Source organism: Streptomyces crystallinus (assembly GCF_039521265.1).
GTDB lineage: Bacteria > Actinomycetota > Actinomycetes > Streptomycetales > Streptomycetaceae > Streptomyces > Streptomyces crystallinus.
Map to the genome: position 1 here is coordinate 1 of NZ_BAAACA010000001.1, position 82,624 is coordinate 82,624.

The following is an 82,624-nucleotide window of genomic DNA, read 5'->3' on the forward strand; positions in this document are numbered from 1 at the left end:
CCGCGCCGGGGGCGGCTCCGTGCGCCGCCGGGACCGCGGGGCCGCCGTCCCTGCCCGGCACCGGCGGCGCCGTGCGCATGCCGCGGTGGCTGCCGCGCGCGATGGTGCTGGCACTCGCCCTCTACGCCTGCTTCCAGCTCGGCAGCTGGGCCTTCCACCAGCTCATCGGGCTGCTGATCAACATCCTGATCTCGTTCTTCCTCGCCCTCGCGGTGGAGCCGGCGGTCAGCCGGATGTCTGCGCGCGGCATGCGCCGGGGCCTCGCCACCTTCATCGTCTTCTTCGCGGTGTTCATCGCCACGGCCGGGTTCGTCGTGCTGCTCGGCTCGATGCTGGCGGGCCAGATCGTCGACATGGTCGAGCACTTCCCCAAGTACCTCGACTCGGTGATCAGCTGGATCAACCAGACCTTCCACACCGACCTCTCCCGGGTCGAGGTCCAGGACAGCCTGCTCCACTCGGACTGGCTCCAGAAGTACGTGCAGAACAGCGCGAGCGGTGTGCTCGACGTCTCAGCCACCGTCCTGGGCGGCCTCTTCCGGCTGCTGACGATCTTCCTGTTCTCGTTCTACTTCGCGGCCGACGGGCCCCGGCTGCGGCGCACGGTCTGCTCCATGCTGCCGCCCGCCCGCCAGGCCGAGGTGCTGCGGGCCTGGGAGATCGCCGTCGACAAGACCGGCGGCTACCTGTACTCGCGCGGTCTGATGGCGCTGATCTCCGGGGTCGCGCACTACGTCCTGCTGCAGATCCTGGGCGTGCCGTACGCCCCGGTGCTCGCCGTCTGGGTGGGCCTGGTCTCCCAGTTCATCCCCACCATCGGCACGTATCTGGCGGGCGCGCTGCCCATGCTGATCGCCTTCACCGTCGCCCCCTGGTACGCGGTGTGGGTGCTCGGGTTCGTGGTGATCTACCAGCAGTTCGAGAACTACGTGCTGCAGCCCAAGCTCACCGCCAAGACGGTCGACATCCACCCGGCGGTCGCCTTCGGCTCGGTCATCGCCGGCACCGCGCTGATGGGCGCGGTCGGCGCCCTGATCGCCATTCCGGCGGTGGCGACGCTCCAGGCGTTCCTGGGCGCCTATGTGAAGCGCTACGACGTGACGGACGACCCGCGCGTGCACGGAAGACGCGAGCGGGTCGGAGACTCCGCCCTGGTGCGCCTACGCCGCGCGCTGCGCCGGAACCGGACCTCGGAGCCGGCCGCGCCGACGGGCGGCGACGACGTCTGAGACGGCCCCCGCAGCCGTCCGGCAGCCTCCTCGCCCGTGCCGCGTGGTGCGCTTGACACCAAAATCGAACATCCATTCAGATGGAAGCGCGGCCCGGTGTCCACCTGGGTTCCGCCGGGTTTCCGGTGGGGGTTATCCACAGGCGGGAGGGACTCCGGGGCCCATTGTCAGTGGCAGGGGTTAGCGTCTTTGACGTGAAGCGATCGACTCAAGCAAACCGGGTGGAACCCATGGCAGGAACCGACCGCGAGAAGGCGCTGGACGCCGCGCTCGCACAGATTGAACGGCAATTCGGCAAGGGCGCGGTGATGCGCCTGGGCGAGCGGCCGAACGAGCCCATCGAGGTCATCCCCACCGGGTCGACCGCGCTCGACGTGGCGCTCGGCGTGGGCGGCCTGCCCCGCGGCCGCGTGGTGGAGGTCTACGGCCCGGAGTCCTCCGGTAAGACGACCCTGACCCTGCACGCGGTGGCGAACGCGCAGAAGGCCGGCGGCCAGGTCGCCTTCGTGGACGCCGAGCACGCCCTGGACCCCGAGTACGCGAAGAAGCTCGGCGTCGACATCGACAACCTGATCCTGTCCCAGCCGGACAACGGCGAGCAGGCCCTGGAGATCGTCGACATGCTGGTCCGCTCCGGCGCGCTCGACCTGATCGTCATCGACTCCGTCGCGGCCCTGGTGCCGCGCGCGGAGATCGAGGGCGAGATGGGCGACTCGCACGTGGGCCTCCAGGCCCGACTGATGAGCCAGGCGCTCCGGAAGATCACCAGCGCGCTCAACCAGTCCAAGACCACCGCGATCTTCATCAACCAGCTCCGCGAGAAGATCGGTGTGATGTTCGGCTCGCCGGAGACCACCACCGGTGGCCGCGCCCTGAAGTTCTACGCCTCGGTGCGCCTCGACATCCGCCGTATCGAGACCCTGAAGGACGGCACCGACGCGGTCGGCAACCGCACCCGCGTCAAGGTCGTCAAGAACAAGGTCGCGCCGCCCTTCAAGCAGGCCGAGTTCGACATCCTCTACGGCCAGGGCATCAGCCGCGAGGGCGGCCTGATCGACATGGGCGTTGAGCACGGCTTCGTCCGCAAGGCCGGCGCCTGGTACACGTACGAGGGCGACCAGCTCGGCCAGGGCAAGGAGAACGCCCGCAACTTCCTGAAGGACAACCCCGACCTCGCCAACGAGATCGAGAAGAAGATCAAGGAGAAGCTGGGCGTCGGCGTCCGGCCCGAGGAGCCCAAGGCCGAGCCCGGTGCGGACGCGGCCGGTGCGACCTCGGAGGCGGAGGCGGCATCCGTGCCCGCCCCGGCCACCAAGGCCAAGACGGCCAAGGCCGCAGCTGCCAAGAGCTAGACCATGACACGCAGGACCGAATGGGCCGAGCCGGACGGGACGGGCCCCGACCGGGCCCGGTCCGCGCGGCCGGGCTCGAAGCGGGCCGGCTCCCGACGGGCCGGCCCGGAGGGATTCGGCGACGGCTCCGACTCACCGAGGGACGAGAAGGAACCGGCGCCGCAGGACCCGGCTGAGCGGGCGCGGGCGATCTGCCTGCGCCTGCTCACCGGGACCCCCCGCACCCGCAAGCAACTGGCCGACGCCCTCAAGAAGCGCGAGATCCCCGACGAGGTCGCCGAGGAAGTCCTCTCCCGCTTCGAGGAGGTCGGGCTGATCGACGACGCGGCGTTCGCGGGGGCCTGGGTCGAATCCCGCCACCACGGACGCGGCCTGGCCCGCCGCGCGCTCGCCCGAGAGCTCCGCACCAAGGGCGTGGACTCGGCGGTCGTCGACGAGGCCGTCGGGCAGCTCGACTCCGACCAGGAGGAGGAGACCGCGCGGGAGCTGGTGGCCCGCAAGCTCCGCTCCACCCGAGGCCTGGACCGCGACCGCCGCATCCGTCGCCTCGCCGGCATGCTGGCCCGCAAGGGCTACCCGGAAGGCATGGCCCTCAGAGTCGTCCGCCAGGCCCTGGAAGCCGAGGGTGAAGACGCGGACGACTTGTACGAGACGTACTGACTGTCGGCGGGCGGGCGCACCTTCGGCCCTGTTGTGGGACGGGGTCCGCCCGCTGCGCGCCCGCCCCCCCGCGAGGCCCTGGCCCGCCGTCGCCGCAGTCCACGGCCAGGTGCCCGCGCCGCCTGAGCCAGACGCCCCCGGTCACCCACCCGGGGGCGTTGCCGTGCCCGGGGCCCACACCCCTCCGTGCGCCCGCCTTCGCCCCGCTGAGCTGAGTTGAGCCGAGTTGAGCGGGGTTGAGCTGAGCTGCGGAAACCGTGCGCTCCCCACGCCGGGCGGGGGATATCCCCACCCCGAGGACGCCGGGGCACTCCAGTGCACAGGCATCTGTGCACAGGCGAGTGTGTACGCATGGCACAGGAACCCGGCGGTACCGAGATCGCGGATCTCGCCGCGCTCAAGGCGCTGGCACAGCCGCGACGGCAGCAGATCCTCCAGCACCTCTCACTCCACGGCCCGGCCACGTCCGCGATCCTGGCGCGCTCCCTCGGCCTGAACACCGGCGCCACCAGCTACCACCTGCGCGAACTCGCCCGGTACGGCTTCGTCGAGGAGACCGAGGGCGAGAGCCCGCGTCGACAACGCTGGTGGCGGGCCGTCCCCGGCGACCGGCGCTTCGTGCCCCGCAGCCGTCAGACCCCGCAGATGCGGCTCGTCATGGACGAGCTGAACCACCACGCCTACGCCGCCGACGTCGAACTCTTCGGGCGGCTCCAGCGCGAGAGCACCACCGACGACTTCGCCTACTCACGCAGCGAGATCCGGCTCACCGACACCGAACTCCGCCAGTTCTTCGAGGAGTACATCGCCCTCCTCAACCGCTACAAGCGGGCGGAGGGGGAGACGCCGGAGGGGGCACGCGTGGTGCACACCCGGTTGATGGCTTTCCCTGCCCCCGCCCCCGCCCCCCTCCCCACCCCCACCCCCGCCCCCGAAACTCACACTCCCGAGGAACCCTCATGATGTTGCGCTATGCCCTGCAGACCATCCGGGACCGCAAGGGTGGGTTCCTCGGGGCGTTCACCGCCCTCATGTGCGCGGCGGCGCTGATCACCGCCTGCGGAACGCTTCTGGAGACCGGGCTGCGCGGGAAGATAGCCACCGAGCGCTATGCCGCCGCGCCCCTGATCGTCTCCGCCGACCAGAACGTCCACGAGACCACGCTCAAGGAGAAGAAGGGCAAGACCAAGGTCAAGCACAAGGCCAAACCTGTCGCAGAGAGAGCGTGGCTGCCCGAGCGGCTGCTCCCGGCCGTACGCGCCGTCCCCGGTGTCAAGGCCGCGACTCCTGAACTCACCTTCCTGGCGCAGCCGTTGGTGAAGGGCGGAACGGGGCTGGCGTCGTACGGGCACAGCTGGGCGTCCGCTCCGCTCACTCCTTTCTCTCTGGTGCAGGGCCGTGCTCCGCGAGCGGCCACTGATGTCGTCATCGACCAGGGGCTCGCCACCCGCGCGCACCTTGCCCTCGGGGACCGGCTCGCGGTCCAGTCGACCCAGTCCCCGAAGACGTACACCGTCACCGGGATCGCTGCGCCCTCCTCCGGTCAGCTCAAGCGTCAGACCTCCCTCTTCTTCTCCGCGGCCGAAGCCGTACGCCTCGCCGCCCGGCCCGGGCAGCTCTCCGCCATCGGTGTCGTCCCGGAAACCGGCGTGGAGGTGAGCAAGTTGGAGGGCGACATCCGCGAGGCTCTCGCCGTCGCCGTGGGGGAGGGCGGGCGTGACCTCGCCGGGGACTCCGACCGCAGCGTCGCGCGGGTCTCGAGCGGGGACGCTCGAGGTGCGGTCGAGTTCCTGGACGCGGCCGGGGCCCGTACGAAACTGGTCTCCATGGGTGGGGCCATCGGCGGCACCTCCTTGCTCGTCGCGGTTCTGGTGGTCGTCGGTACGTTCGCCCTCTCCATACAGCAGCGCCACCGGGAACTCGCCCTGCTGCGGGCCATCGCCGCCACGCCCCGGCAGGTGCGCAGGCTGATCGGTCGCGAGGCGTTGCTCGTGGGTGCGGTCGCGGGGGTGCTCGGCTCCCTCGTCGGACTGCCCCTCGGAGCCTGGCTGCACGGGCGGTTCGTCGCCATGGGTGCTGTCCCGGCGACCCTGGAGCGAGCCGTCAGCGTCTTCCCGATGTTCGCCGCGCTCGCCGCGACCCTGCTCGGAGCGTGGGGCGCCGCTCGGATTTCGGCGCGCCGGATCTCGCGGATCCGGCCGGCCGAGGCCATGGCCGAGTCCGCCGTGGAGCGAACCCGTCCCGCCTGGGGCCGAATCGTCGCCGGTCTGGTCCTGCTCGCGGGTGGAGTCGTCCTCGTCGCCGTGCTCAGCGGGCTGCGCACCGAGCCCGCCTCAACCCCGGTCACCTTCCTCGCTGTTGTCGTCCTCGCGTCCTCCATCTCTCTGCTCGGTCCGCTGCTGGTCAAGGGCGCGGCCGCACTGCTCGCCGGGCCGCTGCGGCTCGCCGGTTCCGGTGGCCGGCTCGCCACCGCCAACCTGCGCGGGAACGCCGCCCGGATGGCCGCCGCCATCACTCCGCTCGCCCTGCTCATCGGTATGACCTGCACGGTCCTGTTCGTCCAGCCGACGCTCGGTGACGCCGCCCGCGCCCAGGCCCGTGAGGGCGTCCGCGCCGACTGGGTGGTCGTCGCGCAGGGTCCCGGCGTCCCGGCCCGCGCCGCCGAGAAGATCCGGGCGGTCCAGGGCGTCAACGCCGCCACCGAGATCGTGCGGACCACCGTCAGGGTCGGCCTCGACAAGTACCCCGCCCAGGGCGTCACTCCGGACGGGCTGGCGCGCACATGGGACCCCGATGTGACGCGTGGCAGCCTTGCTCCGCTCACCCGTGACAGGAACGCCGTAGCCGTCAGCCGACTCGCCGCCGACCAGCTGGGCTTGCGTCCCGGCAGCCCGCTCAAGCTCACTCTGGGCGACGGCACACCCGCCACCCTCACAGTCGCCGCCGTATACGCCCGCGGGCTCGGCTTCGGGGACATCACTCTCTCGCACGACCTGCTCGCCCACCACATGGACAACCCCCTCGCGTCTTCCGTCCTGGTCTCCGCCGCCAGTCCGGTTACGCAGAGTGAACTCACCGCCGCTATCGCGGAGTTCCCCAGCCTGTCCGTTGTCACCCGTTCGAGTGTCGACCGGCTCCAGGCGGACCGGCAGCGGGCGGGCGCCGAGGTCAACTACCTGGCCATGGGGTTGGTCCTCGCCTTCACCGCGATCGCCGTCGTCAACACGCTCGCCATGTCGGTGTCCGAGCGGGTCCGGGAGTTCGCGATGCTCCGGCTCGCGGGTGCCACCCGCCGCCAGGTGCTGCGGATGCTCCGGCTCGAAGCCGTCGCGGTGCTGTTGATCGCCGCGGTGCTCGGCTCGGGGATCTCGCTCGCCGTGCTCACCGCGTTCAGCGTGGGCATGACGGGCAGCGCGGCTCCGGCCGTCCTTCCGCTGGCGTATGCGACCGTCGTCGGGGTCGCCGGTCTGCTGGCTTTCGTCGCGACGGCCCTGCCTGGCCGGCTGGCGCTCACCGTGCGGCCGGTGGAGGTGGCCACCAGCAGGCAATAGGCGGACGTGGCCACCGGCAGGCAATAGGCGGACATGGCCGGCAGCAGGCAGGTGGTGAGCCCCCCGGCCTTCGTCTCCTGGCCCGGACACCTCCGCTCATCCGGTCCTCAGGGCTGCTGGCCAGCGGGCGTTCACCCGCCGACCGGCAGCCCTGCGTCTGCGGTCAACCGGTCCTGTCGAACCTCATCCGGCCGGTGCGGGTGCCGGCGCCGTCACCGGCAGCCCTTCCGCCCGCCACGCCTGAAATCCGCCCACCAGGTCCGTCGCCCGGTGCAGCCCCAACTGGCGCAGGGACACCGCCGCGAGGGACGACGCGTAGCCCTCGTTGCAGATCACCACCACGCGCAGGTCGTGGCTGGTGGCCTCCGGGGCGCGGTGGCTGCCCTGCGGGTCGAGGCGCCACTCCAGCTCATTGCGCTCGACGACGAGCGCTCCGGGGATCAGGCCGTCGCGCTCGCGCAGCGCCGCGTACCGGATGTCGACCAGGAGCGCCTCGCCCGCTCGCGCGGCCTCGTGTGCCTCCTGTGCCTCCACTCGGTCCAGTCCCGCGCGGACGCGGTCCAGCAACTCGTCGATTCCCAGCGGGTGTTCGCTCACTGCCAGTCCTCCGGGCGCTCGACGTGCTCGAGGCGCAGTACCGCGCCCGTACGGCTGTAGCGTCGGATCAGGGGCAGCGGCGGGTAGTACGCGTGGACCGAGATCGTGTGCTCGATCGTCGATTCGTTGCGCACCTCGTGCACGTGGTGCGGACCGAAAGCCCGCCCCTTCCCGGCCTCCACGCTCCGTGAACGGTCGACGTCCTCGGCGAGTTCCAGCGTCTTCCACCCCTCCGTCGGCAGCCTGGCCGCCAGGGAGTCCTCCTTGAGTGTTCCGGACGCCGTCGCGAAGGCGCCGTGGGAGCCGCCGTGGTCGTGCCAGCCGGTGCCGGTGCCAGGAGGCCAGCCGATCAGCCAGGCCTCGCTGCCGCCGGGGCCGTCCAGCCGGATCCAGGTCCTGCCCTCGGGGTCGAGCGGCAGGGAGGCCACCAGCGAGCTGTCGGCGGCGGTGCGGCGGGCGAAGTCGAGCAGGTCCGCCTCGGTCGGCACGGAGGCGGAGGGGGGTCCGGGCGGAGCGAGGCTGGTGGGGCCGGGCGTGGAAGGTCGCGCGGAAGGGTTCGTGGAAGGTGACACGGGGACCGTCCTGGGAGTTCGCGTGTGCGCGCGTACGCCGGACAGCGGTCCGGCGGCGCGAAGAGGAGAGGCGAATCAGCAGGACGGGCGACACACGCAGCCCGCGTAACGGACGAGGTCCATATGGACCCTCCGCCACAGGCGCACATCGGTGTCGGTCACGTACCGGAGTACACCATGTGCGCCTGTGTGGGTCAATTGATGTCCACGGTGCGGTCCTCCACGCGCGCGTGGACGACGGCGCCGCCCCGCGCCGCGTCGGCCGCCGTGTACAACTCGCCCGGCCACACCCCGCCGAAGGCGGCGACCAGATGCCCGTCGGGGCGTACGAGCAGCACGGTGTGGGCGGCCGCTCCCGGGTACTCCTCGGCCACCAGCAGCTCGGCGTCGGCGGGCAGGGCGTTCACCGCGGCCGTCAGGCGTGGCATCACCCCGGCGGTCAGCCAGTGCCGCCGGTCCCACACGCCCGTGCCGGGGGCGATCAGGACCACCAGGAGCCGCCCCCGTCCGAGCCGGTCCCGCAGGGGCACCACGGAGCCGTCCGGCGCCGTGACCGGGACGTCCTCGACCGGGGCGCCCGCCTCCGTGCCGACCGGTGTGTGCGCCTCGGCGGGTGGAGGCGCGAGGGGGGAGTGCGGATACGCGGGGGGCGCGCCGAGGGGGCCGCGCCCCAGGTGGCCGTCGGCGAGCAGCGCGTCGTGGCCGCGAGCGGCGCCAGGAAGGTACGAGCGCAGCCCTCCGCCGCCGCGCAGCACCGGCATCGCCTGGTCGGCGGCGCGCAGCCGGGCGGCGACACTGGCGCGGCGCTCCGTCTGGTAGCTGTCGAGCAGCACCTCGGAGGCGCCGTGGTGCCAGGCCTGCGCCAGCTTCCAGGCCAGGTTGGAGACGTCCCGAAGGCCCTCGTCGAGGCCCTGGATACCGACGGCGCCGAGCAGATGGGCGGCGTCCCCGGCGAGGAAGGCGCGGCGCACCCGCCAGCGGCGGGCCAGGCGGTGGTGGAGCGTGTACACGCCGGTGTCCAGCAGCTCGTACGAGGGGGTCGTGCCGCACCACCCGGCCAGCGTGTCGCGCAGCCGGCCCATCAGCGCGTCCGGAGTGACGAGTTCGGCGCGCGCGGGCAGCAGCCAGTCGATGCGCCAGATCCCGTCGGGCAGCGGGCGGGCCGTCACCTCGTCGCCCCCGGTGCGCCACGGCGGCAGCCGGTGCAGCAACGCCTCACCGGGCCACGGCAGTTCGGTGCGCAGGGCCACGACCGCCTGGCGCTCCACCGCCGTACGACCGGCGAAGCGGACGTCGAGGAGCTTGCGCACGGTGGAGCGCGCGCCGTCGCAGCCCACCAGGTAGCTGCCGCGCCACCAGGTGGCGTCCGGGCCGCCGGTGTGGGCGGCGACGCCGTGGTCGTCCTGCTCCAGGGCGTCCATACGGCCCGCGGACGCCAGCCGGACGAGCCGCGAGGCGACCGCCGCGTTCCGCAGGCCGCGGGTGAGGGCGTGCTGGGGGAGGTGCACCGGCGAGGGGCCGCCGTCGAGGCCGTCGCCGAAGGAGACCTGGCGTTGCAGGGTGCCGCGCCGCATGGCCCGCCAGCCCGTCCAGCGGGCCCCCTCGTCGCGTACCGCGGCGCAGCCGAGCCGTTCCGCGAAGGCGGCCGTGTCGGGCCGCAGGACGGCCGTACGGACCGGGCGGGGCTCCTCACCCCCGGAGCCCTCGTCCAGGACGACGGAGGGCACTTTTTGGGCGGCGAGGGAGAGGGCGAGCGCGAGTCCGACCGGACCGGCGCCGACGACGATCACCGGGTCCACGACGTGGCTCCCTGGGCCCGGCGGGACGGCTGGCAGGTGGCGCTGAGGACCCGGTGCACGATCACAGAACGTATGCAACCCACTGCGGGTGCTTGCGTCAAGTGACGGAGGCAGTGACGCGAGCGCCACTGCCTCCTGCACCGTCAGTTTGTCGTACCGCCCCGTACGTCGGGCGCTTCGGTACCGGCTCCCACGACCGTACCGACCGGGTCGGCGGCGGTCACCGGGGCCGCTGCCTCCGCCACGGTGATCCCGGTCTTCGCACGCCGGCCGCGCCGCTCGATCCAGGTGGCGAGCCCGGAGAGCGCCAGGCACATCGCCACGTAGATGGCGCCGATGACGACGATCGTCGACACGTACGGGTACTGGCCGTTGACCTGGGTGTTGCTCGCGATCAGACGGGCCGTCTGGAGCAGTTCGGGGTAGAGGATGATGAAGCCGAGCGAGGTGTCCTTGAGGGTCACCACCAGCTGGCTGATGATCGTCGGCAGCATCGCCCGGACCGCCTGCGGCATCAGCACGCTGGTCATGACCTGGGTCTTGCTCATGCCGAGTGCGTACGCCGCCTCGCGCTGGCCCTTGGGCACGGAGTTGACGCCCGCGCGCAGCACCTCGGCCTGGACGCAGCCGTTGTAGATCGACAGACCGAGCGCCAGCGCCCACATCGAGTAGTCGGTGAGGAATCCGACCCAGACGGCGTAGATGGTGATCAGCAGCGGGATCGAGCGGAACAGCTCGATGAAGCCCGTCGCGGCCCAGCGGACCGGCTTGTGGTCGGAGAGGCGGGCGACCGCCAGGAGCACGCCGAGGACCAGCGAGCCGACCGCCGCCAGGCCGAAGGCCTTCAGGGTGGCGACGACGCCGTCGGCGATGTTCTGCCGGATGCCCGAGTAGTTGAAGATGTCCCACATCTCGGGGGCGAGATGGCCCTTGTCCGAGAGTCGCACGATGCTCAGGGCGAGCAGCGCGAGGATGGCGAGCGAGCCGATGACGGCGTATATCCGGTTGCGTACGACGGCCTTGGGGCCCGGGGCGTCGTAGAGAACGCTGGCGCTCATCGGGCGACCTCCATACGGCTCTCCAGCAGGCGGAAGGCGCCGCTGATGGCGAAGGTGACGACCAGGTAGCCCAGGGCGACCCAGACGAAGACGGGGACGATGTCGTAGCCCTGGTCGCTCATCAGCTTCTGCCAGCCGAAGAGTTCGGTGACGCTGAAGGCGCCGGCGATCGCCGAGTTCTTGGTGAGCGCGATGAAGATCGAGCTCAGCGGCGGGATCACGGTCCGGGTGGCCTGCGGCAGCACGATCAGGCGCAGGGTCTGCGTGAACGTCATCCCGATCGAGCGGGCGGCCTCGGCCTGGCCCAGCGGGACGGTGTTGATGCCGGACCTGACCGTCTCGCACACGAAGGAGGCGGTGTAGAACCCGAGGGCGAGCGAGCCGAGCAGGAAGGGGCTCATCCCGGGGAAGAAGATCTCCGGGACGACGAAGAAGAAGACGAGGAACAGCAGGGTCAGCGGGGTGTTGCGCAGCAGCGTCACCCAGGCGGTGCCGAAGAAGCGCAGCGGCGGCACCGGCGAGACCCGAAAGCCGGCCAGCAGCAGTCCGAGGACCAGGGCGATGACCGAACTGACGGCGGTGATCTCCACGGTTCCTATGAAGCCGTCACGGAATTCCGAGAAGTTGTCGAGCAGTACGTTCATGAGGTCTCCGCGTCGGCGGGCGGCTGGCGGGCAGGGCCGGGAGCGCCCTCCACGCGCGCGTGGAGGGCGGCTCGGCCGGCTGGGTCGGCGGCGGCGCGGTCAGCCGCGCCGGCTCGGTGACACCCGTACGGGTGCGACCGGGTCAGTAGCGCTGGACGGCCGGCGGGTCGACGTACCCGGCGCCGGACAGGCCCAGGGTCGCCTCGTAGATCTTCTTGTAGGTGCCGTCCTTGACGTGCTTCTCGATCGAGCCGTTGACGAAGTCGCGCAGCGCCTTGTCGTCCTTGTTCATGCCGACGCCGTACGGCTCCTGCGTGAAGGGGTGGCCGGTCACCTTGAGCTTGCCGGGGTTGGCGGCCGCGTAGCCCTTGAGGATCGAGTCGTCGGTGGTGACCGCGTCAACCTGCTTGGTCAGCAGCTGCTGGACGCAGTCGGAGTACTTGGCGAGCTCGACGACCTTCGCGCCGTACTCCGGCTTCTTGATCTCCTGGAGCGGGGTGGAGCCGACGATCGAGCAGACCTTCTTGCCCTTGACCGTGTCCTTGTTGGTGATCGCGGTCTCGTCCTTGCGGACCAGCAGGTCGGCGCCTGCCTTGTAGTACGGGCCCGCGAAGCCGACCAGCTTCTTGCGCTTGTCGTTGATCGTGTAGGTGCCTACGTAGTAGTCGACCTGGCCCTTGGAGATGGCCGTCTCACGGACGCCGGAGTCGACGGTCTTCCACTCGATCTGGTCCTTGGTGAAGCCCAGGTCGGCGGCGATCATCTTGGCGAGCTCGATGTCGAAGCCGGAGCGCTCGTTGGTCGCCTGGTCCTGGAAGCCCAGGTACGGCTGGTCGGCCTTGGCGCCGATGATCAGCTTGCCGCGCGCCTTGGCGGCCTTGAACGTCGGGGAGTCGAGGGCGACGTCCTTGGCGACGGTGTACGTGGGCAGCTGCGGGGCGCCCGACTGGCCGGGCTTGGCGGCCTGCTTGTCACCCGCGGAACCCGACTTGCCGCCACAGGCGGTCGCGGTCAGCGCGAGCACAGCGATCGCCGCGAAGGCGGCGGACTGGCGGAGCTTCATGTGAACATCCCTCGTATCGCTTGAATCGCTCAGATATGGGGGCCGTCGGCCCGTCGGGGAGGGACGGCGCCGTGGCGGCGTGTCCCGGGTCGGCAGCCTCAGTGGTGAAGGATCTTCGACAGGAAGTCCTTGGCCCGGTCGCTGCGCGGGTTGCTGAAGAACTGGTCGGGAGTGGCCTCTTCGACGATCTTTCCGTCGGCCATGAAGACGACGCGGTTGGCGGCGGAGCGGGCGAAGCCCATCTCATGGGTGACCACGACCATCGTCATGCCATCGCGCGCCAGCTGCTGCATGACCTCGAGGACCTCGTTGATCATCTCCGGGTCGAGCGCGGAGGTCGGCTCGTCGAAGAGCATGACCTTCGGGTCCATCGCCAACGCGCGCGCGATGGCGACGCGCTGCTGCTGGCCGCCGGACAGCTGCGCGGGGTACTTGTCGGCCTGGGTGCCCACGCCGACCCGGTCGAGCAGGGCGCGGCCCTTCGCCTCGGCCTGTGCCTTCTCCGTCCGGCGGACCTTGGTCTGGCCCAGCATGACGTTCTCCAGCACCGTCTTGTGCGCGAAGAGGTTGAACGACTGGAAGACCATGCCGACGTCGGCGCGGAGCCGGGCCAGTTCGCGGCCCTCCTGGGGCAGCGGCTTCCCGTCGATCGTGATCGCCCCGGAGTCGACGGTCTCCAGGCGGTTGATGGTGCGGCACAGCGTGGACTTTCCGGACCCCGACGGTCCGATCACGACCACGACCTCGCCGCGCGCGATCGTCAGGTCGATGTCCTGGAGCACGTGCAGCGCGCCGAAGTGCTTGTTGACGCCGCTCAGCACCACCAGGTCGCCCGACGCGGGTGCCGCGTCCTCGGCGTCCTTGGCCACTGATACTCCGCTCATCGGCTTCCAGCTCCGCTCTTCCTCGGTTGGGGAGGAACGTAGTGCGCCGCTACGACCAGCGTCATTACATCTGAGCGGAAATTGAGCATCACGATCGGATAGCGGGGCGGCACTCTCCGTGAAGGGGGCGCGCGGTGCAATACCGGCTCCGTAACGGATGCCGCGCTCCGGTGGGTGTCCCCTTGACGCGCCCCCGCGGTATGGGCGTGGATGCGGGAGTACATGCCTGGCGACGCCTACGGAAGGGGGACGATGAGACTGCTGCTCGTCGAGGACGACGACCATGTCGCCGCGGCCCTGTCCGCCGTGCTCGCCAGGCACGGCTTCGCCGTCGTGCACGCGCGCAACGGCGAGGAGGCGCTGCGGGCGCTGCTGCCTGACGACCGCGCCCCCAAGGAGCCCTTCGGGGTCGTCCTGCTCGACCTCGGACTGCCCGACCAGGACGGCTACGAGGTCTGCGGGAAGATCCGCAAGCGCACCGCCACGCCGGTGATCATGGTCACCGCGCGCGCGGACGTGCGCTCGCGCATCCACGGCCTGAACCTGGGCGCCGACGACTACGTGGTCAAGCCCTACGACACCGGCGAACTGCTCGCGCGTATCCACGCGGTCAGCCGCCGCACCACCGCGGGAGAGGACAGCGGCGCCATCCCGGCGGTCGCCCTGCGGCTCGGGCCCGTCCAGATCGAGCTGCCCACCCGCCGGGTCAGCGTCGACGGCGAGAGCGTCCAGCTCACCCGCAAGGAGTTCGACCTCCTCGCGCTGCTCGCCCAGCGGCCCGGCGTGGTCTTCCGGCGCGAGCAGATCATCAGCGAGGTGTGGCGCACCAGTTGGGAGGGCACCGGGCGCACCCTCGAAGTGCATGTCGCCTCCCTGCGCTCCAAGCTGCGGATGCCCGCCCTGATCGAGACCGTGCGCGGCGTCGGCTACCGGCTCGTCGCCCCGGCCGCCCTGTAAGGCCCGACGCCCCCGGTGCGTACGCGACTCCTGCCGCTGCTGATCTTCCTGCTGGCCCTCGTCCTGATGGCGCTGGGCTTCCCGCTCGCGATCAGCGTGGCCTCGGCCCAGCAGCAGAAGGTCGTCGTCGACCGCATCGACGACACCGCGCGCTTCGCGGCGCTCGCCCAGTTCGTCTCCGCCGCCGACGGCAAGGACACCAGCAGCAGGGAGCGCCTCGCCACCCTGGAGGAGGAACTCGCCCGCTACCACGAGCTGTACGGGATCCGCGCGGGCGTCTTCTTCCGCAACGGCGTCGCCATGGCGAGCGCCCCCAGGGGCTGGGCCGTGCCGGACGACAGCAAGGGCGGAGAGGCCTTCCAGGAGGCGCTGGCGGGCCGCAGGAGCCACGATCCGCCCCAGGTCTGGCCGTGGCAGCGCGGACGCCTCGTGGTGGCCTCCCCGGTGGTGCGCGAGGGCGATGTGATCGCCGTGGTGGTCACCGACTCGCCCACCGGGCACATGCGTTCGGCGGTGCTGCGCGGCTGGCTGCTGATCGCGGCCGGCGAGGTGGCGGCGATGCTGCTCGCGGTCGGGGCGGCCTTCCGGCTCACCAGCTGGGTGCTGCGGCCCGTGCGCGTCCTGGACGCGGCCACCCACGACATAGCCACCGGGCGCATGAAGTCACGGGTCGCGGTCGCCGGCGGGCCTCCGGAACTCAGAAGGCTGGCCCGGTCGTTCAACGAGATGGCGGACAACGTCGAGGACGTGCTGGAGCAGCAGCGCGCCTTCGTCGCCGACGCCTCCCACCAGTTGCGCAACCCGCTCTCCGCCCTGCTGTTGCGCATCGAGCTCCTCGCGCTCGAACTGCCCGAGGGCAACGAGGAGATCGCCTCGGTGCGCGCCGAGGGCAAGCGCCTCGCCCAGGTGCTCGACGACCTGCTGGGCCTGGCGCTGGCCGAGCACACCGAGGCGGATCTGCGGCTCACCGACATCGGCGCGCTGGCGGGCGAGCGGGTGGAGGCCTGGCGTCCGCTCGCCGAGGACAAGGGTGTGCGGCTTACCGAGAAGCGGGCCGCCGTCACCGCCTGGGCGGACCCGGTGGCGCTCTCCAGCGCCCTGGACGCCGTCATCGACAACGCACTGAAGTTCACTCCGGAGGGTGAGGAGGTCACGGTCGCCGTCGCCGCCGAAGGCGACTACTCGAAGATCACTGTGACCGACCACGGCCCCGGCCTGACCGACGACGAACTGAGCCGCATCGGGGACCGGTTCTGGCGCTCGGGCCGGCACCAGAACGTCAAGGGTTCGGGCCTCGGCCTGTCCATCTCACGGACCCTGCTGGCGGCGGGCGAGGGAACCATCACGTACGCCCATCACGCGCCGCACGGGCTGCGCGTGACGCTCAGGGTGCCGCGGACCTCACCGACGGGCTGAGGACGCCCCAGGGCCCGCGCAGGGCCCGGTTCAGGGCTTGGTCGACAGGTAGTAGCGGCGGGCGCCGTCGTGCAGCGGCAGCGGCTCCGTGTAGATCGCGGTACGCAGGTCCACCAGCTGCGCGGCGTGCACCTCGCGGCCGATGGCGTCCCGGCTGCGGATCACCGTATGGGTGAACTCCTCGGTCAGGCCCCGGTCCGTACGGTCCGTGGTGACCAGCAGGTTCGCCACCGCGATCGTGGGTACGGCGACGCCCCGCTGCGCCTGCGGATAGGCGTCCGCGGGCATGGTCGCCGCCCGGTAGAAGCCGGTCAGGCCGTCCTCCGCGTGCAGCGCGGTGACCAGGTCGCCCAGCGGCACCAGACGGATCTGGTCCTGCTCGGACAGCCGCAGCACCGCGTTGGTGGGCAGCCCGCCCGACCAGAAGAAGGCGTCGATCTTCCCGGTCCGCAGCAGCTCCGGCATGGTGTCGATGCCCGCCGACACCGGAGTGATGTCGCGCGCCGGATCCAGCTTGGCGGCGGTCAGCAGCCGCTGCGCGAGCAGCCGCACCCCCGACCCGGGCTGGCCGATGCCGACCCGCTTGGAGCGCAGGTCCGCCGTGCTGCGCACCGAGGAGTCACGGGGCACCACGAGCTGTACGTAGTCGTCGTACAGGCGGGCGCAGCCACGTAGCCGGTCGCCCCCGGTGGAGCCGTCACGGAGGTACTTGGCCACCGCGTCGGCGGTCGCGATGGTGAAGTCGGCCTCGCCGGTGGCCACCCGCTTCAGGTTCTGCTGCGAGCCCTCGCTGGTCTGGAGCCGGACGTCCACCTCGGGAAGGTCGTCGGCGAGCGCCCGCTCCAGCAGCTCGCCGTACCGCTGGTACACCCCGGTCCGCACGCCCGTACTGAACGTGATCGTCCCCGACGGCCGCGAGGCCCCCAGCGACAGCAGCCACCACAGCAGCAGCCCGAACACCACCAGCGCCGCGACCGCCCCCTGAAGGGCACGGCGGCGGCTGACGCGGGGAAGGGCCTGGAGCATGGCGCGATCCTGCCAGCTCACTCCCCGTGATGGCCAGGCCCGGGGTCGGGGAAGGCGGGGCGGCCTGTCGGTGGGACCTCGTACCCTGGTGTACGAGATGAGCGAGGTAGAGGGTTTGAAAACGTACGAGGTGCGCACCTACGGGTGCCAGATGAACGTGCACGACTCCGAGCGGCTGTCCGGCCTCCTGGAGGGCGCGGGCTACGTACGCGCGCCCGAGGGCAGCGACGGTGACGCCGACGTCGTCGTCTTCAATACCTGCGCGGTCCGCGAGAACGCCGACAACAAGCTGTACGGCAATCTCGGCCGGCTCGCCCCGATGAAGACGAAGCGGCCCGGGATGCAGATCGCCGTCGGCGGCTGTCTGGCGCAGAAGGACCGCGACACCATCGTCCAGCGGGCGCCGTGGGTGGACGTCGTGTTCGGCACCCACAACATCGGCAAGCTGCCGGTGCTGCTGGAGCGCGCCCGCATCCAGGAAGAGGCGCAGGTCGAGATCGCCGAGTCGCTGGAGGCGTTCCCCTCGACGCTGCCGACCCGCCGCGAGTCCGCGTACGCGGCCTGGGTCTCCATCTCCGTGGGCTGCAACAACACCTGCACCTTCTGCATCGTCCCGGCGCTGCGCGGCAAGGAGAAGGACCGCCGTCCCGGCGACATCCTCGCCGAGGTCGAGGCGCTGGTCGCCGAGGGCGTCTCCGAGATCACCCTGCTCGGCCAGAACGTCAACGCGTACGGCTCGGACATCGGGGACCGCGAGGCCTTCTCCAAGCTGCTGCGCGCCTGCGGCAGGATCGAGGGCTTGGAGCGGGTCCGCTTCACCTCGCCGCACCCCCGTGACTTCACCGACGACGTGATCGCCGCGATGGCCGAGACGCCCAACGTGATGCCGCAGCTCCACATGCCGCTGCAGTCCGGCTCGGACACCGTCCTGAAGGCGATGCGCCGCTCGTACCGGCAGGAGCGTTTCCTCGGGATCATCGAGAAGGTCCGCGCCGCCATCCCGCACGCGGCCATCTCCACCGACATCATCGTGGGCTTCCCCGGCGAGACCGAGGAGGACTTCGAGCAGACCATGCACGCGGTCCGCGAGGCGCGCTTCGCGAACGCCTTCACCTTCCAGTACTCCAAGCGCCCCGGCACCCCCGCGGCGACCATGGAGGGCCAGATCCCCAAGGAGGTCGTGCAGGCCCGCTACGAGCGCCTGGTGGCCCTCCAGGAGGAGATCTCCTGGGAGGAGAACAAGAAGCAGGTCGGCCGCACCCTGGAGGTCATGGTCGCGGAGGGCGAGGGCCGCAAGGACGGCAGCACCCACCGGCTCTCCGGCCGCGCCCCCGACAACCGTCTGGTGCACTTCACCAAGCCGGAGCAGGACGTGCGCCCCGGCGACGTGGTGACCGTCGAGATCACCTACGCCGCCCCGCACCACCTGCTGGCGGAAGGCCCCACCGAGGCGGTGCGCCGCACCCGCGCGGGCGACGCCTGGGAGAAGCGCAACGCCGCCCCGGCGCAGCCCGCCGGAGTGATGCTCGGCCTGCCGAAGATCGGCGTCCCCGAGCCGCTGCAGGCTGCCACGGGCGGGTGCACCGTCGTCTGACGCGCATCCACGCGCGCGTGAGCGGCTTCGCCCACGCGCGCGTGGCAGGCGTCGAGCTGTTCGTCTACCGGAGCCCGCAGGTGCTCTGCCCACACCCGCGGCGGGCTCCGTACCTGCCCGCCGCATCACCTTCACCGCACGCGCGCGTGGCCGATTCGTGGTGCCCGTGCGGGGGCCGGACCGGGTGCACCCACTACCCTGCGGATCATGCTCGTAGCCGCCGCCGTCTGCCCCTGTCCGCCGCTACTGGTGCCCGCGGTCGCCTCCGGCGCCGCGCCGGAGCTCGATGCCGCGCGGGACGCCTGCGCCGACGCCGTGGGGCTGCTCGCCGCCTCCCGGCCCGATCTGCTCGTCGTGGTCGGCCCCGCCGAGCAGACTGCGCGCGGTCCGCACCCCCAGGGCGCGCCGGGGTCCTTCGCGGCCTTCGGAGTGGACCTGCGCGTCCATCTCGGCCCGGCGCCGGCCGTCCCGGACGACACCGCGCGCGAGCTGCCGCCCTCGCTCGCCGTGGGCGCGTGGCTGCTGGAGCGGTCCGGCTGGTCGGACGCCCCGGTCGAGGGCCTGGGCGTGGGCGAGCCGCTGGAGGCCGCGCGGTGCGCCGACGCGGGCCGGTCCCTGGCCGCCAGGGCGGACCGCGTCGCCCTCCTGGTGATGGGTGACGGCAGCGCCTGCCGCACCCTCAAGGCCCCCGGCTATCTCGACGAGCGCGCGGAGGCCTTCGACGAGGGCGTGGCGAGCGCGCTGGGCGCCGCCGACACGCGCGCGTTGCTGGAGCTGGACGCGGAGCTCGCGTACGAACTCAAGGCGGCCGGCCGGGCGCCCTGGCAGGTGCTGGCGGGCGCGGCCGAGGGCGCGGGCCTGGCGGGCAGGCTGCTGTACGAGGACGCGCCCTACGGCGTGGGCTACTTCGTCGCCGTCTGGTCCTGAGAGCCTGTTCCGGACCGCTGCCGTCCGCCGGAGGGCGCGCGCAGCGGCGGTCGGCACGCATCCTCTCCGCGCGCCGGCGCAGGTGAGGGGTGCGGGGTACGGGAGCAGATTCTGAGCAGGCCGCGGGCGCACGGGGACGGCCGCGGAGCTTGAGCGCTCCACGGCCGTCCCCGAGGTGATCAGGTCGTCGGGGGCGGAGTGCCGCCGTCGTCCTTGTGCGAGAGCCGGTCCAAGGCGTCCTTGGCCTTCCCCGTACCTGTCTGGATCTTGTCGCTGTACTTGCCCTTGGTCTTCTCGTCGACCGTCCTGGCGACCTTGTCCAGCCCCTGTCCGATCTTGTCCTCGTGCTGCTGCGCGAAGTCGGACACCTTGTCCTTGGCGGGGGCCAGCTTGGCCTTCAGGTTGTCCAGGAAGCCCATGGGGTCACCTTCCCTCTGCCCTCATCGCGGGGACGGCGCGCCCTCGACCAGGGGACGGTACGAAACGCATGCGTACGCCGCGTTACTTGCGGGCGCTCTCGCCGGCCTCGTTGTCCGCCGCTTCCTCCGCCGACTGCTGCTTGGGAATCTCCATCGCCTCGGCGGCCGCCGGTTCGGCGGGCTCCGCCGCCTCGGCCTCCGCCGCGGGCCCGGACTCCTCCACGGAAGCGGTGGCCTCCTCGGCCTCCTCGGCGGACTCGGCCTCGGCCGTCAGGGTGGCGGCAGCCGCCTCCTCGGTTGACGCCTCTGACTTCTTACGGCGAAACCTCGAAAAAACGCCCATATCTACTCCATAGCGTACTCGTGTGGGCGAAATCCCACCCCATCCGGAGCGCCTCATTGCGTCGCCCGGGGGCACCGGTTCGGCAAACCGGCGGTCGGAACCTCGCAACAGCCAACGAACCCGGATGCACGCCGTCACGTAGCTCGTTCGGGGAGGACGGTGGAGGTTTGCGAGACTGTGACCGTGAGAACTGCAGCTCCCGCACCGCGGGTCATCGCCGTCGTCGGCCCGACAGCGGCCGGAAAGTCCGATCTGGGTGTCTTCCTGGCCCAGCAGCTCGGCGGCGAGGTCGTCAACGCCGACTCGATGCAGCTCTACCGGGGGATGGACATCGGCACCGCCAAGCTGACGCTCCAGGAGCGCGGCGGAGTGCCCCACCACCTCCTGGACATCTGGGACGTGACCGAGCCCGCCAGCGTCGCCGAGTACCAGAAGCTCGCCCGCGCCGAGATCGACCGGCTGCTCGCCGAGGGCCGCACGCCCGTCCTCGTGGGCGGCTCCGGCCTCTATGTGCGCGGCGCGATCGACGTGCTCGACTTCCCCGGCACCGACCCCGAGGTACGCGCGCGTCTCGAGCGCGAGCTGGAACAGGACGGGCCAGGCGCGCTGCACCGGCTGCTGGCCGAGGCCGACCCCGACGCGGCGCGCGCGATCCTGCCCAGCAACGGCCGCCGCATCGTACGGGCCCTGGAGGTCATCGAGATCACCGGCAAGCCGTTCACGGCCAACCTGCCCGGCCATGACTCCGTGTACGACACCGTGCAGATCGGCGTCGACGTCGGCCGCCCCGAGCTCGACGAGCGGATCGCCGTCCGGGTCGACCGGATGTGGGAGGCGGGCCTGGTGGACGAGGTGCGCGCACTGGAGGCCCAGGGGCTGCGGGAGGGCCGCACCGCCTCGCGCGCGTTGGGCTACCAGCAGGTGCTCACGGCGCTCGCGGGGGAGTGCACCGAGGACGAGGCGCGCGCCGAGACGGTCCGCGCCACCAAGCGCTTCGCGCGCCGCCAGGACTCCTGGTTCCGCCGGGACCCGCGGGTCCACTGGCTGAGCGGCGCCGCCGAGGACCGCGGGGAACTCCCGCGGCAGGCGCTGGCGTTGGTCGAACGAGCGGTTACAGCCTGATCACGTGATGGCATCGGGACGCACCGCCGGTCATTCCGGCACCCGCGCGCGTGCCATCATCGACCTCGATCGACCAGTGGAGTCCGAGTTGGGAGGGCGCGTGGCGATGGAGGCCGGCCCTCGCGACAGAGAGCACGGAACGCGGGACGAGTCCGCGCGACCGGGTCCTTCGGAAGTAGCGGCAGTGTCGGAAGGGCCGGACGTGAGCGACGCCGGACGGGAGCCCGCCCACGGCGACGCCCCGCAGCCGAGCCCCGCGGAGCTGAGCGTCGGCGCCCTGGGCCCGACCGTGCCGGGCGCCGTCGGCCTCACCCCCGACGGTCCGCAGGACGACGGTGTGCTCGCCGAGGGCGGCGAGGTCGAGGTCGAGATCCGCCCGCAGCGCCGACTGCGGATCTGGCAGCTGGCGCCGATCGTGATGCTCGCCGCCATGGGCTCGCTGATGTTCGCCTTCCCGCTCGCCTTCGAGTTCGGCGACGGCGGCCCGGTCGTGGCCATGCTCGGCCTCCTGATCAGTTGCTGCGCCGCCGGCTGGGGCATGATGGCCGCCCGCCGCGTCGGCTACACCTGGCCCGGACTGCCCGAGCGCGGCTCCGGCGAGCGGCCCGACTGGCGCGTGATCGGGCTGTACGTGGCGGGGCTCGCCGTGGCGGTGGCCCTGGCCGTGTGGCGCGTCGCCCGGCTGCGCTGAGCACACCCCCGCCCGGGCACTCGGCCCGCCCGTCTCGTCATACGGCGCCCCCGGCCCGTTGTCAGTGGGCACCCGTACGATTGACGGCGTGAACAACACCTCGCCGCTCACCTTCCTCAAGGGCCACGGGACCGAGAACGACTTCGTGATCCTCCCGGACCCGGACAACGCCGTGGACCTGCCCGCGTCCACCGTCGCCCGGCTGTGCGACCGCCGCGCCGGCATCGGCGGCGACGGGCTGCTCCACGTCGTGCGCAGCGCCGCCCACCCCGAGGCGAAGGCGATGGCCGGCGAGGCCGAGTGGTTCATGGACTACCGCAACTCGGACGGCTCGATCGCCGAGATGTGCGGCAACGGAGTGCGCGTCTTCGCCGGATACCTCCAGCGCGCCGGGCTCGTCGAGGAGGGCGACCTGGCCATCGCCACCCGGGGCGGCGTCAAGAAGGCACACATCGCGAAGAACGGCGACGTCACGGTCTCCATGGGCCGCGCCGTGCTGCCCGAGGAGGGCGTCACGGTCGCGCTGGACGGCCGCAGCTGGCCCGCCCGCAACGTCAACATGGGCAATCCGCATGCGGTCGCCTTCGTCGAGGACCTGGCCCACGCGGGCGAGCTGCGCGCGGTGCCGCCGTACAGCCCGGCCGCCGTCTACCCCGAGGGGGTGAACGTCGAGTTCGTCGTCGACCGGGGCCCCGGCCATGTGGCGATGAGGGTGTACGAGCGCGGCTCCGGCGAGACCCGCTCGTGCGGTACGGGCGCGTGCGCGGTCGCGGTGGCCGCGGCGCGCAGGGACGGCGCGGACCCCGCCGTCACCGGTGCCCCCGTGACGTACACGGTGGACCTCCCGGGCGGGACGCTGGTCATCACGGAGTTCCCCGACGGCGAGATCGAGATGACCGGTCCTGCCGTGATCGTCGCCGAAGGCGTGATCGACCCGGTCCTCCTGGCACCGGTTGAAACGGCCGTGGCCTGAACCTTCGCTCGAATGGGTGATCCGGTTCACGCTGAGCGAGAGCCGGACTGCGCCACGTGGTGGGGTCGGTAGCATCAAGCACCGGCCCGGAGGGCACGCCTGCCTTTCCACCGCCGGTCGATGCTGCCGGAGGTGCCCCATGAGTGCAGAGGCCACGAATCCTGACGCACAGAGTCGCCGACGCGGCCTTCCCAGGATCGACCTCCGCAGGCTGGGCCGCGCCGCCCTGCTGGGCCCCACCTCCCGCGACCGGCTGCCCGACGCCATCGGGCACGTCGCCGAGGCGCACCGGGCCCACCATCCGGACGCTGACCTCGCGGTGCTGCGGCGCGCGTACGTCCTCGCGGAAACGTCCCACCGCGGCCAGTTCCGCAAGAGCGGCGAGCCGTACATCACGCATCCGCTGGCCGTCACCCTGATCCTCGCCGAACTGGGCGCCGAGACCACCACGTTGACCGCCTCACTGCTGCACGACACCGTCGAGGACACCGAGGTGACGCTCGATCAGGTGCGCGCGGAGTTCGGCGAGGAAGTCACCTATCTGGTCGACGGTGTCACCAAGCTGGAGAAGGTCGACTACGGGGCGGCGGCCGAGCCCGAGACCTTCCGCAAGATGCTCGTCGCCACCGGCAACGACGTACGTGTGATGTCGATCAAGCTCGCGGACCGGCTGCACAACATGCGCACCCTGGGAGTGATGCGCCCGGAGAAACAGGCGAGGATCGCCAAGGTCACCCGGGACGTGCTGATCCCGCTCGCCGAACGGCTCGGGGTGCAGGCCCTCAAGACCGAGCTGGAGGATCTGGTTTTCGCCATCCTTCACCCCGAGGAATACGAGCGCACCCGGGCCCTGATCGCGGCCAACTCCGGTACCGAGGACCCGCTGACCACCATCGCGGACGGCGTCCGGGCCGTGCTGCGCGAGGCGGGCATCAGCGCCGAAGTCCTCATCCGGCCACGCCACTTCGTCTCCGTCCACCGCGTCCAGCTCAAACGCGGAGAGCTGCGCGGCACCGACTTCGGCCGGCTGCTCGTCCTGGTCGCCGAGGACGCCGACTGCTACGCCGTCCTCGGCGAGCTGCACACCTGCTTCACCCCGGTGATCTCCGAGTTCAAGGACTTCATCGCCGCCCCCAAGTTCAACCTCTACCAGTCGCTGCACACGGCGGTGGCCAGCTCCGACGGCGCCGTGGCCGAAGTCCTCATCCGCACCCACCAGATGCACAAGGTCGCCGAGGCGGGCGTCGTGGCGCTCGGCAACCCGTACGCGGGCGGCGGGCCCGGCGACGGCGTCGACCCGGCGGCCGACGAGCGCGAGGACCCCACCCGCCCCGGCTGGCTCTCCCGCCTCCTGGACTGGCAGCAGAGCGCGCCCGACCCCGACACCTTCTGGTCCTCGCTGCGGGAGGAGCTGGCGCAGGACCGCGAGATCACCGTCTTCGGCGCCGACGGCCGCACCCTGGGCCTGCCGGCCGGCGCGAGCTGTGTGGACGCCGCGTACGCCCAGTACGGCGAGGCCGCCCATGGGTGCATCGGCGCGCGCGTCAACGGCCGTCTGGCGACGCTCAGCACGGTCCTGAGCGACGGCGACACCGTGCAGCCGCTGCTCGCCCAGGACGCCGCCTCCGGGCCGTCCCCGGACTGGCTGGACCACGCCAGAACCCCGGCCGCGCGGATCGCCATCACCGGCTGGCTCACCGCCCACCCCGAAGGGGTCAAGGTCCCGGCCGCCGCGCCCCGCCCGCAGGTCTCCGTCACCGCCGACCGGCGCAGCGCCGCCAACGCGGTGACCGACCTGCCGGACGCGACGGTCCGGCTCGCGGGGTGCTGTACGCCGGTGCCGCCGGACGCGGTCACCGGCTTCGCGGTGCGCGGGGGCGCCGTGACCGTGCACCGCGAGGAGTGCCCCGCGGTGGCCCGTATGACGGCGCTGGGGCGGGCCAGGGTCGGGGTGCGCTGGGGCGACACCGCCGCCTGCCGGGTCACGCTGGTGGCCGAGGCGTTCGGCCGCCCGCGGCTGCTCGCCGACCTCACCGAGGCCATCGCCACCGCGGGCGCCGCGATCGTCTCCGCCACCGTCGAGCCGCCCAGCGAGCAGCGGGTGCGGCACACCTACACACTCCAGCTGGCCGACGCCGCCGAGCTGCCCGCCCTGATGCGGGTGATGCGCGATGTGGCGGGGGTGTACGACGTGAGCCGGGCGCAGCACCCGGCCGCGGCGGGCTGAACCGACGGGCCGACGCTCGTTCGGGTGACGTGGTGCGCGTCGGCCCCGCCCTCGCGCGCAGGGCTGGTAGCGGTAGGGCATGCTGCTCTCCTCACGCCGTGTGCGTGCCGCTGTGCTGGCCGCCGCAGCCGCCTGTGTCCTGGCCGCCGCCCCGCCGCCGCCCACCTCGGCCGGAATCGGCGACACGCTCTTCCCGGGGCTGGGCAACCCCGGATACGACGTCCTCTCGTACGACATCGGATTCACCTATCAGGGCGACAACAGCAAGCCGATGGAGGCCGTCACCACCATCGACGCGCGCGTCACCGACTGGCTCGAGCGGATCAACCTGGACTTCGCGCGCGGCACCGTGCACAGCGTCGAAGTGAACGGCGAGAAGGCCGGGTTCGCCATTGCCGACGAGGACCTGGTGATCACCCCGCCCCGCCGGGTGTACCCGGGACAGGCGCTGCGGATCACCGTCCGGCACACCAGCGACCCGCGCGGGGGCGAGGACGGCGGCTGGGTGCGCACCAGCGACGGCCTGGTGATGGCCAACCAGGCCGACGCCGCGCACCGCGTGTTCCCCTGCAACGACCACCCCTCCGACAAGGCGATGTTCACCTTCCGGGTGGAGGCCCCGAAGGAGTACACGGTCGTCGCGAACGGGGTGGAGGCCGGCTGGACGCGGGCGGGCGCCACGGCCGTCTCCACGTACCGCACCGAACACCCGATGGCGACCGAGCTCGCCCAGGTCTCCATCGGCCGCTCGGCCGTGGTGCGCCGCGACGGACCGCACGGACTGCCGGTGCGCGACGTCGTTCCCGCCGCCGACCGGCAGCGGCTGGAGCGCTGGCTCAGGAAGACGCCCGCCGAGATCACCTGGATGGAGAAGCAGGTCGGGCCCTACCCGTTCGAGACGTACGGCGTCCTCATCGCCGCCGCCGACACCGGGTTCGAGCTGGAGACCCAGACCCTGTCGCTCTTCGAGCGCTCACTCTTCGTGCGCGCCGGCTACCCCGAGTGGTACGTGGACTCGGTGATGGTGCACGAGCTGGCGCACCACTGGTTCGGCGACAGCGTCTCCCCGCGCGCGTGGTCGGACCTCTGGCTCAACGAGGGGCACGCCACCTGGTACGAGGCGCTGTACGCGCAGGAGTACGGCAAGCGCCCGATGGCGACGAGGATGCGCGAGGCCTACAGCCAGTCCGACGGCTGGCGCGCCGCGGGAGGCCCGCCCGCGGCCCCCAAGCCGCCCGCCCCCGGCCAGAAGATCAGCATCTTCCGGCCGGTGGTCTACGACGGGAGCGCGCTGGTGCTGTACGCACTGCGGCAGGAGATCGGGACGGCGAGGTTCGGCGAGCTGGAGCGGCGCTGGGTGAGCGAGCACCGGGACGGGACGGCCACGACCGCCGACTTCGTCCGTCTGGCGTCCGAGGTCGCCGGGCGCGACCTCGGTCCGTTCCTCCGGGGCTGGCTGTACGGGGCGAAGACGCCACCGATGCCCGGGCACCCGGACTGGCACCCGGCCGCGCCCGTGGCGGGAGGCGCCGTCCCCGCACGGCACATCTAGCGCCCAGGGCTCAGGGGCGGCTTTCGTACCGGCGAAAACCCGCGTGACGGCCCCGGTGGCACCGTGCGACCATCGACGGGTCGGCGGCGCTGCCGGGGCCGGATTCCGCTCGGGAATCTTTCGGGTCCACTACGCGTTGTGACCGGCGTAACCGCAATTCCAACGACGTAAGGATCCAATGACCTCCTCTTCATCCCCTTCCCAGGACGAGCAGAGCTTCGCGGAGAAGAACCGCACCGAGAGCCTTCGGGCCGATGCCCTGATGGAAGAGGACGTCGCCTGGAGCCACGAGATCGACGGCGAGCGGGACGGCGAGCAGTTCGACCGCTCCGAGCGCGCCGCGCTGCGGCGTGTGGCGGGCCTCTCCACCGAGCTGGAAGACGTCACCGAGGTCGAGTACCGCCAGCTGCGCCTGGAGCGCGTCGTGCTGGTGGGCGTCTGGACCACGGGCACGCTCAAGGACGCGGAGAACTCGCTCGCGGAGCTCGCGGCCCTCGCCGAGACGGCGGGCGCCATGGTGCTCGACGGCGTCTACCAGCGCCGTGACAAGCCCGACCCGGCCACCTACATCGGATCCGGCAAGGCGCAGGAGCTGCGGGACATCGTCCTGGAGTCCGGCGCCGACACCGTGGTCTGCGACGGTGAGCTCAGCCCCGGACAGCTGATCCATCTGGAAGACGTCGTCAAGGTCAAGGTGGTCGACCGGACCGCCCTGATCCTCGACATCTTCGCCCAGCACGCCAAGTCCCGAGAGGGCAAGGCCCAGGTCTCGCTGGCCCAGATGCAGTACATGCTGCCCAGGCTGCGCGGCTGGGGCCAGTCGCTCTCGCGACAGATGGGTGGTGGCGGCTCCGGCTCGTCCGGCGGCGGCATGGCCACCCGTGGTCCCGGTGAGACCAAGATCGAGACGGACCGGCGGCGGATCCGCGAGAAGATGGCGAAGATGCGCCGGGAGATCGCGGAGATGAAGACCGGCCGCGAGATCAAGCGCCAGGAGCGCCGTCGCAACAAGGTCCCCTCGGTCGCCATCGCGGGCTACACCAACGCCGGAAAGTCCTCGCTGCTCAACCGCCTCACGGGCGCGGGCGTGCTGGTGGAGAACGCGCTGTTCGCCACCCTCGACCCGACCGTGCGCCGGGCCGAGACGCCCAGCGGCCGGCTCTACACCCTGGCCGACACCGTCGGGTTCGTCCGGCATCTGCCGCACCACCTGGTCGAGGCGTTCCGCTCCACCATGGAGGAGGTCGGCGACTCCGACCTGATCCTGCACGTGGTGGACGGCTCGCACCCGGCTCCGGAGGAGCAGCTGGCCGCCGTGCGCGAGGTCATCCGCGAGGTGGGCGCGGTCGACGTGCCCGAGATCGTGGTGATCAACAAGGCGGACGCGGCCGACCCGCTGGTCCTCCAGCGGCTGCTGCGGATCGAGAAGCACTCCATCGCGGTCTCCGCCCGTACGGGCATGGGCATCGAGCAGCTGCTCGGCATCATCGACGCCGAACTGCCGCGCCCCGAGGTCGAGATCGAGGCCCTCGTGCCGTACACGCACGGACAGCTGGTCTCGCGGGCCCACGCCGAGGGCGAGGTGATCTCCGAGGAGCACACCCCGGAGGGCACGCTGCTCAAGGCACGGGTGCACGAGGTGCTGGCTGCGGAGCTCGCTCCGTACGTACCGGCCAAGCACTGACCGCGCGCGTGGCCGGACACCGGCCGCGCGCGGAGCGGAACAAGGCCCGCCCCCTCCGTACGAGGGGGCGGGCCTTGTCGTCGTCAGCCGCCGAGGGGCCAGGGGTCCTATCGGCCGCCGTACTTCTGACTCATCTGGGTGAAGATCTGCTGGGCGCCGGCGCCCAGCTGCGGTCCGGCCAGCCAGCCCGAGGTGACCGGGCCGATCGAGGTGTTGGAGACCAGCTCCGCCTTGCCGCTCCTGCCGGTGATGAACCAGCCGCCGCCGGAGGAACCGCCGGTCATGGTGCAGCCGATGCGGTACATCGCGGGCGTGCTGGGGCTGATCGAGAGCCGGCCGGGGCGGTCGACGCACTTGAACATCTTGAGGCCGTCGTACGGCGGCGCCGCCGGGTAGCCCCAGGCGCCCATCGCGGAGACGGAGTGCGCGGCGGGCGTCGAGAAGTTGACGGTCAGCGCGTTGCCGACGGTCTCCTCCAGCGACTTGGTGCCGTTCTCCGGCTTCACATGCAGCACGGCGTAGTCGTACGGGGCGCCGCTGCCTCCGGTGGGGCCGCCACCGGTGATCCACTCACCCGAGGTCGACGCCCAGTCCGCCCAGTACGCGCCGTACGGGGCGACCTCCTGGGGCTGGGCGTTGCGCAGCTGCGCCGCCGACTTGCCCTGGTCGTTGTAGGCGGGGACGAAGGCGATGTTGCGGTACCAGCCGCCCTGGCCACCCGCGTGGACGCAGTGGCCCGCCGTCCACACGAGGTTGGACCTGCCGGGGTGCGCCGGGTCCTTCACGACGGTGCCCGAGCACACCATGGCGCCCTTGGGGGAGTCGAAGAAGACCTTGCCGACCGGGGCGGCGTAGTTGTGGTACGGCAGGCTCTCGGCCTTGGCCTGGACCGGGCGCGGCTCCGGGTCGGTGACGCCCGCGCCGCCGCTGATGTCACTGGCGTCCATGGTCTTCTGCGGGTCCTTGGCGGACTTCATCCGCTCGGGCTTCCACAGACCGGCGATGACCGGGTTGGCGAAGTCCTTGGCCTCACGAAGCCACTTGGACTTGTCCCAGTTCTTCCACTCGCCGTCCTTCCACTTGTCCAGGTCGACGCCGTGCTTCTTGAGGGCGCCGGCGACGTCGTCGGGCAGGCCCTGCTCGCCCTTGCCCTGGGAGGTGCTCGACGCGGACGGCTTGCTGTCGTCGCCGGGGCCGCACGCGGTGGCCGTCAGCGCGAGTGCCGCCGCGAGGCCGGTGGAGGCCAGCAGCGGACGTATGGAACGCATGGAAACGATTCCCCCTGAGATGTGCTCGTACGTGTTCAGCCGCGCCCGCCCGGCGGCACACCGTCACGGTGTGTGCTGAGTGTTGCCATGGGCACGTCATATCGGAAGGCGGTCTTCCGGAACCGCCGTTGCGCAGCCCCCCACTATGCCGGTAGCACGTGGGGGTCTCGTACGGAGGTCCGGGAACTCTCGTGGAGAGCTCCCGGACCTCCGTACGGACAGGCCCTAGCGGCCCGCGTACTTGTTGCTGACCGAGTCGTACACGCCCTTGGCCTCCGGGCCCAGACGCGGGCCCGCCAGCCAGCCGGCCGTCACCGGGCCGATGGAGGTGTTGGAGACCAGCGCGGGCTTGCCGTCGGCGCCCGCCGCGATCCAGCCGCCGCCGGAGGAGCCGCCGGTCATGGTGCAGCCCAGGCGGTACATCGTCGGGGTGCTGGCGTCCAGCGAGAGCCGGCCCGGCTTGTCCTTGCACTGGTACAGCTTCTGGCCGTCGTACGGCGGCGCCGCCGGGTAGCCGTTCGCCGTCATGCTCGCGATCTTCGGCACGGCCGGGGCGTTGAAGTCCACCGGGAGCGCGGTGCCGACCGTCTCCTCCAGGGACTTGTCGCCCTTGCCCTTCTCGGGGGTGACGTGCAGCACCGCGAAGTCGTACGGGGCGCCCTGGCCGCCGGTCGGGCCGCCGCCCTGGATCCACTGCTGCGAGGTCTGCGCCCAGTCCGCCCAGAACACGCCGTACGGCGCGATCTGCTGCCTGGTCGCCTTCTGCAACTGGGCGAGCGACAGTTCGGAGTTGTTGTACGAGGGCACGAAGGCGATGTTGCGGTACCAGCCGCCCTTGGCGCCCGCGTGGACGCAGTGGCCGGCCGTCCAGACCATGTTGGACTTGCCGGGGTGCGCCGGGTCCTTCACGACGGTCGCGGAGCAGACCATCGAGCCCTGCGGGCCGTCGAAGAACAGCTTGCCGAGCTCCGGCAGGCTCTTGTGGTACGGGGCCTTCTGGGCCCGGGCCTTGACCGGCGCGGGGGTCGGGTCCGTGACGCCCTTGTCGCCCGAGATGTCGTTCGGGACCGGCTTCTGCGGGGGCTTGTCGGCCTTGCGCATCCGGTCCGGGTCCCACAGGTCCTGGATGATCGGGTTGACGAAGTCCTTGGCCTCACGCAGCCACTTGGACTTGTCCCAGTTCTTCCACTCGCCGTTCTTCCACTTGTCCGGGTCGATGCCGTGCTTCTTGAGCCGGTCCTTGATGTCGTCCGGGATCTGGAGGCCGCCGTCGTCGCCGGCGGTGGCCGAGGCGGTCGGCTTGGCGTCGGCCTTGTCGTCGCCGCCGGGACCGCACGCGGTGGCGGTCAGGGCGAGAGCGGCCGTGAGGCCGAGCGCGGCCAGCATGGGGGAGGTCCGGCGATGTGCGCCCCTCCCACCACGTGCCGCGGAGTTCGGACGTGTCGGTCGCATGTTCTTGATCCCCCTGGGACTTCGGTACTGAGACTGCTGATGCGCGGTGCAGCCACCGTTGCTCCACCGCATGCCGTTACTGAAGCGAACCGGCGGCTTCGTCGAAGCCGTCGGCCCACCTGGCCCCGGCCGAAAAGTAACGGCCGAAGCGCGGCCCCCACTATGCCGGTGCCGGTTGGGACGGTGTGCGGCAGGGCCGTGGTTCCGCTCCGCAAGGATCTTCGCGGTTGCCCGTGATCCTCCGGCCCCGGCGTCGTTGGTACGTACGGGGGACAACACGCCAGCGTTCAGCCCCACCGTTCGCACCGGGCAACGGGCGTGCCACGGAACCGTCACAGGGTCCCGGCGCGGCTGGCGCGGCAGGCACATGCGGAGCGCGCACCGTGGGAGGACCAGAACTCGTGGCCGTGACCGAATCCGCGCCGGTACCAACGCCGGCCGAGCTCCCGACCACACCGGCGCGGACCCCACCGGCCCATGAGGGGATCCTGCGGCGGCAGTCCCTGCGCGAGTCCGCCGCCCGGACCTACGCCCGCTCGCTGCCGATCGTGCCCGTGCGGGCCCGCGGGCTGACCATCGAAGGGGCGGACGGGCGGCGCTACCTCGACTGCCTGGCGGGCGCGGGCACCCTGGCCCTCGGGCACAACCACCCGGTCGTGCTCGAAGCCGTCCGCAAGGTCCTCGACTCCGGCGCCCCGCTGCACGCGCTCGACCTGGCCACCCCGGTCAAGGACGCCTTCACCACTGAGCTGTTCAGCACCCTTCCGCGCCCCCTCGCCGACCACGCGCGCATCCAGTTCTGCAGCCCGGCCGGCACCGACGCCGTAGAGGCCGCCCTCAAGCTGGTGCGCACCGCCACCGGGCGCACCGGGCTGCTCGCCTTCACCGGGGCCTACCACGGCATGACGGCGGGCTCCCTCGACGCCTCGGGCGGCGCCGCCACCGCCCGGGTGACCCGGCTGCCCTACCCGCTCAACTACCGCTGTCCGTACGGAGTGGGGGGCGAGCGGGGCGCCGAGCTCGCCGCCCGGTGGACCGAGAGCCTGCTCGACGACCCCAAGGGCGGGGTGCCGGCCCCGGCGGCGATGATCGTGGAGCCGGTGCAGGGCGAGGGCGGGGTGAACCCGGCGCCCGACTCCTGGATGCGCCGGATGCGCGAGATCACCGCCGCCCGCTCCATCCCGCTCATCGCCGACGAGGTGCAGACCGGCGTGGGGCGCACCGGCGCCTTCTGGGCCGTCGAGCACAGCGGGATCGTGCCGGACGTGATGGTGCTGTCCAAGGCCATCGGCGGCTCGCTGCCGCTCGCCGTGATCGTCTACCGCGAGGACCTCGACGTGTGGCAGCCCGGTGCCCACGCGGGCACGTTCCGGGGCAACCAGCTCGCCATGGCGGCGGGCACCGCCACCCTCGCCTTCGTCCGCGAGAACCGGCTCGCCGAACGCGCCGCGCTGCTCGGCGGCCGGATGCTCGCCCGGCTCCAGGGCCTGGCGGCGGACCACCCCACCATCGGCGACGTCCGCGGCCGGGGCCTGATGATCGGCGTCGAGCTCGTCGACCCCGAGCGCCAGGACCCGCACACCGGCACCGCGAGCGCCGCGCCCGCGCTGGCCACCGCCGTCCAGCGGGAGTGCCTGCGCCGCGGCCTCATCGTCGAACTCGGCGGCCGCCACTCCAGCGTCGTCCGTCTGCTGCCTCCCCTCACCCTCACCGACGAACAGGCGGACGCCGTCCTCGACCGGCTGGCCGACGCCCTGGCCGCCGCGGAGCGCGCGACTCGGCACCCGACCGATGCCGGGCCGTCCCACTGACCCGGTCCCCCACCCAAGGAAGCCCACCGTGAACCGCATCCCCGCGCCCGACGCGCCCGACGGCCCCGGCCGCCCCACCGCCCCCTGCGGCCCCCTTGTGGCCGAGACTGTGGCAGAGACGGCGACGGTGCCGCGCCAGAAGGCGGGGATCCACAGTGAACGGCTGCCCGCCGACGCCCCGACCGAGCGCGGCCAGGCCCCGCACGGCCAAGGTCTACACGGCCAGGAGCCGCTGACCCGGGAGCTCCTGGACCATCCGGACCCGGAAGCCGCCGCCGAGGCCGCCGCCGTCGAGAACCTGCTCCGCTGCTGGGTACGGGAGAACGACTTCGCCGCACCCGAAGGGACCCTGCTGCGCATCCCGCTGCGCGCCAGCGGAACCGCCCTGCTGGTCCCCGTCCGGTACTGGTCCGCCACCGGCTGGCACCGCTTCGGCATGCCGGCACTGGAAGGCGCCCCGCACGGCGGCCCGGCCGTCGACGCCGTCACCGTCGCCGCCCTCATCAACCGCGAGTCCGGGCGCAGCGAGGGCGCCGACCTGGTGGGCCGCGTCGCGGACTCGGTCCGGCGTACCGCGCAGTTCATCGCGGAACGCCGACGCCACCCCGGCCCCGCCGACGAGGCCGATCTCTTCCTCTCCGCGGAACAGTCCCTCCTTCTCGGTCACCCCCTCCACCCCACCCCGAAGAGCCGCGAAGGGCTCTCCGAAGCCGAAGTGCGCCTCTACTCACCCGAGTTGTACGGCTCCTTCCCGCTCCACTGGATGGCCGTCGACCGGACCGTCCTCGCCGCCGACTCGGCGTGGACCGACAGCGGCCGCCCCGTCCCCGCCGACGAACTCACCGCCCGGTTCGCCCCCGGCCTCCACGTCCCGGCGAACGCCGTGGCGCTGCCCCTGCACCCCTGGCAGGCCCGCGAGCTCGCCCACCAGCCGGCCGTCGTCGAACTGCTCGACGCCGGGTTCCTGCGGGACCTCGGCCCGTACGGCGACCCCTGGCACCCCACCTCCTCCGTCCGTACCGTGGCGCGGCCCGGTGCCGACGCCATGCTCAAGCTCTCGCTGGGCCTGCGCATCACCAACTCCCGCAGGGAGAACCTGCGCAAGGAGCTCCACCGGGGCGTGGAGGTGCACCGGCTGCTGCGCACCGGCCTCGCCGAGCAGTGGCAGGCGGCGCACCCCGGCTTCGACGTCGTCCGCGACCCCGCCTGGCTGGCCGTCGACGCTCTCGACGGCCAGCCGGTGCGCGGGCTCGACGTGATGATCCGCCACAACCCGTTCGGCCCCAGCGACGACGCCGTCTGCATCGCGGCCCTGACCGCTCCGCGTCCGCTGCCCGGCCGGCCCGAGGCGGCGATGCACTCACGTCTCGCGGACATCGTGGCCAAGCTCGCCGCCCGCACCGGCCGCCCGACCCCGGCCGTGGCCGCCGAGTGGTTCCTGCGCTACCTCGACCAGGTCGTCCGCCCCGTGCTCTGGCTGGACGCCACGGCCGGGGTCGCGCTGGAGGCCCACCAGCAGAACACCCTGGTGCTGCTCGACCCCGACGGCTGGCCCGTCGGCGGCCGCTACCGCGACAACCAGGGCTACTACTTCCGCGAGTCCTACCGCGATGCCCTCGAACGCCGTCTGCCCGGAGTCGGCACCGCCAGCGACACCTTCGTCTCCGACGCCGTCACCGACGAGCGCTTCGCCTACTACCTCGGCATCAACAACGTCCTCGGCCTGGTTGGGGCCTTCGGCGCCCAGCACCTGGCCGACGAACGCGTGCTCCTCGCCGCTCTGCGGCAGTTCCTGGCCAAGGCCACCGCGCTCGGCTCGCCGCTGCCGTCGTACCTGCTGGACAGCCGGACCCTGCGCTGCAAGGCCAACCTCATGACCCGGCTGCACGGCCTCGACGAACTCGTCGGTCCGGTGGACACCCAGTCCGTCTACGTCACCATCACCAACCCCCTTCACCTCAACGGGCATTGATCCCTACGCACAGCTGAATGACGAGAGAGGAACGTCGCCGTGCCTCCCACCGATGCGAGCACCGACGCCGACGCCGACGCCGACGCCGGAGCCGGTCCCGTCCCCCCGCCCGGCGGTGCGGAGGACACGCTGGACATGCGACTGCCCTATGAGCTCGTCGCGCTGTTCGGGGAGTCGAGGACCGGCGGGGCCGACTCGGCGGAGGCGGGGGGCGGCGACGAGGGGGTGAGCGGCGGTGAGGACCGCCGGCGGGAGCCGGAGGTCGGGCCCGAGCCCGGCCCTGGGCCCGAGCCCGAGCCCGGGCCCGGTCCCGAGTCCGGGTCCAGTCCCGAAGCCGGGCCTGAGCCCGGTCCCCACTCCAGTCCCGAAGCCGAGCCCGAGCCCCGTCCTGAAGCCCGTCCCGACACCGGTACCGAGGCCGCCCGGGCCGATGCGACTCCCCGTGCCCGTACCGCAACCGAGCAGGCAACCCAGCAGGCCCCCGACCGCCGGACCGAGGCGGCGCCCCGGCAGCCCTACCCCCAGCGGACGCCGCAGTCATCAGCCTCGTCCGCCACGTCCGTCCCGTTCGAGGCGCCCCACACCACCCGTCAGGTGGCCTCCCGCACCACCACTCGTATCCCTTCTTCTCCCTACGCCCCCCATCTCACCGGCGACGACCTGCTCGACAGCCCCGGGGCGTGGGGGCCGGTCACCACGCCCGTGGGTGTCTTCCAGCTCGTACCGGTCCGTGTCGAGCGTGATCTCTCCCTTCTGAGCACCTGGATGAACGATCCCGCCGTGGCCGCCTTCTGGGAGCTGGCCGGGCCCGAGTCCGTGACGGCCGCCCATCTGCGCCCCCAACTCGACGGCGACGGGCGGAGCGTGCCGTGTCTCGGACTGCTCGACGGCGCGCCCATGAGCTACTGGGAGATCTACCGGGCCGATCTGGACCCGCTGGCCCGGCACTATCCGGCGCGTCCGCACGACACCGGGGTCCACCTCCTCATCGGCGGGGTCGCCGATCGCGGGCGCGGGGTCGGGACCGCGCTGCTCCGGGCCGTCGCCGATCTCGTCCTCGACAACCGGCCGCTCTGTCCCCGTGTGGTCGCTGAGCCAGATCTGCGCAACACCCCCTCCGTCTCCGCCTTTCTGAGCGCCGGCTTCCGGTTCTCCGCGGAAGTCGACCTTCCCGACAAGCGGGCCGCCCTCATGGTTCGTGATCGCGCGCTCAGGAACCTGCTGTGAACCACCCGCTGCCCTACATACACCGCTCGAACCGAATCGGTTCCACCCCGAGGAGTCGCCTTGCCGAACCCGCTTGTCCCCGATGATTCCGAGGAACGGGAGGAACCGCCCACACCGCCTGAGCTGTTCGCGCCGCCCGAGCTGAACCGCGACGCCTGGGACCGCGCGGCCCGCCGACTGCTCGCCAAGATGCTCGGGGCCTTCGCGTACGAAGGGATCATCGAGCCGGTGGTGCGGCGGGACCGCGGCGGAGAGGGCTCCGGGCCGGAACCCGGACCCCAAGCGGAGCGCGGCCCCCAGGCGAAACCCGGTCCCCAAGCCGAGCACAGCCGCCAAGCGGAACCCAGTCCCCAGGCGGACCCCGGCGCCCAAAGGGAACTCGCTCCCCAAGCGCAACTCTGTCCCCAGCGGGACCACCGCACCTACGCCCAAGCCCTGGACGACGGCTCTGTCCTCTCCTTCCGGGCCCGGCGCGGCGCCTACGACGACTGGGTCGTCGACGCCGACTCCGTCAGCCACGGTGGCCGGCCCTTCACCGACCCGCTCGCCTTCCTCGTACGCGCCCGCCGCACGCTCGGGCTCGACGGCGCCACCTTCGGTCACCTCGTCGGCGAGCTCACGGCCACGCTCGCCGCCGACACCCGCCTCGACCACACCGCGCTGTCCGCCGCGCGTCTCGCGGAGCTCGGATACGGCGAGCTGGAAGGCCACCAGACGGGGCACCCCTGGCTCGTCCTGAACAAGGGGCGGGTCGGGTTCTCGGCCGGTGACGCCGCCCGCTGGGCGCCCGAGGCCCGCAGGCCCGCCCGGCTGCCGTGGATCGCGGTCCGCACCGACCTCGCCCGCTACCGGGGCGTCGGCCCGCTGGCCACGCCCGACCGCCTCTACACCCGCGAGCTCGACCCGGCCGTCCGGGAGCGCTTCGCCGCCGCGCTACGCGCGCGTGGGCTCGCCCCGGAGGACTACCTCTATCTGCCGGTGCACCCCTGGCAGTGGGACGAGGTGGTGCTGCCGCTGTTCGCCCCGGCCGTGGCCGAGGGCGCGATCGTGCCGCTGCCCGGGGACGCCGATCTGCGGCTGCCGCAGCAGTCCATCCGGACCTTCCTGAACGCCTCGCGCCCCGACCGGCACACCGTGAAGCTGCCGCTCTCCATCCTGAACACGCTGGTCTGGCGCGGACTGCCGACCGAGCGCACGCTCGCCGCCCCGGCCGTCACGGCGTGGGTCCACGCGCTGCGCGACGCCGATCCGTTCCTGCGCGACGAATGCGGGGTGATCCTGCTCGGAGAGGTGGCCTCCGTGGCGGTCGAGCACCCGCTGTACGACCACCTCGCCGAGGTTCCGTACCAGTACAAAGAGCTGCTCGGAGCGATCTGGCGCGAGCCGCTGCAGAGCCGTCTGGCGGCCGGCGAACGCGCGCGTACGCTCGCTTCCCTGCTCCACACCGACCCGCAGGGACGCGCCTTCACCGCCGAGCTCGTCTCCCGCTCCGGCCTCACCCCCCATGTCTGGCTGCGCCGGCTGTTCGGGGCGCTGCTGCCGCCGCTGCTGCGGTTCCTCTACCGCTACGGGACGGTCTTCTCGCCGCACGGCGAGAACGCCATCGTCGTCTTCGACGAGCACGACGTGCCCGTACGTCTGGCGATCAAGGACTTCGTGGACGACGTCAACATCAGCGCGGAGTCGCTGCCCGAGCACGAGTCGATGCCCGACGACGTACGCGAGGTCCTGCTGACCGAGCCGCCGTCCTTCCTCACCCAGTTCATCCACTCCGGACTCTTCGTCGGAGTGTTCCGCTATCTCGCGCCGCTGTGCGAGGAGCAACTGGACGTCCCGGAGGGTGACTTCTGGGCTCTGGTGCGCGACGAGATCCTGCGCCACCAGGCGCGGTTCCCCGAGCTCAAGGAGCGCTACGAGACGTTCGACCTGCTCACGCCCCGTATCGAGCGGCTCTGTCTGAACCGGAACCGGCTGCATCTGGACGGCTACCGGGACCGCCCCGAGCGCCCGCACGCGGCCGTCGCGGGCACCGTCCCGAACCCGCTCGCACCGCCGATGTGATCGGATTGTCAGTGGTGCCCCGTAGGGTGGTCGGGCTATGACGAAGCCATCTCTCCCCGAGCTCCTGCACGCCGCCGTCACCGCCGTCGGCGGCCTGGAGCGCCCCGGCCAGGTCACGATGGCCACGGCCGTCGCCGACGCCATCGACAGCGGTTCCCACCTGCTGGTCCAGGCCGGCACCGGCACCGGAAAGTCCCTGGGCTATCTGGTGCCGGCGCTGGCGCACGGCGAGCGCGTCGTGGTGGCCACGGCCACCCTGGCGCTCCAGCGGCAGCTCGTGGAGCGCGATCTTCCGCGTACGGTCGACGCCCTGCACCCCCAGCTGCGCCGCCGCCCGGAGTTCGCCATGCTCAAGGGCCGGTCGAACTACCTCTGTCTGCACCGGCTGCACGAGGGCGTGCCGCAGGAAGAGGAGGACGGTCTCTTCGACCAGTTCGAGGCGGCCGCGCCCACCAGCAAGCTCGGGCAGGACCTGCTGCGGATGCGGGACTGGGCGGACGAGACGGAGACCGGCGACCGGGACGATCTGACGCCCGGCGTCTCGGACCGCGCCTGGGGCCAGGTGTCGGTCTCCTCCCGGGAGTGCCTGGGTGCCTCGAAGTGCGCGTACGGGGCGGAGTGCTTCGCGGAGATGGCCCGCGAGCGCGCCAAGCTCTCGGACGTGGTGGTGACCAACCACGCCCTGCTCGCGATCGACGCCATCGAGGGCGCCCCGGTGCTCCCGCAGCACGAGGTGCTGATCGTCGACGAGGCCCATGAGCTGGTCTCCCGGGTGACCGGCGTCGCCACCGGCGAGCTCACCCCGGGCCAGGTCAACCGGGCCGTGCGCCGGGCCGCCAAGCTCGTCAACGAGAAGGCGGCCGACCAGCTCCAGACCGCCGCCGAGGGCTTCGAGCGGCTGATGGAGCTGGCTCTCCCCGGCCGTCTGGAGGAGATCCCGGAGGACCTCGGGTACGCGCTGATGGCGCTGCGCGACGCCGCTCGTACGGTGATCTCGGCGCTCGGCTCCACCCGTGACAAGTCCGTCCAGGACGAGGACGCGGTGCGCAAGCAGGCCCTCGCGGCGGTCGAGAGCGTGCACGGCGTGGCCGAGCGGATCGCGAACGGGTCGGAGTACGACGTCGTCTGGTACGAGCGGCACGACCGCTTCGGCGCCTCCCTGCGGGTGGCCCCGCTCTCCGTATCGGGGCTGCTGCGGGAGAAGCTCTTCGCCGACCGGTCGGTGGTGCTCACCTCGGCCACGCTCAAGCTGGGCGGGGACTTCAACGGGGTGGGCGCGTCGCTGGGGCTGGCGCCGGAGGGCTCCGAGGGCGAGGACGTGCCGGTGTGGAAGGGCATCGACGTCGGCTCGCCCTTCGACTACCCCAAGCAGGGCATCCTCTATGTCGCCCGCCATCTGGCGACGCCGGGCCGGGAGGGCTCGCGCGGCGACATGATGGACGAGCTGGCGGAGCTGGTCGAGGCGGCCGGGGGGCGCACGCTGGGCCTCTTCTCGTCGATGCGGGCCGCCCAGGCCGCCGCCGAGGAGCTGCGCGGCCGGTTGGACAAGCCGATCCTGCTCCAGGGTGAGGACACGCTGGGCGAGCTGATCAAGACGTTCGCGGGGGACCCGGAGACCTGTCTGTTCGGCACGCTGTCGCTGTGGCAGGGCGTGGACGTGCCGGGCGCGAGCTGCCAGCTGGTGGTCATGGACCGGATTCCGTTCCCCCGGCCCGACGACCCGCTGATGAGCGCCCGCCAGAAGGCGGTGGAGGAGAACGGCGGCAATGGCTTCATGGCGGTCGCCGCGACCCATGCGGCGCTGCTGATGGCGCAGGGGGCGGGTCGGCTGGTCCGGGCGACCGGGGACCGGGGTGTTGTCGCGGTGCTCGACCCCCGGCTGGCCAATGCGCGCTACGGCAGCTATCTGCGGGCTTCGCTGCCGGATTTCTGGTACACCACGGACCGCAATCAGGTGCGGCGCTCGCTCGCGGCGATCGACGCGGTGGCGAAGGAGGCGGGGAAGTAGGTCTGCTTCCGGGTGCGGGCCGTATGTGGCTGGGCGCGCCCGCGCGGCGGAGCCGCCTGTGCCACGGCCCCGCGCCCCTTGGGGGGCGGGGCTCAGCGGGACCACAAGCGGGTCCCTCGACCGGCCTTGATCGGCACGGACTCAACGGCACATACCAGGGCCCCGGGACCGGCGCAGGGGGTCCCGGGGCCGGTCTTCGGCTGCGGGGCGGTCAGACCCTTCGCAGCACCGCCACCACCTTGCCGAGGATGGTCGCCTCGTCGCCGGGGATGGGCTGGTACGCGGCGTTGTGCGGGAGCAGCCAGATGTGGTTGTCCTCGCGCTTGAAGCGCTTCACCGTGGCCTCGCCGTCCAGCATCGCCGCGACGATGTCGCCGTTCTCCGCGACCGGCTGGCGGCGGACCGTGACCCAGTCGCCGTCACAGATCGCGGCCTCGATCATCGAGTCACCGACGACCTTCAGGACGAAGAGCTCGCCGTCGCCGACCAGCTGCCGGGGGAGGGGGAACACGTCCTCGACCGACTCCTCGGCGAGGATGGGGCCGCCGGCGGCGATGCGGCCGACCAGCGGCACATAGGAGGCCGCGGGCTTGCCGGTGGTGTCGGTCGGCTGGCTGCTGGGCTGGTCCGAGCCGCGCACCTCGTACGCCCGGGGGCGGTGCGGGTCGCGGCGCAGGAAGCCCTTGCGCTCCAGCGCCATGAGCTGGTGGGCGACGGAGGACGTGCTGGAGAGACCCACCGCCTGACCGATCTCCCGCATCGACGGCGGGTACCCCCGCCGCTGGACGGAGTCCCGGATGACCTCGATGACCCGCCGCTGCCGGTCGGTGAGACCGGAGCTGTCCGCCCTGATGCCCGGAGGTCGGCCGGGCAGCGAACGCGTGGCCCGCGCCGGGTCGCCACCCTCCTGGTTCGTGACTGCGTCATTCATGGCATGCACCGGCTCAAGTCGGGTCTGGGAGCGGTCCTGGGCAGTGATGGTGGCACTGTCTGCGGTGGTGGTCACGTCGGCCCCTCTCGAAATGGTCTCCCTAGCTGGACAACGGTAGTTGCTTTCGAAAGGTTGCGCCAAACACACGTTCGAGTGAAAAATCGCAGAAAGCGTGACGTGATGGTGGAGCCGGGTGTATGCGCGCACCCTTGCCGGGGGCCGGTCGGCAGGCAATTCGGTCCATTACGGTACCCTTCACCGCTGGGACCAGGGCCCGAAGGTGCCGCCCGGGAGCGCCGCCGACGGCCGCCGGACCGTGCGTACGTACGACCGTGACGCGATGGCCGGTACCGGGCCCCCAGTCTGCCACCCGGTCGCCCGGAACCGGGGCCGGGCGCGCCCGGCGGGAGGATCCCGGCGAGCGATCCGGCGCGCGGCCGGTCATGATCCGTCGCCCTCCGGGCCCGTCCGGACACGCGCCGGAATCAAGCCGTCCTGGAGCCCGCCCTGCGCGCTCGGTCCGCGACACGCGGTAGTGGCTCGTTGACGGCGAAACCCCAGATCTAGTGGTTGGATTGCCACTGCCACCCAGAAGTTGTGGTCGTTGGTCCTTGGGGCGGCGGCCATCGCCTATGCTTGGGGCTGCTTCGCGGGGCCTGATCGGGCCGGTCGAGGCTATTCAGTCGTGCTGTGAAGGAGGGTTGGGATTCATGCACTGCCCCTTCTGCAGGCACCCCGACAGCCGTGTCGTCGACAGTCGCACCACCGACGACGGCACGTCGATCCGCAGGCGCCGCCAGTGCCCCGACTGCTCCCGTCGCTTCACGACGGTGGAGACGGCCTCGCTGATGGTCATCAAGCGGTCGGGCGTCACCGAACCCTTCTCGCGCACCAAGGTCATCTCTGGCGTCCGCAAGGCGTGCCAGGGGCGGCCGGTCACCGAGGACGCCCTCGCCAAGCTCGGCCAGCGGGTCGAGGAGGCGGTGCGCGCCACCGGCAGCGCCGAGCTGACCACCCATGACGTGGGTCTGGCCATACTCGGCCCGTTGCAGGAGCTCGACCTCGTCGCGTACCTGCGCTTCGCGTCCGTGTACCGGGCGTTCGACACCCTTGAAGACTTCGAGGCCGCCATCGCCGAACTGCGCGAACAACGGCCTCCCGCGGACGACGCGGGCGCGCGCGTGGCCGGAGTGACCCCCGAGGTCCCCGCGCCCGCCACCGCCGCCGACTGACCGGCGCACCCCGGTCGCCGATCGGCGGCAATCCAGGACCTGTCACGGGCGCTCTGCGCGGCGGCCGGGACACAAGACACACACCGTGCCACGGGAACATTCGGGCACTTCTGGGCGTTTTCGCCCGCGTATGGGAGGCGGCATGACAGAGACGACGAGCGGCCCGGCACGAGGATCCCGCACCAAGGGTTCCAAGGCGAGCAAGGGTCTGCGTATCGAGCGCATCCACACCACCCCCGGCGTGCATCCGTACGACGAGGTGGCCTGGGAGCGTCGTGACGTCGTCATGACCAACTGGCGCGACGGCTCGATCAACTTCGAGCAGCGTGGCGTCGAGTTCCCCGACTTCTGGTCGGTGAACGCGGTCAACATCGTCACCAGCAAGTACTTCCGCGGGGCCGTCGGCACCCCGCAGCGCGAGACCGGCCTCAAGCAGCTCATCGACCGGATCGTGAAGACCTACCGCAAGGCCGGCGAGGACCACGGCTACTTCGCCTCCCCGGCGGACGCCGAGATCTTCGAGCACGAGCTGGCGTACGCCCTCCTGCACCAGATCTTCAGCTTCAACAGCCCCGTGTGGTTCAACGTGGGCACCCCGCAGCCCCAGCAGGTCTCCGCCTGCTTCATCCTCGCCGTCGACGACTCCATGGAGTCGATCCTCGACTGGTACAAGGAAGAGGGCATGATCTTCAAGGGCGGCTCCGGCGCCGGCCTGAACCTCTCCCGCATCCGCTCCTCCAAGGAGCTGCTCTCCTCCGGCGGCAACGCGTCCGGCCCGGTCTCCTTCATGCGCGGCGCCGACGCCTCCGCGGGCACCATCAAGTCGGGCGGCGCCACCCGCCGCGCGGCCAAGATGGTCATCCTCGACGTCGACCACCCCGACATCGAGGACTTCATCGAGACCAAGGTGAAGGAGGAGGAGAAGATCCGCGCGCTGCGCGACGCGGGCTTCGACATGGACCTGGGCGGCGACGACATCACGTCCGTCCAGTACCAGAACGCCAACAACTCGGTCCGGGTGAACGACGAGTTCATGAAGGCGGTCGAGACCGGTGGCAAGTTCGGGCTGCGTGCCCGGATGACCGGTGACGTCATCGAGGAGGTCGACGCCAAGTCGCTCTTCCGCAAGATGGCCGAGGCGGCCTGGGCCTGCGCCGACCCGGGCATCCAGTACGACGACATGATCAACCACTGGCACACCTGCCCGGAGTCCGGCCGGATCAACGGCTCGAACCCGTGCAGCGAGTACATGCACCTGGACAACACGTCCTGCAACCTCGCCTCGCTCAACCTCATGAAGTTCCTCAAGGACGACGGCGAGGGCCACCAGTCCTTCGAGGCCGAGCGCTTCTCCAAGGTCGTCGAGCTGGTCATCACCGCGATGGACATCTCGATCTGCTTCGCGGACTTCCCGACGCAGAAGATCGGCGAGAACACCCGCGCCTTCCGCCAGCTGGGCATCGGCTACGCCAACCTCGGCGCCCTGCTGATGGCCACCGGCCACGCGTACGACTCGGACGGCGGCCGCGCGCTCGCCGGTGCCATCACCTCGCTGATGACCGGCACCTCCTACCGGCGCTCCGCCGAGCTCGCCGCGGTCGTCGGCGCGTACGACGGCTACGCCCGCAACGCCGAGCCGCACCAGCGCGTCATGAAGCAGCACGCCGACGCCAACGCCAAGGCCGTCCGCATGGACGACCTGGACACCCCGATCTGGGCCGCCGCCACGGAGGCCTGGCAGGACGTGGTGCGCCTGGGCGAGAAGAACGGCTTCCGCAACGCGCAGGCCTCGGTCATCGCGCCGACCGGCACCATCGGTCTGGCGATGTCCTGCGACACCACCGGCCTGGAGCCCGACCTCGCGCTGGTCAAGTTCAAGAAGCTGGTCGGCGGCGGCTCGATGCAGATCGTCAACGGCACGGTCCCGCAGGCGCTGCGCCGCCTCGGCTACCAGCCGGAGCAGATCGAGGCGATCGTCGCCCACATCGCCGAGAACGGCAACGTGGTCGACGCCCCCGGTCTGAAGACCGAGCACTACGAGGTCTTCGACTGCGCCATGGGCGAGCGCTCCATCTCCGCGATGGGCCACGTCCGTATGATGGCGGCCATCCAGCCGTGGATCTCGGGCGCGCTCTCCAAGACGGTCAACATGCCGGAGACGGCGACCGTCGAGGAGGTCGAGGAGATCTACTTCGAGGCGTGGAAGATGGGCGTCAAGGCGCTCGCGATCTACCGCGACAACTGCAAGGTCGGCCAGCCCCTCTCGGCGAAGACCAAGTCGGCCAAGGAAGCGGAGAAGGCCGAGGTCACCGAGAAGGCCGAGGCGGAGATCCGCAAGGCCGTCGAGAAGGTCGTCGAGTACCGCCCGGTCCGCAAGCGTCTGCCCAAGGGCCGTCCGGGCATCACCACCTCCTTCACGGTCGGTGGCGCCGAGGGCTACATGACCGCCAACTCCTACCCGGACGACGGTCTGGGCGAGGTCTTCCTGAAGATGTCCAAGCAGGGCTCGACCCTCGCGGGCATGATGGACGCCTTCTCGATCGCCGTCTCGGTCGGTCTGCAGTACGGCGTGCCGCTGGAGACGTACGTCTCGAAGTTCACCAACATGCGCTTCGAGCCGGCCGGTATGACGGACGACCCGGACGTGCGGATGGCGCAGTCGATCGTCGACTACATCTTCCGCCGCCTGGCGCTGGACTTCCTGCCGTTCGAGACCCGCTCGGCGCTCGGCATCCACTCCGCCGAGGAGCGCCAGCGTCACCTGGACACCGGCTCGTACGAGCCGACCCTGGACGACGAGGACATGGACGTCGAGGGCCTGGCCCAGTCCGCCCCCCGTCAGACGGAGACGCTGAAGGCCGTCGCCGCGCCGAAGCCGGCCGTCGTCGAGCCTGTGAAGGCCGTGCACAACTCGGCCGAGCTCGTGGAGATGCAGCTCGGTGTGAGCGCCGACGCGCCGCTCTGCTTCTCCTGCGGTACGAAGATGCAGCGGGCCGGTTCCTGCTACATCTGCGAGGGCTGCGGCTCGACCAGCGGCTGCAGCTGACCAAGGGCGCTCGCCGCGAGAGCGCTTCTGAGGGGCCGTGGGCCCCGCCCCGTGGGGACCGGTGAACTGCCGGTCCCCACGCGGGCGTTCAGGGCGGGTGCAGCCTTGCGCTTCTCCTACGTACTACGTACGTAGGAGTCAGACCGCCCGGGCGCCCATCGCGGCCGTGAAGGCGTCCGGGTCCAGGTCGAAGCCGCGCACCGCCGGGCGGAACTGCCAGGCGCCGCCCTGCCCCCTGACGAACTCCGCCACCGTCGCGGCCGTGCAGTGCGCGACGGCGGAGAAGTCGTCGCGCGCCAGCTCCGTGTAGCCCTCGCGGATGTGCACCTCGGGGTTGGCCACGTCGGCGAAGACCAGTCGGCCCGAGCGCTGTTGGATGACCACGCCGACCACGATCCGGGCGTGCGCCTCCGGCTGGCGGGTGAACTCCAGCGTCAGCACCTCGTCGTCCCCGAAGCCCTTTCCGGTGGTGCTGTCGCGGCTCAGGTAGACGGTGCCGTCGGGGGAGCGGCTGTCGAAGTGCACCAGATAGGCCGGGCTGCCGTACGGGTCGGACGCGGTGTAGACCGCGGCGATCACATCGAGGTCGTGGGGCGGTGAGCCGACGGGACTCGGGTCCCACCGCAGTGCCACGTCGACCTTGTCGAGGCCCTTGCTGAATCCGGTCATCGTCAAACCCCTCCCCGTGACTGCCCGTTGTGAGCCGCTCACCGACCATGCTGCCACGCGCGCGTGGCGGTCCGGTCCGCCGGAGTGGGGCCGGGGCCGTGGGTGCGGGCCGTACGATGGCGCGGTGCTGGTCAAGTGGATTCGCTGCACTGTGGTCGACCGTCCCGGCTTCGACCGGGGGCAGCGGAAGTGGGCGGGACTGCTGGGGGAGCCGGGATTCAGGGGCCAGGGCGGCGGGTGGAGCCGGGGGCGGCCGGATGTGGCGCACGTGTTCACCTTCTGGGAGAGCCGCCCGTTCTACGACTCCTTCATGGCGCGCGCCCACCACCGGCTCGCCGTGGCGCAGGCCGGCACGTACAAGGACGCGCGCGCCACCCTGTTCGACCACCGCTTCGACGTGAAGACCGGCTTCGAGCCGCGCTTCACCGACGCCGACGTGGTGCGGGTGGCGCACTGCCGGGTGCACGCCGACCGCGTCGAGCACTTCGCCGGTGCCCAGGAGCGGATCTGGAACCCGGCGATGGCGGGGTCCCCGGGGATGCTGCGGGGGCTGTTCGGCGAGGCCCCGGGCAACGAGTTCCTGGTGCTGTCCATGTGGCGCTCGGCCGCCGAGCACGGCAAGTACCGGCCCGACCGGGTGGAGCGGCTCGCGCTGCGGGCGGGGACGGAGGCCGATGTGGCGGGCCTGACGGGGGCCGTCGTCGACCTCAACCCCAGCTGGACGGTGTGAGCGGTACGCCGGATGGCGGCCGTACGGCTGCTCGGTTGTCAGACCGGCGATCTAGGGTTGACCCATGGCAAGACCGCGTCGCATCGTCCTCGTCCGGCACGGCGAGTCGGAGGGGAACGCCGATGACACCGTGTACGAGCGCGAGCCCGACCACGCGCTGCGGCTGACCGAGGCCGGGCGGCGCCAGGCCGGGGCGACGGGGGAGCGGCTGCGCGCGATGTTCGGGCGCGAGCGCGTCAGCGTCTACGTCTCGCCCTACCGGCGCACCCACGAGACGTTCCAGGCGTTCGGCCTCGACCCGGAGCTGGTGCGGATCAGGGAGGAGCCGAGGCTGCGCGAGCAGGACTGGGGGAACTGGCAGGACCGCGAGGACGTCCGCCTCCAGAAGGCCTACCGGGACGCGTACGGACACTTCTTCTACCGGTTCGCGCAGGGCGAGTCGGGGGCCGATGTGTACGACCGGGTGGGGTCGTTCCTGGAGAGTCTGCACCGCAGCTTCGAGGCGCCCGACCACCCGCCGAACGTCCTGCTCGTCACCCACGGGCTGACGATGCGGCTGTTCTGCATGCGCTGGTTCCACTGGACGGTGGCGGACTTCGAGTCGCTCTCCAACCCGGGGAACGCGGAGACCAGGACGCTGCTCCTCGGCCCGGACGGGCGGTACACCCTGGACCGGCAGTTCGAGCGGTGGCGCGTCCCCGAGCCGTACGGCATCACCGGATAGAGTGGGTGTGCGATGACCGCTGACTCCACACTCGAATCACGCTTCGAACGCGCGCTGGCCAGCCTGCGGGGCCTGGCCGTGGGAGACGCCCTGGGCTCCCAGTTCTTCGTCCCCGCGAACTATCCGCTGCTCAAACGGCGCGAGCTGCCCGCCGGCCCGTGGCAGTGGACCGACGACACCGAGATGGCCTGCTCGGTCCTCGCCGTCCTGGCCGCGAGCGGCCGGATCGACCAGGACCGGCTGGCCCGCTCCTTCGCCGAGCACCACGACTTCGACCGGGGGTACGGCCCGGCCGTCAACCGGATGCTGCGGCTGATCCGGGAGGGCGGCGACTGGCGGGAGCTGGCCGCCGCGCTCTTCAACGGGCAGGGCTCGTGGGGCAACGGCTCCGCGATGCGGATCGCGCCGCTGGGCGCCTGGTACGCGGACGACCCCGAGCAGGCGACCCACCAGGCCGAGATCTCCTCGTACACCACCCACCAGCACCGCGAGGCCGTGGTGGGCTCGATGGCCGTGGCGGCCGCCGCCGCGCTGGCCGCCGATCCGGCGGGGCCGCCGAGCCCGGCGGCGCTGCTCGACGGCGTCGTCGCGCTGGTGCCGCGCAGTGCGGTCGGCGCGGGGCTGCGGCGGGCGAGGGACATGCTGGACTACGGGGACGCGGGCACGGTGGCCGCGGTGCTCGGGTGCGGGCGGCGGACCAGCGCGCACGACACGGTGCCGTTCGCGCTGTGGTCGGCGGCCCGCGGGCTCGGGGACTACGAGACGGCGTTCTGGACGACCGCGCAGGTCGGCGGCGATGTCGACACCACCTGCGCGATCGTCGGCGGGGTGATCGCGGGGGCCCCGGACGGGGCGCCGCCGGCCGAGTGGCTGGCGCGGACCGAGGAGCTGCCGGACTGGGTCCCGGCGACGGCCGCGCGCTGAGCGCGGCCGCCCCGGGGGCGGATCACCCGGCCGGTAGCCCCGCCTTGCCGCTGAGTGCCTCCAGGTCGCTCTTGCGGACCTGGATGACGAAGAGCGCGACCACGACCGCGAGGGCCACCAGGGCCACCGCGGCGATGAAGGCCGTGCCGATGCCGTGCGCCAGCACCTCGTCGCTCCAGGGCGCGGGGAGCTGGTGGGTCTTGGCGAAGGCGGCCTTCTGCTCCGGGGAGCCGTGCGCGAGGAAGTCCCTGAGCTGGGTCTTTCCCTCGTCGCGGCTGGCGGTGCCGAAGACCGTGGTCAAGATGGAGAGCCCGAGCGCGCCGCCGACCTGCTGGGTGGTGTTGAGCAGGCCGGACGCGGCCCCGGACTCGCTGTCGGCGATGCCGGAGACCGCGGTCAGGGTCAGCGTGACGAAGTTGAGGCCCATACCGAAGCCGAAGAGCAGCAGCGGGCCGATGATCCCGCCGGTGTAGGTGCTGTCCGGGTCGATCAGGGTCAGCCAGGCCATGGCGCCGACGGTGATCAGCGAGCCGGTGACCACGAGGGGCTTGGGGCCGATCCGGGGCAGCAGGTTCGTGGCGAGCCCGGCCGCGAGGACGATGGCCAGGGTCGACGGGAAGAAGGCGACGCCCGCCTTGACCGGGCTGTAGTGCAGCACGTTCTGCACGAAGAGCACGATGAAGAAGAACATGCCGAACATGGCCGCGGCGAGGCTCAGCATGATCACGTACGTACCGGAGCGGTTGCGGTCGGCGAACATCTTCAGCGGGGTGATCGGCTGCGAGGAGCGACGCTCCACCGCGACGAACGCGATCAGCAGCACGACGGCCGCGCCGAACGAAGCCAGCGTGAAGCCGTCGCGCCAGCCTTCGCCCGCCGCGCGGATGAACCCGTACACCAGCGCGGCCATGCCGCCGGTCGAGGTGAACGCGCCGGCCAGGTCGAAGCTGCCGGGGTGGCGCTCGGACTCCCGGATGCAGCGGGGCGCGAGGGCTGCGATGACCAGGCCGATGGGGACGTTGACGAAGAGCACCCAGCGCCAGTTGAGCCAGTCGGTGAGCATGCCGCCCGCGATCAGGCCGATGGCGCCGCCGCCCGCCGAGACCGCCGAGAAGACGCCGAACGCCCGGTTGCGCTCCGGGCCTTCGGGGAACGTGGTCGCGATCAGGGCGAGCGAGGTGGGGGAGGCGATGGCGCCGCCGATGCCCTGGAGGGCGCGGGCGGCGAGCAGCTGCCAGGGCTCCTGGGCGAAGCCGCCGAGCAGGGAGGCGAGGGTGAAGACCAGGATGCCGGTGATGAACATCCGGCGCCGGCCCAGCAGGTCACCGGCCCGGCCGCCGAGCAGGAGCAGTCCGCCGAAGGTCAGCGCGTAGGCGTTGATGACCCAGGTCAGATCGCTGGTGGAGAAGCCGAGGGAGGTCTGGATGTGGGGGAGCGCGATGTTCACGATGGTCGCGTCCAGCACCACCATCAGCTGGCACATCGCGATCACCGCGAGGGCGACGCCGCGGCGGTCGGGGCGCGGGGGGTCCGGTTCGGGTGCGGAGGTGCCGGGTTTCGCGTCTATCTGCTCTGACGTCATCAGGGGTCCCTTGGAGACGTACGACGTACTGGGGTACGGAGAGTGCTAGGAAACGCCACCGTTCACTATGAAGACCCTAGCGAGCGGGAAACAGTGAACACAAGCGTTCACTAAGGGCAGTTGGGGCAGGCCGGTGGTGAAGTGGCGGGCCCCGTACGGGGGGTGCGCGCAGGCGTGCCTGGTCAAACGGGTGAGTGGCCACCACCATGGGAGGCGGACCCGTCCCCAACGGAGAGAAGACGATGGCTACTTCGCGCTGGACTGCTGCCGACGAGGCCCCCCAGGTCTCGCCGCGCCGCCGGGGCCCCGTCCTGGAGCGGGCGATCCTCGACGCGGCCCTGGAGCAGTTGAGCACGGTCGGCTGGAACGCCCTCACCATGGAGGGCGTGGCCGCCGGCGCGCAGACCGGGAAGGCGGCCGTGTACCGCCGCTGGTCGTCCAAGGAGGAGCTGGTGGCCGACGCGCTGCGGTCCGGGTTCCCCGATCTGGACCGCGCCGACGACCACGGCTCGGTGCGCGAGGACCTCTACCAGCTCTGTCTGCGGCTGCGCGAGGCGATGTACTCGCGGTCGGGGTTCGCCCTGCGTTCCGTGCTTTACGAGTGCGACGCCGCCAGCGCCGACCGGTTCCACGGCATGGTGCTGCGGCGCCTGGTCGAGCCCGCCCAGCGGCTCTTCCGGGAGGCCGTGCGGCGCGGAATCGAGCGGGGTGACGTACGGCCGGACGCCACGGCGGAAGTGATCTTCGATGTCATCCCCGGGCTGATGATGTTCCGCGCGAAGGTACGCGGAAGCGAATGGCCGGACGAGGCGGTGGCGGAGATGATCGATCATGTGATGGTGCCGCTGTTGCAGGCGGGGAGGGAGTGAGCGGGGGCCCGCCCCGGCGACCCGGACGGCGTTTCGGCGGCCCGGTCGGCCGGTGCGGGGGAGCCGGGGTGTCCTCGGCGGCCGGGGCGGCGTAACCTTGCTGGCGCCATGCCGTACGAACCACCCACCCACACCGTCGAGCGCTCGCTTCGCGCCACCACCGGATGCAAGATCATTGCCGGTGTCGACGAGGTCGGACGCGGGGCGTGGGCCGGTCCCGTCACGGTGTGCGCCGCGATCACGGGGCTGCGCCGACCGCCCGAAGGTCTGACCGACTCCAAGCTGATCAGCCCCAAGCGCCGGCTCGAACTGGCCGGGCAGCTGGAGTCCTGGGTGACGTCGTACGCGCTCGGGCACTCCTCGCCGCAGGAGATCGACGAGCTCGGGATGACCGCCGCGCTCCGTCTCGCCGCCGTCCGCGCGCTGGACGCGCTTCCGGTACGGCCGGAGGCGGTGATCCTCGACGGCAAGCACGACTACCTCGGCGAGCCGTGGCGGGTCCGTACCGTCATCAAGGGGGACCAGTCCTGCATCGCGGTCGCGGCCGCCTCGGTGATCGCCAAGGTGCGCCGGGACGCGATGATGGCCGAACTGGTGGGAGCGGCGGGGGAGTACGAGGTGTTCGGCTTCGCCGACAACGCCGGCTATCCCTCGCCGACGCACAAGACGGCGCTGGAGGAGCGGGGGCCGACCCCGTACCACCGGCTGTCCTGGGCGTACCTCGACGCGCTGCCGCGCTGGCGGCATCTGAAGAAGATCCGGGTCCCGGCGGCGACGGCCGCGCTCGAAAGCGGGGGCCAGCTCGGCTTCGACTTCTGAAATCCCTGGACTTTCCCCGCCCTTTACGGGGAGACTCCGCCCCGATCGCACTTTTGTGCCCACCCGGTGGTGCCCCATTCACCGGCGTTTGATAGACCTTTACCCATGCCTCTCATCCCCGAGGAGCCTCAGATTCACGAGAGCGCCCAGGGTCCCCGCGTCACTCCGGCCGCCGGCCGCACCGCGCCGACCCCCCATCCCGTTCCTGGTCCGCGTACCGCGGCCGCACCGCGTCCCGGCCGTCCGGTTCCCGGTCCCGCCCGGCCCACGCCTCCGGCGCAGCGTACGCACGCCGGCGTCCCCGCTCAGCCCCAGGCGGCCCGCGGTCAGGCCGCCGCCGGGCCGCAGGTCCAGCTGATCCCGGCCCCGGCCGACGGCGCGCTCGACGCCGCGGGCGAGGCGGTGGACCTGCTGCTCGACACCGGGCGTGCGCCGGAGGACATCCTGGTCCTCACGACCGGTGACCCGCATCCGTGGGCGGCGCACGAGCTGTCCTTCGGCGAGGAGTCCTACTGGGCGCAGCAGGACGCTCGCGACGACGTGTTCTACGCGTCGGTCGCCTCCCTCGGGCGGGCGGCCGCCCGCCCCGTGGTGATCGTCGCCGTCAACGGCGGGGACGAGGCGGCTGTCGCGGCGCTGTCCGTCGCGCGCGAGCGGGCCGGGACGCTGCTGATCGTCTGCGGTGACCCTTCGCGAGTGCGGTCCGTGCTGGGCGCGGCGGTCTGAGGCGCCCAGCCTTTGTCCGCGGCCCGGTGGCCTCTTCTCGCGCAGTTCCCCGCGCCCCTGGGCACCTAGGGGCGCGGGGAACTGCGCGAGCAACCCACCACCGGGCCGCAGGCGACACTCAGGCTCACGGCCCCCTACCGCGCCGCCACCCTCCGGAGCGTCTCCGCGGGGCCGCTGCGGAGCGGCAAGGGGGCGGGGTCGGTGTCGGCCAGGGATCCCGGTGGGGTCGTGGAGTTGGGGTGGCGGCCGCCGCGGCCCTCGCCCAGGACCTGCCAGCCGCCGCGCGTCAGCGTGATGTACGCGCCGCAGCGCAGGCCGTGCAGGGTGCAGGCGTCGCGCAGGCCCCACATCCAGGCGCCGTCCTCCTCGGTCCAACGCTCGTCGCCGTCACGGCAGTAGAGCAGGACGGCGGTACGGACCGGAGTGCGGCGGCGCAGGTCGTGCGGGATCACCCGGCGCAGATGCGCGAGGAGCGCGTTGCGGAACTCCCAGCCGTCCGCGGCGACCGGGCGCCGTACGAACGAGGCGCTGGCGGCGAGGCGCTCCTCGTGGTCCAGGACGGCGATCACCGCCGTCGACGGGGTCGGGCGGTGCCGGGTGTGCAGACCGCCGACCACCTCACGGGGGTTGCGCAGCAGGGGTATCCCGGCCGAAGCCCACTCCGCGGGCTCCAGCATCCTGGCGAGGCGGTTCCCCGAGGCCGCCGACATCAGGGACGACGCGCCTGCCGAGGCTGTGGACGGAGCGAATCCGAAGGTCACGGTCCTCCCTTCCGGATACGCGCCCACAGTGCGGGCAGAGTCGGGTGAGGGCGCAGCACGGCACGGCCCGGAAGACCGGGTCCGCCGTCGAGGCACGGCTCCAATTCTCGCTGGCGCACGGGCACGCGGCAACGAGCAAATGGCGCCGCTGACTGGAATCGGAGGGTATGACGCTCATATCCCTGCCCAGCCGCGCCCCCGCTCACGCTTTTGGCTCCACCGGTCAGCCCTGGACGGCGAGGACCAGCGGAAACACCCCCTGCGCACCGGCCCGGCGGAGCAGCCGCGCCGCCACCGCCAGGGTCCAGCCGGTGTCCGAGCGGTCGTCGACGAGCAGCACCGGGCCGTCCGCCTCCCGCACTGCGCGCGCCAACTCCTGCGGCACCGTGAAGGCGTGGTGCAGCGCGCGCACCCGCTGGGCGCTGTTGGAGGCCGGGATACGGGAGGCGGCGGCCTCCTCCCCGTACTCCACGCGGCCCAGGAGCGGCATCCGGCCGATCTCCGCGATCCGGGCGCCCAGCGACTCGACCAGGCGGGGCCGGGTGAGCGAGGCGACCGTGACCACTCCGGCGGGGCGGGGCGGGGCGTCGGGGCTCCCGGAGGCCCAGCCGCCGGGGCCCTTGGCCCAGTCCGCAAGGACCGTCACGACCGCGCCGACCACATCGTCCGGAACCGGCGCGTCGGGGCTCTGGGGGGCGAGCATCGGGCGCAGCCGGTTGCCCCAGCCGATGTCCGAGAGGCGGCCGAGCGCCCGGCCGGCAAAGGCCTGTTCGCCCGCGGGGATACGGCCCTTGAGGTCCACGCCGACCGCCGCGAGGCCGGTCGGCCACATCTTGCGGGGCTCGACCTCGACGCCCGGCCGGGTCAGCTCGCCCTTGGCGGCCTCCAGCGCCTTGCCGGAGACGTCGGCGGTGAAGCGGACGCCCGCGCAGTTGTCGCAGCGGCCGCAGGGGGCGGCCTGCTCGTCGTCGAGCTGGCGCCGCAGGAACTCCATACGGCAGCCGGTCGCCGCCGCGTACTCCCGCATCGCCTGCTGTTCGGCCTCGCGCTGGCGGGCCACCCACGCGTACCTCTGGGCGTCGTACACCCAGGGCTCGCCGGTGGATGTCCAGCCGCCCTTGACGCGGTGCACCGCGCCGTCCACGTCGAGGACCTTGAGCATGGTCTCCAGGCGGGTGCGCCGCAGTTCGACCAGCGGCTCCAGGGCGGGCAGCGACAGCGGGCGGTCCGCCCGCGCCAGCACGTCCAGGGTGCGGCGGACCTGCTCCTCGGGCGGGAAGGCGACCGAGGCGAAGTACTTCCAGATCGCCTCGTCCTCCTTGCCCGGGAGCAGCAGCACCTCCGCGTGCTCCACACCACGGCCGGCGCGGCCCACCTGCTGGTAGTAGGCGATGGGGGAGGAGGGCGAGCCCAGGTGGACCACGAAGCCGAGGTCGGGCTTGTCGAAGCCCATGCCCAGCGCCGAGGTGGCGACCAGCGCCTTGACCCGGTTGGCGAGCAGGTCGTCCTCGGCCTGCTGGCGGTCCGCGTTCTCCGTGCGGCCGGTGTAGGAGGCGACGGTGTGGCCGCACTGGCGCAGATACGCGGTGACCTCCTCGGCGGCCGCCACCGTCAGCGTGTAGATGATCCCGGAGCCCGGCAGCTCGTCCAGGTGGTCGGCGAGCCAGGCCAGGCGGTGCGCGGCGTCCGGCAGGGACAGCACGTTCAGACTCAGGCTCTCGCGGTCCAGGGGGCCGCGGAGCACCAGCGCGTCGGTGTCCGCGCCCGTGCCCAGCTGCTCCGCGACGTCCGCGGTCACGCGCGCGTTGGCCGTCGCGGTGGTCGCCAGGACCGGGACGCCCGGGGGGAGCTCGGCGAGCATGGTGCGCAGCCTGCGGTAGTCGGGGCGGAAGTCGTGGCCCCAGTCCGAGATGCAGTGGGCCTCGTCGACCACGAGCAGGCCGGTGGCGGCCGAGAGCTTGGGCAGCACCTCGTCGCGGAAGTCCGGGTTGTTCAGCCGCTCCGGGCTCACCAGGAGGACATCGACCTCGCCCGCGGCCACCTCGGCCTGGACGGTCTCCCACTCCTCGGTGTTCGACGAGTTGATCGTGCGGGCGCGGATGCCCGCGCGGGCGGCGGCCTCCACCTGGTTGCGCATCAGCGCGAGCAGCGGCGAGACGATCACGGTGGGGCCGCTGCCGCGCTCGCGCAGCAGCGAGGTGGCCACGAAGTAGACCGCGGACTTGCCCCAGCCGGTGCGCTGGACGACCAGCGCGCGGCGCCCCTCGGCGACGAGCGCCTCGATGGCGCGCCACTGGTCCTCGCGCAGCCTGGCCGCCCCCGTCGGGTCGCCGACGAGGCGGGCCAGGACGGCGTCGGCCCGGGTGCGCAGATCCGTGGTGCTCGTGTCGTTCATGCCCCCATACAACAGGACGGGTCTGACATCCGGCCCGAACCCCGGCGCCGAGGGGGAGCGGCGGGCAGGGTTACGGCAGCGTGTGGCGCGAGCGCAGCCCGTCCAGGACGATGTCGATATAGCGCCGCCAGTCGCCGCTGCGCCGGTGCACGATCGAGGTGAGGCCGCAGGTCAGGGCGAGGATGTCGGCGCCCGCGATGTCCGTGCGGATGGCGCCGGAGGCCTGGCCCTTGCCGACCAGGTCCACGAGCTCGGCCTCCAGGTCGGCGCGCATGGTGCTGGGCGGGCCCTCGGAGCCGAGCGTGCCGCCCACGACGCTGGCGAAACCCCGGTCGCGCGCCTCCACCTCGCCGACCCGGGTGAGCAGCATCTGAAGCGCCTCCAGCGGTTCCGCCGACTCCCGGCACACCGTCCGGTAGTACGTGAGGATCTCGCCGAAGCGCTGCTGGGAGGCCGCCACGACCATGGCCTCCTTGGTGGGGAAGTGGCGGTAGAGCGTGCCCACGCCGACCTCGGCGTGCCGGGCCACCTCGTCCATGGACACGTTGGCGCCGCGTTCCGCGAAGAGCTCGCGCGCCGCGTTCAGCACCCGGGCCCGGTTGCGCTCCGCGTCAGCCCGGAGCCGGCGGCCACCGCTCTCACTGACCGGCGTTGACGTTGACATACGGAACCTCCCTCCGTTTGACTCTACTATGCCCTGCCGTAACCCACTGAACCAGCCCCGACTTCCCGCCAGTTGGGGTATGCGGTTCGCAGTTGCCCAGTCGGTTCCCCAGGTCGGCCCCGGGTGTTGACAATGGCCTGGTAGCAGAGTTGAGACGGAAGGACGAACACGATGTCGTTGCCCCTGGGGCGTACGAGTGCGCCGGAGGTGTCGGCGTCGGTGGAGGCATTCCTGACGGAGCCGCACATCGGCGTGCTGACCACGATCCGGCCTGACGGGTCCCCGCATGTGGCGCCGGTGCGGTTCACCTGGGACGCGGAGGCGGGTCTCGCCCGGGTGATGACGGTGGTCTCGTCCCGCAAGGCCCGCAATCTGCTCGCGGCTCCCGGTGGGCGGGTCGCCATCTGCCAGGTGGCCGGGTTCAGTTGGGTCACCCTGGAGGGCACCGCCGTGGTCCAGGACGAGCCCGCGCGGGTCAGCGAGGGCGCGCGGCGCTACGCCCGGCGCTACCGCTCGGGCCCGCCCAACCCGCCCGGCCGGGTGGTGGTCGAGATCCAGGTCGACCGGGTGCTGAGCCTGAACGTATAGACCTCGACGTATAGAGGAGCGGCATACGGCAAGAGCGCGGCGGTACGGGGAGCGTCCTCCCCGTACCGCCGCGCTCTTGTGTGTGTCCTCGCCGCTCAGCTCTTGCGGGGCGGGGTGCCGGTCACCCAGATCATGCGCAGCGACAGCAGGCTCAGGCGCCAGCCGTCCGCGGTGCGCCGGGCCTCGGCGCTCACCAGGCTTCCGTTCGCGAATATCGGGTCACGGTCGGCGTCCTCCGGATGGTCGGAGGGGTGGTGCACATGGGTGGAGACGATGTTGGCGCGCAAAGAGGCCCGGTCGCCGTCGATCTCGACCACGGCGGGCGAGTTGATGTGCTGGGTGCGGGCGAAGGCCGCCAGAGCGGTGCTGTGGTACTCGGCGAGGCCGGTGATCCCCTCGTGCCGGCTCATCGGGAACTCGACCACGGCGTCCTCGGTGAACAGCCCCCGGGCCCAGGCGTCGTCGAGCTTGTCGTCGTCCAGATTGATCAGGTAACGGTCGAGCAGTCCCGCGACATCGGCGGTGGATTGGCTTGAGGTCATGGTTGAGGATGACTCCGGGACAGGCCTCTGACCAAGAGTCTCTGTAGCAGAGTTGACGTACTTGTCAAAGGCCTGTACTAGCAGCTATTTACGCTCACCTGGGCCCTCGGGATACTGGAGAAACGCCAGTCGGAAGAGGGTAGATGGATAACTTTGACGCGGACGTAATTATCGCGGGAGCCGGCCCCACTGGACTCATGCTCGCAGGCGAACTGCGCCTGAACGGCGTGTCCGTGATTGTCGTCGATCGCCTTGCCGAGCCGATACAGCAGTCACGCGCGCTGGGATTCTCGGCGCGCACCATCGAGGAATTCGGCCAGCGCGGACTGCTGGAGCGATTCGGTGGTGTGGACGTCATTCCGGTCGGTCATTTCGGCGGAGTGTCCATCGATTACCGGTTGGTCGAGGGCGGTTCGTACGGAGCCCGGGGCATTCCCCAGTCGCGTACCGAGGGCGTGCTGGCCGGCTGGGCCGGGCAGCTGGGCGCCGAGGTCCGCCGCGGGGTCGAGGTCACGGGCCTGGAGGACGGCGCCGACGGGGTCACCGTGGAGGTGGCCACGCCCGAGGGCCCGGCCACGCTGCGCGGCCGCTATCTGGTGGGCGCGGACGGCGCCCGCAGTGCGGTGCGCAAGCTCGCGGGCATCGACTTCCCGGGCACCGACCCGGCCATCGAGCTCCGGTTCGCCGACATCAGCGGGGTGCCGTTGCGCCCGCGCTTCAGCGGCGAGCGGGTGCCCGGCGGCATGGTCATGGTGCTGCCGCTCGGCCCGGAGCGCTGCCGGATCGTCTACTTCGACCGGAGCGAGCCGCTCCGCAAGAGCCCGGACCCGATCACCTTCGACGAGGTGGCCGAGGCGTTCAAGCGCCTGTCCGGCGAGGACATCAGCGGCGCCACGGTGCACTGGGTCTCCACCACCACCGATGTCAGCCGCCAGGCCGCCGAGTACCGCAAGGGCCGGGTCTTCCTGGCCGGCGACGCCGCGCACATCCACCTGCCCATCGGCGCGCAGGGAATGAGCGCCGGCGTGCAGGACGCGGTGAACCTCGGCTGGAAGCTCGCCCTGGAGATCAAGGGGCAGGCTCCCGAGGGCCTGCTCGACACGTACCACTCCGAGCGCCACCCGGTCGGCGCCCGGGTGCTCACCAACACGCTCGCCCAGCGCATCCTCTACCTGGGCGGCGACGAGATCACCCCGCTGCTGGACGTCTTCACCGAGCTGGCCGGGTTCGAGGACGTCCAGAAGACGCTGATCGGGATGGTCACCGGACTGGACATCCGCCATGACGTGGGCGAGGGCGACCATCCGCTCCTCGGCCGCCGTCTCAAGGACGAGGAGCTGGTGGTCAACGGCGAGAAGACCACCAACTTCGAACTGCTGGCGGCCGGCAAGGCCGTCCTGTTCGACCTCACCGACGACTCCCACCTGCGGGAGCTCGCCGCGGGCTGGGCCGACCGTGTCACCACGGTCACCGCCGAGCAGCACGACTGCGACAACGGTCTGGACGCCTTCCTTGTGCGCCCCGACGGCTATGTCGCCTGGGTCTCCCCCTCCGCTTCGCGCACGGAGGGGCTCGTCGAAGCACTCAACCGGTGGTTCGGCCGGCCCAACTGAGCAGGGTCTGACGCCCCGTTCTTTCACATTCGTACCTCGAAGGAAGCGAAGAACATGCCCAAGATCTCCAGCGATGACAAGAACCTGACCGTCCTCAACCTGTTCTCCACGGACGCCCCGGAGAAGCAGGAGGGTCTGCTCGGCGCGATGCGCGAGATCGTCGACTCGGCGGCCTACCCGGGCTGGATGTCCTCCACCGTGCACGCCGGTGTGGACAAGCCGGGCACGGCCAACTTCATCCAGTGGCGCAGCCGCGCGGACCTGGAGGACCGTTACGACGGCGAGGAGTTCAAGCACCGTACGCTCCCGCTCTTCGGCGAGCTGACCACCTCGATCCGGCTGCTCCAGAACGAGATCGCGTACTCCCAGACCAAGTCGGGCGAGGGTGTCGAGATCTCCCCGGAGCGCTCCGACTACACCGTGATCGCGGTCTTCGGTGTCGAGGAGAAGAACCAGGACGACCTGGTGGACGCGCTCGGCCCGTCGATGAAGTTCCTCGCCGACGTTCCCGGCTACGTCTCCCACACGATCCTCAAGGGCATCGCCGCCCGCGGCCTCGAGGGCTCCTTCGTGGTCTCCTACTCGCAGTGGGAGAGCAAGGAGGCGTTCGACGCCTACCAGGGCACCGCGCAGGACGCCAAGCCCGCCGCCCGCCTGGACGCCGAGCGCCGCACCGGCTCGCTCCTGACGTCGGTGGACTCCAACACCTACCGCGTGGTCCACACCCGCGCGGCCGGTGAGTAATCACCGCACAGCAGCAGCACCGAACGCCCGGCTCCGCTCCTGGAGCCGGGCGTTCCGGCTTTCCGGGCCCGCACCACAGCCCTCTCACGCCTCCTCCGCACCCCAACGGGCAGGGGAGACGCTCCGGTTCGCGACCTGACGGCATCTGACGCCGACGTGACAATTCCGCTGCGCATCGCTGCTCTTCGTTGCGTGTTCTCTGACATGGCTGCGGTGTATTTGCGGAACCTGACCGAACCGGACGTAGACCTGAACCGGGGCGCCTTGAACGGCGAGCGGGATCAGAAGACCCTTGAATACATGATCCGGGGCGTGGTTCGCCACCGCTGATCCTCTCGCTCAACTCCCGCTCATGGCCCTCGTATCCGGGCGCGTCCGACGTCGTACGCGCCAGGAGCGGAGCCAGTGCCGGATCAACCGCAACCGCTGAGGAGCGAATACGTATGCACAGCACGCTCATCGTCGCCCGCATGGAACCCGGTTCGAGCACCGACGTCGCCAAGCTGTTCGCCGAGTTCGACGCGACGGAGATGCCGCACCGGATGGGAACGCTGCGCCGTCAGCTGTTCTCCTACCGGGGCCTCTACTTCCACCTGCAGGACTTCGACGCGGACAACGGCGGTGAGCTGATCGAGGCCGCGAAGAACGACCCGCGGTTCATCGGGATCAGCAACGACCTCAAGCCGTTCATCCAGGCGTACGACCCGGCCACCTGGCGCTCGCCCGCCGACGCCATGGCCGCCCGCTTCTACAACTGGGAGGCGGGCGCGTGACAACGCCTCGCAGGGTCGTCATCACGGGGATGGAGGTGCTCGCCCCGGGTGGAATCGGCACCAAGAACTTCTGGAGTCTCCTCAGCGAGGGCCGCACGGCGACGCGTGGGATCACCTTCTTCGACCCCACGCCGTTCCGCTCGCGGGTGGCCGCGGAGATCGACTTCGACCCGTACGAGCACGGTCTGAGCCCGCAGGAGGTCCGGCGCATGGACCGGGCCGGCCAGTTCGCGGTCGTCGCCTCGCGCGGCGCGGTCGCCGACAGCGGCCTCGACCTGAGCGGCCTCGACCCGTACCGCGTCGGCGTCACCGTCGGCAGCGCGGTCGGCGCGACCATGGGTCTGGACGAGGAGTACCGGGTCGTCAGCGACGGCGGCCGGCTGGACCTGGTGGACCACGAGTACGCGGTGCCGCACCTCTACAACCACCTGGTGCCGAGCTCGTTCGCGGCCGAGGTGGCCTGGGCGGTCGGCGCCGAGGGCCCCAGCACCGTGGTCTCCACCGGCTGCACCTCCGGCATCGACTCGGTCGGCTACGCCGTCGAGCTGATCCGCGAGGGCTCCGCCGACGTCATGGTCGCCGGTTCCTCGGACGCGCCGATCTCGCCGATCACCATGGCGTGCTTCGACGCGATCAAGGCCACGACCAACCGCTACGACGAGCCGGAGACCGCCTCGCGGCCGTTCGACAACTCGCGCAACGGCTTCGTCCTCGGCGAGGGCACCGCCTTCTTCGTCCTCGAGGAGCTGGAGAGCGCGGTCAGGCGCGGCGCCCACATCTACGCCGAGATCGCCGGTTACGCCACGCGCTCCAACGCGTACCACATGACCGGACTGCGGCCCGACGGCGCGGAGATGGCCGAGGCGATCCGGGTGGCGCTCGACGAGGCGCGGATGAACGGCGACGAGATCGACTACATCAACGCCCACGGCTCCGGCACCAAGCAGAACGACCGCCACGAGACGGCGGCCGTCAAGCGGATCCTCGGCGAGCACGCCTACCGGACGCCGATGAGCTCCATCAAGTCGATGGTGGGGCACTCGCTCGGCGCGATCGGCTCCATCGAGATCGCCGCCTCCGCGCTCGCCATGGAGTACAACGTCGTACCGCCCACGGCCAACCTGCACACGCCCGACCCCGAGTGCGACCTGGACTATGTCCCGCTGACCGCCCGCGACCGGAAGACCGACGCGGTCCTCTCGGTCGGCAGCGGCTTCGGCGGCTTCCAGAGCGCCGTGGTGCTCGCCCGTCCCGAGAGGAAGCTCGCATGACGTCGTCCGTGGTGGTCACCGGCCTGGGGGTGGCGTCCCCCAACGGGCTCGGCATCCAGGACTACTGGGCGGCGACCGTCGGTGGCAAGAGCGGCATCGGCCGCATCACCCGCTTCGACCCGTCCTCCTACCCGGCCAAGCTGGCGGGCGAGGTCCCGGGCTTCGTCGCGGAGGACCTGCTGCCGAGCCGGCTGCTGCCGCAGACCGACCGGGTGACCCGGCTCGCGCTGGTCGCGGCCGACTGGGCGCTCGCCGACGCGGGCATCACCCCGGCCGAGCTCCCCGAGTTCGACATGGGCGTGGTGACCGCGAGCGCGGCCGGCGGCTTCGAGTTCGGCCAGGGCGAGCTCCAGGCGCTGTGGTCCAAGGGCAGCCAGTACGTCTCGGCGTACCAGTCCTTCGCCTGGTTCTACGCGGTCAACAGCGGCCAGATCTCCATCCGCAACGGGATGAAGGGCCCCAGCGGCGTGGTCGTCAGCGACCAGGCCGGCGGGCTCGACGCGGTGGCGCAGGCCCGCCGCCAGATCCGCAAGGGCACCGCGCTGATCGTCTCCGGCGCCATCGACGCCTCCGTCTGCCCGTGGGGCTGGGTGGCGCAGCTGGCCAGCGACCGGCTCTCCACCAGCGAGGAGCCGACCCGCGCCTATCTGCCCTTCGACCGCGAGGCCGCGGGGTACGTGCCCGGCGAGGGCGGCGCCATCCTGATCATGGAGGACGCCGAGGCGGCCCGGGCGCGCGGCGCCCGGATCTACGGCGAGATCTCCGGATACGGCTCGACCATCGACCCCAAGGCCGGCTCCGGCCGCCCGCCGGGGCTGCGCAAGGCCATCGAACTCGCCCTGGCCGACGCGGGGGTCGCCCCGGGCGACGTGGACGTGGTCTTCGCCGACGCGGCCGCCGACCCGGAGCTGGACCGCCAGGAGGCCGAGGCGATCAACGCGGTCTTCGGCACCCGGGCGGTCGCGGTCACCGCGCCCAAGACGATGACCGGACGGCTCTACTCGGGCGCGGCCCCGCTGGACCTGGCCGCCGCCTTCCTCGCCATCAAGGACGGGGTCATCCCGCCCACCGTGCACATCGACCCGGCCGCCGAGTACGACCTGGACCTGGTCCTGGGCCAGCCGCGCACGGCGCAGGTGCGTACGGCACTGGTCCTGGCGCGCGGCTACGGCGGGTTCAACTCCGCCGTCGTCGTCCGTTCCGCGTAGCGCTCCGCGGGGGCGTGGTCTTCGACTGCGGGCCGTCTGTGGCTGGTCGCGCAGTTCCCCGCGCCCCCCGGGGGCGCGGTCCAGCCACAGACACCCGGCAATGCCGTATTTCTAGGAAAGGGAAATCCCATGGCCACCACGTTCACCCTCGACGACCTCAAGCGCATCCTCCTCGAGGCAGCGGGCGCCGACGAGGGCGTCGACCTGGACGGCGACATTCTGGACACCGAGTTCGAGGTCCTGGGATACGAGTCGCTCGCTCTGCTGGAGACGGGCGGCCGGATCGAGCGTGAGTACGGCATCTCGCTGGACGACGACGCGCTGACCGACGCCACCACCCCGCGCGCCCTCATCGAGGTCGTCAACACCCAGCTGTCCGCCGCGTCCGCCGCCTGAGCCACAGACAAGGAACACCGACATGACCGAGAACACCGCACGGGTCGCACTGATCACGGGCGCCACGAGCGGCATCGGGCTCTCCGTGGCCCGGCTGCTCGCCTCCCAGGGCCACCAGGTCTTCATCGGCGCGCGCAACGCCGAGAACGTCGCCGAGACCGTCAAGCAGCTCCAGGGCGAGGGCCTCGACGCGGACGGCTCGGCGCTCGACGTCACCGACGCCGACAGCGTCAAGGCCTTCGTGCAGGCGGCCGTCGACCGCTTCGGCACCGTCGACGTGCTGGTCAACAACGCCGGCCGCTCGGGTGGCGGGGTGACCGCCGACATCGAGGACGAGCTGTGGGACGCCGTCATCGACACCAACCTGAACAGCGTCTTCCGGGTGACCCGCGAGGTGCTGAACACCGGCGGCATGCGCCACAAGGACCGCGGCCGCATCATCAACATCGCCTCCACCGCGGGCAAGCAGGGCGTCGTGCTCGGCGCCCCGTACTCGGCCTCCAAGCACGGCGTGGTCGGCTTCACCAAGGCCCTCGGCAACGAGCTCGCGCCCACCGGCATCACGGTCAACGCCGTCTGCCCGGGTTACGTCGAGACGCCGATGGCGCAGCGGGTGCGGCAGGGCTACGCGGCCGCGTACTCCACCTCCGAGGACGCGATCCTGGAGAAGTTCCAGGCCAAGATCCCGCTCGGCCGCTACTCCACCCCGGACGAGGTCGCGGGCCTGGTCGGCTACCTGGCCTCCGACACCGCCGCCTCCATCACCGCGCAGGCGCTCAACGTCTGCGGCGGCCTCGGCAACTTCTAGCCCGCCCGCACACCCGAAGGAGGAGTGGATATGACGACCCGTGAGGTCGAGCACGAGATCACCATCGACGCCCCCGCCGCGGCGGTGTACCGGCTGCTGGCAGAGGTGGTCAACTGGCCGCGGATCTTCCCGCCCACGATCTATGTGGACCAGGTCGGCGAGAACGGCAACCACGAGCGCATCCGGATCTGGGCCACCGCCAACGGCGAGGCCAAGAACTGGACCTCGCACCGCGAGCTGGACCCCGAGGCGCTGCGCATCACCTTCCGCCAGGAGGTCACCACGCCTCCGGTCGCGGCGATGGGCGGCACCTGGATCATCGAGACCCTGGGGGAGAACTCCTCGCGGGTCCGGCTGCTCCACGACTACCGGGCCATCGACGACGACCCCGAGGGCCTGGCCTGGATCGACGAGGCGGTCGACAAGAACAGCCGCTCGGAGCTGGCCGCGCTCAAGCAGAACGTCGAGCTCGCGCACGCCACCGAGGAGGTGACGTTCTCGTTCACCGACACCGTCATCGTCCAGGGCTCGCCCAAGGACCTGTTCGACTTCATCAACGAGGCGAACCTGTGGTCCGAGCGGCTGCCGCACGTGGCCGTGGTCCGGCTGACCGAGGACACCCCCGGGCTCCAGACCCTGGAGATGGACACCCGCGCCAAGGACGGCTCGGTGCACACCACCAAGTCGTACCGGGTGACCTTCCCGAACCACAAGATCGCGTACAAGCAGGTCACGCTGCCCGCGCTGATGACCCTGCACACCGGGATCTGGACGTTCGAGGAGACCCCGGAGGGCACGGCCGCCTCCTCGCAGCACACCGTCACGCTCAACACGGACAACATCGCGAAGATCCTCGGCCCCGAGGCCACCGTCGCGGACGCCCGTGAGTACGTGCACACCGCGCTGTCCACCAACAGCACGGCCACGCTCAACCACGCCAAGACGTACGCCGAGTCGAAGGGCTGATCCCGCATGACCACCACGGACCGCCTCGAGACCCAGGTCATCGTCGTCGGCGCCGGCCCCGTCGGGCTCCTGCTCGCCGGTGAGCTGCGTCTGGGCGGAGCCGAAGTGGTCGTACTGGAACAACGGGCCACGCCCACCACGGAGTCGAGGGCCTCCACGCTGCACGCGCGCACCATGGAGCTCCTCGACAGCCGTGGTCTGCTCGACGTCTTCGGGACGCCGCCGAACGAGCCGCGCGGCCACTTCGGCGGCATCCCGATGGACCTCACCCTGCCCAGCCCCTTCCCCGGGCAGTGGAAGATGCCCCAGACCCGGACCGAGGCCCTGCTCCAGGAGTGGGCGCTCTCGCTGGGCGTGGACATCCGGCGCGGCCACGAGCTGCGCGAGGTGTCCGAGGGGGACGACTTCGTCGAGGCGACGGCGGCCGCGCCCGAGGGCACGGTCGTGGTGCGCGGTGGCTTCCTCGTCGGGTGCGACGGCGAGGACTCCACCGTGCGCCGCCTCACCGGGGCCGAGTTCCCGGGCAACGACGCCGGACGCGAGCTGCTGCGCGCGGACGTCGCCGGGGTGACCATCCCCAACCGCCGCTTCGAGCGGCTGCCCGCCGGGCTCGCCATCGCGGCGACCCGCGACGGGGTGACCCGGGTGATGGTGCACGAGTTCGGCTCCGTGGCCGAACCGCGCACCGGCGACCCGGAGTTCGGCGAGATCGCGGCCGTCTGGAAGCGGGTCACCGGCGAGGACATCAGCGGCGGGACCCCGCTGTGGGCGAACTCGTTCGGCGACGCCAACCGCCAGCTGACGCACTACCGCCACGGCAGGATCCTGTTCGCCGGGGACGCGGCCCACCGCCAGATGCCGATCGGCGGCCAGGCCCTCAACCTCGGCCTCCAGGACGCCTTCAACCTGGGCTGGAAGCTCGCCCTGCACCTCGGCGGGGCGGCCCCCGAGGGCCTGCTCGACACGTACCACGACGAACGCCACGAGGTCGGCCGGCGGGTCCTGTCCAACATCAGGGCCCAGGCCATGCTGCTGCTCGGCGGCCCGGAGGTCGAGCCGCTGCGCTCGGTGCTCACCGAGCTCCTCACCCACGACGACGTCCGGGCGCACCTCGCCGGGATGATCAGCGGTCTCGACATCCGCTACGACGTCGGCGGCCCCGCGCACCCGCTGCTGGGCGCCCGGCTGCCGGACGCGGGCCTGACCACCGGCGAAGGCCCGGTGAACACGGCCCAGTTGCTGCGCACCGCTCGCGGTGTGCTCCTCGATCTGTCCGGCGGCGGTGCGGCGCTGCCGGACACCTCCGGCTGGGCCGACCGGGTCACCGTGCTGCCGGCCGCGCCGGAGAGGGACGGCGCCCTCGACGGCGTGGGCGCCGTCCTGGTGCGCCCCGACGGCCATGTGGCCTGGGCGGGCGCGCCGGACACCGACGGCACCGGGCTGCGGGAGGCCCTGGAGCGCTGGTTCGGCCCCTCGCACTGAATCCCGTACAACCCCCCACCCCGGCGCACGACCGCACCACTCCTCAGCACGACAGGGCACCACAGGGCACGTCCAGGAAAGGGAACACTATGGAGGGGACAGCCGTGGACACCGATGTCATCATCGTCGGCGCGGGTCCGACCGGCCTCATGCTCGCGGGCGAACTGCGCCTCGGCGGGGCGCGGGTCGTCGTCGTCGAACGGCTGGAGAAGCCCACCGGGCAGTCCCGGGGCCTCGGCTTCACGGCCCGCGCCATGGAGATCTTCGACCAGCGGGGGCTGCTGCCCCGGTTCGGCCAGGGCGAGACGCTGGAGATCAGCCCGATGGGCCACTTCGGCGGGGTGCAGTTCGACTACACCGTCCTGGAGGGCGGGCACTTCGGGGCGCGCGGCATCCCGCAGTACAAGACCGAGGCGGTCCTGGAGGAGTGGGCGGCCGAGCTGGGCGTCGACATCCGGCGCGGCTGGGAGTTCCTGGAGCTGACCGACGGCTTCCTGGACGGCGAGGACGTCGAGATCACCGTCCAGACGCCGAACGCGGTACGCAAGCTGCGCGCGTCCTACCTGGTGGGCGCCGACGGCGGCCGCAGCGTGGTGCGCGAGGCCGCCGGGTTCGAGTTCCCGGGCACCTCGGCGACCCGGGCGATGTTCCTCGCCGACGTGACCGGCTGCGAGCTGCGCCCGCGCTTCCTGGGGGAGCGGCTCAACAACGGCATGGTGATGGCGGCGCCGCTCGCCCCGGGCGTGGACCGGATCATCGTCTGCCCCGACAACGCGCCCCCTCGCGCCAGCGGTGAGTCGGTCTCCTTCGAGGAGGTCGCCGCCGCCTGGCAGTCGATCACCGGTGAGGACATCTCGCACGGCGGCGCCGAGTGGGTCAGCTTCTTCAGCGACGCCACCCGCCAGGCCTCCGAGTACCGGCGCGGCCGGGTCCTGCTGGTCGGCGACGCCGCCCACGTCCATCTGCCGGCCGGCGGCCAGGGCCTGAGCACCGGCGTCCAGGACGCGGCCAACCTCGGCTGGAAGCTGGCCGCCGAGATCGCCGGGACCGCTCCCGAGGGACTGCTCGACACGTACCACGGCGAGCGGCACCCGGTCGGCGCGCGTCTGCTGATGAACACCCGCGCCCAGGGCATGGTCTTCCTCGGCGGCCCCGAGGCCGATCCGCTGCGCCAGCTCTTCGGCGAGCTCATCCAGTACGACGACGTGAAGCGGCACCTCGCGGGGATCGTCAGTGGTCTGGACATCCGGTACGAGCTGGGCGGCGAGCACCCGTTGGTGGGGCGCCGGATCGCACACCGCACGCTGGTCCTGGCGGACGGCGAGACCAGCACGACGGCGTTGTTGCACCCGGCTCGTGGGGTGCTGCTGGATCTGGGCGACTCCTCTGCCGTACGGGGCGTTGCCGCCGCGTGGCAGGGGCGGGTCGACGTGGTCTCGGCCTCGGCCAAGCCGGTGGACGGTGGGGTCGATCCGCTCGCGGGCGCGGGTGCCGTGCTCGTACGGCCCGATGGATATGTCGCCTGGGCCGGGGACGACGTTCCGGCCCTGGAGGCCGCCCTCGGGCAGTGGTTCGGTCCGGCGGGTTCGTGACGCGGGAGAGCTCGGTTCTGAAGGCGGTTTCGCGTCTGCGGGCCGTCGGTGGCTGGTCGCGCAGTTCCCCGCGCCCCTCAAGGGGCGCGGGCTCGCGGCGACACCAACCTCAACGCAAACGGGGGCACTGATGGAAAGCACGCTCGCACCGGGGGCCGTTTCCCAGGGGGTCCGCAGGATCACCCTGGACGCGGGCGGTGTCACCCTGTCCGCGCTGCTGTGCGAGCCGGAGGGCGCCCCCCGCGCCACCGTCGTCGCCGTGCACGGCGGAGGGATGAGCGCCGGGTACTTCGACGGGCAGGCGCACCCCGAGCTGTCCCTGCTCACCCTGGGCGCCCGGCTCGGCTACACCGTGCTGGCCGTCGACCGGCCCGGCTACGGGCAGTCCGCGGCCCAGCTGCCCGAGGGCCTGACCGTCGCCGAGCAGACCGACGTGCTGCGCGCCGGGATCGACGACTTCACCGCCAAGTACCCCACCGGCGTCGGCGTCCTGCTCGTCGCCCACTCCTTCGGCGGCAAGCTGGCGCTCTCCGCCGCCGCCCACTGCACCGGCGACGGCCTGCTCGGCCTCGACATCTCCGGCTGCGGCCACCGCTACGCCGTCACCCCGGGCGTGCTGCGCAAGGGCCTCAAGCACATCGCCCGGCACTGGGGCCCGCTGCGGCTCTACCCGCCCAACACATTCCGCAGCAGCGGCTCCCTGGTGGCGCCGATGCCGGAGCGCGAGGCGGACGAACTCAAGCGCTGGCCTGAGCTGTTCGCGGCCCTGGCGCCGCGCGTCCGCATCCCCGTCCGCCTCACCTTCGCCGAGCACGAGGGCTGGTGGCTGCACGGCGAGCAGGACCTCGCCGACCTCGCCGCCCAGCTGACCTCCTCACCCCGCATCGTCGTCGACCGCCAGCCGGACGCCGGCCACAACATCAGCCTCGGCTGGGCGGCCCGCTCCTACCACCTGCGCACGCTCGCGTTCCTGGAGGACTGCATCACCAGGACGGGACGCGATGCCTGAGCATCCGAGCCTATGACCAGCACCTTCGCCCATCCCTTCCGCTCCCTGGCCGTACGGAACTTCCGGCTCTTCGCGGCCGGACAGGTCGTCTCCGTGGCGGGCACCTGGATGATGGTCGTGGCTCAGGACTGGATCGTCCTGGGTCTCGCCGACAACTCCGGAACCGCCCTCGGCGTCGTCACCGCGCTCCAGTTCACCCCGCTCCTGCTGCTCACCCTGTACGGCGGACGCCTCGCCGACCGCTACGACAAGCGGCTGCTGCTCACCTGCGCCAACCTGGCGTCCGGGGTGCTGGCGCTGGTGCTCGCGCTCCTCGCCTTCGCGGACGCCGTGCAGCTGTGGCACATCTGGCTGTGCGCGTTCGGGCTCGGGGTCGTCAACGCCGTCGAGGTGCCGACCCGGATGTCGTTCGTGAGCGAGCTGGTGGGGCCCGAACTGCTGCCCAACGCCTCGGCGTTGAGCGCCGCGTACTTCAACACCGCCCGGGTGGTCGGCCCGGCGCTCGCGGGGCTGCTCATCACCGGCTTCGGCACCGGCTGGGTGATGCTGTTCAACTCCGTCAGCTATCTGGCGACCGTGGTCGGGCTGCGCATGATGCGGGCCGGTGAGCTGCTCGTCGGCGCCCGCCAGGACGGCCGGCCCCGGGTGGTCGACGGGCTCCGGTACGTCGCCGGGCGCCCGGACCTGAAGCTGCCGCTCGCCCTGGTCGGGGTGATCTCGCTCTTCGGCCTCAACTTCCAGCTCACCCTGCCGCTGTACGCCAAGACCGTCTTCGACGCCGACGCGGCCTCCTTCGGGCTGCTCACCACCGGGTTCGCGGCGGGCTCGCTGATCGCCGCGTTCGCCACCACCGCCCGCCGCGGCCGCCCCTCCAGCCGGCTCGTGGTGGGCGCGGCCCTGGTGTTCGCCGTACTGGAGACGGTGGCGGGCTGGGCGCCCAACTACCCCGCCGCGATCGCGCTGCTCTCGCTCACCGGCGGCGCCACCATCTTCTTCGTCCAGGCCGTCAACCACCGCGTCCAGCTCGGCAGCGACCCGCGGTACCGGGGCCGGGTGATGGCGCTGTACACCCTGATCCTCCAGGGCTCGACCCCGCTGGGCTCGCTGCTGATCGGCTGGCTCGCCGAACACCTCGGCGCCCGCTCGGGCTTCTATGTGGGCGGCCTCGTCTCGCTGGCGGCGGCGCTCACCGCGCTCGCCTACGACCGGCGCGGCGGACACGAGGAGCCCGCCGCGGCCCACCAGGCCGTCGAGGGCGACCCGGAGCAGGGCGGCCCCGTCCACGAGGCGGTGGGCCGGTGAACGCGACCCGTACGCCGCTGCGGGCGGCCCCCGCGGCGGGCCGGCTGCACCTGCTGGTGTTCCGGCCGCCCGCCGAGGAGGTGGCGCCGGTGTGCCCGCTGATGAAGGCCCTGGACGAGCTGGAGGAGGCCCGCGCGGCGTCCTACGTGTCCGTGCGCGACCGGATCCAGTACGTCACCGCACACGCCGCCCTGCGCGGCCTGCTCGCCGCGTACACCGGTCTGGAGCCCGGCCGTATCGCCATCGGGCGGGGCGGGGAGCCGTACGGGAAGCCGCGGCTGATCGATCCGCCCGTGCCGCTGCACTTCAACCTCTCGCACAGCCACGGCCTGATCGCCATCGGGGTCGCGGCGGCCCCGGTGGGCGTGGACGTCCAGCGGGTGCCGTCGCCCGAGGCCGTCGAGATGGTGCTGCCCCGGCTGCACCCGCGGGAGCGCGAGGAGCTGCGCGCGCTGCCCGACGAGGAGCGGGCCCTCGCGTTCGCCCGGCTGTGGACCCGCAAGGAGGCCTATCTCAAGGGACTGGGCACCGGACTCACCCGCTCACCCGCGGCGGACTACCTGGGCGACCGCGACGCCCGGGGCCGCCCGGACGGCTGGACGGTGCGCAACGTGCCCGTACAGCCGGGCTACGCCGCCGCGGCGGCACTGCGCAACCACCCGACGTGACCGTGCAGGCAGTCGATTCCGCACCGAGAATCCGCAACGTACAGGGGGAACAGAACACCATGGCGACCACCCAGTCCTCTGCCGAGGTCACCGACCGGCTGGACGAGCTCGGCGAGCGCAAGGAGCAGGCCGTCCGCGGCCCGAGCGACAAGGCCACCGAGGCGCAGCACGCCAAGGGCAAGCTGACCGCCCGCGAGCGCATCGAACTCCTGCTGGACAAGGGCAGCTTCACCGAGGTCGAGCAGCTGCGCAGGCACCGTGCGACGGGCTTCGGCCTGGAGGCGAAGAAGCCGTACACGGACGGTGTCATCACCGGCTGGGGCACGGTCGAGGGCCGTACGGTCTTCGTCTACGCCCACGACTTCCGCATCTTCGGCGGCGCCCTCGGCGAGGCCCACGCCTCCAAGATCCACAAGCTGATGGACATGGCCATCGCGGCAGGCGCCCCGCTGGTGTCCCTCAACGACGGCGCCGGCGCCCGTATCCAGGAGGGCGTCTCGGCGCTGGCCGGCTACGGCGGCATCTTCCAGCGCAACACCAAGGCCAGCGGGGTGATCCCGCAGATCTCCGTGATGCTCGGCCCGTGCGCGGGCGGCGCCGCGTACTCGCCCGCGCTCACCGACTTCGTCTTCATGGTCCGTGAGACCTCGCAGATGTTCATCACCGGCCCGGACGTGGTGCAGGCGGTGACCGGCGAGGAGATCACCCAGAACGGGCTCGGCGGGGCCGATGTGCACGCCGGGGTCTCGGGCGTGGCGCACTTCGCGTACGACGACGAGGAGACCTGCCTCGCCGAGGTCCGCTTTCTGCTGTCGCTGCTGCCCTCCAACAACCGCGAGATGCCGCCGCTGGCCCAGACCTCGGACCCGGTGGACCGCGAGGGCACGGCGCTGCTCGACCTGGTCCCGGCCGACGGCAACCGCTCGTACGACGTGCGCGGGGTGATCGAGGAGCTCGTCGACGACGGCGAGTACATGGAGATCCACGCCAACTGGGCGCCCAACCTGGTGGTCGCGCTGGCCCGGCTGGACGGCCATGTGGTGGGCATCGTCGCCAACCAGCCCTCCGCCATGGCGGGCGTCCTGGACATCAAGGCGAGCGAGAAGGGCGCGCGGTTCGTCCAGTTCTGCGACTCCTTCAGCATCCCGCTGATCACCCTGGTGGACGTCCCCGGCTTCCTGCCGGGCGTGGACCAGGAGCACGACGGCATCATCCGGCGCGGCGCGAAGCTGCTGTACGCGTACTGCAACGCGACCGTGCCTCGTATCTCGGTGGTGCTGCGCAAGGCGTACGGCGGTGCCTACATCGTGATGGACTCGCGCTCCATCGGCGCGGACCTCTCGTTCGCCTGGCCCACCAACGAGATCGCGGTGATGGGCGCCGAGGGCGCGGCGAACGTGGTGTTCCGCCGGGAGATCGCGGCGGCCGAGGACCCCGACGCGATGCGCGCGCAGAAGATCGAGGAGTACAAGAACGAGCTGGTGCACCCCTACTTCGCGGCGGAGCGCGGTCTGGTCGACGACGTCATCGACCCGCGCGAGACCCGCTCGGTGCTGTGCCGCTCGGTCGCGATGCTCATCGCCAAGGACGCCGAACTGCCCCGCCGCAAGCACGGCAACCCGCCCCAGTAGGCCCGACTTCCGTAGGGACCACCGGCCCGACTCCCGTAGAGAGGTGACCGACATGAGCGAGATGACCCAGATCACCGAGCCCGCCGAGACCGCCGCCGAGCCTGCCGAGATGACCCTGGAGCACTGCCGTGAGCTGCTGAGAGTGGAGCGCGGTAATCCGGATCCCGAGGAACTGGCGGCGCTGGCCGCGCTGTTCTTCGCGCACTTCTCCGCGATGGAGGCACGGGCCGAGGCGGCCCGGGTGATGATCCCGCGCCAGCGCCGCTCCGCGAGCTGGCGCCGCACCGACCGGGCCACGGGCTTCGACGGCCCGCGCACCTGGCGGGCGGGCGGCCCGGTGCTCGCCTGACGGAAAAGCCTGACGGCTCGTCAATTAGTGGCCGTAGCAGCGGATTCCGGTGCGAAGAACAGTACGCAGCGCCCCGAGCGGGCCGCCCTCACCCGGCGGCCCCGCCCGGGGCGCGCCGCTGTTCAGGGCGCCCGGACTTTACTTGACACGCACTCTCCCCGAAGACCATTCTGTGCGGTGAATGGGGGTCTTCGTCATGCAGGTGTTGCCGTACTGCAAGCTACAGCCCGATCACAGGGAGCGCTGGGAGGCGCGAGACGCGCCCGACTGAGGCGCAGTACCGGCGAATTCAAGCCACCGGCCATCCGGACGCCACTTGGACACCTGCTATTTAACTTGTCGTCAGCAGAGCCGCCTGAATTTCGTAAACCTCCAGGCAATGTGGCGAACATCATGTCATGGCTGCGTCAACGTCAGAGGCGCGCCAAGATGGCCGGATTATGTGAGTCGCGGCGAGTTACCCTTGGTTGAATCAACGGACCTACCAGCGTTCCGCTCCGCATGGCGGGGACTGGTTGACGGGGGCTCCCAGCCGTGATCACGTAGGGAAACGAGTGGCGCCCTGTCCGATCTCGCTCAATAACCGACACAGTTTATTTGTTATTTGCTCGAACCTCTTTGAATTCCGTAGCAGCGGTCTGTAGGTTCGTCGGTGTTCGTCGGTGAGATCCGGATCGGATCTCATTCTTGGACTCACTCAGATGGGGGAGGGACATGACTCGCGGGGGAGGCATGACTCAGAGTTCGTCAGAGGCAGTGCTGGAGCCTCATATACCTGTCCAGCGTGGTCCAGGGGGACCACACCTGATCGAAGAAGGCGTGTCGGAAGCGGTGCGCAGGGTGGCCGGCCTCTCCCGGGGCCGGCGGATCCTCGTGGTCGACAGCGATGCCGACGGCGCCGAGTCCCTGGTGTGCCGGCTGCGCAGGCACGGCCACGAGGCCATCGGTGTCAAGAGCGGCAGCACCGCCCTCCAGGCGTACGAGGACGTCGATCTCGTCCTGCTGGACCTGGAGCTTCCGGACCTCGACGGCCTGGAGGTCTGCCGGGCCATCCGCTCGGTCAGCGGCATCCCGGTCATCATCGTCACGGCCCGCGGCTCCGAGCTCGACTGCGTCCTCGGCCTCCAGGCCGGCGCGGACGACTATGTGGTCAAGCCGTACGGCTTCCGGGAATTAATGGCACGGATCGAAGCCGTCATGCGTCGAGCGCGGTTCCAGCCGCCTGTTGCCAGAGAGATCTTGCACGGGCGGTTGCGTATTGACGTGAGCTCCCGCGAGGTGAGCCTGGACGGCCGCGAGGTGGGGCTGACCCGCAAGGAATTCGATCTCCTCTGCCTGCTCGCCTCCCATCCGGACACGGTCATTCCGCGTAAGCGCCTGCTTCAGCAGGTCTGGGGCGACTCATGGTCGCGCCGCACTGTCGACACCCATGTCAGCAGTCTTCGCGGCAAGCTGGGTGACAGCGGATGGATCATTACCGTGCGCGGGGTCGGTTTCAAGCTCGGCAACGGGTGAAATTCCGCCTTTCCGCCCGCCCGCAAGAGAAGAAAAACAAGTTGAACAACCGTCATATATCCAAAGAATTCTTTGGTGCGGCGGCCAGGAATGGCTACCGACGGTAAGACGGGTATTCGGCCGGGGCCTCCGGGGTGATTGACTTTACCCCCGGAGGCCCCGTTGCTTTACCAGGAATCCGCCGGAATCTCCATTCCGTGCAACTCCGCTGTTGCACACCCCGTACACACGAAAGGCCCCCGCGCCCGGCCGAGCCGGGCCGCGGGGGCCTTTCGTCTGAACTGCCGCCGGTTTCCTACGGGTTGAGAACCCAGGCGGAGTTGTGCTGGGTGAAGCCGATGTGCGGGTAGTACTCCACCGCCGCGGGCGCCGACAGCAGGATGACCTTGGCCTGCGGCGCCTCCTTCCGCGTGGCGTCGATCAGCGCCCGGCCGATGCCCGAGCGCTGGTAGTCGCCGCTCACCGCGATGTCCGAGAGGTACGTCGCGTAGCTGAAGTCGGAGATGCTGCGGGCGATGCCGATGAGCCTGCCCTCCGCGCGGGCCACGACCACGAGATTGGCGCCCCGCACCATGGCGGCGAACCGCTCCACGTCCTCGATCGGACGGCGCTCGCCGAGCCCGGAGGAGCGGTAGACCTCGAGGACCTCCTCCAGGTCCAGGTCGGCACCCTCCACACGCTCAATCTTCCAGGTCACGAAGCTGCTCCAATCGATCGAGAATCACACCGTGGTTGACGAGGAAACGCTCCGGGCGCAGCTGGCCGATGTCCATGCCCTCCTGGCGCAGCGTCTGGCCGAAGTGCTCGCCGGTGGCGATGGTACGGTTCGCCGCTGCCTGGACGGCGCGGTAGGCCTTCTCCCGCTCCACCCCGTCCGCCAGCAGGTCGGCGAGGACCGCCGAGCTGTAGACGAGGCCGTCGGTGCGGTCGATACCGGCCCGCATGCGGTCCGGGAACACCTTGAGGTCACGGACGAGCTGGGTCGCCATGGTGGCCTGGAAGTGGCCGACCGACAGCGCGTCCGGCAGGATCACCCGCTCCACCGACTGGTGGGCCAGATCGCGCTCGTGCCACAGCGCCACGTTCTCCAGGGCGGTGGCCGCGTATCCGCGCAGCAGCCGCGCCAGACCGTTCAGACGCTCGCTGGTGGTCGGGTTCCGCTTGTGCGGCATGGCGCTCGAGCCCTGGTACGCGGAGGTGCGCTGCTCCTCCACCTCGCGGACCTCGGTGCGCTGGAGCAGCCGCAGCTCCAGGGCGACCTGCTCGATGCTCGCGCCGAGCAGGGCGACCGCCTGGAGCAGCTGGGCGTGCCGGTCGCGGGCGACGACCTGGCTGGGCGCCGGCTCCACACCGAGCCCGAGCTCCTCACAGACGTATGCCTCCACCGAGGGGTCGATCAGCGCGTAGGTGCCGACCGAACCCGAGATGGTGCCCACCGCCACGGCCTTGCGGGCCGCCTTGAGGCGGGTGAGCGAGCGGTCCACGGCGAACGCGAACTGCGCCAGCTTGTGGCCGAAGGAGGTCGGCTCGGCGTGGACGCCGTGGGTGCGGCCGACGATGACCGTCTCCCAGTGCTCGAGCGCCCGCTCGACCAGCACCTTGCGCAGCTCCACGCCGGCCGCGAGGACCAGGTCGGTGGCGCGGCCCAGGTTGTATCCGAGGGAGGTGTCGACCAGGTCGTAGCTCGTCATGCCGAGGTGGACCCAGCGGGCCGACTCGTCGGGGATGCCCTCGCAGTAGGCGGCGAGGAACGAGAGCACTTCGTGGTCCCGCTCCCGCTCGATCTCCTGCACCCGCTCGGGGGTCGGGACCGCGGCCCGCCGCATGTCCTCGACGGCGTCCTCGGGCACCCGGCCCAGGCGGACCTGGGCCTCGGAGGCGAGGATCTCCACCCGGACCCAGGTCGCGTACCGCGCCTGGTCCGAGAAGATGTCCGCCATCGCGGGCAGGGTATAGCGGGGAATCATATGGGCCAGCACCCCCAGGGTGAGCTAGTGGACAAATGGTTCACGAGGGCCATCAGCGGGCCCGGTCGGGACGGGCGGCCATCAGTAGGCCTCGAAGTACTCGCGCTGCTCCCACTCGGTGACCTGGCCCTCGGCGGGCCGCTCCTGGGCGCGCCAGGCCTCGAAGCGGGAGACCTCGCTCGCCTTGAGCTTGGCCAGCGTGGCGGCCAGCGGCTTGCCGAGCAGCTCGGCGCCCTGACCGGCCCGGAAGGCCTCCAGGGCCTCGTCGAGCGACTGCGGCAGCGTCTCGTACGCACCCTCGGTGCCGGCCGGGCGCGGGGCCGCGCCGGGCGTGGCGGTGAGCCCGTCGAAGCCCGCGGAGAGCTGGGCGGCGAGGGCGAGGTACGGGTTGGCGGTGGGCTCGCCGGTGCGGTTCTCGATATGGGTGGCGGAGCCGCCGCCGACGACGCGCAGCATCACACTGCGGTCCTCGTAGCTCCAGCCGATCCGGGTCGGCGAGAGCGTGAACTCCGAGCTGAGGCGGCGGTAGCCGTTGACGGTCGGCACCGAGAGCAGACACAGGTCGCGGGCCCGGGCCAGCAGGCCGTCTATGTACGCCCGGCCCTGGTCCGAGATGCCGCCGCCCTCGGCCGCGAAGATGTTGCGGCCGCTCGCGTCCATCACCGACTGGTGCAGATGCCAGCCGCTCGGGTCGAAGCTGTCGACGCGCGGCAGCGACATGAAGGTGGCGTGGTAGCCCTGGCGCGTCGCGGTCTGCTTGACCACGGTGCGGAACAGCAGCATCGCGTCGGCGGTGTCCAGCGCGTGCATCGGGTTGAAGGTCGTCTCGATCTGGCCCGGGCCCGACTCGTGCTCGATCGACCGCAGCGGCAGGCCGAGTTCGAGCAGCTTGAGGGCGAGCGGGCTGGTGAAGTGGGCGACCGAGTCGTAGTGGGAGTCCAGGTTGAACTGGTAGCCCGAGTTCACCGCCTCGACCTGCGGGGCCGCGCCCTGGAGGCCGAAGCCGTTGCCCGCGTTCCCGGGGGGACCGGGCAGCCGCTTGGTCAGGTACCACTCGACCTCCAGGCCGAGCACCGGCGTGAGGTCGCGCTCCGCGTACCGGGCCACCACCTGGCGCAGCACGTTGCGCGCCGACAGCGGGTGCGGGGAGCCGTCGCGCAGATACTCGTCGCCGAGCACCCAGGCGGTGCGCGGGCCCTCGTGCGGCAGGATCTGGAAGGTCAGCGGGTCCGGCACCAGGACGAAGCTGCCGGCGCCGGCGATCTCGTCGACACCGACGCCCGGGTCGGCGAGGTAGTCGAGCGCGGCGGCGTGGCCGGTGTCGAAGATGAAGGGCCCCGAGCTGAAGTCCATGCCGTTGCGCAGGACCGAGCGGAACGCGTCGGCGGTGAGCGTCTTGGAACGGGCCAGACCGTGCGGGTCGCCGAAGGCCAGGCGGACGAGGTCGACCTCGTGGAGCGACGCCTCGATCTGCTCGGCGGCGGCGGCCTGTTCATCGCTCCAGAGCCCGAACTCGGTGACGAACGCGGGGCGTCCGACACCGCCCGACTCGGAGAAGGGGCGGGACCACGACCGGGAGTACATGGGTTACAGGATCCTTTCGGTTACTCGGTCCGGTGCGGCCGGCAGCGGACCGAGGTCCGCCTCGAGACGGCGTGCCGCCGACAGGACCAGATCGTCCGCCCCGAACGGGCCCACGAGTTGGAGCCCCACCGGGAGTCCGGCGCGGGTGAGTCCGGCCGGGAGGGAAACGGCCGGCTGGCCAGTCATATTGAAGGGATACGTGGCGGGTGTCCACGCCAGCCAGAGCAGGTCCTCCGGACGGCTCGCCCACTGGGGGCCGATCGCGTGCGGGTCGAACGGCTCGATGGGCACGGTGGCCATGGCGAGCAGGTCGTACCGGTCGAAGATCTGGTGCAGGGTGGTGCGCAGCGCGAGCCGCACCTCCTCGGCGCGCATCACGGTCGCGCCGCTGAGCGTGCGCCCGTGCCGGACGATCGCCAGGCGGCCCGGGTCGCACCACTCCTCGTCGGCGGGGGAGGTGGCGGCGGCGTCGCCGGCGGCCAGGATGTCGACGAGCGCCGGGTACGGGTCGCGGAAGGGCACCTCGATCCGCTCCACGCGGTGGCCCTGGGAGGCGAGCGCGGGCAGCGCCTGCTCGCTGACCCGGCGGATCTCCGGCGAGGTGCCGGGGAACTCGATCCAGCCGATCCTGAGCGAGCGCCGCTCGACGGGCACGTCGAGGGCGCCGAGCAGCGAGTCCGGGTCGCCCGGGTGCCCGCCGGTGATCACCGAGGCGAGCTCGATGACGTCCGGCACGGTCCGCGCGATCGGCCCCTGGTGGGAGAGCCGGTCGGCGCAGGCGGGCACATAGGGCACCTTGGCGAACGACGGCTTGTAGCCGACGACTCCGCAGAACGCGGCGGGGATACGGATGGAGCCCGCGCCGTCGGTGCCCAGCGCCCCCGAGCCCAGGCCCGCGGCCACCGCGGCCGCGGCGCCGCCGCTGGAGCCGCCGGCGGTGAGGTCGGGGTCCCACGGGTTGCGGGTGGGAGGGGCCACCCGGCTCACCGTGGAGGCGCTCCAGCCGTACTCCGAGGTCGTGGTCTTGCCCACGACGATCGCCCCGGCGGCCCGCAGCCGCGCGACCGAGGGCGCGTCGGCGCGGGGCCGCCGGTTCTCCAGGAGGGACCCCCGGGCGGTGGGCAGGCCCCCGGTCTGGATGAGGTCCTTCACCGAGACGGTGATCCCGAGCAGCGGCTGCCGCTCGAACGCCGCCCGGCCCAGCTCATGGATCCGGGCGTCGGCCAGCTCGGCCTCCCGTACGGCCTCGTCGCCCGCGACCGAGACGAACGCCCCGAGCTCGATGTCGGTCTTCTGGATCGTGGTGAGGACCGACTGGACGTGCTCGGCCGCGGTGAGCTCGCCCCGGGCGAGGAGCTCGCGTATGTCACCGATGGAGGTCAACGGATCTCCTTGCAAGGACAGGTGGGACGCCGGTCACGACACCCGGTGCGGCTGCCTGGCGCCCGCCGCCGCGGCCTGGACCGACTTGAGGTGCCATTCGGAGTCGAAGGCGGTGACCTCGATGTCCTCGCCCGCGGCCACCAGCGCGGCGGCCGCGCTCATGGCACCGGCGATGAACCCGGAGGTCCGGTGGGCGGCGAGCAGGTCGCTCTCGTCGAACGGCGTGCCGTCGCAGCGCAGCAGGCGCAGGTCCATGAACCCGTTGAACGGCCGGCCCATGATCTCGACCGACTGCGGGCTGCGGATGCTGAAGCGCACCTTGGTGGCGACATGCCCGTGGTGGTGCTGGTCGGAGTAGAAGGCGACGTCCGGAATGGTCGGCGGGATGAAGTGGTCGCGCTCCACCACCGCGGGCACCTTGGGCAGGTTGCCGGCGATGAAGTGCCAGGAGTTGTACTGCATCCGCGACGACATCGCCCAGGCGTTGTCGGCGAGTTGGAGCACCGAGTCCTCGTAGTGGCGCCTGGCCGACGGGGCGGGCACCACACAGCAGAAGAAGTCGGTGATGTCCCACTTGGTGATCTCGGCGTAGCTCTGCTCCCGCAGGGCGCGCATGAGCTCGGGGATGGACCGCATGCCGCGGCTCATCGCGAAGTCCGCCTCGAAGACGTCGGTCGCGGCGGCCACCGTCTCGTACACCAGGGCCTCGAGGCCGGTGCCGAAGTCGCCGTACGGCCGCGCCAGCCATCCCGGGGAGGCGGCGAGGCTCGCGCCGAGCTCCTCGAAGGTGGCGCCGGTGACCGGCAGCCGGTCGCTGAGCCGCTCGGTGAGGGCCGCCTCGCGCCGCTTGGACGCCTCGCCGTACGGCCCGGCCAGGCGCTCGATCTTGTGCATCAGCGCGCCGTGGATCTCGCGGTAGAGCTGGGCGTTGGGCAAGACGTGGCCCACCCGGCGCTCGCGCAGCGCCACGGCCAGCTTGTTGAGCGCCTCGACCCGGTGCGTGGGGGCGGGCGGGACGGGCTCGCCGCCGGGCACCGCGTTGTAGTTCTGGCGGCAGCGCTCCAGCATGAACGCGAGGTGGTCCAGGGAGAGCTGGGTGCCGTTGGCCTCCTCGATCCGGCCGGCGCCCGCCGACCGCACGAGCAGGGTGAGGCAGACGACCAGCATCGCGTCGTGGTCGGACCAGCGCTCCATCTCGACGCCCAGCAGGCTGCTGAAGGTCTCGTTGGGGTGGCCCGCCCAGAGGGTCTTGCCGATGAGGTTGTTGCCCTCGCGGAAGTTCGTGTAGAGCTTCCCCTCCTGGTGCAGGACGAAGGGGGCGGTCCGCAGCGCGGACTCCCTTACCGTCTCCAGGAGTTCGTCGCGGGCCTGGGTGCCGAGCGCGGCCAGCCACTGGCGGCAGTCGACGACCTGGTCGGCGTAGCGGGCGGCAGCGCGGCCCACCTCGCTCTCGTAATCGAGCAGGTCCTGCGCCGACCACGGCACGCTGATCACTCCGTCGACCAGGGTCTCCTCGTCGGCGAGGGAGCCCTGGGAGGGGACGCGGATGGCGATGCGGCCGGTGGTGGTCAGCCCGAGCTCGCCCAGGAACGCGGGGCGCTCCTTGGCGTCGCGCACCGGGGCGGCCAGGTCCTCCTCGCGCCACGAGATGCCGCACAGGACCTTGAGCGCCGCCTCGTCGGCGGTGCGCAGGGCGCGCAGCTGGACGTCGGCGGGGACATGGCCGTCCAGGGTGAGCAGGGTGGTCACCGCGGTCCGCAGGTCGGGGGCCTCGACGGCCTTCTCCCAGGCGTTCTTGAGGAGGGTGGGGAAGCCGGCCTCCTCGTCCTTGACGCGGTCCGGCTTGGGGGTGGCGCCGGCCACCGCGCCCAGGCGGCTGGGCCGGCGGCTCTGCCGCTTCTTGGCGTTGATGGCCCGGCGCGAAGTGCCGTTGCGTTCGGCGAAGCTCGTCATGACACACCCTCAGAGGTCAGCCCGATGTGGTTCCACATCTCGTCGGACGTCGGGGTCCAGTCCTCGTCCACGTAGATGCAGTCGACGGGGCACTCCAGGACGCACTTGGGGCAGCCCGAGCAGAGCTCGGGGATGATGACGACATCGAGCCCGTTGTCGAAGATGGCGTTGAACTCGGGCGGGCAGGCACGCAGGCAGGTGTCGCAGGTGATGCACTCGGCCCGCTCGATGCGGCGCGGCGGCTTCTTCCACGTCTCGCTGCGCCGGCGCTCGGCGATCACCTTGTTGCGCCCGGATACCGAGCCTTCCACCTCGTCGAGTGAGTCGTCCGAAGTATTCGTGGGCATGTGGCCCCCCTCTTGTCCTGTATCGCTCGTGACCACGTAAGAGAGCATCAATAGCGCGCCGCACCTTGGCGACGTCGGCCAGAATTACACGGAGGCTCGCTTCATGGGAACGGCGGGCGAGCGGTGTGCAGACGCGGATCAAAACGTGCGGTGGATTCCTGCTGGAGGGAATCTTGAATCGCGCGGACTCTTGATAATCCCCGGTTCCGCAAGGGGACGCAATATGCTCAAGTCAGCGGGCCGTGGACGCGGGTACGGCGGCCCGGAGGCACTCATGAGGGCCGTGCTGACCTGCGGGTATCCGGGGCACGTAGCCGGAGCGGCGGCCGCTCGGACCGGGCCGCGGCGGCCACACCGTACGAAGGTATACGCGAAGCGCGCCCGTGCAACCGCGGAACTTTCGCAGTCGAACACCTTGCGCACACACCGCCGTACGGCAACTTCACGCACGGCTGCTTACTGGTGTCACCTTACCGTTTTCCGGGCTTTGTGTCCGTTATCCATTGCGGTGCGCATTCACGTCGCGCGGACCTATGGATGAGGCAAAGGAATCCCGGGACGGGGCTCGGCGCATAAGGTGATCGACGCCACTCGGTAAGAGGCGCCCGGCTATCCGGGCGCGGTTCGGGGGAGGATTTCCCCAGGACGTCAATTGTTCAACGAGGGCGGGAGCGCGGGCGGCGGCGGCGCTGCCGCGCGGCTGCGGCCGTACGCGAGCGGCG

Annotated in this window: 72 protein-coding genes; 46 read left to right on the top strand and 26 right to left on the bottom strand. The window is 71.5% G+C overall.

All coding sequences use genetic code 11. The features are described from left to right. The 5 genes from ABD236_RS00005 to ABD236_RS00025 all read left to right on the top strand — a co-directional run. Window positions 1–1,229, top strand: a 1,229-nt coding sequence (locus tag ABD236_RS00005; RefSeq protein WP_425543786.1) for an AI-2E family transporter, incomplete at its 5' end; no start/stop codon positions are given. Between the two features lie 230 nt (window positions 1,230–1,459). After that, the gene (gene recA / locus ABD236_RS00010) at window positions 1,460–2,581 is read left to right on the top strand and encodes a recombinase RecA (RefSeq protein ID WP_344068004.1); all 1,122 of its coding nucleotides are present in this window, start codon (window positions 1,460–1,462) and stop codon (window positions 2,579–2,581) included. A 3-nt stretch (window positions 2,582–2,584) separates the two neighbouring features. After that, a complete protein-coding gene (gene recX / locus ABD236_RS00015; protein WP_344068007.1) occupies window positions 2,585–3,241 on the top strand; it encodes a recombination regulator RecX in 657 nt (218 codons plus the stop codon). 351 nt (window positions 3,242–3,592) lie between these two features. Next, window positions 3,593–4,204, top strand: coding sequence for a helix-turn-helix domain-containing protein (locus tag ABD236_RS00020; protein ID WP_344068010.1), 612 nt, complete (start codon window positions 3,593–3,595; stop codon window positions 4,202–4,204). Continuing rightward, window positions 4,201–6,792: an FtsX-like permease family protein gene (locus ABD236_RS00025; RefSeq protein ID WP_344068013.1), complete on the top strand. Its 2,592-nt coding sequence runs from the start codon at window positions 4,201–4,203 to the stop codon at window positions 6,790–6,792. Before ABD236_RS00020 ends, ABD236_RS00025 begins: the two co-directional genes overlap by 4 nt. A gap of 183 nt (window positions 6,793–6,975) precedes the next feature. Here ABD236_RS00025 and ABD236_RS00030 read toward each other — a convergent pair whose 3' ends face one another. From ABD236_RS00030 to ABD236_RS00060, 8 genes are all read right to left on the bottom strand, one after another. Further along, the gene (locus ABD236_RS00030) at window positions 6,976–7,389 is read right to left on the bottom strand and encodes a rhodanese-like domain-containing protein (protein ID WP_425543787.1); all 414 of its coding nucleotides are present in this window, start codon (window positions 7,387–7,389) and stop codon (window positions 6,976–6,978) included. Next, window positions 7,386–7,961: a cupin domain-containing protein gene (locus tag ABD236_RS00035; protein WP_425543788.1), complete on the bottom strand. Its 576-nt coding sequence runs from the start codon at window positions 7,959–7,961 to the stop codon at window positions 7,386–7,388. Before ABD236_RS00035 ends, ABD236_RS00030 begins: the two co-directional genes overlap by 4 nt. Window positions 7,962–8,036: 75 nt before the next feature. Then, on the bottom strand, window positions 8,037–8,249 hold the full coding sequence (locus ABD236_RS34965; RefSeq protein WP_425543789.1) for a putative leader peptide: 213 nt from the start codon (window positions 8,247–8,249) through the stop codon (window positions 8,037–8,039). Continuing rightward, window positions 8,156–9,760: an FAD-dependent monooxygenase gene (locus ABD236_RS00040; protein ID WP_344068019.1), complete on the bottom strand. Its 1,605-nt coding sequence runs from the start codon at window positions 9,758–9,760 to the stop codon at window positions 8,156–8,158. Before ABD236_RS00040 ends, ABD236_RS34965 begins: the two co-directional genes overlap by 94 nt. 143 nt (window positions 9,761–9,903) lie before the next feature. Beyond that, window positions 9,904–10,818, bottom strand: a complete 915-nt coding sequence (locus ABD236_RS00045; protein WP_344068022.1) for an amino acid ABC transporter permease — start codon at window positions 10,816–10,818, stop codon at window positions 9,904–9,906. Next, window positions 10,815–11,462: an amino acid ABC transporter permease gene (locus tag ABD236_RS00050; RefSeq protein WP_101390499.1), complete on the bottom strand. Its 648-nt coding sequence runs from the start codon at window positions 11,460–11,462 to the stop codon at window positions 10,815–10,817. The genes ABD236_RS00045 and ABD236_RS00050 overlap by 4 nt, the downstream gene beginning before the upstream one ends. Window positions 11,463–11,604: 142 nt before the next feature. After that, window positions 11,605–12,525 carry a glutamate ABC transporter substrate-binding protein gene (locus ABD236_RS00055; RefSeq protein WP_344068033.1) on the bottom strand — a complete coding sequence of 307 codons (921 nt, stop codon included), beginning with the start codon at window positions 12,523–12,525 and terminating at the stop codon, window positions 11,605–11,607. 98 nt (window positions 12,526–12,623) lie between these two features. Beyond that, the gene (locus ABD236_RS00060) at window positions 12,624–13,409 is read right to left on the bottom strand and encodes an amino acid ABC transporter ATP-binding protein (protein ID WP_344068036.1); all 786 of its coding nucleotides are present in this window, start codon (window positions 13,407–13,409) and stop codon (window positions 12,624–12,626) included. 252 nt (window positions 13,410–13,661) lie between these two features. Between ABD236_RS00060 and ABD236_RS00065 the strand changes: the two genes are divergently transcribed. Both ABD236_RS00065 and ABD236_RS00070 read left to right on the top strand, forming a co-directional pair. Continuing rightward, on the top strand, window positions 13,662–14,366 hold the full coding sequence (locus tag ABD236_RS00065) for a response regulator transcription factor (protein ID WP_344068040.1): 705 nt from the start codon (window positions 13,662–13,664) through the stop codon (window positions 14,364–14,366). Window positions 14,367–14,381: 15 nt separating this feature from the next. Then, window positions 14,382–15,782 (top strand): sensor histidine kinase, encoded by a 1,401-nt coding sequence (locus ABD236_RS00070; RefSeq protein ID WP_344068043.1) that lies wholly within the window; start codon window positions 14,382–14,384, stop codon window positions 15,780–15,782. 30 nt (window positions 15,783–15,812) lie between these two features. On the opposite strand, the gene ABD236_RS00075 is transcribed toward ABD236_RS00070, so the two are convergent. After that, complete coding sequence (locus tag ABD236_RS00075) at window positions 15,813–16,808, bottom strand: TAXI family TRAP transporter solute-binding subunit (RefSeq protein ID WP_344068046.1); 996 nt, start codon at window positions 16,806–16,808, stop codon at window positions 15,813–15,815. Between the two features lie 97 nt (window positions 16,809–16,905). On the opposite strand from ABD236_RS00075, the gene miaB reads away from it, so the two are divergent. Next, the gene (gene miaB, locus ABD236_RS00080) at window positions 16,906–18,402 is read left to right on the top strand and encodes a tRNA (N6-isopentenyl adenosine(37)-C2)-methylthiotransferase MiaB (RefSeq protein ID WP_344068049.1); all 1,497 of its coding nucleotides are present in this window, start codon (window positions 16,906–16,908) and stop codon (window positions 18,400–18,402) included. Between the two features lie 207 nt (window positions 18,403–18,609). Continuing rightward, window positions 18,610–19,329, top strand: coding sequence for a class III extradiol dioxygenase subunit B-like domain-containing protein (locus ABD236_RS00085; RefSeq protein WP_344068052.1), 720 nt, complete (start codon window positions 18,610–18,612; stop codon window positions 19,327–19,329). A 179-nt stretch (window positions 19,330–19,508) separates the two neighbouring features. Here the strand turns inward: ABD236_RS00085 and ABD236_RS00090 are convergent, their stop codons facing one another. Both ABD236_RS00090 and ABD236_RS00095 read right to left on the bottom strand, forming a co-directional pair. Further along, window positions 19,509–19,748 (bottom strand): antitoxin, encoded by a 240-nt coding sequence (locus ABD236_RS00090; protein WP_344068054.1) that lies wholly within the window; start codon window positions 19,746–19,748, stop codon window positions 19,509–19,511. Between the two features lie 82 nt (window positions 19,749–19,830). Then, complete coding sequence (locus ABD236_RS00095; RefSeq protein WP_344068057.1) at window positions 19,831–20,091, bottom strand: hypothetical protein; 261 nt, start codon at window positions 20,089–20,091, stop codon at window positions 19,831–19,833. A gap of 183 nt (window positions 20,092–20,274) precedes the next feature. Between ABD236_RS00095 and miaA the strand changes: the two genes are divergently transcribed. The 6 genes from miaA to hflX all read left to right on the top strand — a co-directional run bounded on the left by miaA (window position 20,275) and on the right by hflX (window position 28,340). Then, window positions 20,275–21,213 carry a tRNA (adenosine(37)-N6)-dimethylallyltransferase MiaA gene (gene miaA / locus ABD236_RS00100; protein ID WP_344068060.1) on the top strand — a complete coding sequence of 313 codons (939 nt, stop codon included), beginning with the start codon at window positions 20,275–20,277 and terminating at the stop codon, window positions 21,211–21,213. 106 nt (window positions 21,214–21,319) lie between these two features. Continuing rightward, on the top strand, window positions 21,320–21,904 hold the full coding sequence (locus ABD236_RS00105) for a hypothetical protein (RefSeq protein ID WP_425543790.1): 585 nt from the start codon (window positions 21,320–21,322) through the stop codon (window positions 21,902–21,904). Between the two features lie 79 nt (window positions 21,905–21,983). Further along, on the top strand, window positions 21,984–22,877 hold the full coding sequence (gene dapF, locus ABD236_RS00110) for a diaminopimelate epimerase (protein ID WP_344068729.1): 894 nt from the start codon (window positions 21,984–21,986) through the stop codon (window positions 22,875–22,877). Window positions 22,878–23,016: 139 nt separating this feature from the next. Further along, window positions 23,017–25,104, top strand: coding sequence for a RelA/SpoT family protein (locus ABD236_RS00115; protein WP_344068065.1), 2,088 nt, complete (start codon window positions 23,017–23,019; stop codon window positions 25,102–25,104). Between the two features lie 79 nt (window positions 25,105–25,183). Continuing rightward, window positions 25,184–26,656 carry a M1 family metallopeptidase gene (locus ABD236_RS00120; RefSeq protein WP_344068069.1) on the top strand — a complete coding sequence of 491 codons (1,473 nt, stop codon included), beginning with the start codon at window positions 25,184–25,186 and terminating at the stop codon, window positions 26,654–26,656. Between the two features lie 178 nt (window positions 26,657–26,834). After that, entirely contained in the window at window positions 26,835–28,340 is a 1,506-nt protein-coding gene (hflX, locus tag ABD236_RS00125; protein ID WP_101390510.1) for a GTPase HflX, read from the top strand. A 107-nt stretch (window positions 28,341–28,447) separates the two neighbouring features. Here the strand turns inward: hflX and ABD236_RS00130 are convergent, their stop codons facing one another. Continuing rightward, the gene (locus ABD236_RS00130) at window positions 28,448–29,608 is read right to left on the bottom strand and encodes a trypsin-like serine peptidase (protein ID WP_344068074.1); all 1,161 of its coding nucleotides are present in this window, start codon (window positions 29,606–29,608) and stop codon (window positions 28,448–28,450) included. A gap of 225 nt (window positions 29,609–29,833) precedes the next feature. Continuing rightward, a complete protein-coding gene (locus ABD236_RS00135; RefSeq protein ID WP_344068077.1) occupies window positions 29,834–31,060 on the bottom strand; it encodes a trypsin-like serine peptidase in 1,227 nt (408 codons plus the stop codon). Window positions 31,061–31,461: 401 nt separating this feature from the next. On the opposite strand from ABD236_RS00135, the gene ABD236_RS00140 reads away from it, so the two are divergent. The 5 genes from ABD236_RS00140 to ABD236_RS00160 all read left to right on the top strand — a co-directional run bounded on the left by ABD236_RS00140 (window position 31,462) and on the right by ABD236_RS00160 (window position 40,139). Then, window positions 31,462–32,871 (top strand): diaminobutyrate--2-oxoglutarate transaminase family protein, encoded by a 1,410-nt coding sequence (locus ABD236_RS00140; RefSeq protein ID WP_344068080.1) that lies wholly within the window; start codon window positions 31,462–31,464, stop codon window positions 32,869–32,871. A 28-nt stretch (window positions 32,872–32,899) separates the two neighbouring features. After that, on the top strand, window positions 32,900–34,843 hold the full coding sequence (locus ABD236_RS00145) for an IucA/IucC family protein (RefSeq protein ID WP_344068082.1): 1,944 nt from the start codon (window positions 32,900–32,902) through the stop codon (window positions 34,841–34,843). Window positions 34,844–35,068: 225 nt separating this feature from the next. Continuing rightward, window positions 35,069–36,070, top strand: a complete 1,002-nt coding sequence (locus ABD236_RS00150) for a GNAT family N-acetyltransferase (RefSeq protein ID WP_344068732.1) — start codon at window positions 35,069–35,071, stop codon at window positions 36,068–36,070. A gap of 60 nt (window positions 36,071–36,130) precedes the next feature. After that, entirely contained in the window at window positions 36,131–38,131 is a 2,001-nt protein-coding gene (locus ABD236_RS00155) for an IucA/IucC family protein (protein ID WP_425543791.1), read from the top strand. 37 nt (window positions 38,132–38,168) lie between these two features. Beyond that, the gene (locus ABD236_RS00160) at window positions 38,169–40,139 is read left to right on the top strand and encodes an ATP-dependent DNA helicase (protein ID WP_344068085.1); all 1,971 of its coding nucleotides are present in this window, start codon (window positions 38,169–38,171) and stop codon (window positions 40,137–40,139) included. A gap of 211 nt (window positions 40,140–40,350) precedes the next feature. Here the strand turns inward: ABD236_RS00160 and lexA are convergent, their stop codons facing one another. Beyond that, a complete protein-coding gene (gene lexA / locus ABD236_RS00165) occupies window positions 40,351–41,145 on the bottom strand; it encodes a transcriptional repressor LexA (RefSeq protein ID WP_344068088.1) in 795 nt (264 codons plus the stop codon). A gap of 635 nt (window positions 41,146–41,780) precedes the next feature. Between lexA and nrdR the strand changes: the two genes are divergently transcribed. Further along, window positions 41,781–42,302, top strand: a complete 522-nt coding sequence (gene nrdR, locus ABD236_RS00170; protein ID WP_344068091.1) for a transcriptional regulator NrdR — start codon at window positions 41,781–41,783, stop codon at window positions 42,300–42,302. Between the two features lie 142 nt (window positions 42,303–42,444). Continuing rightward, complete coding sequence (locus tag ABD236_RS00175; RefSeq protein WP_344068094.1) at window positions 42,445–45,348, top strand: vitamin B12-dependent ribonucleotide reductase; 2,904 nt, start codon at window positions 42,445–42,447, stop codon at window positions 45,346–45,348. A gap of 138 nt (window positions 45,349–45,486) precedes the next feature. On the opposite strand, the gene ABD236_RS00180 is transcribed toward ABD236_RS00175, so the two are convergent. Continuing rightward, complete coding sequence (locus tag ABD236_RS00180; protein WP_344068097.1) at window positions 45,487–46,017, bottom strand: TerD family protein; 531 nt, start codon at window positions 46,015–46,017, stop codon at window positions 45,487–45,489. A 124-nt stretch (window positions 46,018–46,141) separates the two neighbouring features. On the opposite strand from ABD236_RS00180, the gene ABD236_RS00185 reads away from it, so the two are divergent. The 3 genes from ABD236_RS00185 to ABD236_RS00195 all read left to right on the top strand — a co-directional run bounded on the left by ABD236_RS00185 (window position 46,142) and on the right by ABD236_RS00195 (window position 48,395). Further along, entirely contained in the window at window positions 46,142–46,747 is a 606-nt protein-coding gene (locus ABD236_RS00185; RefSeq protein ID WP_344068100.1) for a YdbC family protein, read from the top strand. Window positions 46,748–46,811: 64 nt separating this feature from the next. Further along, the gene (locus tag ABD236_RS00190) at window positions 46,812–47,471 is read left to right on the top strand and encodes a histidine phosphatase family protein (RefSeq protein ID WP_344068103.1); all 660 of its coding nucleotides are present in this window, start codon (window positions 46,812–46,814) and stop codon (window positions 47,469–47,471) included. A 12-nt stretch (window positions 47,472–47,483) separates the two neighbouring features. Continuing rightward, window positions 47,484–48,395 (top strand): ADP-ribosylglycohydrolase family protein, encoded by a 912-nt coding sequence (locus ABD236_RS00195; protein ID WP_344068106.1) that lies wholly within the window; start codon window positions 47,484–47,486, stop codon window positions 48,393–48,395. 22 nt (window positions 48,396–48,417) lie between these two features. Here the strand turns inward: ABD236_RS00195 and ABD236_RS00200 are convergent, their stop codons facing one another. Beyond that, window positions 48,418–49,977 (bottom strand): MFS transporter, encoded by a 1,560-nt coding sequence (locus tag ABD236_RS00200; protein ID WP_344068117.1) that lies wholly within the window; start codon window positions 49,975–49,977, stop codon window positions 48,418–48,420. Between the two features lie 242 nt (window positions 49,978–50,219). Here ABD236_RS00200 and ABD236_RS00205 point away from each other — a divergent pair, with 242 nt between their 5' ends. The 3 genes from ABD236_RS00205 to ABD236_RS00215 all read left to right on the top strand — a co-directional run bounded on the left by ABD236_RS00205 (window position 50,220) and on the right by ABD236_RS00215 (window position 52,391). Continuing rightward, window positions 50,220–50,846, top strand: a complete 627-nt coding sequence (locus ABD236_RS00205) for a TetR/AcrR family transcriptional regulator (RefSeq protein ID WP_344068119.1) — start codon at window positions 50,220–50,222, stop codon at window positions 50,844–50,846. A 108-nt stretch (window positions 50,847–50,954) separates the two neighbouring features. After that, window positions 50,955–51,665 carry a ribonuclease HII gene (locus ABD236_RS00210; RefSeq protein ID WP_344068121.1) on the top strand — a complete coding sequence of 237 codons (711 nt, stop codon included), beginning with the start codon at window positions 50,955–50,957 and terminating at the stop codon, window positions 51,663–51,665. A gap of 105 nt (window positions 51,666–51,770) precedes the next feature. Further along, a complete protein-coding gene (locus tag ABD236_RS00215) occupies window positions 51,771–52,391 on the top strand; it encodes a hypothetical protein (RefSeq protein ID WP_344068123.1) in 621 nt (206 codons plus the stop codon). Window positions 52,392–52,525: 134 nt separating this feature from the next. Here ABD236_RS00215 and ABD236_RS00220 read toward each other — a convergent pair whose 3' ends face one another. The 3 genes from ABD236_RS00220 to ABD236_RS00230 form a co-directional block, all read right to left on the bottom strand. Next, entirely contained in the window at window positions 52,526–53,152 is a 627-nt protein-coding gene (locus ABD236_RS00220; protein WP_344068125.1) for a hypothetical protein, read from the bottom strand. A 223-nt stretch (window positions 53,153–53,375) separates the two neighbouring features. Next, window positions 53,376–55,547, bottom strand: coding sequence for a RecQ family ATP-dependent DNA helicase (locus ABD236_RS00225; protein ID WP_344068127.1), 2,172 nt, complete (start codon window positions 55,545–55,547; stop codon window positions 53,376–53,378). 70 nt (window positions 55,548–55,617) lie between these two features. Beyond that, window positions 55,618–56,211, bottom strand: coding sequence for a TetR/AcrR family transcriptional regulator (locus ABD236_RS00230; RefSeq protein ID WP_344068129.1), 594 nt, complete (start codon window positions 56,209–56,211; stop codon window positions 55,618–55,620). A gap of 171 nt (window positions 56,212–56,382) precedes the next feature. On the opposite strand from ABD236_RS00230, the gene ABD236_RS00235 reads away from it, so the two are divergent. Beyond that, window positions 56,383–56,799 carry a pyridoxamine 5'-phosphate oxidase family protein gene (locus ABD236_RS00235; RefSeq protein ID WP_344068131.1) on the top strand — a complete coding sequence of 139 codons (417 nt, stop codon included), beginning with the start codon at window positions 56,383–56,385 and terminating at the stop codon, window positions 56,797–56,799. 95 nt (window positions 56,800–56,894) lie between these two features. Here the strand turns inward: ABD236_RS00235 and ABD236_RS00240 are convergent, their stop codons facing one another. Next, window positions 56,895–57,341, bottom strand: coding sequence for a nuclear transport factor 2 family protein (locus ABD236_RS00240; protein WP_344068133.1), 447 nt, complete (start codon window positions 57,339–57,341; stop codon window positions 56,895–56,897). Between the two features lie 143 nt (window positions 57,342–57,484). Here ABD236_RS00240 and ABD236_RS00245 point away from each other — a divergent pair, with 143 nt between their 5' ends. The 17 genes from ABD236_RS00245 to ABD236_RS00325 all read left to right on the top strand — a co-directional run bounded on the left by ABD236_RS00245 (window position 57,485) and on the right by ABD236_RS00325 (window position 74,668). Continuing rightward, a complete protein-coding gene (locus tag ABD236_RS00245; RefSeq protein ID WP_344068135.1) occupies window positions 57,485–58,954 on the top strand; it encodes an FAD-dependent monooxygenase in 1,470 nt (489 codons plus the stop codon). A gap of 54 nt (window positions 58,955–59,008) precedes the next feature. Beyond that, the gene (locus ABD236_RS00250) at window positions 59,009–59,698 is read left to right on the top strand and encodes an antibiotic biosynthesis monooxygenase family protein (protein WP_344068138.1); all 690 of its coding nucleotides are present in this window, start codon (window positions 59,009–59,011) and stop codon (window positions 59,696–59,698) included. A 156-nt stretch (window positions 59,699–59,854) separates the two neighbouring features. Further along, window positions 59,855–60,028, top strand: coding sequence for a hypothetical protein (locus tag ABD236_RS00255; protein ID WP_344068141.1), 174 nt, complete (start codon window positions 59,855–59,857; stop codon window positions 60,026–60,028). 113 nt (window positions 60,029–60,141) lie between these two features. After that, on the top strand, window positions 60,142–60,471 hold the full coding sequence (locus ABD236_RS00260) for a TcmI family type II polyketide cyclase (protein WP_067162612.1): 330 nt from the start codon (window positions 60,142–60,144) through the stop codon (window positions 60,469–60,471). Then, window positions 60,468–61,742, top strand: a complete 1,275-nt coding sequence (locus ABD236_RS00265) for a beta-ketoacyl-[acyl-carrier-protein] synthase family protein (protein WP_344068148.1) — start codon at window positions 60,468–60,470, stop codon at window positions 61,740–61,742. The genes ABD236_RS00260 and ABD236_RS00265 overlap by 4 nt, the downstream gene beginning before the upstream one ends. After that, window positions 61,739–62,950 carry a ketosynthase chain-length factor gene (locus ABD236_RS00270; protein WP_344068151.1) on the top strand — a complete coding sequence of 404 codons (1,212 nt, stop codon included), beginning with the start codon at window positions 61,739–61,741 and terminating at the stop codon, window positions 62,948–62,950. Before ABD236_RS00265 ends, ABD236_RS00270 begins: the two co-directional genes overlap by 4 nt. 129 nt (window positions 62,951–63,079) lie before the next feature. Next, window positions 63,080–63,346 (top strand): acyl carrier protein, encoded by a 267-nt coding sequence (locus tag ABD236_RS00275; RefSeq protein WP_344068154.1) that lies wholly within the window; start codon window positions 63,080–63,082, stop codon window positions 63,344–63,346. Between the two features lie 22 nt (window positions 63,347–63,368). Beyond that, window positions 63,369–64,154, top strand: a complete 786-nt coding sequence (fabG, locus tag ABD236_RS00280) for a 3-oxoacyl-ACP reductase FabG (RefSeq protein ID WP_344068157.1) — start codon at window positions 63,369–63,371, stop codon at window positions 64,152–64,154. Between the two features lie 30 nt (window positions 64,155–64,184). Then, on the top strand, window positions 64,185–65,120 hold the full coding sequence (locus ABD236_RS00285; protein WP_344068160.1) for an aromatase/cyclase: 936 nt from the start codon (window positions 64,185–64,187) through the stop codon (window positions 65,118–65,120). A gap of 6 nt (window positions 65,121–65,126) precedes the next feature. Next, a complete protein-coding gene (locus tag ABD236_RS00290) occupies window positions 65,127–66,602 on the top strand; it encodes an FAD-dependent monooxygenase (RefSeq protein ID WP_344068163.1) in 1,476 nt (491 codons plus the stop codon). Between the two features lie 104 nt (window positions 66,603–66,706). Beyond that, window positions 66,707–68,194, top strand: coding sequence for an FAD-dependent monooxygenase (locus tag ABD236_RS00295; protein ID WP_486387784.1), 1,488 nt, complete (start codon window positions 66,707–66,709; stop codon window positions 68,192–68,194). A gap of 130 nt (window positions 68,195–68,324) precedes the next feature. Then, window positions 68,325–69,203: an alpha/beta hydrolase gene (locus ABD236_RS00300; RefSeq protein ID WP_344068169.1), complete on the top strand. Its 879-nt coding sequence runs from the start codon at window positions 68,325–68,327 to the stop codon at window positions 69,201–69,203. 12 nt (window positions 69,204–69,215) lie between these two features. Continuing rightward, window positions 69,216–70,505, top strand: a complete 1,290-nt coding sequence (locus tag ABD236_RS00305; protein WP_344068172.1) for an MFS transporter — start codon at window positions 69,216–69,218, stop codon at window positions 70,503–70,505. After that, window positions 70,502–71,173 carry a 4'-phosphopantetheinyl transferase family protein gene (locus tag ABD236_RS00310; RefSeq protein ID WP_344068175.1) on the top strand — a complete coding sequence of 224 codons (672 nt, stop codon included), beginning with the start codon at window positions 70,502–70,504 and terminating at the stop codon, window positions 71,171–71,173. Before ABD236_RS00305 ends, ABD236_RS00310 begins: the two co-directional genes overlap by 4 nt. A 59-nt stretch (window positions 71,174–71,232) precedes the next feature. Further along, window positions 71,233–72,804, top strand: a complete 1,572-nt coding sequence (locus ABD236_RS00315; RefSeq protein ID WP_344068178.1) for an acyl-CoA carboxylase subunit beta — start codon at window positions 71,233–71,235, stop codon at window positions 72,802–72,804. Between the two features lie 52 nt (window positions 72,805–72,856). Beyond that, window positions 72,857–73,153, top strand: coding sequence for an acyl-CoA carboxylase epsilon subunit (locus tag ABD236_RS00320; protein WP_234386600.1), 297 nt, complete (start codon window positions 72,857–72,859; stop codon window positions 73,151–73,153). Window positions 73,154–73,867: 714 nt separating this feature from the next. Continuing rightward, a complete protein-coding gene (locus tag ABD236_RS00325; RefSeq protein ID WP_425543792.1) occupies window positions 73,868–74,668 on the top strand; it encodes a response regulator transcription factor in 801 nt (266 codons plus the stop codon). A gap of 295 nt (window positions 74,669–74,963) precedes the next feature. Here the strand turns inward: ABD236_RS00325 and ABD236_RS00330 are convergent, their stop codons facing one another. From ABD236_RS00330 to ABD236_RS00355, 6 genes are all read right to left on the bottom strand, one after another. Further along, entirely contained in the window at window positions 74,964–75,365 is a 402-nt protein-coding gene (locus ABD236_RS00330) for a GNAT family N-acetyltransferase (RefSeq protein WP_344068190.1), read from the bottom strand. Beyond that, the gene (gene purB, locus ABD236_RS00335; RefSeq protein WP_344068193.1) at window positions 75,349–76,635 is read right to left on the bottom strand and encodes an adenylosuccinate lyase; all 1,287 of its coding nucleotides are present in this window, start codon (window positions 76,633–76,635) and stop codon (window positions 75,349–75,351) included. The genes ABD236_RS00330 and purB overlap by 17 nt, the downstream gene beginning before the upstream one ends. Window positions 76,636–76,716: 81 nt before the next feature. Beyond that, window positions 76,717–78,219 (bottom strand): glutamine synthetase family protein, encoded by a 1,503-nt coding sequence (locus ABD236_RS00340; RefSeq protein WP_344068196.1) that lies wholly within the window; start codon window positions 78,217–78,219, stop codon window positions 76,717–76,719. A 3-nt stretch (window positions 78,220–78,222) separates the two neighbouring features. Then, window positions 78,223–79,602 carry an amidase gene (locus ABD236_RS00345; RefSeq protein WP_344068199.1) on the bottom strand — a complete coding sequence of 460 codons (1,380 nt, stop codon included), beginning with the start codon at window positions 79,600–79,602 and terminating at the stop codon, window positions 78,223–78,225. Between the two features lie 33 nt (window positions 79,603–79,635). After that, on the bottom strand, window positions 79,636–81,555 hold the full coding sequence (locus ABD236_RS00350; RefSeq protein WP_344068202.1) for a hypothetical protein: 1,920 nt from the start codon (window positions 81,553–81,555) through the stop codon (window positions 79,636–79,638). Continuing rightward, entirely contained in the window at window positions 81,552–81,902 is a 351-nt protein-coding gene (locus ABD236_RS00355) for a 4Fe-4S dicluster-binding protein (protein WP_344068205.1), read from the bottom strand. Before ABD236_RS00355 ends, ABD236_RS00350 begins: the two co-directional genes overlap by 4 nt. Window positions 81,903–82,624: the final 722 nt, after the last annotated feature.

Excerpts from the sequence above, each read along its gene's own strand:
- ABD236_RS00320 (WP_234386600.1), top strand. The coding sequence starts at position 72,857 with ATGAGCGAGATGACCCAGATCACCGAGCCCGCCGAGACCGCCGCCGAG.
- ABD236_RS00215 (WP_344068123.1), top strand. The coding sequence starts at position 51,771 with ATGCCTCTCATCCCCGAGGAGCCTCAGATTCACGAGAGCGCCCAGGGT.
- ABD236_RS00270 (WP_344068151.1), top strand. The coding sequence starts at position 61,739 with ATGACGTCGTCCGTGGTGGTCACCGGCCTGGGGGTGGCGTCCCCCAAC.
- ABD236_RS00200 (WP_344068117.1), bottom strand. The coding sequence starts at position 49,977 with ATGACGTCAGAGCAGATAGACGCGAAACCCGGCACCTCCGCACCCGAA.
- ABD236_RS00095 (WP_344068057.1), bottom strand. The coding sequence starts at position 20,091 with ATGGGCGTTTTTTCGAGGTTTCGCCGTAAGAAGTCAGAGGCGTCAACC.
- ABD236_RS00105 (WP_425543790.1), top strand. The coding sequence starts at position 21,320 with ATGGAGGCCGGCCCTCGCGACAGAGAGCACGGAACGCGGGACGAGTCC.
- ABD236_RS00245 (WP_344068135.1), top strand. The coding sequence starts at position 57,485 with ATGGATAACTTTGACGCGGACGTAATTATCGCGGGAGCCGGCCCCACT.
- ABD236_RS00315 (WP_344068178.1), top strand. The coding sequence starts at position 71,233 with ATGGCGACCACCCAGTCCTCTGCCGAGGTCACCGACCGGCTGGACGAG.
- nrdR (WP_344068091.1), top strand. The coding sequence starts at position 41,781 with ATGCACTGCCCCTTCTGCAGGCACCCCGACAGCCGTGTCGTCGACAGT.
- ABD236_RS00120 (WP_344068069.1), top strand. The coding sequence starts at position 25,184 with ATGCTGCTCTCCTCACGCCGTGTGCGTGCCGCTGTGCTGGCCGCCGCA.
- ABD236_RS00130 (WP_344068074.1), bottom strand. The coding sequence starts at position 29,608 with ATGCGTTCCATACGTCCGCTGCTGGCCTCCACCGGCCTCGCGGCGGCA.
- ABD236_RS00290 (WP_344068163.1), top strand. The coding sequence starts at position 65,127 with ATGACCACCACGGACCGCCTCGAGACCCAGGTCATCGTCGTCGGCGCC.
- ABD236_RS00235 (WP_344068131.1), top strand. The coding sequence starts at position 56,383 with ATGTCGTTGCCCCTGGGGCGTACGAGTGCGCCGGAGGTGTCGGCGTCG.
- ABD236_RS00135 (WP_344068077.1), bottom strand. The coding sequence starts at position 31,060 with ATGCGACCGACACGTCCGAACTCCGCGGCACGTGGTGGGAGGGGCGCA.
- fabG (WP_344068157.1), top strand. The coding sequence starts at position 63,369 with ATGACCGAGAACACCGCACGGGTCGCACTGATCACGGGCGCCACGAGC.
- ABD236_RS00305 (WP_344068172.1), top strand. The coding sequence starts at position 69,216 with ATGACCAGCACCTTCGCCCATCCCTTCCGCTCCCTGGCCGTACGGAAC.
- ABD236_RS00250 (WP_344068138.1), top strand. The coding sequence starts at position 59,009 with ATGCCCAAGATCTCCAGCGATGACAAGAACCTGACCGTCCTCAACCTG.
- ABD236_RS00260 (WP_067162612.1), top strand. The coding sequence starts at position 60,142 with ATGCACAGCACGCTCATCGTCGCCCGCATGGAACCCGGTTCGAGCACC.
- ABD236_RS00350 (WP_344068202.1), bottom strand. The coding sequence starts at position 81,555 with ATGACGAGCTTCGCCGAACGCAACGGCACTTCGCGCCGGGCCATCAAC.
- ABD236_RS00210 (WP_344068121.1), top strand. The coding sequence starts at position 50,955 with ATGCCGTACGAACCACCCACCCACACCGTCGAGCGCTCGCTTCGCGCC.
- ABD236_RS00190 (WP_344068103.1), top strand. The coding sequence starts at position 46,812 with ATGGCAAGACCGCGTCGCATCGTCCTCGTCCGGCACGGCGAGTCGGAG.
- ABD236_RS00075 (WP_344068046.1), bottom strand. The coding sequence starts at position 16,808 with ATGCTCCAGGCCCTTCCCCGCGTCAGCCGCCGCCGTGCCCTTCAGGGG.
- ABD236_RS00340 (WP_344068196.1), bottom strand. The coding sequence starts at position 78,219 with ATGTACTCCCGGTCGTGGTCCCGCCCCTTCTCCGAGTCGGGCGGTGTC.
- ABD236_RS00230 (WP_344068129.1), bottom strand. The coding sequence starts at position 56,211 with ATGTCAACGTCAACGCCGGTCAGTGAGAGCGGTGGCCGCCGGCTCCGG.
- ABD236_RS00115 (WP_344068065.1), top strand. The coding sequence starts at position 23,017 with ATGAGTGCAGAGGCCACGAATCCTGACGCACAGAGTCGCCGACGCGGC.
- recX (WP_344068007.1), top strand. The coding sequence starts at position 2,585 with ATGACACGCAGGACCGAATGGGCCGAGCCGGACGGGACGGGCCCCGAC.
- ABD236_RS00025 (WP_344068013.1), top strand. The coding sequence starts at position 4,201 with ATGATGTTGCGCTATGCCCTGCAGACCATCCGGGACCGCAAGGGTGGG.
- ABD236_RS00055 (WP_344068033.1), bottom strand. The coding sequence starts at position 12,525 with ATGAAGCTCCGCCAGTCCGCCGCCTTCGCGGCGATCGCTGTGCTCGCG.
- ABD236_RS00060 (WP_344068036.1), bottom strand. The coding sequence starts at position 13,409 with ATGAGCGGAGTATCAGTGGCCAAGGACGCCGAGGACGCGGCACCCGCG.
- ABD236_RS00160 (WP_344068085.1), top strand. The coding sequence starts at position 38,169 with ATGACGAAGCCATCTCTCCCCGAGCTCCTGCACGCCGCCGTCACCGCC.
- ABD236_RS00225 (WP_344068127.1), bottom strand. The coding sequence starts at position 55,547 with ATGAACGACACGAGCACCACGGATCTGCGCACCCGGGCCGACGCCGTC.
- ABD236_RS00275 (WP_344068154.1), top strand. The coding sequence starts at position 63,080 with ATGGCCACCACGTTCACCCTCGACGACCTCAAGCGCATCCTCCTCGAG.
- ABD236_RS00205 (WP_344068119.1), top strand. The coding sequence starts at position 50,220 with ATGGCTACTTCGCGCTGGACTGCTGCCGACGAGGCCCCCCAGGTCTCG.
- ABD236_RS00180 (WP_344068097.1), bottom strand. The coding sequence starts at position 46,017 with ATGACCGGATTCAGCAAGGGCCTCGACAAGGTCGACGTGGCACTGCGG.
- ABD236_RS00355 (WP_344068205.1), bottom strand. The coding sequence starts at position 81,902 with ATGCCCACGAATACTTCGGACGACTCACTCGACGAGGTGGAAGGCTCG.
- ABD236_RS00050 (WP_101390499.1), bottom strand. The coding sequence starts at position 11,462 with ATGAACGTACTGCTCGACAACTTCTCGGAATTCCGTGACGGCTTCATA.
- ABD236_RS00045 (WP_344068022.1), bottom strand. The coding sequence starts at position 10,818 with ATGAGCGCCAGCGTTCTCTACGACGCCCCGGGCCCCAAGGCCGTCGTA.
- purB (WP_344068193.1), bottom strand. The coding sequence starts at position 76,635 with ATGATTCCCCGCTATACCCTGCCCGCGATGGCGGACATCTTCTCGGAC.
- miaB (WP_344068049.1), top strand. The coding sequence starts at position 16,906 with ATGAGCGAGGTAGAGGGTTTGAAAACGTACGAGGTGCGCACCTACGGG.
- ABD236_RS00085 (WP_344068052.1), top strand. The coding sequence starts at position 18,610 with ATGCTCGTAGCCGCCGCCGTCTGCCCCTGTCCGCCGCTACTGGTGCCC.
- hflX (WP_101390510.1), top strand. The coding sequence starts at position 26,835 with ATGACCTCCTCTTCATCCCCTTCCCAGGACGAGCAGAGCTTCGCGGAG.
- ABD236_RS00325 (WP_425543792.1), top strand. The coding sequence starts at position 73,868 with ATGACTCGCGGGGGAGGCATGACTCAGAGTTCGTCAGAGGCAGTGCTG.
- ABD236_RS00195 (WP_344068106.1), top strand. The coding sequence starts at position 47,484 with ATGACCGCTGACTCCACACTCGAATCACGCTTCGAACGCGCGCTGGCC.
- ABD236_RS00300 (WP_344068169.1), top strand. The coding sequence starts at position 68,325 with ATGGAAAGCACGCTCGCACCGGGGGCCGTTTCCCAGGGGGTCCGCAGG.
- ABD236_RS00065 (WP_344068040.1), top strand. The coding sequence starts at position 13,662 with ATGAGACTGCTGCTCGTCGAGGACGACGACCATGTCGCCGCGGCCCTG.
- ABD236_RS00090 (WP_344068054.1), bottom strand. The coding sequence starts at position 19,748 with ATGGGCTTCCTGGACAACCTGAAGGCCAAGCTGGCCCCCGCCAAGGAC.
- ABD236_RS00240 (WP_344068133.1), bottom strand. The coding sequence starts at position 57,341 with ATGACCTCAAGCCAATCCACCGCCGATGTCGCGGGACTGCTCGACCGT.
- ABD236_RS00175 (WP_344068094.1), top strand. The coding sequence starts at position 42,445 with ATGACAGAGACGACGAGCGGCCCGGCACGAGGATCCCGCACCAAGGGT.
- ABD236_RS00020 (WP_344068010.1), top strand. The coding sequence starts at position 3,593 with ATGGCACAGGAACCCGGCGGTACCGAGATCGCGGATCTCGCCGCGCTC.
- ABD236_RS00285 (WP_344068160.1), top strand. The coding sequence starts at position 64,185 with ATGACGACCCGTGAGGTCGAGCACGAGATCACCATCGACGCCCCCGCC.
- recA (WP_344068004.1), top strand. The coding sequence starts at position 1,460 with ATGGCAGGAACCGACCGCGAGAAGGCGCTGGACGCCGCGCTCGCACAG.